At 69.4% G+C, this 112,978-nt stretch carries 99 protein-coding genes (1 of these 99 running past the window's edge); 56 read left to right on the top strand and 43 right to left on the bottom strand.

The window, feature by feature from the left end; genetic code table 11:
- Window positions 1-466 precede the first annotated feature (466 nt).
- A complete protein-coding gene (locus BO221_RS04270; protein WP_073558987.1) occupies window positions 467-982 on the top strand; it encodes a hypothetical protein in 516 nt (171 codons plus the stop codon).
- 29 nt (window positions 983-1,011) lie between these two features.
- On the opposite strand, the gene BO221_RS04265 is transcribed toward BO221_RS04270, so the two are convergent.
- Together BO221_RS04265 and BO221_RS04260 are read right to left on the bottom strand one after the other, a co-directional pair.
- Window positions 1,012-2,526, bottom strand: a complete 1,515-nt coding sequence (locus BO221_RS04265) for a glycosyltransferase family 39 protein (protein WP_143195246.1) — start codon at window positions 2,524-2,526, stop codon at window positions 1,012-1,014.
- Between the two features lie 30 nt (window positions 2,527-2,556).
- Window positions 2,557-2,817 carry a hypothetical protein gene (locus BO221_RS04260; protein ID WP_073558986.1) on the bottom strand — a complete coding sequence of 87 codons (261 nt, stop codon included), beginning with the start codon at window positions 2,815-2,817 and terminating at the stop codon, window positions 2,557-2,559.
- A 97-nt stretch (window positions 2,818-2,914) separates the two neighbouring features.
- On the opposite strand from BO221_RS04260, the gene BO221_RS04255 reads away from it, so the two are divergent.
- Entirely contained in the window at window positions 2,915-3,295 is a 381-nt protein-coding gene (locus tag BO221_RS04255; protein WP_073558985.1) for a hypothetical protein, read from the top strand.
- On the opposite strand, the gene BO221_RS04250 is transcribed toward BO221_RS04255, so the two are convergent.
- From BO221_RS04250 to BO221_RS04230, 5 genes are all read right to left on the bottom strand, one after another.
- Complete coding sequence (locus tag BO221_RS04250; protein ID WP_073558984.1) at window positions 3,292-4,344, bottom strand: hypothetical protein; 1,053 nt, start codon at window positions 4,342-4,344, stop codon at window positions 3,292-3,294. The genes BO221_RS04255 and BO221_RS04250 overlap by 4 nt on opposite strands.
- A gap of 21 nt (window positions 4,345-4,365) precedes the next feature.
- Window positions 4,366-4,860 (bottom strand): hypothetical protein, encoded by a 495-nt coding sequence (locus tag BO221_RS04245; RefSeq protein ID WP_073558983.1) that lies wholly within the window; start codon window positions 4,858-4,860, stop codon window positions 4,366-4,368.
- A gap of 38 nt (window positions 4,861-4,898) precedes the next feature.
- The gene (locus BO221_RS04240; protein ID WP_073558982.1) at window positions 4,899-8,744 is read right to left on the bottom strand and encodes a serine/threonine-protein kinase PknK; all 3,846 of its coding nucleotides are present in this window, start codon (window positions 8,742-8,744) and stop codon (window positions 4,899-4,901) included.
- 137 nt (window positions 8,745-8,881) lie between these two features.
- Window positions 8,882-10,375 (bottom strand): hypothetical protein, encoded by a 1,494-nt coding sequence (locus BO221_RS04235; RefSeq protein ID WP_073558981.1) that lies wholly within the window; start codon window positions 10,373-10,375, stop codon window positions 8,882-8,884.
- Between the two features lie 138 nt (window positions 10,376-10,513).
- Entirely contained in the window at window positions 10,514-11,824 is a 1,311-nt protein-coding gene (locus tag BO221_RS04230) for a TIGR02270 family protein (protein WP_158079785.1), read from the bottom strand.
- Between the two features lie 364 nt (window positions 11,825-12,188).
- On the opposite strand from BO221_RS04230, the gene BO221_RS04225 reads away from it, so the two are divergent.
- From BO221_RS04225 to BO221_RS04215, 3 genes are read left to right on the top strand one after another with little or no spacing between them, the layout of a single operon-like run.
- Window positions 12,189-14,453 carry a type VI secretion system Vgr family protein gene (locus BO221_RS04225; RefSeq protein ID WP_073558979.1) on the top strand — a complete coding sequence of 755 codons (2,265 nt, stop codon included), beginning with the start codon at window positions 12,189-12,191 and terminating at the stop codon, window positions 14,451-14,453.
- Between the two features lie 4 nt (window positions 14,454-14,457).
- Window positions 14,458-16,860 (top strand): type VI secretion system Vgr family protein, encoded by a 2,403-nt coding sequence (locus BO221_RS04220; RefSeq protein WP_073558978.1) that lies wholly within the window; start codon window positions 14,458-14,460, stop codon window positions 16,858-16,860.
- A gap of 17 nt (window positions 16,861-16,877) precedes the next feature.
- Window positions 16,878-17,399, top strand: coding sequence for a DUF6484 domain-containing protein (locus tag BO221_RS04215; protein ID WP_073558977.1), 522 nt, complete (start codon window positions 16,878-16,880; stop codon window positions 17,397-17,399).
- Here BO221_RS04215 and BO221_RS04210 read toward each other — a convergent pair.
- The 3 genes from BO221_RS04210 to BO221_RS04200 are packed head-to-tail and all read right to left on the bottom strand — an operon-like array spanning window position 17,392 to window position 20,071.
- A complete protein-coding gene (locus BO221_RS04210) occupies window positions 17,392-17,937 on the bottom strand; it encodes a GDYXXLXY domain-containing protein (RefSeq protein ID WP_083680731.1) in 546 nt (181 codons plus the stop codon). The two genes, BO221_RS04215 and BO221_RS04210, sit on opposite strands and share 8 nt — an antisense overlap.
- Window positions 17,937-19,010: a DUF4401 domain-containing protein gene (locus BO221_RS04205; protein WP_073558975.1), complete on the bottom strand. Its 1,074-nt coding sequence runs from the start codon at window positions 19,008-19,010 to the stop codon at window positions 17,937-17,939. Before BO221_RS04205 ends, BO221_RS04210 begins: the two co-directional genes overlap by 1 nt.
- A gap of 2 nt (window positions 19,011-19,012) precedes the next feature.
- Window positions 19,013-20,071, bottom strand: a complete 1,059-nt coding sequence (locus BO221_RS04200; protein ID WP_083680729.1) for a DUF2157 domain-containing protein — start codon at window positions 20,069-20,071, stop codon at window positions 19,013-19,015.
- On the opposite strand from BO221_RS04200, the gene BO221_RS04195 reads away from it, so the two are divergent.
- Complete coding sequence (locus BO221_RS04195; protein WP_073558973.1) at window positions 20,055-20,816, top strand: DNA alkylation repair protein; 762 nt, start codon at window positions 20,055-20,057, stop codon at window positions 20,814-20,816. The genes BO221_RS04200 and BO221_RS04195 overlap by 17 nt on opposite strands.
- 31 nt (window positions 20,817-20,847) lie before the next feature.
- On the opposite strand, the gene BO221_RS04190 is transcribed toward BO221_RS04195, so the two are convergent.
- The 3 genes from BO221_RS04190 to BO221_RS04180 all read right to left on the bottom strand — a co-directional run bounded on the left by BO221_RS04190 (window position 20,848) and on the right by BO221_RS04180 (window position 23,840).
- Window positions 20,848-21,630 (bottom strand): DNA polymerase beta superfamily protein, encoded by a 783-nt coding sequence (locus BO221_RS04190; RefSeq protein WP_073558972.1) that lies wholly within the window; start codon window positions 21,628-21,630, stop codon window positions 20,848-20,850.
- A complete protein-coding gene (locus BO221_RS04185) occupies window positions 21,627-22,931 on the bottom strand; it encodes a DNA polymerase beta superfamily protein (protein ID WP_073558971.1) in 1,305 nt (434 codons plus the stop codon). The genes BO221_RS04190 and BO221_RS04185 overlap by 4 nt, the downstream gene beginning before the upstream one ends.
- Window positions 22,932-23,027: 96 nt before the next feature.
- Window positions 23,028-23,840, bottom strand: a complete 813-nt coding sequence (locus tag BO221_RS04180; RefSeq protein WP_073558970.1) for an alpha/beta fold hydrolase — start codon at window positions 23,838-23,840, stop codon at window positions 23,028-23,030.
- Window positions 23,841-24,085: 245 nt separating this feature from the next.
- Here BO221_RS04180 and BO221_RS04175 point away from each other — a divergent pair, with 245 nt between their 5' ends.
- The 11 genes from BO221_RS04175 (at window position 24,086) to BO221_RS04125 (ending at window position 37,195) form a co-directional block, all read left to right on the top strand.
- Window positions 24,086-25,075, top strand: a complete 990-nt coding sequence (locus BO221_RS04175) for a MoxR family ATPase (protein WP_073558969.1) — start codon at window positions 24,086-24,088, stop codon at window positions 25,073-25,075.
- A gap of 30 nt (window positions 25,076-25,105) precedes the next feature.
- Window positions 25,106-25,987: a DUF58 domain-containing protein gene (locus BO221_RS04170; protein WP_073558968.1), complete on the top strand. Its 882-nt coding sequence runs from the start codon at window positions 25,106-25,108 to the stop codon at window positions 25,985-25,987.
- A complete protein-coding gene (locus tag BO221_RS04165; RefSeq protein ID WP_073558967.1) occupies window positions 25,984-27,003 on the top strand; it encodes a hypothetical protein in 1,020 nt (339 codons plus the stop codon). The genes BO221_RS04170 and BO221_RS04165 overlap by 4 nt, the downstream gene beginning before the upstream one ends.
- Complete coding sequence (locus BO221_RS04160; protein ID WP_043401912.1) at window positions 26,978-27,988, top strand: VWA domain-containing protein; 1,011 nt, start codon at window positions 26,978-26,980, stop codon at window positions 27,986-27,988. Before BO221_RS04165 ends, BO221_RS04160 begins: the two co-directional genes overlap by 26 nt.
- A gap of 35 nt (window positions 27,989-28,023) precedes the next feature.
- Window positions 28,024-29,073 (top strand): VWA domain-containing protein, encoded by a 1,050-nt coding sequence (locus BO221_RS04155; protein WP_073559462.1) that lies wholly within the window; start codon window positions 28,024-28,026, stop codon window positions 29,071-29,073.
- An 11-nt stretch (window positions 29,074-29,084) separates the two neighbouring features.
- Window positions 29,085-30,083 carry a tetratricopeptide repeat protein gene (locus BO221_RS04150; RefSeq protein ID WP_073558966.1) on the top strand — a complete coding sequence of 333 codons (999 nt, stop codon included), beginning with the start codon at window positions 29,085-29,087 and terminating at the stop codon, window positions 30,081-30,083.
- Complete coding sequence (locus tag BO221_RS04145; RefSeq protein WP_073558965.1) at window positions 30,067-31,959, top strand: BatD family protein; 1,893 nt, start codon at window positions 30,067-30,069, stop codon at window positions 31,957-31,959. The genes BO221_RS04150 and BO221_RS04145 overlap by 17 nt, the downstream gene beginning before the upstream one ends.
- Window positions 31,956-32,705 carry an SH3 domain-containing protein gene (locus BO221_RS04140; RefSeq protein ID WP_073558964.1) on the top strand — a complete coding sequence of 250 codons (750 nt, stop codon included), beginning with the start codon at window positions 31,956-31,958 and terminating at the stop codon, window positions 32,703-32,705. The genes BO221_RS04145 and BO221_RS04140 overlap by 4 nt, the downstream gene beginning before the upstream one ends.
- A complete protein-coding gene (locus BO221_RS04135) occupies window positions 32,702-33,397 on the top strand; it encodes an ABC transporter ATP-binding protein (RefSeq protein WP_073558963.1) in 696 nt (231 codons plus the stop codon). The genes BO221_RS04140 and BO221_RS04135 overlap by 4 nt, the downstream gene beginning before the upstream one ends.
- Before the next feature lie 87 nt (window positions 33,398-33,484).
- Entirely contained in the window at window positions 33,485-33,973 is a 489-nt protein-coding gene (locus BO221_RS04130) for an SRPBCC family protein (RefSeq protein ID WP_073558962.1), read from the top strand.
- An 81-nt stretch (window positions 33,974-34,054) separates the two neighbouring features.
- Window positions 34,055-37,195 carry a poly(A) polymerase gene (locus tag BO221_RS04125; RefSeq protein WP_073558961.1) on the top strand — a complete coding sequence of 1,047 codons (3,141 nt, stop codon included), beginning with the start codon at window positions 34,055-34,057 and terminating at the stop codon, window positions 37,193-37,195.
- Window positions 37,196-37,200: 5 nt separating this feature from the next.
- Here the strand turns inward: BO221_RS04125 and fliB are convergent, their stop codons facing one another.
- Both fliB and BO221_RS04115 read right to left on the bottom strand, forming a co-directional pair.
- Window positions 37,201-38,502: a flagellin lysine-N-methylase gene (fliB, locus tag BO221_RS04120; RefSeq protein ID WP_073558960.1), complete on the bottom strand. Its 1,302-nt coding sequence runs from the start codon at window positions 38,500-38,502 to the stop codon at window positions 37,201-37,203.
- 47 nt (window positions 38,503-38,549) lie between these two features.
- Window positions 38,550-40,241 carry a S8 family serine peptidase gene (locus BO221_RS04115; RefSeq protein ID WP_073558959.1) on the bottom strand — a complete coding sequence of 564 codons (1,692 nt, stop codon included), beginning with the start codon at window positions 40,239-40,241 and terminating at the stop codon, window positions 38,550-38,552.
- 107 nt (window positions 40,242-40,348) lie between these two features.
- On the opposite strand from BO221_RS04115, the gene BO221_RS04110 reads away from it, so the two are divergent.
- Window positions 40,349-40,852, top strand: a complete 504-nt coding sequence (locus BO221_RS04110; RefSeq protein WP_083680727.1) for an inorganic diphosphatase — start codon at window positions 40,349-40,351, stop codon at window positions 40,850-40,852.
- On the opposite strand, the gene BO221_RS04105 is transcribed toward BO221_RS04110, so the two are convergent.
- Entirely contained in the window at window positions 40,833-42,548 is a 1,716-nt protein-coding gene (locus tag BO221_RS04105; RefSeq protein WP_073558958.1) for a DUF885 domain-containing protein, read from the bottom strand. The genes BO221_RS04110 and BO221_RS04105 overlap by 20 nt on opposite strands.
- Window positions 42,549-42,768: 220 nt before the next feature.
- Between BO221_RS04105 and BO221_RS04100 the strand changes: the two genes are divergently transcribed.
- On the top strand, window positions 42,769-43,224 hold the full coding sequence (locus BO221_RS04100; RefSeq protein ID WP_073558957.1) for an SRPBCC family protein: 456 nt from the start codon (window positions 42,769-42,771) through the stop codon (window positions 43,222-43,224).
- A gap of 19 nt (window positions 43,225-43,243) precedes the next feature.
- Here BO221_RS04100 and BO221_RS04095 read toward each other — a convergent pair whose 3' ends face one another.
- The 7 genes from BO221_RS04095 to BO221_RS04065 all read right to left on the bottom strand — a co-directional run bounded on the left by BO221_RS04095 (window position 43,244) and on the right by BO221_RS04065 (window position 53,339).
- On the bottom strand, window positions 43,244-43,750 hold the full coding sequence (locus tag BO221_RS04095) for a cupin domain-containing protein (RefSeq protein WP_073558956.1): 507 nt from the start codon (window positions 43,748-43,750) through the stop codon (window positions 43,244-43,246).
- A 119-nt stretch (window positions 43,751-43,869) separates the two neighbouring features.
- A complete protein-coding gene (locus tag BO221_RS04090; protein WP_073558955.1) occupies window positions 43,870-44,778 on the bottom strand; it encodes an NlpC/P60 family protein in 909 nt (302 codons plus the stop codon).
- Between the two features lie 92 nt (window positions 44,779-44,870).
- On the bottom strand, window positions 44,871-46,142 hold the full coding sequence (locus tag BO221_RS04085; RefSeq protein ID WP_143195245.1) for a glycosyltransferase: 1,272 nt from the start codon (window positions 46,140-46,142) through the stop codon (window positions 44,871-44,873).
- A gap of 45 nt (window positions 46,143-46,187) precedes the next feature.
- Complete coding sequence (locus BO221_RS04080) at window positions 46,188-47,225, bottom strand: hypothetical protein (protein ID WP_073558953.1); 1,038 nt, start codon at window positions 47,223-47,225, stop codon at window positions 46,188-46,190.
- A 23-nt stretch (window positions 47,226-47,248) separates the two neighbouring features.
- Entirely contained in the window at window positions 47,249-47,854 is a 606-nt protein-coding gene (locus tag BO221_RS04075; protein ID WP_143195244.1) for a hypothetical protein, read from the bottom strand.
- 5 nt (window positions 47,855-47,859) lie between these two features.
- A complete protein-coding gene (locus BO221_RS04070) occupies window positions 47,860-49,344 on the bottom strand; it encodes a VCBS repeat-containing protein (RefSeq protein WP_073558951.1) in 1,485 nt (494 codons plus the stop codon).
- The gene (locus tag BO221_RS04065; RefSeq protein ID WP_073558950.1) at window positions 49,341-53,339 is read right to left on the bottom strand and encodes a serine/threonine-protein kinase PknK; all 3,999 of its coding nucleotides are present in this window, start codon (window positions 53,337-53,339) and stop codon (window positions 49,341-49,343) included. The genes BO221_RS04070 and BO221_RS04065 overlap by 4 nt, the downstream gene beginning before the upstream one ends.
- A gap of 137 nt (window positions 53,340-53,476) precedes the next feature.
- On the opposite strand from BO221_RS04065, the gene BO221_RS04060 reads away from it, so the two are divergent.
- Both BO221_RS04060 and BO221_RS04055 read left to right on the top strand, forming a co-directional pair.
- Window positions 53,477-56,038 (top strand): ABC transporter permease, encoded by a 2,562-nt coding sequence (locus BO221_RS04060; RefSeq protein ID WP_073558949.1) that lies wholly within the window; start codon window positions 53,477-53,479, stop codon window positions 56,036-56,038.
- 5 nt (window positions 56,039-56,043) lie between these two features.
- Window positions 56,044-56,433 carry a PleD family two-component system response regulator gene (locus BO221_RS04055; protein WP_073558948.1) on the top strand — a complete coding sequence of 130 codons (390 nt, stop codon included), beginning with the start codon at window positions 56,044-56,046 and terminating at the stop codon, window positions 56,431-56,433.
- 13 nt (window positions 56,434-56,446) lie between these two features.
- On the opposite strand, the gene BO221_RS04050 is transcribed toward BO221_RS04055, so the two are convergent.
- The gene (locus BO221_RS04050; RefSeq protein WP_043401810.1) at window positions 56,447-56,773 is read right to left on the bottom strand and encodes a PilZ domain-containing protein; all 327 of its coding nucleotides are present in this window, start codon (window positions 56,771-56,773) and stop codon (window positions 56,447-56,449) included.
- Between the two features lie 236 nt (window positions 56,774-57,009).
- Between BO221_RS04050 and BO221_RS04045 the strand changes: the two genes are divergently transcribed.
- The 11 genes from BO221_RS04045 (at window position 57,010) to sctV (ending at window position 65,898) form a co-directional block, all read left to right on the top strand.
- Complete coding sequence (locus tag BO221_RS04045; RefSeq protein WP_073558947.1) at window positions 57,010-57,459, top strand: hypothetical protein; 450 nt, start codon at window positions 57,010-57,012, stop codon at window positions 57,457-57,459.
- Between the two features lie 9 nt (window positions 57,460-57,468).
- Entirely contained in the window at window positions 57,469-57,966 is a 498-nt protein-coding gene (locus BO221_RS04040) for an ATP-dependent helicase HrpB (protein WP_073558946.1), read from the top strand.
- Window positions 57,967-57,974: 8 nt separating this feature from the next.
- Complete coding sequence (locus BO221_RS04035) at window positions 57,975-58,766, top strand: flagellar M-ring protein FliF (protein WP_073558945.1); 792 nt, start codon at window positions 57,975-57,977, stop codon at window positions 58,764-58,766.
- A 20-nt stretch (window positions 58,767-58,786) separates the two neighbouring features.
- Window positions 58,787-59,302 (top strand): hypothetical protein, encoded by a 516-nt coding sequence (locus tag BO221_RS04030; protein ID WP_073558944.1) that lies wholly within the window; start codon window positions 58,787-58,789, stop codon window positions 59,300-59,302.
- A 114-nt stretch (window positions 59,303-59,416) separates the two neighbouring features.
- Window positions 59,417-60,571 carry a type III secretion system cytoplasmic ring protein SctQ gene (gene sctQ / locus BO221_RS04025; RefSeq protein ID WP_304528691.1) on the top strand — a complete coding sequence of 385 codons (1,155 nt, stop codon included), beginning with the start codon at window positions 59,417-59,419 and terminating at the stop codon, window positions 60,569-60,571.
- 8 nt (window positions 60,572-60,579) lie between these two features.
- Complete coding sequence (locus BO221_RS04020; RefSeq protein ID WP_198956053.1) at window positions 60,580-60,984, top strand: flagellar biosynthetic protein FliO; 405 nt, start codon at window positions 60,580-60,582, stop codon at window positions 60,982-60,984.
- The gene (gene sctR, locus BO221_RS04015) at window positions 60,981-61,706 is read left to right on the top strand and encodes a type III secretion system export apparatus subunit SctR (RefSeq protein ID WP_073558943.1); all 726 of its coding nucleotides are present in this window, start codon (window positions 60,981-60,983) and stop codon (window positions 61,704-61,706) included. Before BO221_RS04020 ends, sctR begins: the two co-directional genes overlap by 4 nt.
- Window positions 61,707-61,710: 4 nt before the next feature.
- Window positions 61,711-61,980 (top strand): flagellar biosynthetic protein FliQ, encoded by a 270-nt coding sequence (locus BO221_RS04010; protein ID WP_073558942.1) that lies wholly within the window; start codon window positions 61,711-61,713, stop codon window positions 61,978-61,980.
- Window positions 61,977-62,771, top strand: coding sequence for an EscT/YscT/HrcT family type III secretion system export apparatus protein (locus BO221_RS04005; protein ID WP_073558941.1), 795 nt, complete (start codon window positions 61,977-61,979; stop codon window positions 62,769-62,771). Before BO221_RS04010 ends, BO221_RS04005 begins: the two co-directional genes overlap by 4 nt.
- Window positions 62,768-63,814 carry a flagellar biosynthesis protein FlhB gene (locus tag BO221_RS04000; protein WP_073558940.1) on the top strand — a complete coding sequence of 349 codons (1,047 nt, stop codon included), beginning with the start codon at window positions 62,768-62,770 and terminating at the stop codon, window positions 63,812-63,814. Before BO221_RS04005 ends, BO221_RS04000 begins: the two co-directional genes overlap by 4 nt.
- Complete coding sequence (gene sctV, locus BO221_RS03995; RefSeq protein WP_073558939.1) at window positions 63,811-65,898, top strand: type III secretion system export apparatus subunit SctV; 2,088 nt, start codon at window positions 63,811-63,813, stop codon at window positions 65,896-65,898. The genes BO221_RS04000 and sctV overlap by 4 nt, the downstream gene beginning before the upstream one ends.
- Window positions 65,899-65,905: 7 nt before the next feature.
- Here sctV and BO221_RS03990 read toward each other — a convergent pair whose 3' ends face one another.
- From BO221_RS03990 to ligA, 6 genes are all read right to left on the bottom strand, one after another.
- On the bottom strand, window positions 65,906-66,244 hold the full coding sequence (locus tag BO221_RS03990; RefSeq protein WP_043401784.1) for an HU family DNA-binding protein: 339 nt from the start codon (window positions 66,242-66,244) through the stop codon (window positions 65,906-65,908).
- A gap of 124 nt (window positions 66,245-66,368) precedes the next feature.
- The gene (locus BO221_RS03985) at window positions 66,369-67,799 is read right to left on the bottom strand and encodes a YhjD/YihY/BrkB family envelope integrity protein (RefSeq protein WP_073558938.1); all 1,431 of its coding nucleotides are present in this window, start codon (window positions 67,797-67,799) and stop codon (window positions 66,369-66,371) included.
- 100 nt (window positions 67,800-67,899) lie between these two features.
- The gene (locus BO221_RS03980; RefSeq protein WP_073558937.1) at window positions 67,900-70,524 is read right to left on the bottom strand and encodes an Rne/Rng family ribonuclease; all 2,625 of its coding nucleotides are present in this window, start codon (window positions 70,522-70,524) and stop codon (window positions 67,900-67,902) included.
- A 550-nt stretch (window positions 70,525-71,074) separates the two neighbouring features.
- Window positions 71,075-71,521: a DUF3052 family protein gene (locus BO221_RS03975; protein WP_047859710.1), complete on the bottom strand. Its 447-nt coding sequence runs from the start codon at window positions 71,519-71,521 to the stop codon at window positions 71,075-71,077.
- On the bottom strand, window positions 71,518-71,802 hold the full coding sequence (locus BO221_RS03970; protein ID WP_043401774.1) for an acylphosphatase: 285 nt from the start codon (window positions 71,800-71,802) through the stop codon (window positions 71,518-71,520). The genes BO221_RS03975 and BO221_RS03970 overlap by 4 nt, the downstream gene beginning before the upstream one ends.
- A gap of 13 nt (window positions 71,803-71,815) precedes the next feature.
- Complete coding sequence (gene ligA, locus BO221_RS03965; RefSeq protein ID WP_073558936.1) at window positions 71,816-73,843, bottom strand: NAD-dependent DNA ligase LigA; 2,028 nt, start codon at window positions 73,841-73,843, stop codon at window positions 71,816-71,818.
- A 276-nt stretch (window positions 73,844-74,119) separates the two neighbouring features.
- Between ligA and rho the strand changes: the two genes are divergently transcribed.
- Window positions 74,120-75,748 (top strand): transcription termination factor Rho, encoded by a 1,629-nt coding sequence (rho, locus tag BO221_RS03960; RefSeq protein WP_198956052.1) that lies wholly within the window; start codon window positions 74,120-74,122, stop codon window positions 75,746-75,748.
- Between the two features lie 22 nt (window positions 75,749-75,770).
- Window positions 75,771-76,085: a hypothetical protein gene (locus BO221_RS03955; RefSeq protein ID WP_073558935.1), complete on the top strand. Its 315-nt coding sequence runs from the start codon at window positions 75,771-75,773 to the stop codon at window positions 76,083-76,085.
- 214 nt (window positions 76,086-76,299) lie between these two features.
- Here the strand turns inward: BO221_RS03955 and BO221_RS03950 are convergent, their stop codons facing one another.
- Genes BO221_RS03950 through BO221_RS03940 form a run of 3 tightly spaced genes read right to left on the bottom strand, consistent with a single transcriptional unit; the run spans window position 76,300 to window position 78,745 of the window.
- A complete protein-coding gene (locus BO221_RS03950) occupies window positions 76,300-77,490 on the bottom strand; it encodes an AI-2E family transporter (RefSeq protein WP_073558934.1) in 1,191 nt (396 codons plus the stop codon).
- Window positions 77,491-77,522: 32 nt separating this feature from the next.
- Window positions 77,523-77,981 (bottom strand): hypothetical protein, encoded by a 459-nt coding sequence (locus tag BO221_RS03945; RefSeq protein ID WP_073558933.1) that lies wholly within the window; start codon window positions 77,979-77,981, stop codon window positions 77,523-77,525.
- 26 nt (window positions 77,982-78,007) lie between these two features.
- Complete coding sequence (locus BO221_RS03940; RefSeq protein WP_073558932.1) at window positions 78,008-78,745, bottom strand: glutamine amidotransferase; 738 nt, start codon at window positions 78,743-78,745, stop codon at window positions 78,008-78,010.
- Window positions 78,746-78,866: 121 nt separating this feature from the next.
- On the opposite strand from BO221_RS03940, the gene BO221_RS03935 reads away from it, so the two are divergent.
- The 3 genes from BO221_RS03935 (at window position 78,867) to BO221_RS03925 (ending at window position 83,064) form a co-directional block, all read left to right on the top strand.
- Window positions 78,867-80,357 carry an aldehyde dehydrogenase family protein gene (locus tag BO221_RS03935; RefSeq protein ID WP_073558931.1) on the top strand — a complete coding sequence of 497 codons (1,491 nt, stop codon included), beginning with the start codon at window positions 78,867-78,869 and terminating at the stop codon, window positions 80,355-80,357.
- A 166-nt stretch (window positions 80,358-80,523) separates the two neighbouring features.
- Entirely contained in the window at window positions 80,524-81,870 is a 1,347-nt protein-coding gene (locus BO221_RS03930) for a glutamine synthetase family protein (RefSeq protein WP_073559457.1), read from the top strand.
- A 9-nt stretch (window positions 81,871-81,879) separates the two neighbouring features.
- Window positions 81,880-83,064 (top strand): iron-containing alcohol dehydrogenase, encoded by a 1,185-nt coding sequence (locus BO221_RS03925; protein WP_073558930.1) that lies wholly within the window; start codon window positions 81,880-81,882, stop codon window positions 83,062-83,064.
- Here the strand turns inward: BO221_RS03925 and BO221_RS03920 are convergent.
- The 6 genes from BO221_RS03920 to BO221_RS03895 form a co-directional block, all read right to left on the bottom strand.
- Complete coding sequence (locus BO221_RS03920; RefSeq protein ID WP_073558929.1) at window positions 83,061-83,963, bottom strand: ADP-ribosylglycohydrolase family protein; 903 nt, start codon at window positions 83,961-83,963, stop codon at window positions 83,061-83,063. The genes BO221_RS03925 and BO221_RS03920 overlap by 4 nt on opposite strands.
- A 130-nt stretch (window positions 83,964-84,093) precedes the next feature.
- Window positions 84,094-84,717, bottom strand: a complete 624-nt coding sequence (locus BO221_RS03915; RefSeq protein WP_073558928.1) for a hypothetical protein — start codon at window positions 84,715-84,717, stop codon at window positions 84,094-84,096.
- A 142-nt stretch (window positions 84,718-84,859) separates the two neighbouring features.
- On the bottom strand, window positions 84,860-86,692 hold the full coding sequence (locus BO221_RS03910; protein ID WP_073558927.1) for a glycosyltransferase family 39 protein: 1,833 nt from the start codon (window positions 86,690-86,692) through the stop codon (window positions 84,860-84,862).
- A complete protein-coding gene (locus BO221_RS03905; protein WP_073558926.1) occupies window positions 86,689-87,651 on the bottom strand; it encodes a hypothetical protein in 963 nt (320 codons plus the stop codon). Before BO221_RS03905 ends, BO221_RS03910 begins: the two co-directional genes overlap by 4 nt.
- Complete coding sequence (locus BO221_RS03900; RefSeq protein WP_043401748.1) at window positions 87,638-88,150, bottom strand: hypothetical protein; 513 nt, start codon at window positions 88,148-88,150, stop codon at window positions 87,638-87,640. Before BO221_RS03900 ends, BO221_RS03905 begins: the two co-directional genes overlap by 14 nt.
- Before the next feature lie 25 nt (window positions 88,151-88,175).
- A complete protein-coding gene (locus BO221_RS03895) occupies window positions 88,176-89,201 on the bottom strand; it encodes a CarD family transcriptional regulator (RefSeq protein WP_073558925.1) in 1,026 nt (341 codons plus the stop codon).
- A gap of 217 nt (window positions 89,202-89,418) precedes the next feature.
- Between BO221_RS03895 and BO221_RS03890 the strand changes: the two genes are divergently transcribed.
- Both BO221_RS03890 and BO221_RS03885 read left to right on the top strand, forming a co-directional pair.
- Complete coding sequence (locus BO221_RS03890; protein ID WP_233165652.1) at window positions 89,419-90,447, top strand: phosphatase domain-containing protein; 1,029 nt, start codon at window positions 89,419-89,421, stop codon at window positions 90,445-90,447.
- Window positions 90,444-91,244 carry a hypothetical protein gene (locus tag BO221_RS03885; RefSeq protein WP_073558923.1) on the top strand — a complete coding sequence of 267 codons (801 nt, stop codon included), beginning with the start codon at window positions 90,444-90,446 and terminating at the stop codon, window positions 91,242-91,244. The genes BO221_RS03890 and BO221_RS03885 overlap by 4 nt, the downstream gene beginning before the upstream one ends.
- A gap of 11 nt (window positions 91,245-91,255) precedes the next feature.
- Here the strand turns inward: BO221_RS03885 and BO221_RS03880 are convergent, their stop codons facing one another.
- Window positions 91,256-91,981 carry a hypothetical protein gene (locus BO221_RS03880; protein WP_073558922.1) on the bottom strand — a complete coding sequence of 242 codons (726 nt, stop codon included), beginning with the start codon at window positions 91,979-91,981 and terminating at the stop codon, window positions 91,256-91,258.
- Window positions 91,982-92,106: 125 nt separating this feature from the next.
- The gene (locus BO221_RS03875; protein WP_073558921.1) at window positions 92,107-92,451 is read right to left on the bottom strand and encodes a hypothetical protein; all 345 of its coding nucleotides are present in this window, start codon (window positions 92,449-92,451) and stop codon (window positions 92,107-92,109) included.
- A 145-nt stretch (window positions 92,452-92,596) separates the two neighbouring features.
- On the opposite strand from BO221_RS03875, the gene BO221_RS03870 reads away from it, so the two are divergent.
- On the top strand, window positions 92,597-94,402 hold the full coding sequence (locus BO221_RS03870; protein WP_073558920.1) for an acyl-CoA dehydrogenase family protein: 1,806 nt from the start codon (window positions 92,597-92,599) through the stop codon (window positions 94,400-94,402).
- A 21-nt stretch (window positions 94,403-94,423) separates the two neighbouring features.
- Here the strand turns inward: BO221_RS03870 and BO221_RS03865 are convergent, their stop codons facing one another.
- Window positions 94,424-95,146 (bottom strand): PilZ domain-containing protein, encoded by a 723-nt coding sequence (locus BO221_RS03865; protein WP_073558919.1) that lies wholly within the window; start codon window positions 95,144-95,146, stop codon window positions 94,424-94,426.
- A 109-nt stretch (window positions 95,147-95,255) separates the two neighbouring features.
- Window positions 95,256-95,858 (bottom strand): hypothetical protein, encoded by a 603-nt coding sequence (locus tag BO221_RS03860; protein WP_143195243.1) that lies wholly within the window; start codon window positions 95,856-95,858, stop codon window positions 95,256-95,258.
- Between the two features lie 327 nt (window positions 95,859-96,185).
- Here BO221_RS03860 and mraZ point away from each other — a divergent pair, with 327 nt between their 5' ends.
- The 16 genes from mraZ to ftsA all read left to right on the top strand — a co-directional run.
- On the top strand, window positions 96,186-96,635 hold the full coding sequence (gene mraZ, locus BO221_RS03855) for a division/cell wall cluster transcriptional repressor MraZ (protein ID WP_073558917.1): 450 nt from the start codon (window positions 96,186-96,188) through the stop codon (window positions 96,633-96,635).
- 47 nt (window positions 96,636-96,682) lie between these two features.
- Window positions 96,683-97,060 carry an STAS domain-containing protein gene (locus tag BO221_RS03850; protein ID WP_073558916.1) on the top strand — a complete coding sequence of 126 codons (378 nt, stop codon included), beginning with the start codon at window positions 96,683-96,685 and terminating at the stop codon, window positions 97,058-97,060.
- Window positions 97,017-97,976, top strand: coding sequence for a 16S rRNA (cytosine(1402)-N(4))-methyltransferase RsmH (rsmH, locus tag BO221_RS03845; RefSeq protein ID WP_073558915.1), 960 nt, complete (start codon window positions 97,017-97,019; stop codon window positions 97,974-97,976). Before BO221_RS03850 ends, rsmH begins: the two co-directional genes overlap by 44 nt.
- On the top strand, window positions 97,973-98,383 hold the full coding sequence (gene ftsL, locus BO221_RS03840; RefSeq protein ID WP_073558914.1) for a cell division protein FtsL: 411 nt from the start codon (window positions 97,973-97,975) through the stop codon (window positions 98,381-98,383). The genes rsmH and ftsL overlap by 4 nt, the downstream gene beginning before the upstream one ends.
- Window positions 98,384-98,394: 11 nt before the next feature.
- A complete protein-coding gene (locus BO221_RS03835; RefSeq protein WP_073558913.1) occupies window positions 98,395-100,401 on the top strand; it encodes a penicillin-binding protein in 2,007 nt (668 codons plus the stop codon).
- A gap of 49 nt (window positions 100,402-100,450) precedes the next feature.
- Window positions 100,451-101,968 (top strand): UDP-N-acetylmuramoyl-L-alanyl-D-glutamate--2,6-diaminopimelate ligase, encoded by a 1,518-nt coding sequence (locus tag BO221_RS03830; RefSeq protein ID WP_073558912.1) that lies wholly within the window; start codon window positions 100,451-100,453, stop codon window positions 101,966-101,968.
- Window positions 101,969-101,989: 21 nt separating this feature from the next.
- Complete coding sequence (gene murF / locus BO221_RS03825; protein ID WP_073558911.1) at window positions 101,990-103,390, top strand: UDP-N-acetylmuramoyl-tripeptide--D-alanyl-D-alanine ligase; 1,401 nt, start codon at window positions 101,990-101,992, stop codon at window positions 103,388-103,390.
- On the top strand, window positions 103,391-104,572 hold the full coding sequence (gene mraY / locus BO221_RS03820) for a phospho-N-acetylmuramoyl-pentapeptide-transferase (protein WP_073558910.1): 1,182 nt from the start codon (window positions 103,391-103,393) through the stop codon (window positions 104,570-104,572).
- 22 nt (window positions 104,573-104,594) lie between these two features.
- Window positions 104,595-105,971 (top strand): UDP-N-acetylmuramoyl-L-alanine--D-glutamate ligase, encoded by a 1,377-nt coding sequence (gene murD, locus BO221_RS03815; protein WP_073558909.1) that lies wholly within the window; start codon window positions 104,595-104,597, stop codon window positions 105,969-105,971.
- Window positions 105,972-105,975: 4 nt separating this feature from the next.
- Window positions 105,976-107,145: a putative lipid II flippase FtsW gene (ftsW, locus tag BO221_RS03810; protein ID WP_073558908.1), complete on the top strand. Its 1,170-nt coding sequence runs from the start codon at window positions 105,976-105,978 to the stop codon at window positions 107,143-107,145.
- A complete protein-coding gene (murG, locus tag BO221_RS03805; RefSeq protein ID WP_073558907.1) occupies window positions 107,142-108,359 on the top strand; it encodes an undecaprenyldiphospho-muramoylpentapeptide beta-N-acetylglucosaminyltransferase in 1,218 nt (405 codons plus the stop codon). The genes ftsW and murG overlap by 4 nt, the downstream gene beginning before the upstream one ends.
- 13 nt (window positions 108,360-108,372) lie before the next feature.
- Window positions 108,373-109,803 (top strand): UDP-N-acetylmuramate--L-alanine ligase, encoded by a 1,431-nt coding sequence (gene murC / locus BO221_RS03800; protein WP_083680724.1) that lies wholly within the window; start codon window positions 108,373-108,375, stop codon window positions 109,801-109,803.
- A gap of 3 nt (window positions 109,804-109,806) precedes the next feature.
- The gene (gene murB / locus BO221_RS03795) at window positions 109,807-110,742 is read left to right on the top strand and encodes a UDP-N-acetylmuramate dehydrogenase (RefSeq protein WP_073558905.1); all 936 of its coding nucleotides are present in this window, start codon (window positions 109,807-109,809) and stop codon (window positions 110,740-110,742) included.
- Window positions 110,739-111,683: a D-alanine--D-alanine ligase gene (locus tag BO221_RS03790; RefSeq protein WP_073558904.1), complete on the top strand. Its 945-nt coding sequence runs from the start codon at window positions 110,739-110,741 to the stop codon at window positions 111,681-111,683. The genes murB and BO221_RS03790 overlap by 4 nt, the downstream gene beginning before the upstream one ends.
- Window positions 111,684-111,813: 130 nt before the next feature.
- A complete protein-coding gene (locus BO221_RS03785) occupies window positions 111,814-112,665 on the top strand; it encodes a cell division protein FtsQ/DivIB (RefSeq protein WP_073558903.1) in 852 nt (283 codons plus the stop codon).
- 44 nt (window positions 112,666-112,709) lie between these two features.
- On the top strand, window positions 112,710-112,978 hold the 5' portion of the coding sequence (gene ftsA, locus BO221_RS03780; RefSeq protein ID WP_043401686.1) for a cell division protein FtsA. Its footprint extends 964 nt past the window's final position; only the first 269 of its 1,233 coding nucleotides appear in the window; its start codon is at window positions 112,710-112,712; its stop codon lies beyond the right edge, outside the window.

The following is a 112,978-nucleotide window of genomic DNA, read 5'->3' as shown; positions in this document are numbered from 1 at the left end:
GATTGAAGGCCAAGTCCTCCTCGTCCGCAAACTACGGGGGCGCCAGCCCACGGCATTCTCCTGTCAGGGTCTCATCCGCTCACGGAAATTCTGGGATTGATGGTGAAACCCTGTCGTCGTGGGCTACGGGCCATCTGCATTCGAGGGCTTCGTCCCAATGACAGCCAGGGGGACTTCCTGGGCGTGATGCGCACCCGTTCACGGACACCGGCAGGTTCCTGTTGACCACCCGGCGCGCGTCCCTGAACATGCCGGAGGGGCCGGCCAAACTGGGGAAAGACCCATGGAATACTCGCAGTCGTCGCGTCCTGCCGTTCTGTTCCTGCTCCTGGCGCAAGTGGCCGTTGCCGGATGCCAGCCGGAGCCCGGACCCACCGAGCCGAATCCCGTACCGACCCATCCTGCTCCGGCCGGAACGTCCTCCCACACCCTGGCCGCGGCTCCCGAAGAGGAGGTAGCTGCTGGCGTGTTGCCTCAAGAGGACCGTGCCTTCCGTGGCGTGCTCACCACCCGCTCTCTGCAGGCTCCTCAGTACTTCCATTACGACGCCTTCGTGGTGACCGCGCGCGAGAGCGGCGTGGTGACCATGATCTCCGATGTCATCGAGGTGGCCCCGAACGGCTACGTCCATGGCTACGGGTATCCGCTCACCATCGCGGCCATCGAGGAGGGCGCGAACCTCACCCAGATCGGGGGCAACTACGTTCAGAACGCGCTCGAGACGGGGACGGCGGTGCTCCAGTACCCGGTGCAGAAGGGGCGGCAGTACATCATCGCCTACAAGACGTTCAGCGGTTTCATGCCGCTCTCCTACCGGCTCTGGCTGTCGCCCTACCTGAAGATGGAAGGCAGGATCGAGTCCCTCCCCACGCCGGTTCCCGTGACTGGGGACGACACCGGGCAGATCTCGCTGGAGAACCCACGCCCGGCCACGTTGAGCCGCATCGTCGATTGGATGAGCCCACGGATGGGTGGCTCCTAGGCCGTCCCGTGCCGGTGCCGTCCGGGCGCCTACTCGTAGTGCTTCACGCGCGGCCAGAGGGTGGCCAGAGGCACCTTCAGCTCCGAGCACAGATAGATGGGTAGGTTGTTCTCGTAGGGCATGACGTAGGGGCTGGGCGGCACGCGCGCGGCGAGCTCGACCCGCGCGCACACGGGCTGGAGGTCCTCCAGGCTGCCCCCCACCACGAGGAGAGGCCCGTCCGCGTCCCCGGGCCCCCAGAGAAAGTAGTGGTTGTGGCCCGAGCGCGCGGGGGGAAGGCCGTGGGCCGCGCCGAGCCAGTCGAGCGCCCCGGCCTCTCCGTAGTTCTGCGCGAACAGGGTGGTGCGCGCCCGCTGCTCCGGAGTCAGGCGCTGGTACACCTCGGCCACCGAGGCGACGAGCTGCTCCCAGCCGTGCTGGTCCGCGTAGTGCTGGGGCAGGACGCCGTACTCGTGGCGCTCCTGCGGGGCGGACTCGATGCCCAGGGTGCGCTGCCAGGAGATGAAGGTGTCCACGGGCAGCACGGGGAGGGTGAGCGGCGCGAGGGCGGCGAAGCCCGCGAGGCCCGGGACGAGCACCGCGGCGCGTGCCACCGGGCGCTGGATGCGGCGCTCGGCCTGGACCGCGCCCGCGGCGATCAACATGGGGTAGGCGGGGGCCAGGTAGTAGTCCTTGGCGCGCAGGAAGACGAGCAGGCCGAAGAGCAGGACGTAGGCGATGCCGAGCGCGCGGTAGGGCCGGAGGGCGGGGGAGAACAGGAGGAAACCCAGCCCGGTGAGCCACAGGGGCGCGGAGAGCGGGTGCAGCAGGAGGAACTGTCCGCGCACGAAGTCGCCGAGCTGGAAGGGGGTGTTCTTGTAGAGCTGGCCGTTGCGCAGCAGCTCGAGCATGGGCCAGCCGTGCGCGTGCTGCCAGAGGAGGTTGGGAAGCACGAGCGCGGTGGCCAGCAGCACGCCCATGACGAGCCATCGGCTGGCCAGCAGCCTCCGCGCCGGAGTGAGGAGCACGCTGAGCACAAGGCACACGGTGAAGAAGGCCATGGAGTACTTGTTGAGCATCCCCACGCCCGCGAGCGCGCCCAGGGCGAGCCACAGCCGGGGCTGCTCCGTGCGCACCAGGTGCACCAGCAGGGCGGCGCAGCCCGTCCACAGGAGGGGCTCGAAGGCATTCATGGTGAGGGTATGGCCCTCGAAGAGGAAGATGGGAGCAAGCGCGGCGGGGAGGGCGGCGAGCGCCACGGCGAAGTTTCCACCCCCGAAGCGCCGCGCGAGGTGTCCGGTGAGGGCCACGAGCCCCGCGGAGGCGAGGGCGGGCAGCACGCGCAGGCCCGTGAGGGAATGGCCGAAGAGCGTGGTGGCGAGCCGGGCGGCCACGGCGATGAGGGGAGGCTGGTCCACGTAGCCCCAGTCGAGCCGCTGGCCGCAGGCGATGAAGTAGAGCTCGTCCCGGAAGTAGCCGTAGCGGTGGGCGAAGAGCAGGTGCAGCGCCGCCGTGGCGAGTGCGAGCCCGGGCAGGAGCCAGGAGCGGAGGGGCTTTGGGGTCATGGAAACGCGGGGGGCCTCATGGGGCGGGGCTCAGGTGGGCCATACGAGCATCAGTGCCGTGACGCCCTGCTCGCGTGCGAACTGGGGGGCCCAGGCCTGGAGCCGGGCTCCCAGCTTCCGGGCTTCCTGGAAGTGTCCCTGCGCGGCCTCTTGCATCATCGCCATGTGGAGCGCGCACCGGGCGAGCAGTTGGAGCTGCGCGTCCTCGCTTCGGTGGTGCTTCTCGGCGAACAGGGTGCCTGCGCGAACCGCTTGCGCCGAGAGCTTGTGGGAAGACAGCAGCGTGCACACATGACAAGGAGTCGCGGCGGTGCATGACCCCAGTCTAACCCCGGGCGGGCACTCAACCGGTTATCATCGGCCCGAGAGCGGAACGGAGGGGAACGACATGGCTATCAGCGAGACCAATCCCGATTACGGCTATGGCAACAACGACCTGGTCGTGCCGAGCAACTGGACGGTGACCTTCCTGGAGGGCCAGCTCGCGGTCTCCTGCACGGTCGCGCCGAAGAACGCGCAGACGGACGCCATCACCAACCTGTACGTGGGCCTCACCAACCCCACGGACTCATTCAAGTTCTACTGCTCGGGTTCGGTCACCGCCCTTGGCTCCCCGCCCTCGGGCAACGCCATGACCGGCTTCTCCCAGACGTACCTCTTTGACCCGAGGACCCACGGGAACACCGTGCGCTCCATCGTCTTCGGGTACGTCCAGACCAGCCTGGGCTCCAGCTCCTTCATGCTGCAGCAGCTCTTCACCGTCGGCTAGACGTCGCTCCAGAGCGAGAACCGGCACTCGAAGTAGGGATACACCTTCACCGAGACTGGTGCGTCCGGCCGGACCACCAGCTTGGCTCCAACGGTCCGGCACAGGTTGCTCGGCCACCGGTGTCCCGTGAGCGGAACGCGCTCGCGCCCGGGCCACTGGAGGATGGCCTCGCGCTTCTCGGGGGTGCACAGTCCGAGGTCCACCATCCGCTGGAGGAACTCCTTCGCCCACGGCTCGTGCGGCTTCTCGGGGAAGGGGAGCGCCAGCCCGATGGTGGGGCCCACCGTCTCGCTCACGTCCAGGTTCACCTCCGCGAAGTGCAGGTAGTCGAGCCACGTCTTCGTGAGCTCCTCCACCTGCGCCCGCGAACCCGGCCAGCCGATGCGCTCGAGATATCCGCCCACCTCCTCGCGGGGCATGCCGATGATCATCCGCACCGCGTCCGAGCCGCGGCAGGCGAGCGAAGCCACGTGCTCCACTTCCGCGAAGTCGGGCAGCTGCTCGAAGCAGCGCGACACGGTGCGCGCGATGTCCGGGCGTACCGGTGCACCCTGGAAGGCCTCCAGCGCTCGCCAGGTGAGCTGGAGCGACTCGTCCACCGTTGCGCCCGTCTCCCGCCGCGAGCCGGGCGGCTTCTGCCCGAACTCGGGTTGCACGCAGGCGAAGGCGAAGGGCTTGGGGTTGGTGGTCGGACCCTCCACGTCGTACTCGAGCCAGAGCACGGGCACGCGCGCCAGCGGCGAGCCTGGATCCACCCATTGCCGCGAGAACTCGCGCACGCCATCCCAGAGGGGCCCGGTCAGCTGCTCGCGCGTCTTCGCGAGCGCGTCCGCGAGCGCATGGGGGCCTCCATCGGTCCGCATGCAGCAGACCATGTAGTCCACCCGGGGGGCCCCCGCCTCCATGCGGCATTCGAAGCAGAAGCCTCCCGAGACCTCCGGAAGCAGCCGGGCCACCGCGTTGACGTGGCCGAACGCCTCCTCTCCCACCAGCTCCTTGGAGAGGAACGGCTTCAGGCGGCTCATCAACTCATCGATGGGGACGATCATCGGGAAGCCCTGGAGCCGTGCTCAATCGATGGTGAATGCCTGCGGGAGGATGCCGTAGTGCCCGTCCGGGTTGACCACGGCCAGGTCGTACACGCCGATGGGCGCGTTGGAGGGGAGGTTCAGCGTGCAGTGGAGGACAGAGCCACGGCAGCCGGGGTTCTCCACGCTCTGTGTCATCGCGGGCACATCCATGCCGCTCATCTTGAGGGCGGCGAACGTGCCCGTGGTGAAGAAATCCCCCGCCACGCGCAGCTGGACCGTGTTGCCGCACGAGCCCGTGCTCGGGGTCGCCGAGTTCACCTGGACGACCGCCTTCACCCACACCACGGCGAACATCTCCAGTGAGGCGAGCTCCGTCTTGAGCAGCTTCATCACCGAATCGAGCTGGCCCTTGTGCAAGGCCTCCCGCTGCGCCTCGGACAGGTTGGCCTTCGACATCGTGCCATCCGGGTCCTTGCTGAACTGCCGCTGCAACTCCGGATTGCGGAGCAGATCGGAAATGAAGTGTAGAAGCACGGTCCCCTCCCTCGTGGGTGGTGCTGGGATATCTTGAACTACGCGCCGAAGCCAGGGGCGAGGATCGCGGCCCACCGGCGCGGCTCGCGGATGTTCTCACCCCGCAGGGTGCCGGTGGCGCGGGTGATGAGCTCCTTGCCCGCGTCTCCTCCCATCAGCTCGCCCTTCCACAGGCGGGCGCTGGCGGCCAGCGTGGGCATCCCGGCCGCGTCGTAGCCGTCGATGGCCGCCGACAGGTGCGAGAGCGCCTGCTCGGGCTGATCACCGAGCCGGGCCGCTCCCGCCTGGAGCAGGTGCACCAGGGACGGCGTGTCGCGCCGGATCTCCTGGGCGAGCAGGCCGATGTCCTTGTTCGCGAGCCGCACGAGCTCCTGACGCCGTTGGGGCTCCCGCTCCGCCAGGGCCAGGGAGATGCGGGCCCGCAGCCCATACAGCTCGAAGCGGCCGAGCTGCCCGCGCAGCCACTGTCCGGCCACCAGCGAGGGCCACGCCTTCTCCAGCCGCTCCCGGGCCTGGTCCAGCTTGCCCTCGTACAGCTCCGCCAGCGTCTCGCGCAGCACCTGGAAGCCGTGCTGGATGGCGCCGAGCCGGCTCCAGCCCGCCATCATCTCGGTCATGAGTGCACGGGCCTCGTCCGTCTGGCCCTGGGAGATGAGGCACAGGGCCGTGGAGAAGGACGCGGTGACGCGGGAGAAGAGGTCTCCCACCTCGTTGGCCTCGCGGAACCACTCCGAGGCGCGCTGCCCCAGCTCTCGCAGGCCGTGCGTGGCCTGCAACACCAGACAAGCCTGGGTGCGTCCGACGTTGGTCTCCCAGATGACGTCCAGGCCGTGCTCCCGCAGCAGCTTCATCCCGTGGTCCGCCTGCGCCAGGGCGGTGCTCCACTCGCCGAGCACGTACGAGTGGGTGCTCTGGTACGCCTCCGCGAAGCCGATGAGGGCGGGATCGTTCAGCTCGAGCGCGAGTGCCTTGCCCTGCTCCTGGTAGCGCGCGCCCCGCTTCACCGAGCCGGCGGTGCCCTGCCAGAGCCACAAGGCCCCGAAGGCCGTCAGCGCGCGGGACGCCCGGGCGCGGTCTCCGGACTCGAGGGCCATGCGCAGGCTTTGAATCTGGAAGCCCATGGCGCGCAGCGACTCGATGCTCGCCAGGGACTTGCCCAGGGCCCACGTCACGTCCATGCGCGCGCGCAGCGCGTCGGGGACGGGGTCCGGCCGCTGGCGCAGCTTCGCGCCGCCCGCCATCAGGCGCATCATGTTCCACGCCACGCCGCCGATCGCCACGGCGTTGGAGTCCGAGTAGGACAGGCCCACGCGCGTCAGCACCGGCCGCACCAGCGTCAGCCCCTCGTCGATCCGGCCGCTGAGCATCAGGCTCTCGATGGCCCGGCGCCGCAGGTCCAACCCGTGTTCCTCGGGCCCCTCTTCGGCCACCTGGAGGAAGAGCGGTCCCGCTTCGCCACCCCGGCCCGCGTTGGCGAGCGCCTCGGCACGGCGCAGCTTCAGCAGGCGTGGCTCGGGCAGGGCGGCGTTCGCGGCGCCACCACTCCACTCGAGCGCCGAGCCGAAGAGATCCGCGGCACGGTGGAAGGCCAGCGCCTTCCAGGCCCGCTCCGCCGCGCGGAAGGCCTGCACGGCCGCCTCGCGCAGTTCGCCCGCGCCATGCAGGTGCAGGGCGAGCAGCTCGGGGTCTGGCTCGGGCCGCTGTACCCACACCTCGGCGAGCCGCCGGTGGTGGTGGGCGAGCGTGGTGGGCTCGAGCTGGGCCAGCACGCTCTCGCGGATGCGGTCATGGGCCACCTCGAGGCGGGAGGAGTCGCCGGTGCGGCCCTGGAGCAGGTGTTGGGCGCGCAGGAGTACCAGCGAGGAGAGCGCGGTGTCCCCGAGGCGGGCCGCTTCGAGCACCACCGTCTCCTCCGTGGGCCGGCCGGACACGGCCGCCACTTCCAGCAGGCGGCGGGCGCCCTCGGGGAGCTGGCGGAGCCGTCGCGCGAGGACACCGCTCAGGGTGACGTGCTCTCCGGGCTCCGAGCCAATGGCGTTGCTTCCCGGCTCGGTGCGGGCGAGCTCCTCGATGAAGAACGGGTTGCCCTCGGCCTCGCGGATGATGCGCTCGGCCTGGAGCCGGGCCTCGTGCGAGGAGGCACCCATCCGGTACAGCGCCAGCCGCGTGGCCTCCTCCGCCGGCAGCGGCCCGAGCACGAGCTCGCGCGGTGCTTCCAGCACGAGCGAGTGTGCCAGGAGCCGTTCGAGCTCACGCAGGAAGGGGCTGTTCCGGGCCTCCCCGCTGCGGTAGCTCGCCACCAGCAGGAGCGTGGGCATGTCGGGCGGCGAGAGCAGCTCCGCCATCAACTGCGCGCTGTCCACGTCACCCCACTGCAGGTCATCCAGGCAGAGCACGAGCGGTCCCCGCCCGGAGATGCGCCGCAGCAGCTCCTTGAGGACGGTGTCCACGTGCCTGCGGGCCTGGAGGGGCTCCTGGGGCCCGGGCGCGGCCGGCGTGGGGTCGAGCCGCTCCGCCACCACCCGGAGCACGGGAAACACCGGCAGCAGCTCATGGAACCGTTCCGGGAGGAGCGCTCGGGCCTCCTCGGGGGGGAGCCGCAGCAGGAAGCGCACGAGCGAGTCGAACAGGCTGTCCAGGGCCTTGTAGGGCACGGACTCGCGCTCGTGGCAGCGGCCCATGAGGGCAATGGCCCCGCGTTGGTGGACGGACTCCACGAAGCCGCGCAGGAGCGTGCTCTTGCCCATGCCGGGCGGTCCGTGCAGGTACACGATGCCGGGCTTTCCGGCCGTGCTGCGCTGGAAGGACTCCTCCAGCACCGCCAGCTCCGCCTCGCGGCCCACCAGCGTGCGTCCCCGCTCCGGCAGCGCCACGGCCCCGCGCGCGCCGGTGCCTCCACCCCGCAGGGCGAAGCAGGCGAGGATCTCCTCGAATCCCGGCCGGCGGCCCGGCTCGGGCTCGAGCATGCGCATGCACAGCTCCGAGAGATCCTTCGGAATGTCCTGCGACACCTGGATGAGGGGGACGGGCCCCTGCTGTTGCTGCTCGCGCCGCTCGGAGGAGTTTCCGTAGAAGGGGCGGATGCCGCTGAGGGCCTCGTAGAGCATCACCCCGACGCTGTACCAGTCGGTGGCCTCGGAGATGCCCTCGCCCGCCCACTGCTCGGGCGCCATGTACGAGGGGGAGCCGGCGACTCCCTCCGGGGCCTGGTCCTGGGGCGCGGGAGCCAGCTCCTTGGCGAGTCCGAAGTCGAGCAGCACGACCCGGCCGGTGGGGGTGACCAGGACGTTGGACGGCTTGAGATCGCGGTGGACGATGCCGGCGGAGTGGAGGGCCCGGACGCCCTGGGCCAGATGGTAGAAGGCGGCGCGCAGGCGCTCGGGGTCGACGAGGAAGGGCGACGCCGCGGGCCGGGGCTCGCGCGCGATGGGCACTTCGTTCGAGGGCTCGTCCGAGGAGAAGGTGGCCGTCGCGTCGTGAGGGCCGCTCGCGCCCGGGTCGCTCGGCCGCGGGCTGGGGATCACCGTCTCCGTCCTGTCCTGGGGCGAGTCACTCAGGGACAGGGAGGCGCTCATGGAGCGCACGTACGTGGTGAAGTGGGAGCCCTCCACGTACTCCATGGTGAAGAACCACTGGTTTCCCTCCGAGTGCAGCTCGTAGAGGGTCACGAGGTTGGGGTGGACGAGATCCCCCAACAGCCGGAACTCCTGCTTGAAGCGGTAGAGCGCGATGGGCCGGGGCTCGTGGAGGAGCTTGAGGGCCACCACCGTGTTGTAGAGGGTGTCGAAGACCTCGTAGACGTGGCCGAACGAGCCCTGGCCCAGAGGACGGCGGACCTGGAATCGCTCATTGCCGAGGAAGTCGGCTCTCGCGGGGACCCTCACGTTCCGTTCCTTTCACGAACGACCGGCACGGCACCTGCCAGGGCCGGGCGTGCGCGGCCCTCTAGAGGGAGGAGCCGCTGACGCCGCGTGTCACGTGAGGGATTATCGGCAAGAGCCCGGCGATTGTGAAGCGACGCTCACTCCCCCGCCGCGGCCTGGCCCTGCTGTGTCCGCTTCAGGAGGTCGCGCAAATCGAGGATGGCTTTGTCCCGGCGCTCGGCGGCGACGGTGGACTCGGGAGGTGGGGCCGCGAGCTTGTCTGCCGGCTGGGCTGCCGGCGGGGCCGAGGCCACCTGCGGCGCGCAGGGCGCCTGTTTCTGGGGCCAGGCGCCGAGCGGGAGGAACCAGACGAAATCATACTGGTGGCTGTTCGACACGCTGTGGCAGCTCATGCACGAGGTCGCCGTGGAGTCCTGGACCCAGGTTTCCGTCGCCACGTTGGCGGTATTGGTCTGGGGCTGCGGCTGGGTCACGTTGGGGAAGGTGTCCGTGCCGTCGACGGGCCACTGGGTGAGCACGAGCTGGTAGTTCTCCCAGACGGTCCCCTTCACGCCGTTGGCCTGCTGGTAGAGCTGATTGGTCTTCTGCGTCGAGGCCGCGATGGGCCGCTTGCGCACCACCTCGGTGGGAGCCGGCTTCTGCTGCGGCGGGTTGCACTGGCTGATGGGCTGGCCCATCTCCGAGGGTGGCGTCTTCGGGTTGTTGTCGTTCAGCGAGTAGGGAGGCTTGCCCCGGGTGCGCTCACCCGGGAGGGCGGGCACGTTGTCGACGTGCTCGAAGGTCGACCAGATCCACTGGGGGAAGGAGGGGGTCTTGTTCACGATGTGCAGCCCGATGAGGCCGACATCGGTCAGGGTGCACGTGCCGCTCACGGGATCGAGCACCTTCGCCTTGGTGACGTAGTAGCGCTTGCGCTGCTTCGCGGGCACGCCCGTCATCACGCGCCAGGAGGCCTTGACCTCCACCGAGCCGCTCGGGAACTTCAGCGCGGGATTGGCCGAGCCATTTCCTGGGAGGTTCTTCAGCAGGTACAGGGGGCCGGGGTAGGAAGCGCCGGGGTTGGTGATGTAATTGTATTCGACCTGATTGACCCGGGTCTCGTAGCGGACGTACTGGCGGTTCTGGCTCACGAGGGGACCGGCGGCCTCCGTCATGCTCGCCTGGTTGAAGCCGTGGTACGTGTTGAACGAGCCGAGCACCTTCTCGTACGGCACGAGGGTGCCAGGGCCGCCACAGGGCGAGAGAGTCGCGAAGCTCTTCCATTCCGCGGGGGCCGCGCCATTGGGGAGGAAGAGCTCGTAGTCCGCCTTCCACGTTTCCCAGACACCCGGCACCGAGACATCGCCGTACTTCTTCTTGATGTCCGGAAGACCGCGGGAATACGGCGCGCTGGTGCTGACGGTGACCGGCCAGGTGAGCGCGATGAACTCCCGCCACGAGAAGTCATCGAAGTAGGGCAGATTGGCTTCGGGGCTCTGGGACGGAGCGACGGCGTCGATGGGGATGTTGTAGCTGACGACAGGCGGCGGGAGGGACGAGTCCTTCGCGTCCTTCGCGGCCGCGGCGAGAGGCCAGGCTCCACCCAGGAGACCCGTGGTGAGCAGTGATGTGGCGAGTCTTCGGTTGAGCATGGCGATCAGCTAACTGGAGGGCGGCGAATCTATCAATCGAGCGACGGTGAAAACCCCCGGGGTGTGGCCACGGGTCCGTAAGGGGCCGGGGGGATACGCACTGCCGGTGCGATCGGGATGGGCTGTCACGTCCCTGCGTCAGGAGGAATGGAGTCCGTCGGTGAAGGGGCGGCTCAGCACGGATGGAACCGTTGTGCGCACTGCTTCCAGGGCCTTCCGCTGATAGGGAGTGAAGGCCCGGGTTGGCACCCGCGGTTCTCCCCGGCTGCGCAGCGCCAGGTCGAGCGCCAGCGCATGGCGCCGGCGCATCGGAGCCGTCATCAGCGACTCGAAGAGTGCCTCGGTTCCGAAGGGCCTTCCGTGCAGGTAGCGACGGTCCAGCTCGAAGTTCTTGCGTGACTCCTTCCACCACGCGAGCACTTCCGCCGCGACCGGCCGGGGAAGGTCATCCTCCGGTTTGGGCGTGAGATCGACATCGAGGGGCTCCTCCTCCAGCGGAGGCAGGGGCTCTTCCTCGACATGCGGTGCGGCCAGACGGCCCTCCAGGCTCAGTCCGGTGATGGCGCAGAAGGCCTCGGCCGCCAGGTGGGACACGGCATCATCCTCCATCCATTGCAGGCAGAGCTCGGCGGCGGCGGGTTGGCCACTGAAGCCCAGGGCCCAGAGCGCATCCGGACGGTGGCCGGGCTCCTCGAGGAGGCGCTTCAACCGCTCCACCTCGCGAGCATCCCCGCTCAAAGCCAGCACCAGGGCGGGCAGCCGCAACCCGGGAGCCCTGCTGTCGACGGCTGCCTGGCAGGCGGTCCAGGCGCCCCGATGGCCCTTCTGCAACCCCGCTGTGATGGCGGAATCCCGGAGGGCGGAGACGGGTGACGTCAGGCCCGCCTGGAGCACCTGTCGTTCCAGGGGGGCGCGGAGGCGAGCGGCCGCCCGCAGGGCAGCTGCCGCCACCTGGGGCTCCTCATGCCGGAGCAGGTCCGGCAGCGCTGGGCCTGGATCCACGCCATGGGAGGCGAGCACTTCCAATGCGAGGGCCAGCTGGAGGGGCTCGTCCTGCTTGAGCAGTGTAGAGAGCCAGGAGGGCAGTGCCTCGTACCCTCTCAGCTCGAGCGCTCGCTGAAAGGCGGGGAGGGCCTCTGGGGGGGCGCTCTCCAGGGCCGTTCGTACCGCTTCGGCGCCCGAGGGATTCTCGGAGCCCAGCAGGGTGTAGGCCGCGGCGGTGACGCGTTCCACGTCCTCGTGTGCTTCCAATGCTGGAATCAGCAGTTTCTCGGTCGCGGAAGCTCCGCCCAGGACGAGGCCATCCACATGGGCCATCAGCCGCTCCTCGATCCCGGCCACTTCGTCCAGCACGAAGGTGGGAGAGACAAGGCTGCGCTCCCACTGCAGCCAGAGGAATGCCGCCTCGTCCAGGTGTTCCTCCAGCACATCCATCAGCGTGTGGCTCATGTGTTCCATGTGTACCGGATTGTATGGGGCTTGACCGTGTAGTACGCGCGTCGCGCTCTATTCGGGAACGCTGCCTGGTACAGCGTGGTGATATGTCGCATCCGCTCTGCGATTGCGCGCACTGAGTAGAAGTCACCACGGAAGACAAACACTTGTCGGCCCCCTGCTTCGCGGTGAGCGCTGCAACACGCCGCCCGGCGAGGTGTGCTGTCCAGCCGAGGATTTCAGCATGGTGCTGAGCCGGAGCGCTGTGAAGAGCTTCACACTGCTCACGGGCCTTCGAACAATCCAGGCAGACGGTATTCAACGCGGGGCCGTGACTGTGGACCCGGCTCGGAGCATACTGTCGGAGAAGGGGGGTTTTATGGTCGCAACCGCTGCTCTCCTGGCGAATCAGGCCGAGTTTGATTTCCAGGTGGGTCCACATGCGCTGGGCGAATTGGCCGTCATTGGCTTCGAGGCCGATGAGGCCATGTCCCAGCCCTATACGCTGGATGTCCTCCTCGCCGCCCCGCCAGACGTGTCCGTGGATGAGCGGGCCCTCCTGGGGCAGAACGCCCTGCTCGCCGTGCACCTCGGCGAGGACGGAGAGCGCTACTTCCATGGCGTCGTTTCGCGTGTCACCCGCTGGGAGGCCGGCGCCTCCGAGGATCGCCTGCGCTACCGCGTCACGGTCGTGCCCCGCTGGTGGACGCTCAAGCACACACGCAACAGCCGCATCTTCCAGGAGAAGACCGTTCCCGACATCGTCCACGAGGTGCTCGGTGATGCGCTCGTGGAGCACCGGCTCGAGCTGAACGGCTCCTACGCCACACGCACCTACTGTGTGCAGTACCGCGAGTCCGACTTCGACTTCGTCTCCCGCCTGCTCGAGGAAGAGGGCATCTTCTACTACTTCGAGCATACCGAGGACGCTCACACCCTGGTGCTCGCCGACACCTCGCTCGGCTGTCCCGCCATGCCCGGTGAGGCGCGGCTCGTCTTCCGCACCACCTCCAAGATGGTCGCCGACAGCGAGTACGTGCACGAGTTCTCCTCTCAGCTCCAGGTGCAGCCCGGTGCTGTCGCCCTCCGGGACTACAACTTCGTCCGCCCCTCCCAGGACCTCACCGCCACCAGCACCGACGACGAGGCCGAGTCCTCCCTCGAGGTCTACGACTATCCGGGTTGCTACGAGGCGCCCGGTACGGGCAAGGCGCTCGCCAAGGTGCGTCTGGAGGAGCTACGGGCCCGGGTGGAGCTCGGCTCCGGTGCCAGCAATTGCCGGCGCCTGCGTGCTGGCCACACCCTCGAGCTGGACGAGCACCCGGCGGACGCCTTCAACCGTGGCTACCTCGTCCTCTCCGCCCGCCACGAGGGGCGCCAGCCCGAGGTGCTCCTCTTCGAGGGCCCGCCGGACGCCCGCCAGGAGAGCTACCGCAATACCTTCACCTGCCTCCCCGCCAAGGTTCCCTACCGTCCGCCGCGCACCACTCCGCGGCCCCTCATTCCTGGCGCCCAGACGGCCATCGTCGTGGGGCCCTCGGGCGAGGAGATCCACACCGACGAACATGGCCGCATCAAGGTGCAGTTCCACTGGGACCGTGAGGGCGGCCGGGACGACAAGAGCTCCTGTTGGATTCGCGTGAGTCAGTCATGGGCCGGCCCCGGATGGGGCGCCCTCTACCTGCCTCGCATCGGCCACGAGGTGGTGGTCGAGTTCCTCGAGGGAGATCCCGACCGGCCCCTCGTCACCGGCAGCGTCTACAACGGCGAGAATCCACCCCCCATCTCCCTGCCGGACGACAAGACCCGGAGCACCCTGCGCTCCAGCTCCAGTCCTGGCGGCGATGGCTCCAACGAGCTGCGCTTCGAGGACGCGGCCGGTCAGGAGCAGGTCTACTTCCACGCCCAGAAGGACCTGGACATCGTCGTCGAGAACGACAAGACCCAGCACGTGGGCGGCAATGAGACGCTGCTCGTCAAGAAGGACCGCAGCCGCACCATCGAGGGCAACCAGTCCCTGGAGGTGAAGAAGAACGACGACAGTGTCATCGGCGGCAACCAGTCACTCCAGGTGGACAAGGATCGCTCGACGTCCGTGGGCGGCAACCACACCGAGACGGTTGCGGGCGACCAGTCCGTCAGCGTGGGTGGCAGTCAGAGCGTGCTGGTGAGCATGGCGTCGCTCGAGACGGTGGGGTTGGCGAAGATGCTCAACGTGGGCGGGGCCTACTCCGTCAGCGTGGGCGGTGCCCTCAACCAACTGGTGGGGGGCCTCAAGGCCGAGCAGGTGGGCGGGGCCAAGTCGGAGGTCGTCGGCGCCAAGAAGTCCGAGACGGTCGTGGGCTCGCGCAGCCTCCAGGTGGGCGGAGACCTGTCCGAGCAGGTCGGGAAGTCACGCAACCTCAAGGTGGGCAAGGATTTGATGGTGAGCGTGGCGGGCAAACACAACCACGCCGTCAAGGATTCCTACACCCTGTCCGCCAAGGAGATCTCCCTGGTGGCCGAGGAGCAGTTCACCCTCAAGGTCGGCTCCGCCACCCTCCAGGTCAAGAAGAACGGGGATGTGATCATCAAGGGCGCCAAGGTGGAGATCACCGCCAGCGGCGATGTGGTCATCAAGGGCTCGAAGATCGCGGAGAACTGACGCCATGGCATGGACGGACAAGATGGCGTTCGGCCTCCAGGTGGGCGGCCATGCCCCGGAGGAGAGCGTGGTCACGCGGCTCTCCGGGGTGGAGGGGCTGTCGCGGCCCTTCGAGTTCAACCTGGAGCTCTACACCCACGCCGAGGAGCCGCTGGACCTGGCGGAGCTGATGGGCACTCCGGCCTCGTTGACCTTCCAGCACGCGGGCGAGCCCGTGCGCTACGTGAATGGCCAGGTGCATCGCGCCCAGGCGCTGGGCCTGCACGGGGGGCGGCTCCGCTACCGCCTGCGGGTGGTGCCCGCGCTCGAGCGGCTCAAGCACGTGCGGCGCAGCCGCATCTTCCAGCACAAGGCCATCCCGGACATCGTCAAGCAGGTGCTGAGCGAGGGGCAGGTGAAGCACCGCTTCGTCCTGTCCGGCAGCTATGCGGCTCGTGAGTACTGCGTGCAGTACCGGGAGTCGGACTTCGACTTCATCTCCCGGCTGCTGGAGGAGGAGGGCATCTTCTATTTCTTCACGCACTCGGAGGACGCCCACGAGCTGCTGCTGGGCGACAGCTCCGGGGCGTACCTGGAGATGGCGGGCGGTTCGCTGCTGCCGTTCCGCGAGGAGGATGGCCGGGTGGCGGACGCGGAGCACGCCTCCACCCTGGCCCAGGTGCACCGGTTGCGCCCCGGCAAGGTCATGGTGCGCGACTTCGATTTCAAGAAGCCCGCGCTCGACCTGACGGCCCGGCCCTCCAAGAGCGGTGACTTCGGCGCGCTCGAGCTCTACGACTTTCCCGCGAGGTACGTGGAGCCCTCGGAGGGCAAGCGGCTCAGCAAGGTGCGGCTGGAGGAGCAGCTCCAATCCGAGCGGACCCAGTCGGGTGTCAGTGTCAGCCCGCGGCTGTGCCCCGGTCACTTCTTCGAGCTGGACGCGGTCGCGGGAGGCAAGCTGCTGGTGGTGGAGGTTCAGCACGTGGGCCACCAGCCCGAGGCGCACACGCGGCACGAGGCGCTGGGGCAGGGGCGTTACCGGAACGAGTTCCGCTGCCTGCCCTCGGATGTGCCCTTCCGGCCGCGCCAGAGCACGCCCCGCCCGGTCATCTCCGGCATCCAGACCGCCACCGTGACGGGCACGCCCGGCGAGGAGATCCACCCCGACGAGCACGGCCGCATCAAGGTTCAGTTCCACTGGGACCGCGAGGGCGGCAGGGACGACAAGAGCTCCTGTTGGATCCGCCCGGGCCAGGTCTGGGGCGGCCCCGCATGGGGTGGGCTCTTCCTGCCGCGGGTGGGGCAGGAGGTCGTCATCCGCTTCTTCGAGGGGGACCCGGACCGGCCCCTCATCACGGGGGCTGTCTACAACGGGCAGAACCCCACCCCCTACTCGCTGCCGGACGAGAAGACGCGCTCCACCCTGCGCACTTCCTCCAGTCCCAACAGCGACGGCTTCAACGAGCTGCGCTTCGAGGATGCCGCGGGCGAGGAGCAGGTCTTCTTTCACGCCCAGAAGGACGATGACCTGCACACCCGCAACGACAAGACGCAGGAGATCCGCGCCAATGAGGCGCTGCTCGTGAAGAAGGATCGCCAGCGCACCGTCGAGGGCAACCAGACGCTGTCCGTGTTGCAGGAGGACATGGGGCTCGTGGAGGGGAGCCAGACGCTCGCGGTCTCCGGGAACCGGACCACCGGCATCCGCGGGAGCCATGACGAGGAGGTGGAGGGCAACCAGTCGGTGTCGGTGAGCGGAATGCAGAACACCTTCGTGGTGCAGACCGCTAACACCTCCGTCTCCCATGCGGCCGCGCTGAACGTGGGGGCCGCCTACTCCATCAACGTCATCCTGACGAAGAGCGAGTCGGTGAGCGGGGACAAGTCCATCCAGGTGGGAGGCGCCAGCTTCGAGTACGTCGGGGGCTTCCGTCAGGAGAACGTGTCCGAGGATCGCTCCACCAAGGTGGGCAGTGATTTCGAGTCCCAGATCAAGGGCTCGGTGTCGCTGGCGGCCGGCAAGGACCAGAAGGACGACGTCGGAGCCAAGGCCCACACCGAGGTCGGGAAGGCCGCGGCCTCGCTGGCCAAATCCTTTCAATTCAAGGCGGACAAGTTCTCGCTCATCGTTGGCGGCAACCTCATCGTCAGCATGGAGAAGTCCGGCGCCGTCAAGTGGTTCGCGAAGTCACTGACCATCGACGGCTCGAACATCAAGGTCAAGGGCGGTAAGGTGAAGATGCTGGGGGCGGGTTCGCTCAGCAGCAAGTCCGTCTCCAAGCTGGAGCTTCCGGATGTGCAGCCGGTCGAGCACAAGGATCCACCCGACATCGACCTGTCCTCGGCCCAGTCCGAGCTCCAGTCCCTGTCGGCGCAGCCCGTGGCCAGCTCGCCAGGCCGCACCAAGGCAAGTGACTCCGAGCGGTGAGCCGGGAGATGGAAGGAATGAGCATGAACTCTGGCAAGAAGGCCCCGCTGTCCGCGCAAGACCCCGTCCCCCAGGAGCCCATCGTCGGCAGCCGGGTGGGGTGGGTGGTGGGCGTTGATCCAGGCCGCGGGGTGCTCGTGGACTACGAGGGCAACACGGCGGGTCCGTTGCCGGCCCTCTCCACCGTGCCGCTCGACGCGAAGACCCTGGAGCAGGCGGTCTCCTCACGGCAGCGGGCCGTGCTGCTGTTCGAGAACGGAATCCCCACGCGCCCCCTGCTCGTGGGGCTGGTGCAGACCACGAGCAGCACGCCGTTGATCGACGAGATCCTGGAGGCCCGCGTCCCACGGGAGCAGGTGGAGGCCCGGGTGGACGGCAAGCGCGTGGTCATCGAGGGGCAGGACGAGATCGTCCTGTCGTGTGGCAAGGCGAGCATCACCTTGCGGCGCAACGGCAAGGTGATCATCAAGGGCGTGCAGCTCGAGTCGAGCGCGGCCGGAGTCAACCGCATCAAGGGCGGCTCCGTGCAGATCAATTGACCTGCACGGCCTTGTCTCCTCCGGCGCGGCCGAGCGGCTGGCGATCGGTGTCTCGCAGGCCCACCAGCACGCTGGTGCCATCGTGGGTGACCCGGAGCTCGCCGTACTTCGCTCCCTCGTAGCGGTCCGCGTGGCCTTCCTGGAAGAAGAAGGACTCCGCGCCCAGGCGGACGCGGTGCTGGCGCACCTTGTAGCGCAGCAACAACTCCCCCGGGGCGAGCGGGGTGCCGGGCGTGTCGTGCCGGACGAAGCGCCCCACGCCGTTCTCATCGAGCCGGAGCACGAGACGCCCCTCTTTCGGCTCCGAGCCCGTGCTCGAGCTCACGCCCCAATCCGTGGCGCTGGCCAGCCGGGCCTCGCGGCTGACGGCGTAGTCGAGCACCATGTAGTCGCCCTGGATGAGCGAGCGGGGATCCACTGGGGCGAGCTCCAGCAGCACGGACGTGCCGTGGGCCAGCACCTGCTCCTTGCGGACGACCTGCACCACGAGGGCGGCCACCACCAGGAGGAGACCACCGAAGATGACGCGGGCGCGCATCAGCGCACCTCCTCGGCCGCGGGGAAGCGGCGCACGATGAAGAGCCGCAGGCCGAGCAGCACCAGTCCGCTGCCCAGCAGCGCGAGCGACTTGGCCAGCAGGCTGAGCTGGAGGTCGTAGTAGTAGCCCACGCCGAACGCGAGGATGAAGACCACGGCCATTCCGAGCAGCACCACGTTGCGCCGGTGGAAGCCGAGCAGCAGCACGCCGGTGGCCGCGATGACTCCGGGCGTGTGGAGCGTGAGCAGGGCCGTCAGCGCCAGCGAGGCGAAGGCCGTCACTCCCGCGGGGCCACCGGGCGCGGAGTCCGTCTCCTCCAGCACGCGCCAGGCCGAGTACAGCGTCACCACGGCGAGCCCGAGTGTCAGCACCGCGGTGGGCGGCTCCGACGCGCCCTTGCGGAAGATGTCCCAGTAGATGTCATGGAACCAAGTGCGAATCACCAGTGAGGACAGGAGTGTGGTGACGAGCCCGAAGGCCGCGGGCGTCACCAGTGCACTCCAGCGTCCGTTCTGGAGCCGGGCCTGCTTCAGGAGGAGCAGGTGCGCGAGCACGGTGATGCCCACCAGCGCTACATCCGTCAGCATGGCCGGCGCGGTGAGGCGCAGCAGGAACAACAGCGCGAGGCTGCCGAAGAACGCGGACAGGAAGCGCTGGATGAGATCCGGGTAGATGAAGAGGAGCACGGCTTGGATGACGACCGTGGCGAGCGCCGCCATCTTCTCGTCCGAAGAGGCCCCCACACCGCCGATGAAGAGCCCCTGTCCGGCCAGCCCCGAGGACAGCGCGAGCTGGGTGAGGAACACGTTGCTTCCCGCGTGGCGCACGAGGACGGCGACTCCCGTGAGCATCAATCCCAGGACGATGGCGCCCACTTCCTCGCCCGCTCCGAGCACGCCAATCGCGATGAAGGCGATCAGGAACCACGAGGCGAGCCAGGCGCCGAAGCCGGTGAGGATGCGCACGAACCACGGCACGCTGGCCGTGGCCTCGGCGCTGGAGGCGAGCGCGGTGCGTGCCGGCTCGTGCAATGGGGTGGGCAGTACGTCCCGCAGTGAGGGTTTGAACGCCATGGTCAGGCCTCCTCCGGACCGCGAGCCTCGGCGCGCAGCCACCAGACCGTGAGCCCCACTTCGCCAATGATGAGCACGGCCAATACGAGGAAGACGCCCGCGTCGAAGCGGCTCGTCTCGAACAGGAAGCGGCCCACCAGGGTGGTGAGCAGTGTCATCGCGCTCACCGCATCGAGCGTGAGGAGGAAGAGCTCGGAGCGCACCCGCCGGTGGAAGATGTACGCCGCCGCCATCACCACCAGGAGCAGGCCGAGCCCGATGATGCTCGCGGTGTCACCCTCCCGGGGCACCGCCACCTGGAGCTCCGCCAGGCCGAGCAGCGGTGCCATGGTCATCATCGCCAGTACCCGAGGCATCCACCGGCCCCGTAGCCAGGAGAGGCCGCGTGCCGCGAGTGCTTCATTCGCCACCCAGGCCGCGCCGTTCACCAGCGCGAGCACCAGCATGAGCGTGGTGCCCTCGCCATCGGCGACCTGGAACCAGAAGAGGCTCAGCCCGGTGTTCACGAGGAGGAGCAGCAGCAGCCACAGGGGCGCGAAGCGTGCGAGCACCACCCAGGGAAGGATGAGACCGCTCCACCCGAGGAACAGCTCATAGGGGTCCGCGCCCGTCTGGTAGGCCTGCCCGTAGACGGCGAGGAGCGGGCCGACGAGCACCGCGGCGAAGAGGAGGGCGAACTGTCCGGCGAGGGTCTCGCCCAGGCGCCAGGCGGCGATGCAGGCCCCGAGGATGGCGGCCAGCAGCAGCCCCATCTTCCCGAAGCGGTGGAGCGCCGCCCAGTTGTAGGCGAAGAAGTAGATGACGCCGGAGAGCACCAGCAGCGAGCCGAAGCCCAGCAGCACGGCGGACAGGAAGCGCCGCCAGGCGGCTCGCTGCGGAGTGGCCACGGCGAGCCGCAGGGCGTGCTCGAGGCCCTGGGGGTTGAGGACACCGGCATCGGCGAGCGTGCGGAGGCGCTCGGGCGTGGCGGCGAGGTCTAGCAGGTCATGGGACACGGCGCGGGACGCTAGCCTTACGGGCCACGTCACCGCCAGACTCCCGCCCGTGAATACCCCCTCCATCGAGGCCATCCAGGACGAGCTGGCGCGGGCGGCCGACCCCGAGAAGGCCGCCTTCTACCCGAGGTTCTTCAAGACAGGTCCGGGCGAGTACGCCGAGGGAGACGTGTTCCTCGGCGTGACCGTGCCGGAGCAGCGGAGGATCGCCAAGCGTCACAAGGACCTTCCCCTGGAGCAATTGGGAGCGTTGTTGCGGAGCGAGCTCCACGAGCACCGGCTCACGGGCTTCCTCATCCTCGTGACGCGGTTCGAGCGGGCGGACGGGGCCGGACGCCACCGTCTCTTCGTGTTCTGCCGGGAGCACCTGGCGGGGCTGAACAACTGGGACCTGGTGGATACGGTGGCACCCAAGCTCCTGGGCGAGTACCTGCTCGAGCACCCCGAACTCACGCCGTGGCTCTATGAGCTGGCGCGCTCGCCAGTGCTCTGGGAGCGGCGCATCGCCATCATGTCGACCCAGGCCTTCATCCGTGCGGGAGACTTCAAGGACACGCTGAAGCTGGCGGAGCTGCTGCTGCACGACGAGCACGACCTCATCCACAAGGCGGTGGGATGGATGCTGCGCGAGGTCGGCAACAGGGACCTGGCGAGCGAGGAAACCTTCCTCGACCGCCATGCGCGGGAGATGCCGAGGACCATGCTGCGCTACGCCATCGAGAAGTTCCCCAAGGCGAAGCGCGAGCATTACCTGAAACGGAAGCTCTCTCGCCCCAATATCCCCTCGCCCCCCGGGAGAGGGACGGGGTGAGGGTGCCCGTTCCCGTCCTCCCCGCCGTGCCTCAGAACCGTGAGCGCCGCAGATCGAGCAACCACGCCTCCAGCGCCTCGGCGCCCTGGGGGTCCTCGGGGAGCACGGAGTTCTCTCGGGCGGAGTCGAGCCGCTCGAAGGCCCGTTCCACCTGGCCGCGCCAGTGCTCGGAGAGGGCCTCGGGCAGCTCGCTGCGCTCGCCCCGCCGCTTCCAGGAGACGAGCTCACCCGCCTCGCTGAAGCCATAGCGGTCCATCAGCGCGGTGAGGTCCGTTTCCACCTCGCCCGTGAGCAGCGCGTGGGTGCCGGTGAGCGTGGTGCGCAGCACATAGAGGAGCTTTTTGGTGGAGCGGAAGCCCGTCTTCTCCCACTCACGCAGCTGGCCGTGGGCGAAGCCGCGATAGTGCCGGTGCAGCCGCCGGGACAGCACGCCCCGCACCAGCGGACGCACGGCCTCCAACTCGGGCGAGCCGCGCAGCGTATGCGCCCCGAGCAGCCGCTCCAGGTAGTTGCCGTTGCCCTGAAGGACGCCGAACAGCACGGGGCCGAGCTCGTTGGACGAGTAGTCCACCTCGACGCCATCCACGACCTCCAAGCGCTCGGCGTTGGCGGAGCCGCGCTGCTCCAGGCGGAGCAGGTGGGCGGTGGGGGTGACGTGGATGCACTTGAGGTCCAGGTCACTGTCTGGCGAGGGAAAGCCATACGCGTGCGCGCCCGAGAGGGACACGACGAGGTGCCACCGCCGGGTGGACTCCTCGTCGAGCACGGCGTTGGCCACCCGGGTCTGGTGCTCCGTCATCAGTGAGTGGGTCATGACTCCTCCTCCTTCCATTCGACGGCCGGAGGCGCGGGGGCATCACGGCCGAGCGGCCCGGGCTCCTTCATCACCCAGCGCCGCGCCAGTTCCTCGCCCACGCGGCGCACCAGCCGGTCCGCGCGCCCGTAGTCCGGGAGCTGCGGCAGCTTGCTGGTGCGGTGGGCCTCTTCCAACTCCGGTGCGAGGGCCTCGGCGTCCCGCAGCACCTCCTCCAGCGGGACACGTCCGGCCTTGATCTCCAACATGCGCGCCTTGTAGGTGCCGGTGACCTCGAAGGTGGGCACCCCCTCCCGCAGCCACCCGGTGGCGAGCACCACCAGGCGCAGCAGGTTGTAGGCGTTCTTCGGCCGCAGCTCGCGCGCGCTGGGAGGCCGCTGACCGCCACCGCGCGCATAGCGGGTGAGGGCGGCGAAGTCGTTGGCCTCGATGAGGCCCTGGTCCCACAGCGAGCGGTAGAGCTGCTTGAGGTACGTCTTGGCCGCGAGCAGCGCGTCCTCGGGCGAAGGAGCGCTGCGCGGGGAGATGGCCGCGAGCCGCCGGGCTACCTCGTCCAGATTGGGCGCGGGCTCCTCGCACAGCCACTCGAGCACCAGGTCCCGGTGCTCGGCGAGCCGCTGGCTGCGGGTGAGCTTGTCGAGCTGGCTCATGGCGTACCGGCCGAAGCTGCCGAAGATGGCCTTGGACACGAAGGCCTCGCGCTCGGCGAGCAGCCACTCCCCGAGCTCGTCCGTGGCGCGGGCGCTGGGGACGAAGAGCATCTCCAGGGTGTTGGGGTCGGCACGGAGGGCCTGCTCCACCGTTTTGGAGAGCTCCCAGAAAGTATGGCTGCCATCGGCGCTGACGAGATCTCTCGCCTTGTCGGCGAGGCCGAAGTGCCAGGGCAGGGGCAGGCCGAAGACGCCGCGCATGTCGACGTCGGAGGCCTCGTTGGCGAGGCCCCAGGCCTGCGAGCCCACCACGGTCTCCAGCACCACGCAGGGGCGGAGGGCATCCCAGGTGGCAGCGCGCCGGAGCGCGAACTGGAGCTGGCCCGGCTTGCGAGGCACCAGCTCGTCACGGGCGTACCAGAGCTCACCCACGCCGACGATCTGCACGTCGAAGCCACCGCCACGGGCACGCACCACTCGGCCCACCACGCCCTGGGGGATCTGCCGGTCACCGGCCACGCGCTCCACGCGCGTCGTCACCTCGGTGCCATGGGGGAGGGGGACGGACAGCTTATCCACTTGCTCGTAACCACGGGGACGGGCGGTGCCCTCGGACTGGTCCTGCTCGGGAGTCTTGGATCCGCGGGTCATGGGCGCCTCCGGATGGGGAGTACAGGGTTCCCATGGACGTTACTGGCGCGGACTCCTGACTCCAAACCCATCGCTCGATGCGCGCAGGTGATCGCGTCAGGTGCTTCGTCTCCACTCCAGGAGAGTGCTCTCTGGTTGCTCCAGCTGCGGGCTGTGTCCCGCGGTTATCCGCACGAGCCGCGCGTCGGGCATGACCTTTACCGCCGCCTCCGCCAGTGACACGGGCAGCACCGTGTCGTGCTCGCCCCAGAAGAGCAGGGTGGGCTGCTTCACCTCGCCCAGCCGCTCGTAACGGTGGAACACGCCGCCCGTGAGCGGCACCAGCGTGTTGAAGGCCCGCGTGGCCTCGGGTCTTCCCCCGGGCACCGTCATCAACTCGTACCCCAGTGCCGCCAGCCTCCGGTTCAGCGGCGTGTCCGGCAGAGGCGCGATGCGGCCGAAGAGCTTCGGCCCCAGCACCCGTGCCACCCGCTCCGGGCCCACGCGGAAGAACAGCCGCGCATCCCGCGCCATCTCCGGGCCCAGCCCCATCGCGTCCACCAGTACCAGCCGCTCCACCGGCACCCGGCTTCGCAGCGCCAGCTCCAGGGCCACCAGCCCTCCCAGCGAGTGCCCCACCAGCGTCATCGGCCCCGGCGCCAGCGTGGACAGCACCTCCTCCACCGGCTCGACGAAGAAGCGCAGCCCCTCCTCCGCCGTCCTCACCACCCCTCCCGGCGCCGAGGAGCACCCGAACCCCGGCAGATCCACCGCCAGCACCCGGTGCTCCCGGGCCAGCCCTGTCAGGAGCGGGAGCCACATGCTCGCCGCGTTCCCCCGGCCATGGAGGAGCACCACCGTCCGGCCCTCTCCTCCCTCCAGGACCCGGAGCCCTCCACCCCCTCGCAGTGGGCACACCCGGGAGGTCATCCCCGGAGTCAACTCCCCCAGTAACTCCGCCTCCACCGGTCCCGGAGCGTGGGGGAGGGGCCCTCCAGAAGGTTGGCGTTCTCCGTCCCGATGTGGTTTGGGGTACTCCCGAGGGTCGTTCCTGGGTGGTTCCGGGGACATGGACCCCTGAAATTACTGGAATGTCGGGCGTGATGGGTTGTTGAGCGGCGTACCTACACCTCCTAGGCTGCCCGCCTCCTCCAGGGACAGTCGAGACGGCACATATGAACACGGACATCCGGGCGCTCACCGAGCGCGTCCAGCAGGAGAGCGGCTTCGTCGAGATCCTCAACCAGGAGGTCGGCAAGGTCATCGTCGGCCAGCGCTACATGCTGGAGCGCATCCTCATCGGCCTCTTGTGCAATGGCCACGTCCTCCTCGAGGGCGTGCCCGGTCTCGCCAAGACGCTCACGGTGCGCACCATCGCCGACAGCATCAGCGCTTCCTTCATGCGCATCCAGTTCACCCCGGATCTGCTGCCCGCGGACGTGGTGGGCACGATGATCTACAACCAGCAGGCGGCCAACTTCACCGTCCGCAAGGGCCCCGTCTTCGCCAACGTGGTGCTCGCCGACGAAATCAACCGCGCCCCCGCCAAGGTGCAGTCCGCCCTCCTCGAGGCCATGCAGGAGCGCCAGGTCACCATCGGTGACACCTCCTTCCCGCTGCCCTCGCCCTTCCTCGTGCTGGCCACCCAGAACCCCATCGAGCAGGAAGGCACCTACCCCCTGCCCGAGGCGCAGGTGGACCGCTTCATGCTCAAGGTGAAGGTGGGCTACCCCACCCGCGAGGAAGAGAAGGTCATCATGGACCGCATGAGCGGCGGGAAGCCCCCGTCCGCCCAGAAGGTCATCGACCTGCAGCACCTCGTGCGCGCCCGCGAGCTCGTCACGCAGATCTACATGGACGAGAAGGTGAAGGACTACATCCTCAACGTGGTCTTCGCCACGCGCGAGCCCGGCCGCTACGGCCTCAAGGACCAGGCCGACTACATCCAGTTCGGCGCCAGCCCGCGCGCCACCATCGCGCTGACCCAGGCCTCCCGCGCCCACGCCTTCCTGCGCCACCGCGGCTTCGTCACGCCCGAGGACGTCAAGGCCGTGGCCTTCGATGTGCTCCGCCACCGCATCGCCCTCACCTACGAGGCCGAGGCCGAGGAGCTCACCACCGAGAAGCTCATCCAGCGCGTGTTCGATCGCGTCGAGGTCCCGTAACCCCACCCGGGAGAGCCCAGGGGGCGCGCCGTGCTCGCCAAGGACATCATCCGCCGCATCCGCAAGCTGGAGATCCGCACCCGCAAGGTGGTGTCGGACATGCTCGCGGGCCAGTACCACTCGGTCTTCAAGGGCCGGGGCATGGCCTTCTCCGAGGTGCGCCAGTACCAGCCCGGTGACGAAATCCGCATCATCGACTGGAACGTCACCGCCCGCATGAACGAGGCCTACGTCAAGGTCTTCACCGAGGAGCGAGAGCTCACGGTGATGCTCCTGGTGGACGTGTCCGCCTCCAAGGAGTTCGGCTCGCGCGAGCGCTCCAAGTCGGAGGTGGCCGCCGAGGTGGCCGCTCAAATCGCCTTCAGCGCCATCGCCAACAACGACCGGGTGGGGCTCATCCTCTTCTCGGATCGGGTGGAGAAGGTGGTGCCGCCGCGCAAGGGCCGCACGCACGTGATGCGGCTGGTCAGCGACATCCTCACCTTCCAGCCCAAGGGGAAGGGGACGGACATCGCCGCCGGCCTCACCTACCTCAGCCGCCTGGCGCGCCGGAAGACGGTGACGTTCCTCATCTCGGACTTCCTCGCCGATGGCTACGAGCCGCCGCTGCGCCTCGTGGGCCGCAAGCACGACCTCGTCCCCGTGGTCATCGTGGATCCGCTCGAGCAGGAGTTCCCCCGGCTGGGCCTCGTGGAGATGGAGGACCCCGAGACGGGCGAGCGCTTCGTGGTGGACACGAGCGACCCGCTCGTCCGCGGCCGCTTCGCCCGCGCCATGCAGGCGCGCCGCGAGGAGCGGCTCAGGCTCTTCAAGAAGCTGGAGCTGGACCACGTGGAACTGAGCACCGGCGATGATCACGCCATGGCCCTGGTGCGCTTCTTCCGCGCCCGCTCCCGGAGGATGGCGGCATGAGGTGGCTGGCTCTCTGCGCGTTCTTCCTCGTCTCGCCGGCCCTGGCCCAGGCTCCGGCGCCCGCTCCGGCTCCAGCCGCGGCCAGCGCGAAGCTGCCGGCCGTGGAGCCCGAGGGCTTCCAGGCCCGCGTGCAGCCGGAGCAGGTGCAGCTCGGCGAGCCCTTCGTCTACGAGCTGGTCATCACCCACCCGGCGGACCAGCGCTACGAGCTGGACCTGGTGCCGGACCTGGGTGACTTCGAGCTGCTGTCCCAGGCGCGCACGCCCCCGGAGACGGGGAAGGAGCCCGCCGTCACCACCTTCCGGCTGAAGCTCTCCGCCTTCAACCTGGGCATGCTCACGCTGCCCGAGCTGCCCTTCCTCGTGACCACGCCGGAGGGCCCCAGGCGCTTCGTGGCGCCGGGCCGCACCATCGAGGTGGCCGGCACGCTGCCGCAGGACGCCGAGGCGGAGGGCGCGGACCTCAAGGACATCCAGCCTCCCACCGAGGTGGCCGTCCGCTCCCTGACGCTCGTGTGGGCGCTGCTGGGGCTGCTGGCCGCCATCGCGGTGGGCGTGCTGCTGTGGCGGCTCTTCCAGAAGTACCGCAACCGCCCCATGGCCGAGGTCAAGCCGCTGCTGCCCCTGGACGTGCGCACCCGCCAGGCGCTCGAGGGCCTCAAGGCGGAGAACCTGCCCGAGCAGGGCAGGGTGAAGGACTTCTACTTCCGGCTGTCGGAGATCATCCGTGGCTACCTGGGCGAGCGCTACGGCTTCGACGCCCTGGAGTGCACCAGCTCGGAGCTGATGGTGGCGCTGCGGCGCAAGCAGCCCCTCAAGTTCCCCGAGGATGGACTGATGCGCTTCGTCTCCGAGTCCGACATGGTCAAGTACGCCCGCGCCGAGTCGTCGCCGGAGTCGTGCCGCGAGGCGCTCGCCTTCGGCTACGAGCTGCTGGACAAGACCTGGCCCCCTCTCGTGCCGCCTCTCCCCGAGGCCGCTTCCGTGTCCCATGCCTCCGGTCCCCGCGTTTCATAACCCCGAGTTCCTGTGGGGTTTGCTGCTCATCCCGGTCCTCCTCGGGTGGGCCTGGCGCGAGCGGCGCTCCCGTGCCGTGCTGCGCTTCTCCGCGGCGCACGTGCTCGCCAGCCAGGGCCGCGGCCTGCGCACGTACATGCTGCCGCTGCTGCCCTTCCTGCGCGTCTTCGCCGTGGCCGCCGCCGTCGTCGCGCTCGCCCGGCCCCAGTCCCGCGACGCCCGCGTGCGGGACTCGAGCGTCGAGGGCATCGACATCGTCGTCGCGCTCGACCTGTCCACCTCCATGGAGGCCGGCGACTTCCGCCCGCAGAACCGCCTCCACGTGGCCAAGGAGGTGCTCGCCGAGTTCATCGGAAACCGCGTCAATGACCGCATCGGCCTGGTGGTGTTCGCCGGCGCGGCCTACACGCAGTCTCCCCTGACGCTGGACTATGGCGTGCTCAAGGAAGTGCTGCGCCAGCTGCGCACCCGCGTGCTCGAGGACGGCACCGCCATCGGCGACGCGCTCGCCACCGCGCTCAACCGCCTGCGCGACTCGGAGGCCAAGAGCCGCGTGGTGGTGCTCATCACCGACGGCGACAACAACTCCGGCAAGATTTCGCCGCTGGACTCGGCCACCATGGCGAAGTCGCTGAACATCCCCATCTACACCATCCTCGTGGGCAAGGGCGGCAAGGTGCCCTTCCCCCAGGGCACGGACCTGTTCGGCAACACCGTCTGGCGCGAGACGGAGATTCCCATCAACCCCGAGCTGCTCCAGGACATCGCCGACCAGACGGGCGGCGAGTACTACCGCGCCACCGACCCGGAAGGCCTCAAGCTGGGCCTCCAGAAGGTGTTGGACTCGCTGGAGCGCTCCAAGTTGATGGAGGGTGGGGCCACGGCCAACTACCGCGAGGACTACCACCCGTACCTGCTGCTGGCCTTCGGGCTGGCCGCGCTGGAGCTGCTCCTGCGCGCCACCTTCCTGAGGGTGTTCCCGTGACGCCGGCCTTCCTGACGGACTTCTTCGGGAAGCTGATGGAGCCCCTGCGCTTCCTCTTCCTCGGCTACCAGATGGGCCTGGCGAAGCCCGGCTACCTCGCGCTGTGCGTGGTGGGCGGGCTGGTGGGCACCCTGGCCCTGCTGTCGGCGCTGCGCCGCCGCTCCCGCGTGAGCGCGCTGCTCAACGAGCGGCTCGTGGACAAGCTGGCTCCCGGCGCTTCTCGCTGGCGCCCGGCGGTGCAGGGCGGCTTCTACGGCATGGGGCTGCTGCTCTTCGGGCTGGCGCTGGCCCAGCCCCAGTGCGGCACCAAGAGCGAGCTGACGAAGCGCCGCGGCATCGACGTGGTGGTGGTGCTGGATGCCTCCAAGTCCATGCTCGCGCGGGACGTGCAGCCCAGCCGTCTGGAGCGCGCCCGCCTGGAGCTCACCACGCTGCTGGACGAGCTGAAGGGGGACCGGGTGGGCCTGGTCGCCTTCGCCGGGGATGCCTTCATCCAGTCGCCGCTCACCTCGGACTACTCGGCGGTGAAGCTCTTCCTGCGCGCGGTGGATCCGGACCAGATGCCCCAGGGCGGCAGCAACATCGGCGATGCGTTGGTCCTGGCCATGCAGGTGCTGGAGAACGCGGACCGTGGCGCCAAGGAGCGCGTGGTGGTGCTGCTGTCCGACGGCGAGGACCTGGTGGGCCAGGTGGACGAGGCCGTGGCGGCGCTCAAGAAGGCCAGCGTCCAGGTGCTCACCGTGGGCGTGGGCTCCGAGCAGGGCGAGCCCATCCCCGTCTACAACCGCCGCGGCGAGTTCGTGGACTACAAGAAGGACAGCAGTGGCGAGACGGTGATTACCCGCCTGGATCGCGCGGGCCTCACCTCCATCGCCGAGGCCACGGGCGGCGCCTTCTATTACCAGCCGCGCGGTGTGGCCATGGCCCAGGTGCTGGAGCGCATCGAGCAGATGCAGAAGAGCGAGTTGGAGAGCCGCGTCACCGTGCGGTACGACGAGCGCTTCCAGATGTTCGCCCTGCCGGGGCTCGTGCTGCTGGTGCTGGGCATGTTGTTGCTGCCGTCCGCGCGCCGGAGGCCGTCGTGAGCAGGGGAGTCATGGTCATGCGCGTGGGAGTGGGGTTGCTGCTCGCGCTGGGACTGGCGCTGCCGTCCGGCGCGTGGGCCGCGGGGCTCCTGGAGAAGGAGCATCCGCTCATCCAGAAGGGCCGGGCGGCGTACACCGCCGGACGCTACGACGAGGCGCTCGCGGCCTTCGAGGAGGCGAAGAAGGAGCGTCCGAACGACCCCGCCGTGGAGTTCAACCGGGGCGACGCGCTGATGAAGCTGGGCCGCTACGACGAGGCGCAGCGGGCCTTCCAGAGCGTGGCGGAGACGCAGAACCAGCCGGAGCTGCGCCAGAAGGCCACCTACAACCTGGGCAACGTCCACGCGATGACGGGCAACACCCGCGAGGCGCTGAAGGCCTACCGCCGCGCGCTCACGTTGGATCCCTCGGACGCCCAGGCCCGGCACAACTACGAGGTGCTGCTGCGCAACCTGCCTCCGCCCCAGAAGGGCAGCCCGGATGGGGGCACGGATGGCGGCCAGGACGGCGGGCAGGACGGCGGCCGCCCGGACGCGGGTCCGGATGCGGGTCAGCAGGATGGTGGTACGCCAGCGGACGCGGGCCAGGATGGGGGCAGTGACGGCGGGCTGGATGCCGGCATGGACGGTGGCATGGATGGAGGCCAGCAGGATGGTGGGCAGGCCGACGCGGGCCAGCCGGATGGCGGGCAGGGCGATGCGGGCCAGGGTGATGGCGGCCAGCAGGATGGTGGCGCCGACGGAGGCGAGGATGGTGGCCCGGGTGACGGCGGTGATGGCGATGGCGATGGCGGTCAGGACGGTGGCGAGAGTGAGGAGGAGGGCACCGAGTCGGATGGTGGCACCGAGGGGGAGGTGGACTCGGTGGATGCCGGTGTCAGTCAGGCGGAGATCGATCGCCAGGAGGCCGAGCGCCTGCTGGATGCGATGAAGCAGAACGAGAAGAATCTCCAGCTGTGGCGTTTCCAGCAGAAGAAGAGGCCGAGGAATCCCAATGAGAAGGACTGGTAGCGGCCACGCGGCGCTGGCCGCGCTCGCCCTGTTGCTGGTGGCGATGCCAGCGTGGGCGTCCATCGAGTTCTACCAGACGGCGGATCGCACCGAGGTGGGCACGGAGGACGTGTTCCAGCTCACCGTGGTGGTGGTGGATCCTCCAGACACCGCGCAGGTGCAGTTTCCGTCACCCGGGGACTTCGAGGTGCTGTCGTCCTCGCAGAGCACCCAGCGCTCCATCGAGATGAGCGGCGGCGGTCCGCCCGTCATCCAGACGGTGCGCAAGCACGTGCTGATGATGCGCGCCAACCGCACGGGTACCCTCACCATCCCGCCCGCAGTGCTCACCGCGGGCGGCCGCACCTGGCGCACCGAGCCCATCAAGATGACGGTGCGCCGCGGACACGTCGAGCCGCCCCGCTCCCAGGCGAACCGCCAGCCGCCGAACCCGTTCCCCAACTTCCCCGGTCCCCTGGGCCGCATGCCGGATCCGTTCGCCGGCGAGGAGAACGAGGAGCCCGATGATCGGCGCCAGCAGGAGGACGTGCGCATTCCCCGTGGGGATTCGGACCTCTTCCTGCGCGCCACTGTCGACAAGAAGCAGGTGTACGTGGGCGAGCAGGTGACGCTGTCGCTCTACATCTACTCGCGCGTGGACCTCTCCAGCGTGGACGCGGTGACCATGCCCAAGCTGGAGGGCTTCTGGAGCGAGGACGTGGAGAGCCCCACGCAGCTCACGGGCGAGCAGCGCGTCGTCAACGGCATTCCCTACCGCACCTACCTGCTGCGCCGGCGTGCGCTCTTCCCGGTGAAGAGTGGCACCCTCTCCGTCACCGCCGCCGAGGCGGACATCACCACCGGCTTCCTCTTCGCCGGCCACCGTGTGCACCGCGTCTCCAACGCGCTCGAGGTGGAGGTGAAGCCGCTGCCGCCGGGCGGGCCCAAGGGCGTGTCGAGTGCCCAGGTGGGCCAGTGGGATCTGTCGCTCGATGTCTCCCAGACGCGGGTGGAGCTGGGCCAGCCGGTGACGGTGAAGGTCATCCTCGAGGGCGCGGGCAACGTGAAGAATGTCACCCCGCCCCGGCTGGAGGTGCCTCCCGCTCTCAAGGTGTATGACCCGACCACCACCGACAAGGTGATGCCGGACAAGTGGCGCATTCAGGGCCGCCGGGTGCAGGAGTACCTGGTGATGCCGCAGCGCACGGGCACCTTCACGCTGCCCTCGCTGGAGTTCCCCTACTTCGACCCGCGGACGGGCCGCTACGAGGTGGCCCGCACGGAGCCGGTGGAGCTGACGGTGGAGCCCGGATCGGGTGGGGTGTCGTCCTCGCCCACGACGGCCGTGCCCCAGCATGTGACGGACGCCGCGGCCGAGCAGAAGAACGTCCTCACCGCGAGCGGCCTGCGTCCGTTGCGCTACCAGGCGCGTTTCGAGGAGCCCGCGGCCGCCGTGTGGCAGCGGCCCTTCTTCGTGCCGGTGGTGCTGTCGCCCCTGGGGCTGATGCTGGCACTGGGCCTGGTGGGGCTGGTGCGCGGACGGCTCTCCAACCCGGACGAGGGCAGCCGCAACCGGCAGCGGGCCAAGGCGGCGCGCAAGCGGCTGGCCGAGGCGGAGAAGCTGCGCGAGGGCAGCTCCAGCGCCTTCTACGGCGAGGTGGAGAAGGCCGTGCTGAACTTCCTGGAGGCCCGGCTGCACGCGCCGGTGGGCGGACTCACGCGCGACGCGCTGGACGCGAAGCTGGCCGGAGCCGGAGTGGATGCCGAGCGCCGCCAGCGGGTGCGCTTCGTGTTGGAGGCCTGTGACGCCGGACGTTTCGCCCCCGGTGCCGAGGCCGCTGCCCGCGAGCGCATCCTGGATGATGCCGCGGCCGTCATGGAGGGGTGGGACAAGTGAGCGCCATCACCGCGATCCTCGTGGCCACGCTGCTGGGACAGGCCTACTACTCGCCCGAGGAGGCCCAGCTCCTCTTCCAGCAGGCCAACGAGTCCTATCTGAAGCAGGACTACACCGCCGCGCGCGAGGGCTACGAGAAGCTGCTCTCGCGCGGCTTCGGGGGCCCGGACATCCACTACAACCTCGGCACCACGTACCTGTCGCAGGGGGACCTGGGGCGCGCGGTGCTCGCCTTCGAGCGCTCGCGCAGGGCCGGCGGCGAGGGGCCGGATCTGGACGCCAACATGTCGATGGCTCGCGCCCAGCAGCTCGACAAGGTGGTGGGCGCCGCGCCCGAGGAGCCCTTCGTGCAGCGCGTGGTGTCCGCCACGAGCGGCAACCTGGTGGCGTGGCTCTTCCTCGGGACGTGGCTGGCGGGCTTCGCCTTCCTGGTGCTCTTCCGCGTGCTGCGCCCGGGCAGCCGGGCCTGGGCCGTCGTGATGGGGGCCCTGCTGCTGGCCGCGTCGGTGCCGTCCGGTGCCCTGCTGGCCGCGCACGTCTGGGTGCACGAGACGTTGCACGAGGCCGTGGTGCTCGCGCCCACGCTGCGTGCCCGGGAGTTCCCCAAGGAGGAGGCGAAGGTGTCCTTCGAGGTGCACCCCGGATTGAAGGTGCGCGTCATGGAGGAGACGGGGCGCTACGTGCGCATCCGCCTGCCCAATGGCCTGGAGGGCTGGGCCGAGCGTGAGGGTGTGTCGGAGATATGATCGAAGCCGTCGATGTGGCGAAGGTGTACCGGCGCGGGCGCACGGAGGTGCGAGCGCTGGCGGGCGTGTCGCTGACGGTTCCGAAGGGGGAGTTCCTCTCGGTGATGGGGCCGTCGGGCTCGGGGAAGAGCACGCTGCTGAACCTGCTGGGCGCGCTGGACGTGGCGGGCTCGGGGTCGCTGCGCATCGACGGGCGCGAGCTGGCGCGGATGAAGGATGACGAGCTGTCCGCGTTCCGCCGCGAGCGGCTGGGCTTCGTGTTCCAGTTCTTCAACCTGATGCCCACGATGACGGCGCTGGAGAACGTGATGCTTCCGGGGCTCCTGTCGGGCCGGGTGCAGGCTGAGCTGCGGAAGCGGGCCGAGACGTTGCTGGAGTCGGTGGGGCTGGGAGGCCGCACGCACCACCGGCCGGACGAGCTGAGCGGTGGAGAGATGCAGCGGGTGGCGGTGGCGAGGGCGCTGTTGATGGAGCCGGTGGTGCTGTTGGCGGACGAGCCCACGGGGAACCTGGACTCGCGCACGGGCGCCGAGGTGCTGCGGATGCTGCGCGAGGCCACGCGGGAGCGTGGGCTGACGGTGGTGATGGTGACGCACGACTCGAAGGCCGCCGAGGTGGGAGACCGCATCGTGCGCCTGGCGGACGGGCTCATCGCCGGCGACGAGCGGGTGGTGCACGAGCAGGCCGCCTGAGCCAGGTCCCCTCTCCCTCTGGGAGAGGGTCAGGGTGAGGGTCATCCCGTAGGTCCGCGAGCCCATCGCTCGCGAGGAGACGAGGGCATGCCAGGACTGTCTCGGGAGTACGATTTCTCCTTCACCTCGGAGCTTCGAGCGTCACCCGAGGAGGTCTGGTCCCACGCGACGCACATGCAGGGCGTCAATCGGGAGTTCTTCCCGTTGGTGCGCATGACGTGGCCAGGAGGGGATGGCCGGTTGCCTTCACAACCTGCGCTCGGCCAGCGGCTGTTCCGGAGCTGGATCCTGCTCTTCGGTTTGCTGCCCATCGACTACGACGATCTCTCCATCGCCGAGTTCGAGCCCGGCCGGCGCTTTCTCGAGCGCTCCGTGATGCTTTCCCAGCGGCAGTGGGTTCACGAGCGCATCGTGACCCCTACGGAGACGGGATGCAGGCTCACGGACTCTGTCCGGTTCATCCCGAGGCTGCGCCCGTTGGGAGCGCTGCAATTGGGCATCTTCCGGCTGGCCTTCTGGTGGCGGCACTGGAACCTGCGGCGGCTGTTCTCTCGGGGCCAGGAGCAGGCGGCCTGATCCAGATGTCAGGACCGGAGAGGGCAGGGCGTCGAGTGGGGCGCGTGGGGGCTTTTCCCCGCTGACGCGAGGGGTGCTTCCATGTCTCAGGACAGATTCCAGACCAGCCGTGAGGTGTACCACCGCATCCGGTGGGACCCCCGGTTCGACGCGCGCGAGTTCGTTATCGGCTACGACGCGCATGGCGAAACCATGGAGGAGATGCCCTTCGGGGCGTTCGCTCCCGATGGGGAAATTCCCTGGCACCGCGTCTGGTACTTCAAACGCGGTCACGAGATGGTGTGGGACCGCCGGGAACGCATCGACCGGTTATCCTCCCTCACCTTCAAAACCTCGGAAGAGGTTGTGTCTCCGCCTCCGCCGCCTCCTGCTCCCACCAGTGAGGCGGCTCCCCGCTTCACCCCGCTGCCTCTCTATCGCTACAACGCGCGAGCCAATGCCTGGATCGAGGTGGAGGAGTCTGTCTCCACCGAGGTCCAGCCCGCTCCCGCGGATCTCACGTTCGCCACGTTCAACGTCCTGTTCGACCTGTACGATCCGGAGTTGCTCGCCACGCACCGGCGGACCGCCGCGACGATCTCTCTGCTGCGCTCCGCCGATGCCGATGTCATCGCCCTGCAGGAGGTCACCGCGCCCTTCCTCCGCGCGCTGCTCGAGAAGCAGTGGGTACGTGAGCACTACTTCGTCTCGGACGGACCGGATGCCTCCACCGTCGAGCCCTATGGACAGGTTCTCCTCTCCCGGTATCCCTTCGCCTCGCTGAGTCAGTGCGTCTTCTCCCGTGACAAGCGCATCATCGCGGGTGAGCTCGCGCTCCCGGGTGGTTCGCTCTGGGTGGCCACACCGCACCTGACGAGCAATCGCGATCCCGTGAGAGCCAAGGCGCGCACCGTCCAGGTCCAGGCTCTCCTCGAGTGGACCCGCTCTCTTGGCGACTCACCTGACATCGCGCTCGTGGGTGATTTCAACTTCGGCGACGACGCTCCCGAGGTCCAGGACTTCCAGAAGGCGGGTTTCGTCGATGCCTGGACGGCGCTGCGGCCCGGTGACGTGGGGTACACGTTCGATCCCTCCCGCAACACGCTCGCCGCGCTCATGACCACCTCCGGCCGGCGTCAGCGTCTCGATCGCGTGCTCGTTCGCTCGGCCTCCGGACGGCTCGTTCCGCACGAGGTGGGACTCTTCGCCGAGGCGCCGCTCTCGGGTCCTCCGGGTCCCGGAGGCGATGCGCTCTTCGCGTCGGACCACTTCGGGCTGAGCTGTGTGCTGAAGCGGGGCGATGCTCCCGTTCAGGCTCCGGCTCCCGCCCTCCCCAGGGCCACGCCCCGGCCACTCACGGTGCCGCTCGTCCGCCAGTCATGTCTGGTGATCGTCCCCCCCGAGGAGGTGTGGGCTCCCATCCAGGCCCTGCGTGCGGTGCATGACTCGAAGTTCGAGCGCTGGATGCCCCACGTGACGCTGCTCTTCCCCTTCGTGCCCGAGGATTCCTTCGGCGAGGCGGAGGCGCTCATCATGGAGGCGCTCCAGGGCATTGAGCCCTTCGAGGTGATGCTCTCGGGCTTCGGGTATTTCGAGCACAGCAGCGACGTGACGGCCTGGCTCCGTCCTGACGCTCGTCCGCATGGTGCACTCGAGGCCCTGCACGCCGCGCTCGAAAAGGTGTTTCCCAGAGGTGAGGCGCGGGGCCGTGAGCCCGAGTTCGACTTCACACCGCACCTGACCGTCGGGCAGCTCCCTCGTGCACCGGCCGCCACCATCCGGCGCACGCTGGCCACCTGGGAGCGGGACTGGCGTCCCATCCGTTTCGAGGTGGGCGACGTGTGCCTCACCAGCAAGCGTGGCGATGGCCCGTTCGAAATCCGCCGGCGCGTGCCGCTCGGCGGAAGGCCTCGCTCCGGTGCTTCCCGCTCCACCCCTCCGGGGCCCTCCAAGACCGGCCGTTCCTCCGCTGAGGAGAAGGATGTGCTCCGCACCGTGCTATCGGCTCGCGGGGAGTGGCCCTCCTCCGAGACACGGCAAGCGCGTCAGGCGGTGGTGGGCAGGCTCGAGGCCCTGTGCGCCCGGGCCGGCGCGGAGCTCCTCCCGTACGGCTCGTACCTGCTCGGCACGGACAACGCCGGGAGTGACGTGGACGCGGTGGCCGTCGGGCCCGCGAGCCTCTCCCTCGAGGATTTCGCCCAAGCCCTCACCCGGCTCGTGTCGGACCAGGAAGGCCCCGCGGCCGCTCGCTTCGTGGCCGATGCCGCGCTCCCCCTGGTGAAGCTGTCGCTCGACGGCGTCCACTTCGATGTGTCGTACGCGCGCCGGCCCGAAGGCGTGGAGCCCTGTCCTCCGACGGAGCTGCTGGCGCGATACGGCGAGCGGCTGGACACTCCGGGGTTCCGCTCGCTCAACGGGTGGACCGATACGCGGGAGCTGCTCGACTCCGTGGATCACGAAGGCGCGGGAGCCGAGCGCTTCCGCACCGTGCTTCGCGCCGTGCGCTCCTGGGCGAAGGCGCGCGGCGTGTACTCGCATGCACTGGGTTACCTGGGTGGGTTGTCCTGGTCGGTGCTGGTGGCCTGGGCGTGTACGAATGCACCCCGCGAGGCCACACGCTCGGACAGCGGGCTGCTCGCGTACTTCTTCGAGACGTTCTCCGCCTGGCAGTGGCCTCGCCCCGTGACGCTGACCGCCGGGACCGCGGGTTACCGCACCAGCGATCGGAGGGACCTCATGCCAGTGGTGGCTCCCGCGCTGCCGCCGCGCAACACCGCGCGCAACGTGTCGCGCTCGACGCTCCAGGTGCTGCGCGACGAGCTCTCCCGGGCGCGCGAGGTGGTGCGGCGGGCTCGAGCCGAGGGGACGGAGGCGGCCTGGGCCGTGCTGTTCGAGCCGGTGGACCTCGAGAAGGAACTGCCCGTGCGGCTGCGCGTCTCCGTCGAGGCTCCTTCTCCCGAAGCACGTGAGATGGCCTCGGGCTGGGTGCTCGGGCACCTCACGGCGCTGGTGTACCGGCTGGAGGCGGACCGCAGGCTCTTCGCCCGGCCCTTCCCGAACGCGGCACCCGAGGGCCCCTTCTTCATCGGCCTCTCCTCTCGTGACCCGGGCGGCCACGAGGCCCTGTCTTCACGCCCCGGAAGCGCGCTCGCCCGGACGATGGACGAGTTCCGTGCGTCTTTCCAGGAGTGGAGCCACCGGCCTCCCGGGGCGGTGCTCTACCTCGAGCTCGCCCCACGCTGAGCCGCTCAGAACGTCGCGAAGATGAGCACCTTGCCCAGGGTGTCCGCGCCTCGCCCGGGGCCCACGAGCCCCTCGGCGAGCGCCAGGAAGTCCGGTGCCTGCTCCACGTGCTTCGCCACGAGCTGGAAGGTCTCCACCGCAGCCCGGTCCAACTGCTCCTGCGAGCCAGCGGTGGGGGAGGGCTCCTGGCACAACTCCGCCACCCGGGGATGGCCCACGAGCGTCAGGCGGAGCAGTCCCACCCGCAGGGCCAGGCGGAACACGTACGCGAGCAGGCCCGGTGCGTCGATGAGCGGGTTGCGCCAGACGAAGTGCGCGGCGTAGTTGTCGAAGTACTGCCGCACCCGCGCGCCGTGCAGGGCCTCCAGGTGGCTCCACCGTTCCTCGTAGGTGCGCCACGCCGCGTCCAGCTCTCCCGGTGAGCCTTCCTGGAGCCCGAGTGATTCCAGGACGCTCCGGGCCAGGGAGGAGAAGCGCTCGCCTCGTCCCGCCGCCATCCGCGCCCTCAGCACCGAGCTGAACAGGCCCACGCATGGGCCACCCGGAAGCGCCAGCCCCGAGAAGTCCCGGTGCACTGCCTCCAGCACGTCCGGCGAATCGAAGCGCTGAAGCACTTCGTTCAAATGCGCCTCGGCCGCCTCTCGGTCCTCGCCCCGGAAGGACTCCGTTCCCCGGAAGTAGAAGCCGTCCAGCCCGTGCGCCAGGTGCCCGAGCATCGCGAGCCGCGAGGCGAGGGGATATTCGCGCCGGTGCAGCAGCCGCAGCAGGGCCTCGCGCACCGTCTCCGCGTGGAAGGCCCAGGCGTCCTCCGCGTCAGCGGGAATGTGTCTCGCCGTCTCCGGCCGGGGAACGTGTGAATCCGCGAGGGGCGTGGGCACGGGCTCCACCGCGTCCTCCTCCAGCAGGCACAGGCGCGCCACCTCCGGGCAGGCCAGTGTCCCCGAGACCTCCACCCGCTCGCCCCACCGGGTGACGACGCGCGGGAAGGTGGCGCAGATGTCCGGCAGCACCGTGTCCCCGTGGCGGCGCTGGAGCGAGCAGAGCCGCTCCGTGTCCAGCATGGGGCAGTGCCCGTCCGGGCGCATCTCGATGAACGCGTGCTCCGTGGCGGCTCCACCGGGATTCGGAGTGATGCACCGGTGCAGGCGCGCCGACTCCTCCGCGCTGCCCGCCACCGCCGCCCGCATCCGTGCCCACTGCGGCTCGCTCACCGGCACACGCAGGCCCGCGCAGCAGGTGTCCTCGCAGCGCTCCGCGATGCAGCGGAAGCGCGTCATGTAGCGCAGCAGGAGGGGCTCGGTGGACATGGACGGCCGGGATCATACCTCGACGTGCCGGCCGCCACATCCAGGTGTCACGGCATCTGCTGGAGCGCGTCGAGCGCCGCCTTGGCCTGCACCAGCCCGTAGCCGTAGCGAGCGTCATGGCCCGTGTCACCCAGGTCCTTCGCGGTGCGCTCCAGCAGCGTGCGCACCTGGGCGGCCGTCAGCTCCGGGCGCGCGCTCCACACGAGCGCCGCCACGGCCGACACATGCGGCGCCGCCATCGAGGTACCGGGGAACTCGGCGTAGTCCACGCCCTTCAGGTTCACGTGCACCGGCTTGCCCAACAGATCGAGCACGGCCGCTCGCGACTCCCGGCCCACCGCCAGCGAGGGCACCCACGAGAGCCCCGGTCCATCCAGGAACTTCATCCAGGACTCGTTCTCGGAGTAGTCGGTGCCGAAGACGATGGCGCGCGCGCCCTGCTTCATCACGTTCTGCGCGGCGCGCGAGGCCCTCGCGTCCCCCGTCAGCCGCACGTAGGCCACGAAGCCATCGCACGTGGAGCCCTTGCAGCCGTAGGCCTCGCCCTGGCCACAGTCGACGAGCGTTCCCGTGTACTCACCCGGCGGTGAGAAGAAGAGCGAACGGGAGTTGTACCCCGCCCCCTCCGCGTCGAGCGACGACACCGTGGCCGCCTGCATGCTGATGGAGGAGAGCACGTCCACTCCGGGCGCCACCAGGCTCAGCCCATTGCCCCGGTTGGAGAAGGAGGCCACCTCCTCGTTCCTGTCCACCGCGCCCACGGCCAGCACGGACGGATAGGCAGCCGGGTAGCCCAGGGGGGCTTCGTAGTCCGGGCCGCTGTCGTTCCCCGATGCCGCGACGAGGAGCAGCCCCTGGTCCTGCGCGGCCTGGAATGCGTCTCGCGCCGTCTTCCCCAGGTCCATGGTCGCCCCCAGCGACAGCGAGGCGATGCGGGCGTTGTTCTTCACGCACCACTCGAGCGCGGAGAGCACCGAGCTGATGCTGGCGGTCTCGTGCACGTTGAGCACCCGGGCGATCAGCAGCTCCACGCCGGGCGCCACGCCCACCATGCCGCCCTGGTTCATGCCCGACAGGGTCGTGCCTCCCGAGGAGAGCTGCGCCGCGATGATGCCCGCCACGTGCGTGCCGTGGCCGATGCCCCTCACGCCCTCCGTCTCGTCGCTCGGGTCGCCGTCCTCGTCCACGAAGTCGTAGCCGCCCACGTAGGGGATGGTCAGCTCGGGGTGCCGCCGGTCCAGGCCGCTGTCGATGACGCACACCCGGATGCCCTCGCCCACGGGCGCTCCCATGTCGAGCTCGCCGTCCTCGTTGGCATCCCACACCTGGGGGGCCTGCACCATGCGCACCGAGCCGGTGTACTCACCCACGGAGCCCGCCTTCGCCGTGGGCAGCCGCAGCGCCTTGAGTTGCACGTCCGGCTCGATGAGCTCCACGTCCGGATCCGCGGCGAGCCGGGCCCGCTCCTCGGGCGTCAGGCGCGCGGCCACCGCCGGGACCGAACGGTACTGCGCCGTCACCTGGCCTCCCAGGCGCCGCACCGCGGCTGCGCTCACCCGGTCTCCGGAGCGGTAACGCACCAGGAAGGACTCGCGGCCATCACTCGCCTCGGACCGGGTGGGCAGGGTGCCCGCGTGCACATCCGCGCACGTGTTCTTCTCCAGCTTGGAGACATCCTCCCCGCCCGAACACGCCGCCAATGCCAGAAGCCCGAGAAATGCCCATCCCCGCCTCATCATCGCCCTCCTTTGCTGCCGTTGGGGTGAGGTGGGCAGGGGCGGGGGCCGTGGCCAGGGGAGCCTGGATTTTCCCGAGGCACGGCGTACCCGGGTGCACAGAGCCCCGGATGTTCCGTCGCTTGCAGGACGGGCAGGCAGCCCCGTCGTGCTACACCACGAGGGTGTCCGACTTCTCCCTCCCTCCGGAGCTCTCCCGCGAGCCCGAAGTGCTCATCGAGTCCCCCCGCTTCTCCGTGGTGAAGCGGCGCGCGGATGGGGGCGTGGATTTCATCTCCCCCCTGCCGTGTCCCTACAACTACGGCTGCATTCCGGGGCTGGGCTCGGGGGATGGAGATCCCCTGGACGTGGTGGTGCTCGGCCCGCGCCTGCGCCGGGGCGAGCGCCTGCGTGTGCCGGTGGTGGGAGTGATTGCCTTTCTCGACGCGGGCTGCGCGGACCCCAAGGTCATCTGCAGCACCCGGCCCCTGCGGTCCGTGGACCGGGCGGGCCTGGAGACCTTCTTCCGCGTCTATGCCCTCTTCAAGCGGGTGCTGCACTTCGTGCGAGGCAAGCGGGGCACGGACACGCGTTTCGTGGGCTGGCTCCCGGACGTCACGCCGCCGTCAGCATGAAGCGCCGCAGGAGCGCGGGGGGCACGGGGCCGAACGAGAAGAGCTCGTCGTGGAAGCGGGCCTCGTCGAAGTGGCTGCCTCGCTCGCGGCGGCAGTCCTCCTCCAGCCGCTCGAAGTCGAGCGCGCCCAGCAGGTAGGTGATGGCCTGCAGGGGGATGCGCTTGTAGCGGAGTACCTCGCGCCGCGCGTTGGGCTCCGGCATGCAGGCGTGGTGCACGAGGTAGCGCACCGCCACCTCGTCCGTCATGCGCCCGGTGTGCAGGCCGATGTCCACCACCACGCGCACGGCGCGCAGGGCCCGGGCCACGAGCGCCGTGAGGGCCTCGGCGGCGGTGTAGAAGCCCGCGCGCCGCATCCGCTCCTCGGCGTAGGTGGCGTAGCCCTCGATGTTGAGCATGGGCCCGAAGTGGCCGCGCGCCATGGCCACGTGGTCCGTCACCAGGAGGAAGCGCACCGGGGCGGGGTGCCGCGAGAAGGCGCGCTGCCAGGCGACGCTCTGGAGGAAGTGGCCGGGGATGCCCTCGTGCACGGCCAGCAGCGCCGCCCAGACGGTGGGGTGCGCGGCCGCCATGGGGGCCAGCACGAACCAGCCCACCTTGCGCGGGTCCAACAGCGGCGCGGGCCAGTTGGTACCCCGCACGTCCACCATGCCCGGGGGCAGCGATTTGAGGCCCAGCCGGAGGCCCTCGGGCACGTTGAACAGCTCCCGCTCGTGGATGAAGCGCTCGGCGCGCGCGATGAGCTCCCGGTACAGGGGGATGACGTCCTCGTCCCGCTCCGGGTGCTCCGTCTCCAGTCCGAGCAGCAGGGCCCGGGCTTCTCCCAGGTTGGTGAGGGCGGACGGGGCGCCGGGGAGCTCCCGGGCGAGCTGGCCGGAGAGCTGGAGGATGGATTCCTGGGCCCGCTCCAGCACGTCCTCGGCCTGGCGCACCAGCTCCTCGGGCGAGGCGGTGAGGCCGAACATGTACCGCAGCCGCCACTGGTACTCGTCCTCGCCGAGCACCACGGGGACGTGCGTGCGTGGCAGGACGTGCTCCCGGAGGAACTGGCGGTGGGCGGTGAAGGCCCGCTGGGCCTCGCGGGAGGCTTGCTGGAGCTGCCGGGCCTCCGCGGCGGAGAGCGTCACCTGATGCGCGCCGGGCAGGGCGGGGAGGTGCTCGAAGTACCGCTCGATGACGGGGAGATGGTCCTCCGCGAAGTCGTGGACGATGTGCGGGTCCGGGACTTCCCCGGTGGCCACCCCTTCGGCGAGCAACTGTTCCTGCTGCCGCAGGAAGGTGGGGATGCGCGCGGCCCGGCTGGCGATGGCGGCCCAGTCCCCGGCCGTCTCGGCCTGGCCGAGCTGGTACTGCAGCATGGTGTGTGGATAGGTCGACAGCTCGACATTTCGCCGGTGGCCGCGCAGGTCCTCGTAGGTGTGGACGTGGAAGCGGGTGACGTCGAGCATCGCCTGCCGATCCAGCCAGGCCTCGGAGGGAAGCTCTTCGGGGGCGAGTTGTTCGAGCCTCGCGAGGACATCGCGGTGGAAGGCGTACTCGTCGCCCAGCGCGGAGGGGGAGAGATCCTTCAGCCGGTCATCCAGGTGGTGGAGCCCGAGCGTGGTGGCCTCCTCGGGCTGGGTCTCGAGGTAGCGCTCGAAGAACGAGGCTCGGAGCCGCAGGAAGGTCTCGAGAGCGGGCGAGGGGGCCTTGTTCATGGCCCCTGAAGCTAGTCATTACTCCGGGGGTGGGGAAAATGTCGGGCCCTGGACGGTCCGGGACACGTTCCCGCCTTCTCGGGCCGGGTGCCCCGGGCACACGAACGCCTGGATGCACACCATTCGAGCGGGCCACCGCTCGTGACTCCTCGGACAGGACACGGCGGACAGCCCATCTTTCGACGGGGCGCGGGTCCCCAGGGGGAGGCAGGCGGGCGAGATGGTCGAACTGGAGCAGAGCGTGCTCATCCGGCGTCCTCTGGCCGAGGTCTTCGCGCTGGCGAGTGACCCGAAGAACGATCCGGACTGGAGCGCGGTGGTCGAGCAGGTGGAGGCGACAGGTCCGCTGGGGGTGGGGGTCCACCTCATCCAGCGGGTGCATCTGCTCGGGCGGCGCGCGCACGTGCCCGTCGAGGTGCTCGAGTACGAGCCTCCCGTGCGCGTGGTGCTCCGGGCGAGCATCCCGCACATCCAGGTGATGGGGTGGCGCCTGTTCGAGCCGGCGCCGGACGGGACGCGCGTGATCTTCCGCACGCAGGCGCGGCTCAGTGGCCTGTTCACCCTCACCACGCCGCTCTTCGTCCGCACCGCCCGGAAGCACCTGGAGGAGGATCTCGGGCAGTTGCGGCGGCTCCTGGAGTCCGCTTCATTGCCGCAGCCGCTCCAGGCGACGTGACGAGGGCCGTGCTTCGCTCTCAGTCCTTGCTCTCGGGAAGGGTGAACGTCTCCATCTGGTCGAGCGGACAGAAGGAGATGTTCCCACCGACGCGGATCATGCGCTTGTTGTGGCGCGGGAAGTCGGCGACCTCCATCTCCCGGCGCTCGCCGCCGGAGAGGTAGACGAGGTCCTCGGAGAAGGGGTTGCGCAGGTGGTGTCCGACGGACGGGGTGGCGAAGCCGAGGAAGTCGCCCGGGCCCACCTCGTGTTGTTCCTCGCCGATTTCAGCGATGCCCCGGCCGGAGAGCACGTACATCCATTCCTCCTCCAGTTGGTGCGAGTGGAAGACGAAGGACTCCTTGCCGGGAGGGATGCGCAGCAGGTGCACGCCGGTGCGGCGCAGGCCCACGAGCTCGCTCAACGAGTGGCCACGAATCTCCGAGTTCGGGTTGAGAGGGTGCTGCTGGGACTGCTCGGTGGTGCTGGTGCGGTCGGCGGCGCGGGAGAGCGGGGACTTTGGCGCCGTGGGCTTCTTCTCGGGCATGGGATCCTTCGGTTGGGGAAGGGCTCGCCACGGCGCGATTGCACACGGGCCGCCCACTGTTGCTGTACGTGCTGCTGGAGCACCAGTCCGTGGCCCGGGCCAGCGGACCGCCGCGTCCCTCAGATTCCGGAGACCCGGTGCGCCGTATAGGCCGAGTCGTTGAGGTACTTGAAGGCGTCGGAGATGATGACGCCCGTCTTGCTGCCATCGGGGTTCGTCCACTCCGGCGTCGCCTCCAGGACGGACGGAATGCCATCCCCGTCGCCGTCACCCAGGTAGACCGCGACATGGCCATTCTTCACCAGCAGGTCCCCCACCTGGATATAGGCCTTGGAGATCTGCGGAATGCCAGACTTCATCGCGGAGGAGGACTGCCAGGGGAAGTACACGCCCGCATACTGGAACATCTTGTACACCAGCCCCGAGCAGTCGAACCCCCTGACGCCCGCGGGCTGGTAGTAGTTGCCCTGCCCACTGCCGCAGCTCGAGCCGTAGTGCCACATGCCCGTGGTGGGAGCCGCGCCGAACCGGTACGACCCCGCACAGGCTCCCGTGTAGACAGCGTCCAGCGCGGCGAGACCGTAGGAGATGGCCAGGCGGACCTTGACGGAAGGCGACTCCACCACCTTGCAGTGCTGCATGTAGAAGGGGATGCCGCTTGCCGGGATGCCCGCCACGAGCGTGCCGTTGAGGTAGTACCGGAACTCATCGCCGGGGACGATGGCCACGTGGGCGATTTCGCCGCCCTTCCACTCTCCCGGCGCCGCGGTATAGGTCTGACTGGACTGCAGCCCGACTCCCGGACGGAAGTTCTGCACCGTGGCGGTGTGCGAGGCGCCCGTTCCATTCAGCAGGACGTTGCTGACTTGATAGACACCGCCGTACGCGTTCACCTTGACCCAGCAGGCCCCGGTGTGCGGCCCGGTCCTGTAGAAGGTGAAGTCGGCATGCGCAGCCGGCGTGAGTGCGAAGAACGAGACGAGCGCGGAGACGGCTGCCAACGCCGCGGAACGGTAGGACGAGCGCATTCTGAGACATCCTTTCGGGTGCTGCAGAGGGGTGGCCGGCAGTCGATTATTCCGGACTTTTATTGGATTCTAGGATAATTTGAATTTCCGGTCTATCGGGTACCCCCATCGAGGTTCACTTGGAGCCGTTCGAGGAGGCCGATGGCTGTCTCCACGCCATTCTCGGCCGCCATCGCGGCGCCCAGCTGCCGGGCGCGTGCGCCCATCGCTTCGGACGCCGCGACCTCCAGAATCCGGTTCGCCAGGTCATCCACGCTTGCCTTCCAGAATGGGACCGGCTTGCCGCTCGCACCCGCGGCTCGCAAGCGATTGGCCCACACCTGTTGCTCGAAGATGACGGGGACCACGACCGCTGGCAGTCCCGCGGCCAGCACGGAGTGCGTGGTCCCGGCGCCACCGTGATGGACCATCATCGAGCAGTGCCGGAGCAGGGCCCGGTGCGGCGCCCAGGGCAGGAAATAGAGGTCTCCGTCCCGTCCCTCCTCCGCGGGGGAACGCTTGCTCTGAACGATGGCGCGAATCCTGGCCTTGCGGGCGGCACCGGCCAGGAGTTCACGGGTCCTTCGCGGCGCCATGTGCTCCATCGAGCCCAACGAGAGCAACACCGGTTTCTCGCCCGCTTCGAGAAACGAGCGCAGGCCGGGCGAAGGCGTCCAGGAGTCAGCGGCGTCAGGCAGCTCGAGCTGACCGCAGACCTGGTGCCGTGGGTTCCAGTCGGGAGCGGGTGGACAGAGAAGCGGACTGGTCGCGTGAAGGTTGAGGTGCTCCGAGAACATCAAGTCCGGCAGGACGTGGCGAAGCGGGGGAAGCCCCTGCTCCGCGAAGAAGCGTGCCGGGCGGCGGCGAAACTGAAGGTCCAGGACCCGCCGGGCCAGGAACCAGAGAAGCGGATTCAGCGCGCCCAGGTGCGGAAGGCCACCGGGAGGTGCGAATCGGGTGGGGACGAGCCCAGGGAAGAAGTGCACCGCCACGTGCGGAAGGCCCGTCTTCAGCGCCGCGGCCTTGGTGTACCAGGAGGAGTAGTGCCAGATGACCAGGTCGGATTGAGCGCACAGCTCCAGGGCCGCCCGGTAGAGCTGGTCGAGATAGGGGAAGAAGGCCTGCTCGACGAGCTGTTGCGAGACCTTCAGTGGGTCGGCCGCGTCCGCATGCTCGGCGACACTCCGCAAGGAGAAGTCCACCCGCTCGGGAATCACCCGGAGCGGGATCTCCAGGGAGCGGCACAGCGCACCAGGGTCAGTGCCATCGATGGGGGTCAGGTCCAACCGCACCGCGTGCCCCGCCCGCACGAGCCCCGCCGCCAGGGCGATCAGCGGCCGGAGGTCGCCTTCGCTGCCCCAGCCTTGAATCCCTATCCGCATCATCGTCTCCTGGCCTTGATGACGTCACCGTGGGTTCATGCCCGTGATTCAGTCGAAGTACGCAGGACGTACGTGGAACTCCGGGTAGACCTTCGCCTCGAGCGGCCTCCCGGGACGGTGGACGAGCTTGATCATCGCCCAGCGCAGGAGCTGGCTCGGGACGCGCAGCCCTGGCAGGAGCACCCGCTCGTCCTCACCGAGCCACGCCACGACTCCGTCGCGCTTCTCCGGCGTGCAGATGCCCCATGAGATGAGGCGCTCGAAGAGGAAGGGAATCCTCGGCTCGTCCGGCTCCAGCAGCCCGATGCCGATGCCCACCGAGGGCAGGAGGCCATCCGCCACATCGAGGTAGAGTTCCACCTCGCTCGAACTCTGGAAGGGCTCGAGCATGCGCGCCACGTCGGCGCGCCGGCCCGGCCAGCCGAGGCGGGACAGGTATGCCCACACCTTCCGGGAGGGCATCGTCAGCACCAGCCGGATGGAGCGCGTGCCCCGGACGTAGGTGGGGGCGACGTGCGACAGCGCGCCTCCGGTGGGAATCGCCTCGAAGCAGCGTGCGAGGGCGCGGCGGACCTCCGGCTCCAGCGGGCCCTGTCCGAGCAGTTCCAGTGAGCGCCACACGGTGCGGCGGATGGGATGGCCCTCGGGAAGCGCGCCGCGTGTCAGGCGGCGGTGGGCGTAGTCCGGCTGCACGCACACCGTGGTGAAGGGCTGGGGCTCATGCGGCGCGGGCCGGTCGTGGTCGAACTCCAGCCAGATGCAGGGGACTTCCGCGTGAAGCGGGCTGCCCTCGGGTGCCCACCCGGCGCAGAACGCGCGGACACCGTCCCAGAGGGGGCCGGAGCGCTCGGGCGGGGCCGCGCCCATTTCGCGTGCCAGCTCCTCTCCGCCCCATGCAGGTGTGAGGGTCCCGATGAAGTCCACCTGGGCGGTTTCCGCATCCAGCCGGCACTCGAAGGAGAAGTTCCGCAGCGACGGGAGCCGGCGCGTGAGGGGCTTGAAGCGGGCCATCGTCCGCCGGGGCACGAGCGCCTCCGGAACGCGTGGTGCCATCCAGGCGAACGTCTTCGGAACCGAGGGAACCACGGCGGGCCTCCAGTCCGGTGGGCCTACTTCTTCGGTGTCTTCGCCCGCGTCTTCCGGGCCGGGGCCGTCTTCGTGCCGGAGGCCTTCCGGGCCGGGCTCGTCTTCGCCGCGGTGGCGGCGAGCTTGTTGCCGCTGCGCGCGTTCACCGTGAAGCCCATGCTGAGCGTGGAGCTCGCCTTGTCGCTGGAGGTGACGCGGACGGTGTACGGGCCCGTGGGCAGGTTCGTGGCGAGCGTGAGCGAGCCCGTGGCCTGGCTCTTCGCCTGGCCAGCCCCGGTCACGTTCTGGAGGGTGATGGGGATCTTCTGGGTGTTGTTCTCGATGTCGGCCGTCATCGGGTCCGTGAAGTACTGCCCGTTGAGCGTGACCTCGAGCGTCTGTCCCTGGCGGCCCGACGCCGGGCTGATGCTCGTGAGATTGATGGGCGGCACGAACCAGAAGCCGATGGTGGGGTTCGTGCAAAGCTCGTTCATCAGCGCCTGGGAGACCTGCTGGGGATCCCTCTTCTTGAAGAGGGCCTGGTGCTTCGCCGAGAGGCCCGCCTGCTGCAGGGTCTTCTTCGGGTTTTCAGCGAACGCGCGTTGCAGCTTCTCGTTGGTCGTGAGGTCGTGGATGAACTTCACCAGCATGAGCATCAATCCTTGGAGGAGGTCCCGCAGCCCGGGACGGTGGCATACGAAGAGTAGATGGAGTCGCCGAGCGAGCAGTCCTGGTTCGCCATGACCACGTCCACCGAGAGGGGATGGGTATAGGTCACCTGGAGCTTGTCCCCGGGCGCGAGCCGCCGGGCGAAGGAGATCCACGGCGCACCGGGGACGGTGGTGTACTCGCGTGGGAGCAGCGTCCTTCCGTTGCGGGTCACTCGCGAGATGCCGCCGATCAGGGGGAGCGGGAGCGTCACCACCGCCTGCGAGCGTGTGAGGGTGGTGCTCCAGGAGCCGGGGCAGGTGAAGCGCTGATGCAGATCCGCCGCGTCGAGCGACTGGATGATGCCTTGGGTGCTGGGAGCGGAGGTGAGCGCGGGCTGGCTCGAGAAGGTGGTGCCCTGGCCCAGGTAGAGCTGGAAGAAGCCGCTGTCGGGCACCAGGCCGCCCCAGGAACCTCCGAGCAGATCCGTCATGCCATCGCCGTTGACGTCCGCCAGCTTCACGCCGGAGCCGAGGTTGATGGGGGTGGACGTCCACACGGGCTGGCCGGCATCGGGCGCGGGGACGTAGGCCTCGTAGCGGGGCGGGGTGCCCGCGTCTCCGCTCATGATGCCCTGCACGTTGTTGCGTGAGACGACGAGCGTCCACGTTCCCTGTGCGCCCACGGGACCCGCGGAGACATAGGGCACCAGGTCTCCCTCGCGGGAGCTCCACCCGGGCGTGGTGGGCAGGGAGATGCCACCGTCCGCGCCAGCGCTTCCCGGGAACACCATCACCTGGGACGTGCCGGCCACCAGATCCAGGAACCCATCCTGCTGCACGTCGGTGAAGAGGATGCCGCCGCCGAGGCCTCCGGGCTTCGAGCGCCAGCCGGGCTTCGTGGAGAGAGTCCCTCCCTGGTTGAAGTAGATGCGCGCGGAGCCGCCGGTGAGGGGATACATGTCCGAGGTGGCCAGATCCAGGCGGCCATCTCCGTTCGCATCCCCCAGCGCGCAGGCGAACGAGTCGTAGGTGTCTTTCGAGCGGAAGGAGGGGCTCTTCTCCAGGGTGCCGCGCTGGTTGAAGTAGACCTTGACGCCGCCGCTGCCCCAGGGCTTTCCGAGGGTGGACACCGCGACGTCCAGCCACCCATCGCCGTTGATGTCGCCCACGGCGAGGTTCATGTTGGCGTCCGAATCCGCGGAGACCCAGTCTGGCCGTTGCTGCTTGTTGAAGAAGTTGCCCTGCTGGGTGTTCAGGTAGACGGCGAGCGGTTGGAGTCCCTGATCGTTCCCGCTCGCGGTGATGAGGTCCGGGTAGCCGTCGCGGTTGATGTCGGCCAGGGCGAGCCCGGTCTCGTAGAAGCCCATGGGAGCGCTCTGGAGATCGGGCTGGGTGGCGTAGGGGATGGGGGTGCCTCCGTCCACGGACGCCGGAGCCGGGGTCGCGGACAGGGCGAGCGCTGCCAGCGGCAGCGGGAAGAGCCAGCTCATCGGGCGCCTTGCGTCGAGAAACCAGGGGCGAAGGTGGCGGCCCAGCGCGCGGGCTCGGCGATGCCGTGGGAGGTCATCACCGCATGGGCGGCCTCGATGAGGGAGCGGCCCTCGTCTCCACCGATGAGGCCTCCCAGGTGGTGGCGGGCGATGGCCGTGTGGACCGCCATGCCCGCGGTCTCGAAGCCCTGGATGGCCGAGGACAGGTGCGAGCGCGCTCCCGCCGGGTCCCCACGGAGACGGGCGATGCCGGCCCGGAGCAGGTGGGCCATCGGAACGCAGTCACTGCGCCCCTGACGGGAGATGAACTCCGCGTCCTTCTCGGCGCTCGCGAGCAGCTTCTCCCGGGCGCTCGTGTCGTGCTCGGCGTGCGCGAGCGCGCCGCATGCGCGCACGGTGTACATCCTCATCCGGCCCACGAGGGCGCGGAGGAACTGCGCGGACTTCACCTTGGGCCACATCTGGGTGATGCGCTGCCACGCCCGCGCGTGCTGTCCCTGGTAGAGGTCGGCCCAGGCCTCCACGAGGAAGACGGAGATGTGCTGGATGGTGCCCGTCCGGGGCCAGGAGGCGGCGAGCTCCCGCATGCGCTGGCAGGTGCCCTCGGCGTCTCCGGTGGCGAGCAGTCCCATGCCGGTGCCGAGCAGCGCCGTCACCTGCGAGTACGCATCGCCCTGCTCCACGGCCACGCGGTACCAGTCCCTGCCGTGCTCGCGCAGCTCCGTCATCTGGTGCGTGATGTCCAGGGCGAGCATCGCCATGGCGCGCGCCATGCCGCCCTCCCAGAGGGTGTCCCGGCGGCTCTCGCGCATCCGCTCCAGGCCGGCCTCCGCCTGGGCGAGCGTATCGGCCCACCGGCCCACGGTGAGCGAGCGGACGCCGCGGAAGATGTCCGCCAGGCCGAGCAGCTCGGGCGAGTTCAGCCGCTGCGCCAGCGCCACACCGCGCTCGAGGTCGCGGGTGCCCGACTCCAGCGCGCCGGGGGAGCCCTGGAACAACCAGGTGCCGCCGAAGGCGATCAGCGGACGGGCCACGCGCTGGGGCTCTCCCGCTTCGAGCGCCAGCAGCAGGCCCCGGAGCAGGAAGAGCAGGCCGCGCGTGGGCTCCACGTTGAGCAGCGCTCGTGCCAGGGCCCAGAGCAGATCGATGCGCTGGAGCTGGAGGGGAGGCACCTCGGACTCGGGCCGTTCGGTGAACTCGATGCCGCGCAGCTTGAGCCGGGCCAGCAGCCAGACGACTTCCAGCAGCGCGAGAGCCGTGGAGCGCGGGTAGCTCAGGCCGAGCCGCTCGAGCACGGGTCCGAGCAGCGCGGTGCCGTCGTCGATGCGCCCGCCCACCATGTAGTGCTCGATGGCGCGGCACTGGAGCTCCAGCCACTCGTGGGCGGGGGCGTCCTCGGCGAGGCGGAGGAAGATGGGGGCCGCCTCGGTGCCACGGCCGGCGAGCGCGAGGGACTCGGCGCGGGCGCGCTCCAGCTCGCGGCGAGGGGGGATGCCGGAGACCTGCGTGCCCTGGCTCCACTCGAGGGCGAAGCCATACAGCTCCGCGGCCCGGGCGAAGGCCAGTGCCTCGCGGGCACGCTCGGCGGCGCTGAAGGCATGGAGGGCGGCCCGGACGAGCTCTCCCGCACCATGGAGGTGCAGCGCGAGCCGCTCGGGATCTGGCTGGGGCTGGGCCTCGAGCACATCGGCGAGCCGGCGGTGGTGGCCCTGGATGGTGGGGGCCTGGAGGGTCTCCACGAGCCGCTCGCGGATGCGGTCATGGCTCACCTCGAGGTCCACGCCGCCGGGGGTGGCGCGGGTGCGAAGCAGGTGGGAGGAGCGCAGCAGGGCGAGCGAAGACAGCGTGGCCTTCGAGGGCCGAGCCGCGTCCAGCGCGAGCGTCTGCTCCAGGGGATGACCGGCCACGGCCAGCAGCTCGAGGAGCTGGCGCGCGCCCTCGGGCAGGTGTTGGACGCGGGCGTCGACGACGCGGCCGAGCGACAGCTCTCCCGAGGTGGCGCGCTCGCCGTTGGAAGTGACGTAGCGCACGAACTCCTCGGCGAGCAGCGGGCTGCCTCCGGCTTCCCGGGCGATGCGCTCGGCCTGGGCGCGCGCCGCGGAGTCCTCCACGCCCAGCCGTTCCAGGGCGAGGCGCGCGGAATCCTCGGGCGAGAGGGGTGGCAGGGCCACCTCCACGGGCGCGACGGTCCACGACAGCGGTTCCAACAGTTGGCGCAGCGCCTCCAGGCACGGGCTGTTCGCGGCCTCGTCGCTCCGGTAGCTGAGCACGAGCAGCAGGGGCGGCGCGGAGGGAGGAGACAGCAGCTCCGCGAGGAAGCGGGCGCTGTCCAGGTCACCCCACTGGAGGTCATCCAGCAGCAGCACCAGGGGCCTGTGCGAGGCGATCCGCCGCAGCAGTTCCTTCAACACGCGCACGGCGAGGGCCCGGGCCAGGAGGGGGTCCTCCGGAAGGGGCTCCGCGTGCTCCTCCGGCAGGGGGTCCTCGTTGAGCCGGAGGACGGGGAAGAGGCGGGCGAGGGCCTGGAAGTGCTCGGGGACGAGCTCGCGGACCTGGTCGCGGGGGAACTGCGAGATGACTCGGCTGAGCGAGTCCATCAGACTGTCGAGCGCCTTGTAGGGCACGGACTCGCGCTCGTAGCAGCGGCCGGAGACGACGAGGGCACGTTCCTCGCGGCGCAGCTCCCGGGCGAAGGCCTCGAGCAGTGCGCTCTTTCCGAGACCGGCCAGGCCATGGACGCGGGCCAGCACCGTCTCGCCCGCGGCGCCGCGCGAGGCGGCGGCGTGCAGCGTGGCCAGCTCCTTCTCCCGGCCCACCAGCCGCGGCTCGCGAGGGGTGGGGGCGGGCTCGGTGGCGTCCTGGCCGCCGAGCTGGCGCATGACCTCGGCGCTGGAGGGGCGGGCGGTGGGGTCCTCGCGGAGCAGGGCCTCGCAGAGGGAGACGAGGTCGGCGGGCGGGTCCACCACGAAGCGCGAGATGGGGGCGGCTCCGTGCCGCTGGGCCTGCCGCATCTCCTGCATGTTCCCGGAGAAGGGCCGCTGTCCGGTGAGACACTCGTAGAGCATCACGCCCACCGAGTACCAGTCGGTGGCTTCGGTGGAGGGCTGGAGGTCCCACTGCTCGGGGGCCATGTACGGCGGCGAGCCGGCGAGGGGCTCGGGGGAGCCCATCGATGCCGAGGGGTACATCAGCGGCTTGGCGAGCCCGAAGTCGAGGATGACGACGCGGCCCTGGGGGGTGACGCGGACGTTGGAGGGCTTGAGGTCGCGGTGGATGAGCCCGGAGGCGTGGAGGGCGCGCAGGCCCTGGACGAGCTCGCGGAACACCAGACGGAGGCGCTCGGCGTCGACGATGCGGGTGGGCGCGGCGGGGAGGACGGGCGCCTGGGAGCCGGTGGTGGCGTCGAGGCTGGTGGCTTTGAGGCTGGTGGCGGTGAGCTCGTCGGGGGCCGAGTGGCTCGCGCCGGTGCCCTGATTGGGGTGGCGCTGGGGGCTGGTGGCGGTGAGCTCGTCCGGCGACGAGTGGCTCGCGCCGGTGCCCTGATTGGGGTGGCGCTGGGGGCTGGTGGCGGTGAGCTCGTCCGGCGACGAGTGGCTCGCGCCGGTGCCCTGATTGGGGTGGCGCTGGGGGCTGGTGGCGGTGAGCTCGTCTGGGTTGGAGGGCTCCGCGCTGTCCTCCGAGGGTTTCAGCCGCAGGTAATCGAGGAAGGCGTGGCCCTCGATGAGCTCCATGGTGAAGAACCAGGTGGAGCCCTCGGAGAACAGCTCGTAGAGGGTGACGAGGTTCGGGTGGACCAGCTCCGTGAGGAGCCGGAACTCCTGCTTGAAGCGGTAGAGCGAGCCGGGTGATGCCTTGTGCAGCGTCTTGAGCGCCACGACGGAGCCGGTGCGGCGATCGAGCGCCTCGCACACGATGCCGAAGCCACCTACGCCCAGGGTCCGTCTGACCTCGAAACGCTCGTTGCCCTCGAAACCTTGCTGTGCGGCGACTCTCACTGGCCCCTCCCCGGTGATGTGCGCGGACCCTACCTCACGCCTCCTGGGGCAGGAAGCAAAGCACCAGGTTTGGTGAGCCTGCCTGCCCTTCATCCGGGCACCCCAGGCCCCCACGGAGGGGGTAAGGTGGCCGGGTCATGCTCTCGCTGCTCCGGCTCGTCTCCCTGCGTCACATCCTGGGTGCACCGCTGCGCACCGGCCTCACGGTGCTGGGCGTGGCCGTGGGGGTGGCGACCATGGTGGGGGTGATGTCCATCAACGGCTCGGTGCTGGACGCGTTCCGCTCGACGGTGGATGTCATCGCGGGAAAGGCGGACCTCACGGTGGCGGGCACGCAGGTGGGGTTCGACGAGTCCGTGCTGGAGCGCGTACGGGCGGTGCCTGGGGTGGCGCATGCCTCGGGGGCCCTGACGGTGATCGTCCCGGTCAAGGGCGTGCCGGGCGAGCGCCTCTACGTGATGGGCGTGGACCTGCTGGATGACGGCCACTTCCGCACCTACGAGGGCGCGGACAGGGACCTGGGCGGGCTGTCGGACGACCTGGAGTTCCTCAACTCGACGGACCGGATGCTCGTCTCGGAGCGCTTCGCCCGTGAGCGCGGGTTGAAGGTGGGGGACGGCTTCCAACTCATCACCGGGAGCGGGCCGCAGGACTTCGTGGTGCACGCGCTCATCCGCGAGGCGGGGCCGGTGAAGGCCTTCGGCGGCTCGATGGGCGTGATGGACGTGGCGTCGGCGCAGGCGGCCTTCGGGCGCGAGCGGACGCTGGACCGCATCGACGTGGCGGTGGACCCGTTGGTGGGTGTGGACACGGTGCGCGAGCGCCTGCGTTCGGCGCTGGGCGGAGGCTTCGAGGTGGAGCACCCGTCTCGCCGGGGCGGCTCGGTGGCCACCATGGTGCGCAGCTTCCAGATGGGGCTGAACCTGGGCTCCGGGGTGGCGCTGCTGGTGGGGGTGTTCCTCGTCTACAACACCATCGCCATCAGCGTGGTGCAGCGGCGCAGGGAGATTGGAACGCTGCGGGCGCTGGGGGCCACGCGTCTGCGCATCCGGGCCCTCTTCACGCTGGAGGCGGTGTTGCTGGGCGGGGTGGGGACGGTGCTGGGGCTGCCGCTGGGGGTGCTCATCGGCCGGCTCGCCATCGGCTGGGTGTCTGGCGCCATCTCCAGCCTCTACATCCAGGTGAACGCGCGGGACGTGACGGTGGGCCCGTGGGAGCTGGGATTGGGTGTGGCGCTCGGCGTGCTGGGCAGTGGCTTCGCGGCCCTGCGGCCGGCGTTGCAGGCCTCGAGCGTGCTCCCGGTGGAGGCGCTGCGCAGGGATGCGGCCCAGGGCGCCGGCGTGGGCGGTTCGCGCCTGCCCACGGTGCTCGGCGTGGGGTGCCTGCTGCTCGTCTACCCGTCCACGTGGCTGCCCTCGCCCATGGAGAACCTGCCAGTGGGCGGCTACATCTCCATCTTCCTGGTGCTGATGGGGACCACGTTGCTGGCCCCGGGAGTGCTGCGCCTGCTGTGGCACGTCTACCACCGCCCGGGCGAGGCCCTGCTGGGCGTGAGTGGCCGGCTGGCGGCGGACAACTTCGCGCGAGCGCCCGCGCGCACGGCGGTCCCGGTGTCCGCGCTGGCCATTGGCGTGGCCATGTCGGTGTGCATCGCCGGCTTCGTGGGCTCCTTCCGCACCGCGGCGCACCGGTGGCTGGACCAGTCGGTGCCGGCGGATCTCTTCCTCACCTCGGCGGCGCGCATCGCGGGCAGCCGCAACCAGCCCATGGGTCCGGAGCTGGCCGAGGCGCTCGCGGCGCTGCCCGGCGTGTCCCAGGTGGACCGGGTGCGTGTGTTGCCCCATGACGTGCTCGGGCTGCGCGCCTACGTCATCTCCCTCATCCCGGAGATCTACGAGAGCCACGGCAAGCCGCAGCTGCTGGAGGGCCGCCTGCCCACGCGCGAGGAGCGGCTGGCCGGGCGGGTCATCATCTCGGAGAACCTCTCGCGCCGCAGGGAGCTGCACGTGGAGGACACCTTCGAGATGTCCACGCCCACGGGCGCGCGCACCTACACGGTGGCGGCGGTGGCGGTGGATTACACCTCGGACCAGGGCGTCGTTTTCCTGGCGCGCGAGGTGTACCAGGCGCATTTCCAGGATGACCGGGTGGACACCTTCGAGCTGTACCTGTCGGACCGTTCGCGGCTGGACGAACTGCGCCGCACCATCTCGGAGCGGTGGGGGGAGCGCCACCAGCTCTACGTGCTGAGCAACGCGGACCTGCGCCAGGAGGCCACGGCGCTCATCGACGAGGCCTTCTCGGTTTCCTATGCGATGGAGGTGGTGGCCGTGCTGCTGGCGCTGTTGGGGGTGGTCAACACACTGCTGGCGGCGGTGTTGGATCGGACCCGGGAGATCGGCCTGTTGAGGGCGGTGGGGGCGGCCCGGTCCCACATCGTCCGGCTGTTCGTGGGGGAGGCTGCCTTCATCGGCCTGTCAGGAGGACTCATCGGAGCGCTGGCGGGCCTTTGGATGGGGGTTCTCATCACCGACGTGGTAGGCGGTCAGGCCACGGGGTGGAGTTTTCCCTATATTTTTCCCGCCCGGTTGGCGGTGGCCATGGGGGTCGTCTCGACCCTGTGCGCCATCCTGGCCGGGCTGTATCCTGCGCGTCGTGCCGCCACCCTGGACGTGGTGGAGGCGCTCGCCTACGAGTGAGTCCCATGGCTGCCAACCTGCAGAATCCCTTCCACATCCTCCTGGTCGAGGACGAGCCCGTCATCCGGGAGCTCGTGCGTTCCATGTTGAGCGACGGGGCCGTGGAGGTGGTGTGCGCGGCCAATGGCATCGAGGGCTTGAAGCTGGCCAAGAGCCGCCCCTTCCAGCTCGTGCTGATGGACGTGGTGCTGCCGCAGCTGGACGGCATCTCGGTGTGCCGGATGCTCAAGAGCGACCCGTCGACGTCGAAGGTGCCCGTCTACATGCTCACCGCCAAGTCCAAGAAGTCGGACATGGAGAGCGCGACGATGGCGGGAGCGGACGGCTACATCCAGAAGCCCTTCAAGGGCGCGGAGCTGATGGCGCTGGTGGACCGGCTGCGCAAGGTGGTGTGAGGCCGGGCCCGGCTCAGGGCAGGCGCGGGTGGAGGTAGCGCGCCAGCAGCAGGAAGTGATCCCAATCCAGGTCGGCGAACTCGAGCGCCACGCCCTGGGTGGCACGGCGGACGATGTTGCACGTGGCGGTGATGTCCCCGATGCCGGGCAGCGGCAGGGTGAGGGACAACTGCTTGACGCTGTCGGGCGGGTGGCCGTGGAGGAACAGGCCCGCCATGGACAGGTCGCGCGCCTTGACGAGCACGGTGCGCTCGCCCAGGTGCACCTTCACCATCCAGTTGGCGTCCACGCGCGGGTGGTAGCGCTCCTGGAGGCGCAGGGGAGTGTTGGACGGCGTCATGGGGACCCTCCTCGGGGTGCGACAGGGAGCTACAGTGTGGAGCAGCCCTGGGGGGTCGCAACTTTTCGGCCGGGGCCCGGCCGCGTCCCCTGACCGTCCACGCGCGCGGATGTGAGCTCCACGCCGTGGAGGGTGTGCCGGGTGGGGGAGCGGCCATGTGCCCGGGAAGACTGCGCTCGCCGGCTGGCACGCCCGCTGAAGAAGCCCTGACGCAACCCAAGCGCAGGAGGCTTCACGTGGAGAACGGCAATCGGATTGGCTCGCTGTCCATCACCCCCACCGTGGCGAGGCAGACGCCGAGGAACGACTTCGGCACGGTGTTGGCGCGCACGGCGCAGGAGGTGGTGAAGACGGGGGCGGGAATCGCGGCGTCGATGATGCCGGGGAACCCGATGGTGAGTGCGGCGGTGTCGAGCGTGAGCTCGGTGGTGTCGTCGGTGGCGTCCTCCGTCCAGGGCGTGTCGGCGGCGGGGACGGGAGGCGTGGGCGGTACGGCGGGACAGGGTGAGCAGTGGGACCTGCTGGCGGCGCAGCGGGAGATGCAGGCCGAGGGGATGAAGATGAACATGGCCTACATGAACCTGCAGAACGAGATGCAGGCGGAGAGCCGGGCGCACAACGCCATCTCCAACATCATGAAGGTGCGGCACGACTCGGCGAAGGCCGCCATCAACAACATCCGGTAGGGGCGCGCCATGGCCATCGACAAGGTGGGGGCGATTGGCGGGGCGGGAGCGACGCCCGCGCTGGAGCCCTCGGGGAAGGCGCGGTTCGGCGAGGTGCTGGAGGGGGTGAAGGGCCCGGCGAAGCAGCCGGGGCCCCGGGTCGCGAGTGAGAGCACGCCCCAGCTGGCCTCCACGGAGAAGACGGAGGCGGCGCGCGGGACGTGCGAGGTGGAGGGAGTGGGGAAGGCCACGGGGGGGACGTCGGAGGTGCGAGCCGGGGGCCAGGTGGACTCGGTGCAGGCGGCGAGGTCCCAGCAGGCGGTGCAGGTGCTGGACCGGGTGACGGAGGCGCAGAAGCGGTTGGACGGCCTCCTGGCGCTGGCCGAGTCCGGCAGGTCGTTCTCTCCGGCCGAGCTGCTGGCAGTCCAGGCCCACGTGTACCGGGCGAGTCAGGAGCTCGATCTCGCGGGGAAGGTCGTCGAGAAGGCGACGGGTGGCGTCAAGCAGGTGCTGCAGACCCAGGTGTGAGGACTCCCATGTTCCGACGTTGTCTCTTGCTGCTGCTCCTGTGCGCCACGGGGTGCCGGGAGCGAATCCAACACGGCCTGGACGAGCGCCAGGCCAACGAGTTGCAGACGGTGCTCGTCGAGCGGGGGCTCGATGCGCGCAAGGTGCCCGAGGCGGGCAAGAAGCCCACGTGGGCCATCGAGGTGGGAGAGGAGCAGTCCTCGGACGCGGTGCGGATTCTCGCGGAGCTGGGGCTGCCGAGGCCCGTGGCGGACGAGGGCTGTGACGTCTTCGGCGGAGGAGGGCTGGTGCGGACCCCGGTGGAGGAGCAGCTCTGCCGGGTGAGGGTGATGGAGCAGGGGTTGGAGAAGACGCTCCAGACGGTGGAGGGGGTGCTGCTGGCGCGCGTGCACCTGGTGGTGCCACCGCCGCCGAGGCCCGGACAACAGCCGGTGCCCGCGAAGGCCTCGGCGATGCTGCGCGTGGCGCCCGGCTACGCGGAGACGATCAAGGGCTCGCGGGAGATGTTGCGGTCACTCCTCGCGGGAGGCGTGGAGGGGCTCTCGTCCGAGTCGGTGTCCCTCATGGTGGACGAGGTCTCCACGCGGGTGGTGGCTCCCACGCCCGGGACTTCTCCACTGACACGGCTGCGGGTGCTGCTGGCGGTGTTGTCGCTGGCGGTCACGGGGCTGTCGGTGGGGTTGATCCTCGTGACGCTGCGTTTGCGGCATTACCGCGCCCTGGCGGAAGCGAAGCCCGTGGCTCCACAGGCCCCCACGCGCCCGGTGGTGACGGCCGGGGCCGCGCGCAAGGTGGCGTGAGCTTCCTGGAGGGATGAGTCATGGAGGTGACGCGCATCGAGCGCCCTGGCGCGAAGACGCCAGGGCCGGAGAAGACGGTGGCGGTCCGGGTGCCTCGGAGTCCGCAGCCAGAGCCAGCGAAGAGGCCAACGTACCCGGAGCCGGTGAAGGGGCCGTCTCCAGTCTCCCTGCCCGTGGAGCGGATTGCCCTGGTGGCGCTGGTCTTCGGGCGGGAGCGGGCGGGGGCCCTGCTTGAGGGATTGAGGGAGCCCGAGGCGCGGCAGGCGAAGAACCACCTGGCCGGTTTCACCGCGCTCTCCTCGGCGAGGCGGCAGGCGCGGGTGGCGGTGGAGTTCGGTGTTCGGCCGGATGCCGCGGCGCGGCTGCGGGCGGTGATGGAGGAGGCTCCAGAGGTCCTGAGACGGGAGCTCTTCCGGAGGCTGCCGCCCTATCACCGTGGCCTCTTCCCGGAGCGCCAGGTGGAACCGCCCGGCGCGGCGGCCACCCCGGCGGTCTGTGCGCTGGCCGAGCGGCTCCTCCGCGAAGCCACGCGCTGAGACACCCCGTCCCGAGCCGGGACGGCCCCTGACATCCAACCCCTCGTTTTCGCGGGCACGGCCGTTGGCATCGGCCGTGAAGAGGAGTGGTGCGTCCGCGGCACGGAGCGAACCATGCAGAGTTCTTTCGGAGAGAGCAGCCAGTCCACGACGTTGAAGCCGATGAAGCTGCGCCGGCTCGGCACGCGCCGATTGGCACGGGCCCACGTGACGCTGCACGAGCGACCCCAGGTGGCGCGGCTCGCGCGGCAGGCGTTGCAGAGCGTGTGCGAGGCACTGGGCCGGGAGCTGGGGTGCCCCGTCCGAGCGGAAGCGCGATTGCTGGAGGCGGTGGTGATGCCGGCGGCGGGGTTGGCGCACACGGCGGCCTTCGCCCTGGTGGACCTGTCGGCGACGGGAGGGACGGGGGTGCTGGAATTGGAGCCGCCGGTGCTCTTCGCCGCGCTGGAGCGCCTGGCGGGGGCGGGGACGAAGCCTGGCCCCATCACGGAGCTGACGCGTTTGGAGGAGGCCTCCTTCGCCTTCCTGGGCCTGTCGGCGCTGTACGCGCTGCGTGGCCAGCCGGAGCTGCAGCGGAGGTTCGGTCCGCGCCTCGCCGGGGTGACGATGAATCGCACGGAGGCGTTGGCGCGCCTCGACGCACGGCAGCGTCACCTGGGCGTGGAGCTGACGGTGACGGTAGGGCAGACGACGGCGGGGGGGAGGTTGGTCCTGCCCGCGGTGGTGCTCGAAGGGGCGCTGAGGGAACTGCCCGCGGAGCGGGACGTGGAATTTGCTCCCGAGGTGCTGGCGGCGCGGTTGGAGGCCCGCTGCTTCGTGGGCAGCACGTCGCTGCCGCGCATGGCGCTGGAGTCGCTTGGGCCGGGGGACGTCGTGCTCTTCGACGGGCTGCGCCAGGAGGGCACGGGCCTGTCGGGTCCCGGGCGCCTCGTCCTGCGCGGCTTCGAGCTGATGGGTGACTTCACGCCCGAGGGTTTCTCGTTGAACCACGCGCGCAGGCGCGGACTTTTCCAGGAGTCGGACATGGCGACCGTAATCGAGCGGAGCGAGGGAATGCCCCCGCTGCCGGTGGAAGTGGAGATTGAGTTGACGCGGCTGCTGCTGCCGCTTTCGGAGCTGGCGGGGTTGAAGCCGGGCGCGCTGCTGCCGCTGCACATCAACGCGAGCGAGCCCGTACTGCTGCGCGTGGGCGACCGGGCGGTGGCGCGGGCGGAGTTGGTGGACATCGAGGGCGAGGTGGGGGCCCGCATCCTCACCCTGCTGCCGTGAGCGCGCCCATGAAGACCCTGTTCGACTTCGTGTCTCCGAGGAACAAGCTGTTGCTGGCACTGGGGCTCGTGCTCGGGCTGGCGGCACTGGCTCCACTGGGGGGTGTATCGGCGGCCGTCTTGGCCCGGGGGCTGTTGGGGGCTGTGGCCCTGGTGGGGCTGGGCTGGTGGCTCATGCGGCGTGGGCGGGCCGACGTCCGGTTCTCCCTCACCGAGCGCATGCGGGTGGTGTCCAGAACGGGCCTGTCGCAGCGCTGTGGCCTGGCGCTGGTGGAGGTGGAGGGGAGCCGTTACCTCGTGGCCTTTGGAGACTCCTTCGCGGAGATCCGCCGGGCACACACACCGGTGCGTGTGAAGACCCGTTCGAGGCGCCGTGCGGTGGCCCGCTCCCATGAGAAGGAGACCCTGTCATGAGCCGTGCGCTGCTCATGTTGGGAGTGCTCGTTCCCGGGCTGGCCTCGGCGGCGGAGACGCCGCTCTCGCAGATGTCGTTCGCGGGCAGCCCGCTGTCGATGATGGGGATGTTGGCGCTGATGTCGCTGCTGCCCTTCGTGGTGCTGATGCTGACGAGCTTCTCGAAGATCGCCGTGGTGTTGTCTCTGGCCCGGTCGGCGATGGGAACGCAGCAGGCGCCGCCCACCATTGTTCTCACCGGGCTCGCTGCGGTGCTGACGGGGCACGTCATGGCGCCGGTGATGGAGCGCATGTACGACGTGGGGCAGGCTGTCTATCAGGACGTCGGCTCCGGTGCGCAGATCCTCAGCGCGGCGGAGCGGGTGACCGAGCCGCTGCGCACCTTCCTGGTGAAGCATGGCAGTCCGGAGGAGCGGGCCCGCTTCCTGGACCTCGCGCGCGAGCTGCGGCCGCCGGAAGAGGCGAACGCGGTGCACGAGGACGATCTCTTCGTGGTGATTCCTGCCTTCGTCATCACGGAGCTGACGGAGGCCTTCCAGATCGGCTTCCTCGTCTTCCTCCCGTTCCTGGTGCTGGACATGGTCATCGCGAACATCCTGCTCGCGCTCGGGATGCAGTCGTTGTCACCGAGCCAGGTGAGCTTGCCCTTCAAGATCCTCCTCTTCGTCGCCGTGGATGGCTGGGCGCTGCTCGCGCGGGGCCTGATCCTCGGCTACCGGTGATGCCATGACCCAGGATGTCCTGCTCTCACTGGGCCGCGAGGCGTTGCTGTTGATGGTGCTCGCCTCCCTGCCGCCGATTGGAGCCAGTCTGGTCGTGGGCTTCCTGATGAGCCTCTTCCAGGCCACGACGCAGTTGCAGGAGAGCACCCTCACGGTGGTGCCCAAGCTGTGTGCGGCGGTGCTGGCCCTGGTGGTGGCCGGGCCGTGGATCGGCGGTCAGCTCACGCTCTTCGCGCATCAGGTTCTGAGAGTCATCGCGGAGGTCGGCGGGTGAACCTCGAGCTGCTTCGCGCACAACTGGCGCCACTGGGACCGGGCATGGTGACGGTGGCTTTATGCTCCGCGCGCCTGCTTCCAGTGGCCTTTCTCTGCCCGCTTCTGGGGGGACAGGCGGCGCCGACGACGGTGAAGCTGGCCCTGGTGCTGAGCCTCTCGCTCTTCCTGCACCATGTGGCGGGCGTATCGCTGCCGGAGCCGGTGGAGACACCACTGCAGCTGGCGGCCATGGTGATGAAGGAGCTCACCTACGGCACGTCCGTGGGGCTTGTGGCGGCGCTGCCCTTCGACGCGGCGCGGATGGGTGGGCGATTCATCGACCTGTTCCGGGGCACCTCGGCGGAGGCGAGCCTGCCAGTCGCTGGGACGCGTGAATCCGCCACTGGGGATGCGCTCTACCAGCTTCTCGTTGGTCTGGTGGTGACGGGAGGGCTGATGCCCGTCGTGCTCTCCGGGCTGGTGCGTGGCTTCGTGTGGGTGAGGCTCGGCGCGTACGTGCCCACCGAGGAGGCGGTGATGCATGTGGTGGGGCTCGCTGGAGGGGCGATGGCCACGGGGCTCGCGGTGGGGGCGCCCATCGCCGCGGCGGTGATGGCGGTGGACTGTCTGTTGGGGATGGTGTCGCGCGCCGCGCCCCAGGTGAACCTCCAGGACCTCGGGGCTCCGCTGCGCATTCTCGCGGGAGGCGCATTGCTGTGGCTCGCGGTGGGCATTCTCTGTGAGCGGCTGCTCGCGGGCTTCGTCTCGGTGGACGGCGCGCTGTTCCGGCTCGGGGAGGTGGCGCGGTGAGCGAGAAGACGGAACAACCTTCGGCGAAGCGCCTGCGCGAAGCGCGCCGCAAGGGACAGATTCCGCGCAGCCGTCTGCTGTCCTCCAGCGTGGTGACACTCGGGGGACTGCTCGGCCTCACCGCGTCGGCACCCGCGGGTTTCGCGAGGCTGAGGGAGTGGACGGCCCGGTTGATGCTGCACCAGGAATCCACGGGCGCACTGTGGGAGGCACTGGGATTGATGGCGCTCCTGGTGGGGCCCGCGCTCGGTGGAGCTCTGTTGGCGTCGCTCGCCGTATCCGTGGCCACGGTGGGCTTCGAGCTGAACTCGGAGCACGTGATGCCCAAGCTCGAGCGCATCAACCCGGTGGAAGGCTTGAAGAAACTCTTCAGCATGAGACCGCTCATCGAGTTGGGCAAGGCGTTGCTCGTGACCGCGGTGGTGGCGTGGCTCGTCTGGAGCGCGGCCGTGGAGGCCGGACCGGACGTGCTGCGCACGGCCTGGCTGGAGGGGACGTCGGGGTTGGAGCACATCCTGGACCGGCTCGGGCCGCTCACCGTCCGGCTCGCGTGCGTCCTGGTGATGCTGGGCGTGGGGGACTACGCGCTCGCGCGCCGCAAGCACGTGAAGGACCTGATGATGACCCGCGAGGAAGTGAAGCGGGAGCACAAGGAGAGCGAGGGCGACCCGCACCACAAGGGCCAGCGCAAGGCATTGCACCGGCAGCTCGCGGCGGGAGGTGCGGCACGTGGCGTGCAGAAGGCGAGCGTCGTGGTCGTCAACCCCACGCACATCGCGGTCGCGCTCCGCTATGCCACGGAAGAGTGTGATGCGCCCTACCTCGTCGCCAAGGGGCGGGAGGCGGATGCGCTCTCGCTGCGGCGCGAGGCCGAGCGGCTCGGAGTCCCGGTGGTCCGGGACGTGCCGCTGGCCCGCAGCCTCATCCACTACGACGTCGGGGAGGAGATCCCCGAGGAACTGTACCAGGCCGCCGCGGCGGTCCTCCGGGTAGCGCAGGAGTCGCAGGACGTGGACGACCATCCACGGAGGCAGACGTCATGAACCAACTGATGAAGATTCTCATGAGGGCGCGCAGGTCCTCGGATGTGGTGCTCGCGGTGGCGATGGCCGCGGTGCTCGGTGCACTCATCATCCCGCTGCCGCCCTGGCTTCTGGACCTGGGGCTGGCCATCAATCTGGCGGCGGCGGTGGCGCTGCTGGTGGCGGCGCTCTACGCCCGGGATGCGCTGAAGGTGACGTCCTTCCCGACACTGTTGTTGTTCACGACGCTCTTCCGGCTCGCGCTCAACGTGTCGTCCACGCGGCTGGCGCTCGCGGAGGGACATGCGGGCGAGGTCATCCAGGCCTTTGGCGAGTTCGTGGTACGGGGGGATTACGTCGTTGGCGCGGTCATCTTCGCCATCCTGACGCTGGTGCAGTTCCTCGTGGTGGCCAAGGGCGCCGAGCGCGTGGCCGAGGTCTCCGCGCGCTTCACCCTGGACGCGATGCCGGGCAAGCAGATGTCCATCGATGCGGACCTGCGGGCGGGGGCCATCGACCAGGCGCAGGCGCGCCGCCGGCGCCGGAACCTGGAGCGCGAATCCCAGATGTTCGGCGCCATGGATGGCGCGATGAAGTTCGTGAAGGGCGATGTCATCGCGGGCCTGGTCATCGTCGCGGTGAACCTCCTGGGTGGTATCTGTATCGGCGTCCTGCAGAACGGGATGACCATGGTGGACGCGGCCTCCACCTATGCGCTCATCGCTATCGGCGACGGGCTGGTGTCTCAGATTCCCTCCCTGTGCATCGCGGTGGCGGCGGGCCTCGTCGTCACACGCGTGGCCTCGGAGAAGGAGGACGATTCGCTCGGGGCGGAGATTGGCTCGCAGCTCTTCGGAGAGGCCCGGGCACTGTGGGTGGTGGCCGGGCTCTGCGTGGCCCTCGCCGCGATGCCGGGGATGCCACTCCTGACGTTCCTCGGGCTGGGAGTGGTCCTGGGGGCATTGGCGCATGCGCTCGGGCGGATGAAGGACTCCGGGGCGGAGGAGGGCGCCAGCGTGGCCCAGACCGAAGGCAGAACCGAAGCAGGGGAGGGGGCTCAGGGCGGCCCGGGAGCACCTCCCGAGAGCACGGTGGCTCCGGTGGGAGTGGCCCCGCTGACAGTGGATCTCTCGCCGGACCTCACCCCGCTGGCCCAGGAAAATGGGGGCGCGTTCGTGCACCAGGTGCTCAACCGGATACGGGATGAGGTCTTCTACGAACTGGGCGTGCGTGTACCAGGCATCCGGGTGCGGACCGATGCCACCTATCTTCCGGCGGGGAGCTACCGCATCCTGGTCGACGAGGTGCCCGCGGCGATGGGACAGGTCGTGCCCGGGGCGCTCTATGCGCTGGCGCAGCCGGAGGAATTGGCCTTCCTGGAGTTGAAGGCGGAGCCCGCGCTGGAGCCCTCCACCGGCAAGCCCATCAGTCGCGTGCCGGTGGAGGCGCGCGCACGCCTGGAGATGGCGCAGGTGCCGCTCCGGAGTGCCGGGGAGCTCATCGCCGAGCACCTGCGAAGCATCCTCCGCGCCCGGACGGCGGGGTTCCTCGGCATCCAGGAGGTGCAGGGGCTGTTGGATGGGCTCGAGGCCCAGGCTCCCACGCTGGTGAAGGAAGCGCTCCAGAAGGTCCCGCTGCCGCTGCTCACCGAGGTGTTGCGTAAGCTCGTGGAGGAGCAGGTGAGCATCCGGAACATGCGGGCCATCCTCGAGGCGTTGGTGGCTCCCACGACCGAGGGGGATGCCTCGGCCCTGGCCGAGCGCTGCCGTCAGGCACTGTCCCGCTACCTCAGCCACAAGTTCGCCCCGTCCGGGCCGCTCTTCGCCTACCTGGTGGATCCTGAGATCGAGGAGACGTTGCGCTCCGGTGGACCTCGCGGTCCGGCACCTTCACCCGAGCGGGTGGCGGAGATTCTGGAGGGGGTGAAGCACATCGCCGCAGGGGGGCAGACGGTGCTGCTCACGGCTCCCGATGTCCGGCGCACCCTGCGCAAGTTGTGCGAGGGCGCCTTTCCGGACGTCGCGGTGCTCACCTATGGCGAGCTGGACATGAACCTGCAGATACGTCCCCTGGGGCGGCTGTCGCCCGTGGCCCTGGGGCGCTGAGCGGAGGCTAGTAGGTGCCGTTGCCGCTCTTGGGGTCGAACGAAATGTCGGACTGCGGAGTCTGGGGCGCCGGCCGGTTGACGCGGTCGCGCAACTCCTTGCCCGTGCGGAACAGCAGGCCCCGCTTGGGCTTCACGGGGATGATTTGCCCCGTCTTCGGATTGCGGCCCTGGTAGCCCTGGTAGTTCTTCACATGAAAGGCGCCCAGCCCGCGGATCTCGATGTTCTCCCCGCGGCAGAGGGCATCCTTCATGGACTCGAAGATCGTCTCGACGGTGGCCTCGGCCTGTTTCTGCGTCATCCCCTTCTTGCCGACGAGGACGTTGATCAGATCGGACTTCAGCATCGCACGCTCCCGCAAACCGCGTAACCCCTCGGAAACAGGGCGCTTGGCCCGTGGTCGAATCCCGAAACGATAACAGAACCGGTGGGGCGCGCAAGGCGCGAGGTCCGCCAACCTCCTAGAAACGTTACGGATTTCCGCTTCCGGCCACTGTCTCGACCGGAGATGGTTCCGGGGCCGTGGCCGCCGTCGTGGCCGCCTGGGCTTCCGCGAGCCCCGGGCGCACCAGGATGGCGAGGTCCACCCACCGCGTCCGACGCAGGACGTCGAGCCCCGCCCGGTCCGACTCCCGGAAGAAGGCGTCCAGGACCTCGAAGCCGGGAGCTCGTGGGGTGGTGTGGGAGCCCGGCTCGGCGGGGTTGTAGACGCCGTGGACGGCGAGCGTCAGGTCGGCCAGGGTCAGCTCGGCCGGGGCGCGGGCCGGCAGGACGCCTCCCTTCCGGTGGCGCTCGACCAGACCCGCCCGCTCCAGGTCGTCCACCACCTCGTCGACGAGCACCTCGGCGACCCGGAGGCGCAAGGCCAGGTCCCGGGGGAGCGGGGGCGTTCCGCCGTCGAACCAGACGAGCGTGGTCTCCTGGGCCACCCGGGCCGCCACCAGCTCCCGGGCTCGCGGGTGGGCACCGAAGACCCACAGCGAATCCCGGAACGTGGCGTGCTCCACTGCGTAGGAGAGGCGGGCGCCGATGAGGAAGAGGAGCCAGTCCACGTACAACCACGCGAGGAACATGGGCAGGGCGCCCAGCGAGGCGTAGAGCGGGTTGTGGCGGAAGCTGTACGCGGCGATGCCCGTGTACACATGCCGCGCCACGCTCCAGGCCGCGCCCGCCACCAGCCCGCCCGAGAGCGCCGAGCGCAGGCGCAGGTGGGTGTTGGGCGTCACGTAGTAGAGCAGGGTGAGCCCACCCGCCGCCACGAGGGGCGACAGGGCGCCGAACAGCAGCTCGAAGAGGTCCACGACGAGCGGTGCGTGGGTGCCCGCCAGGAAGGAGCGGACCACGCCCGTTCCCGTGAGCGAGATGGCCAGCATCAGCGGGCCCAGAAGCAGCAGTCCCGCGTAGATGAGCCCGCGCACCACCCAGGAGCGGTGGTTCTTCACGCCCCAGATTTCGTTCAGCGAGACGTCGATGTTGTGCAGCAGCGAGCCCGCCGAGAAGAGCAGCCCGAGGAAGCCCGCGCTTCCAATGGCCGTCGTGTGGCCCGGCTCCAGGAAGCGTTTGAGGAAGGCCTCCGACTCCTCGCGCACGCCCGGCGCCATCACCGCGAAGATGAACTCGCGCAGGCGGTCCTGGACCGCCTGTTGGTGGTAGGCGCCCAGCAGGGCCACCACCACCGTCAGCAGCGGCACCAGGGAGAAGACGCTGATGTAGGTGAGCGCCGCGGCCCTGAGGCGGATGTTCTCGCCCTGGAAGCCGCGTGCGAGGCCGCGCACCGCCACGAACGTGTCCGTGGCGAAACGGCCCATGCGCGTCCGCTCCATCGGAGCCCAGGTGTACCGGGCCCACTGGAGCGCGCTGACGCGCAGTCGCTTGAGGAAGAGGGGGGTGACGGGCCGCATCCGGGGAGGCGAAGGCTAGCCAATGCCGGGGCGGCTCGGCCAGGGGGAGGGGGGTTGGGGCCCGCGGTGGATTCCACGGCGGGCCCGGCACCCTCACCCCTCAGGTGTTGCCAGGCTCGTTGCCGCCGCTCGGCGGCTTCGGAGGCGTGGCATTCGCGTTGGGCTGCTCGCTCGCCTGCCCCTGCTGTGCCTGCTGCTGGCCGCGTCCTTCACGCTGCTCGGGCCGGCGCTGCTGCTCGCCCCGGTTGCGGTCACGGTCGCGGTCGCGGCCACCACCACCCCGGTCTCCCCGGTCACGGTCGCGGTCGCGGCCACCACCACTCCGGTCGCCGCGCTCACCGCGCTCACCCCGGTCGCCGCGCTCACCCCGGTCGCCGCGCTCGCCACGGTCACGGCCACCACCACCCCGGTCGCCGCGCTCACCGCGGTCGCGGCCACCACCCCGGTCACGATCGCGGTCGCGGTCGCGGCCACCCTCGCGCGGGCCCCGCTCTCCTCCGCCACTCTCGGGCCGCCGCTGCATGGACAGCTCGCCATCACCCGAGCCCGGCGACGAGGCCACCTTGTGGTCCCCGCCCTGCGCGCTGCGGCCGTAGATGTCGTACTGCTCGCGGTGGTAGTTCTGCTGCGCCTTCACCTGGATGGACTTGTTGTAGCGGTCCATCAGGTGCCGCAGTTCCTGGCGCTCCTCGCCCTGGAGCAACCGCGCCACCTCGGCGTTGCAGTTGATGACCAGCGTCGGGTCCTTGTAGCCCGGCGCTTCGCGGCGGATCTCCCCGAAGATCTCGTAGGCCACCGTGGTCGCCGTCTTCACGAAGCCCTTGCCATCGCAGTACGGGCAGTCCTCGTGCAGCACCCGGCCGATGGACTCGCGCACGCGCTTGCGCGTCATCTCCACCAGGCCCAGCTCGGAGATGCGCAGCACGTTCGTCTTGGCCTTGTCCCGGCCCAGCGCCTCCTGCAGCGACTTGAAGACCTTGTCCCGGTTCTGCGGCTTCTCCATGTCGATGAAGTCGCAGATGATGATGCCGCCGATGTTGCGCAGCCGCAGCTGGTAGACGATCTCCTTGGCCGCCTCGACGTTGATCTTGGTGATCGTCTCCTCGAGGCTCTTCTTGCCGACGTAGCGGCCCGAGTTGACGTCGATGGCGGTGAGCGCCTCGGCCTGGTCGATGATGAGGTAGCCGCCGCTCTTGAGCCACACCTTGCGCTGGGTGGCGCGCTGCAGCTCGTGCTCGATGCCGTAGGCGTCGAAGATGGGCTCATCCGACTCGTGGAGCACCACCCGGTCCTTGAGCGCCGGGTCCTGCGCGTTCACGAAGCCGAGGATGCGCTCGTACTCCTCGCGGTCATCCACGACGAGCTTCTCCACGTCGTGGGCGAAGAGGTCGCGCGTGGCGCGCAGGATGAGGTCCAGGTCGGGGTGCAGCAGGCCGGGGCCACCGCGCTTCTCGTTGCGGCGCACCACCTGGTTCCACACCTCGATGAGGAAGCGGATGTCGGTCTCGAGCTTCTCCTGCGGCACGTTCTCGGCCACCGTGCGCACGATGAAGCCCGTCCCGGGCGGACGGAACCGGTCCACGATCTCCCGCAGGCGCTTGCGCTCCTTCTCGTTGGAGATGCGGCGGCTGATGCCCACGTGGTCCACCGTGGGCATGAACACCAGGTGACGGCCCGGGATGGAGATGTGCGAGGTGAGGCGCGCGCCCTTGGTGCCGATGGGATCCTTGGAGATCTGGACCACGACCTCCTGGCCCACCTTCAGCAACTCCTCGATCTTCGCCGTCTTGCGCGGCTTGGACTTCTCCTCGTCGCGCTTGCGCTGCTGCTCCTCGCGCTGCTTGCGGGCCTTGTCCTTCTCGCGGTCCTTCTCGCGCTCGCGGTCCTTCTGCTCGCGGCGGGCCTCACGGGCCTCGCGAGCGGCCTCGCGGTTCTCGCGCGGAGCCCGGCGCTCACCGGCGGCCGTCTCGGGGCGCTGCACGGGGGCCTCGGCCGGAGCCGCGGGGGCCTCGGCGGCCTGCTCACCCGTGACGGTGGCCGGCTCGGAAGGCAGTGCCAGGGCCACGGCACCCTCGGTGGCGGGCACGGACTCGGCCGCCTCTGGAGCCGGAGCCGCCTGGGTCTCCACGCTCACGGGCGTGGACTCCACCGGAGCCGGCGAGGTGCTCACCGGCTCGGCGGGAGCGGCCACGGCCACCGGTTCGGCCGGGACAGCCACGGCCACCGGCTCGGCGGGAGCGGCGGTGGCCACCGGCTCGGCGGGAGCGGCCACGGGGGCGGGCTCCTCGGCGCGGTGTTCCTCGGCGTGGTGCTCGGGCTCCTCGACGGCGGGGGGCGCCTCGCCAGCGGGAGCGGCGTGCTCGTGGACCTCGGCATCCACCTCGGCGCCCGACTCATGGGCCTCCTCGGCGGCCATGGCCTCGGACTCCTCGGGGACTTCCGGGGCGTCGTCGTGCTCGCCCTCGGTCAACTCGAACTGGGCGCGCGCGAAGTCCGGGTCGTAGACGACGTCACTGACGTACAGGAAGGCGGCCTTCTCCAGGCCGATATCCACGAAGGCCGCCTGCATACCCGGGAGTACCCGGACGACGCGGCCCTTGTAGATGTTTCCGACGATTCCCTTGTCCTTCTTACGCTCGAGGTAGAACTCCGCGATGTGGCCGGTCTCGACGAGGGCCACGCGGGTCTCCCGGCCCGCCGCGTTGATGACGAGGATGCTGCTCATTGAAGAATCCTGGGCGCGCGCGCGGATGCGTGAGCTCCGGCGGACGGGAGGCGACGGCGTCTCCCGCTTCCGAGCGCGCTGCGAGGGGAGTGGCGGCCCCGGGCCCTCGGCGCGCACGAACGCAGGACGGCCCCTGTGTGGGGGCTCCGGCTGTCTCCGAGCGGGTGAGGGTTGAGGGGACCAGGGCCTGCTCCTCCGAGTTCATGTTGGCCCCGCGGCTACCGGCACCCTGCCGGGCGGGGACTGACTTCCAATCGAGCGTTCCGGAGTCCCCTGGCACGCCTACCGCCCGTCCTCATTCCTTCCACACCCGGTCGGAGCCCGTCCGCGGGCGCCTTGGGGGGGCGAGAGAGACCCGGTGCAGCGGCGCCCCCTGGTGTCCTGGGAACGCACCCGTCTCAAAAATCAAAAATCCATTTGAACCCCAAACGCCCCACCCCTGGTGGAACGTTCCAAGGCCCGAAAACACCAAAAGGTTTTCACGCCTGATACGACCTGTAAAGGCGAGACATGGAAAATGTCCGCCTTCCAGCAGCTCGCCCGGCCGCCCCTAGGCCTGGGCGGTGGGCGCCTTCTTCCGGTTCTCCGGCTTGTCCAGCCTTCCCCGGGGGCGGCGCACCAGACGCAGGCCCGTCCAGGTGCTGTCGATGATGCAGATCTTGTTGTCCACCATGCCGATGTCGAGCGCGGCCTGGCGGATGAAGTCCTCGGAGAGGGACGTCTTGATTCCCTCGCCACTGGGCCAACACACCCAGATGCCACCGGTGAGCGCCATGGCGCGCGAGAGGGCCGGCAGGCGCTGGACGAGCTCGTGCGCGTCCTGGGTGAAGAAGAGGATGACGTCCAGGCCTGTCTGGGCGGTGATGAGGAACTCCACGCCCTCGGGCAGCGGGTTGAGCCGCTGGACGAACCCCCGAGGGGGGTTGATGACGGAAACCTTGCTGCCGGACTTGATGCCCAGCATGGCCGGCAGAGAAGCCAGCGCATAGGGAGTCATGAGCTGCGCTCCACGGTGAAGGTGCTGAATTCCCCACGCGCCTCGGAATCGGCGCGCTCCACTTCCGTTACCCGGGCCTGCGTGGGGCCGCGATGGCACCAGGTGACAAACGACTCGATGGCCTCCGGCGCTCCCTCCACGACGGCCTCCACGGACCCGTCGGAGAGGTTGCGCACCCATCCCGTCAGTCCGAGACGCAAGGCCTCGGTGCGGGCGCTCTCCCTGTAGAACACCCCTTGCACCTTGCCTCGAATCCGGAGGCCTGCTCGCCGCCTGTCCATGGTGGCTGCCCTTCTACCCTCTGGCGTCGGACTGCAAAAGCTGGAGGAACGCCTGCTCGTCCAGGATTCTTACCCCGAGTTCCTGCGCCTTCTTCAGCTTGCTACCGGCGTCCTCGCCCGCCACCACCATGTCAGTCTTGCGCGAGACACTTCCCGACACCTTACCCCCCCGGCGCTCGATTTCCTCCTTGGCCTGGTCGCGGCTCATCCCGCTCATGCCGCCGGTGAGGACCACCGTCTTGCCGGAGAAGACGCCGCCCTTGACCACCTGGGGCGCGGCGGGCGTGATGCCCGCGGCCAGCAGCGCCTCGATGGCCTCGCGGTTCTGCGGCTCGCGGAAGAAGGAGTAGATGACCTGGGCCATGGTGGGGCCCACGTCCTTGACGCGGGAGATGTCCTCCAGGCTGGCCTCGAAGAGCTGGGGCGCGTTGGGGAAGGCCTCGGCGAGCGTCTTGGCGGTGGCCTCGCCCACGTGGCGGATGCCGAGCGCGTAGAGGAAGCGGGCCTGGGTCGTCTGCTTGGAGCGCTCGATGTTGGCCAGCAGGTTGTCCGCGCTCTTCTCGCCCATGCGCTCCAGCTCGAGCAGTCGGCCCTTGGTGAGGTGGTAGAGGTCCGCGAAGCTCTTCACCAGCCCCGTCTCCACCAACTGCGCGGCGAGCTTCTCGCCCAGGCCGTCCACGTCCATGGCCGTGCGCGAGGCGAAGTGGCGCACCTTCTCCACCAGCTGCGCGGGGCAGGTGGCGCCCGTGCAGCGGATGATGGTGCCCTCGTCATCCCGGACGGCCGCCGCGTGGCAGACGGGGCACTCGGTGGGGAAGACGAAGGGCTGGGCACCCTCGGGCCGCTTGGACTCCACCACCTTTACGATTTCGGGGATGACGTCACCGGCGCGGCGGATGAAGACGGTGTCGCCCTTGCGCACGTCCTTGCGGCGCAATTCGTCCTCGTTGTGCAGGGTGGCGCGGCTGACGGTGACGCCGCCCACCTTCACCGGCTTGAGGTGCGCCACCGGCGTGAGCGCGCCCGTGCGGCCCACGTACACCTGGATGTCCTCCACCAGGGTCGCCTCCTCCTCGGGCGGGAACTTGTAGGCCACCGCCCAGCGCGGGCTCTTCGAAATCTGTCCCAGCCGCTGGCGCAGGTCCTCCTCGTCCACCTTCACCACCATGCCATCCACCTCGAAGGGCAGGGCATGGCGGCCCTCGACGGAGGCACGGTACTGCTCGCGCACGCCCTCCACGCTCGGCACGTGCACGTACCGGTTCACCGGCAACCCGAGTGACTTGAGGTACTCGAGCTTCTCCGCGTGCGTGCGGAAGGCCGGTACACCCTCGCCAGGCACGCACTCATACAGATAGACGGAGAGCGGGCGCGAGGCGGTGATGCGCGGGTCCAACTGCCGCAGGCTGCCAGCGGCGGCGTTGCGCGGGTTGGCGAAGAGCGGCTCGCCCTCCTGCTCACGCGCGTCGTTGAGCTTCTTGAAGTCTTTCTTGGAAATGAAGACTTCGCCACGCACCTCGAGCGAGCCGGGCACCTTCACCCCGTTCTGGGGCAGCAGCTCCATGGGCAGGCTGCGGATGGTGCGCAGGTTGGCGCTCACGTCCTCGCCCTCGGTGCCGTCACCGCGCGTGGCGCCCCGGACGAAGCGGCCCTGCTCGTAGAGCAGGGTGATGGCCAGGCCATCGAGCTTGGGCTCGCAGACGTAGGCGACCTGCGCCAGTCCCGTCTGGCGGCGGATCCGCTCGTCGAAATCGGAAAGCTCTTCGTCTCCGAAGGCGTTGGCCAACGAGAGCATGGGAGCGCGGTGGACCACCTTCTCGAACTTCTCGGTGGGCGCTCCGCCCACCCGCTGGGTCGGCGAGTCCACCGTGATGAGGTCCGGGTGCCGAGCCTCCAGCTCCTGCAGCTCGCGGATGAGCCGGTCGTATTCCGCGTCGCTGATTTCCGGCGAGTCGAGCACGTAGTAACGGTGGTTGTGGTGGGCGAGCTCGCGGCGGAGCTGCTCGATACGGGCGGCGTCGGCGGTCTTCGAGGTGTTCACGGATGAAGGCTCGGCGTCTGGACTGAAAAAATTCGGGGCGTCGGCTGCCTGACTGGGCAGGAAGCGAGGATGCCTTGACAGCTCCGGAGGTGGTCAATAACCTCTTGCAGCGGCTCATGGGGGTTGTTGTCCCACTTCCCAAGCCCCATCTCTTCCCAGCGCAAGGTTCCACCACTCGCGAGGTCCCGGCAAGAAGGGAGCCCGAGTGCCGCTCTGAGGGTGTTTCGCCTACCGCGTACCCCAGGGCGCCAGCCAGCAGCAATCCCCCCACATCACATGGCAAAAGCCCGTTCCCCCAAAGAGAAGCTCCTGGTTCCCGTCGAAGCCGAGGACAAGCCCAAGCGTCGTACGACGCGGGCGAAGACCTCGGAGCGGGACGACTCCGACAAGCCGGCGCGCCGCCGCGCGACGAGCCGTCGGGAAGAGGACACCGACCTCGAGACCGAGTCCGAGGCCCCCGCCGTGGCCGAGACGCCTCGCCCGGTGCTGACGCCGATTCCCTCGCATCCTCTCAGAGATGAGGAGTATCAGGAGGTCCGTGCCCACGCCGCGCACGAGCACGAGGAGCCGGCCGCGCAGCCCGCCGCTCCCGAGCCGGCCGAGGCGCCCATGGTCACCGAGGTGACGCGCGACGGCGCTCCCATGCAGGTCATCAAGCTCAATGACCTGAAGCGGATGAAGATCACCGACCTGGCGAAGATGGCCCACGACTTTGGCGTCGAGGGCTACCAGGGCCTGAAGAAGCAGGACCTCATCTTCTCGCTGCTGTCGGGCATCGCGGACAAGAAGTTCGAGGTGCACGCCGAGGGCGTGATGGAGCTGCTCAGCGACGGCTTCGGCTTCCTGCGCAGCGCGGACAGCGACTACCAGCCGAGCCCGGACGACATCTACGTGTCGCCGTCGCAGGTGCGCCGCTTCAACCTGCGGCCGGGCGACACGGTGACGGGCCCCATCCGCCAGCCGCGCGAGGGCGAGCGCTTCTTCGCGCTGCAGAAGGTGGACCGGGTCAACTTCACGGACCCTCTGTCCGAGGCGGCCCGCGAGCGCATCCTCTTCGACAACCTCACGCCGCTCTATCCGACCCGCAAGCTCAAGCTGGAGCACGAGGGCTCGGAGATGACCACGCGCATCATCGACATGTTCTGCCCCATCGGTCTGGGTCAGCGCTGCCTGATTGTCGCGCCGCCGAAGGCCGGTAAGACGGTGCTGCTGCAGAACATCGCGCACGCCATCTCGAAGAACCACCCGGACGTCTACCTGATCGTGCTTCTGGTGGACGAGCGCCCCGAGGAAGTGACGGACATGGAGCGCAACGTGCGCGGCGAGGTGGTGAGCTCCACCTTCGACGAGCCGGCCACGCGTCACGTTCAGGTGGCGGAGATGGTCATCGACAAGGCCAAGCGCCTGGTCGAGCAGAAGTACGACGTGTGCATCCTCCTGGACTCCATCACCCGTCTGGCGCGCGCCTACAACACGGTGGTGCCGGCCTCGGGCAAGATTCTCTCCGGCGGTGTGGACGCCAACGCGCTGCACAAGCCCAAGCGCTTCTTCGGCGCCGCGCGCAACATCGAAGAGGGCGGCAGCCTCACCATCATCGGCACCGCGCTCATCGACACCGGCAGCCGCATGGACGAGGTCATCTTCGAGGAGTTCAAGGGCACCGGTAACTCGGAAATCGTCCTGGACCGCAAGCTGATGGAGAAGCGCATCTTCCCGACGCTGGACATCAACAAGTCCGGTACGCGCAAGGAAGAGCTGCTGCTGACGCCCGCGGACCTCATCCGGATTACGGCACTGCGTCAGGTGCTGCACCCGTTCACGCCGATCGACGCGATGGAGTTCGTGCTCAAGCACATGCGTCCGACCGCGTCGAACGCCGAGTTCCTTGGCTCGATGAACCGGTAGTCACCGGGAGGGGAGTCGATCGATGCGCAGCACCCGCTCTGTGTCTCTGTCCGCCCTCGTGCTGGGGGCGGTGCTCGGATTGGCAGCTGGATGCGAGCCGGTCGATCTGGGCTCCGGCGGCAATCCGCCGCCGTTGTCCAACCGCATCTGCTACCAGGACTCGGATTGCACGGGGAACGCCTGCTGCGGCGAGGGGACGAACCCCACCCACGTGCAGGACGGGCCTGACTGCAGCGGCGTGCGGTGCACGAACAGCTGTCCGCAGGATTACCTCGACTGCGGACGTTGCCTGATCATCTGCCGGAACTCGCGCTGCGAGGCCGCCTGCCAGGGCTGAGTCCTTTCCCTCCCTCTCCCCTCGGGAGAGGGTCGGGGTGAGGGTACATGGGTCCGTTCTTCAACCCGTGAGCCAGAGTGGGCGCACGGGTTCCAAACCCGAGTTCACCCGATACCCTCACCCTGTCCCTCTCCCGAGGGGAGAGGGGATATTGGGCACAGGGCTTTTAGCGAGTGAGCGCTCCTTCCGAGTGAGCGCTCCTTCTGAGTGAGCGCTACTTCGGCGTCTCCAGGTGCACGGGCACCTCGCCCAGCTTGGGCTGCGCCTTGATGCGGGCGTAGTCGAAGCAGGCCACCACGATGGAGGCTACGGGCACCGCGAACAGCGCCCCCACCAGCCCGAACATCTTCTCCCCGGCAATCAGGCTGAAGGCCACGATGACCGGGTGGATGCGCGCCGCCGAGCCCATGATCTTCGGGTTGAGGAAGTACGCCTCCAACGCGTGGATGCCGATGATCCACAGCAGGATGGCCACCCCCTTCTGGAACCCGTCCGCCAGCGCGATCAGCACGATGGGCACCGAGCTCAGAATCGTTCCAAAGATGGGGATGAGGCTGAAGACCGTGGCGATCGTGGCCAGCAGGAACGCGAACTTCACCCCGAACAGCACCAGGCCAATCCCCGTCAGGATGCCGTTGACCACGCAGATGGTCACCTGCCCACGCACCACGCCGGACAGCGAGCGATCGATGCGCTCGAGCAGCAGGTTCGCGTCGGAGGCGTACTCCACCGGCACCAGGCTCGTGAAGTAGCGCACGATGGCCTGCGCATCGATGGAGAAGAACGCCGCCACCATCAACATGAAGAACATCATGAACACGCCGGCCACCACCGACGCGATGATGTTGCGCGACACCGTGACGATGTCTCCCAGGTGCTCGCGGGCCAGGGCCGACAGGCTCAGGGCCGTGTCCTGGATCGTCTTCTCCAGGTTCACCGACAGGCCCGTGCTGGGCGCGCCAGTGCGGATGTCCTCGGGCGTGGCGATGGCCAGCGGAATCCCATTGGCGCGCAGCCAGTCCTCGGCGCGGTCGGCCAGCACGTGCACGCGATCGGGCGTGAGCGAGTTGAGGAACGCCACTCCATCCCGGCTGATGCGCGCCAGCTCCCGGTAGAGCTGCGGCACCATGGTGATGAAGAAGAGGTACGCCACCAGGAAGAACAGGGCGTAGATGAGCAGGATGGCCACCCAGCGGGGGATGTTCCGCCCACGCACCTGGATGCGGGTGAGGCGCGTCACCAGCGGGTGCACCAGGTACGCGATCAGCGCGGCGCTCGCGAAGGGCAGCAGCACCGAGTGGAACAGGACCAGCACCGCCACCACGGTCAGCCATAACCCCGCGAGGATGTAGAGGCGCTTGCGGCGTTGTTCCGCCGGGAGATTCAACTCGTGAGGCTGCAGCATGAGCAGGCTTATCGCAGAGGGAACAGCGGGTCTCAAGAGAAGGGCGTTTGAACCAGCCTCAGGCGAGCTTCCAGGCGGTCGAGGCACTGCAACATCAGCCGCCGGTTGACGCGCCCCTCCGTGGCCTCGCCCAGGCCCAACATGTGGTCCACCATCCACCGGTTCAGGAAGAGCAGCACCAGCCGGTCCGTGGGCGCCAGCCCCCGCTCCAGGTAGCGCTTGTTGCGCATGTAGTCGTCGTACGCCTCCAGCTCCCGGGACAGCTCCCAGCGCGACAGCCGGAGCGCCTCGTCATAGACGGCCCGGACGGGGCGCGGGGGCGGCTCGGTGAAGAGCGGCGCGAACTGGCCTCCTACATCCAGGTCGATCTCCTGGACGGGCGGCGGCCATTGCTGGAGGTCCTTGGCGAGCAGCTTCGCCACCTCCTCCAGCATGTGATCCATGAGGGGGACGGGCTTCGACTCGAAGAGATAGTCCCAACGCGAGGCCATATGGACTACCTACCCCAGCCCCGCCCTCAGGTGAACCGCTCCACGAAATTGCTCAGGATTCGCCGCCCGGCTGGCGTGGGGGCGAGCCCCGCCAGCAGCCGGTTCACCCGCTCCCCGGGCGCATAGCCCCGGCTCTTTGCTTCGACCTCCAACTTGTCCGCGCGGGCCAGAATCAGCGCCCGCATGGCCGCCGGGTGGACCTCCGGGTGGAACTGCACACCCCGGATGAGCGGCCCGAAGGCCAGGGCCTGCACGGCCGTGTTCGCGTTGCCCGCCAGCACCGTCGCCCCCTCCGGAGGGTGCTCGACGATGTCCTCGTGGGTGGCCTGGACGGTGATGCGCTCGGGCAGGCCGTGGAAGAGCGGGTCCTCGCGGCCCGCTTCGCTCAGGGCCACCTCCACGGTGCCGATCTCCCGCCCGTGGGTGTTGCGCACCACACGCGCGCCATGGGCGTACGCGAGCAACTGGTGCCCGAAGCACACCCCGAGCACCGGGATGCCGTGGGCCGCCGCGTTCATCATGAACTCCGCGGAGCGCTCCATCCACGGCTCCAGCTGTGTCACCGACGCCGGCGAGCCCGTCATCATCACCGCGTCGTAGCCCGCGGCGTCGTCCGGCAACCGGGCACCCCGGTGCACGTGGAGGATGTCGAACTGGCAGCCCCCACGCCCCAGCGACTCGACGAACCAGTGCTCGTAATCACCGACGCTCAGCTTCACGGCGTGGGCCGCGTCACCAGCTTTCAAAAGAAGAACGTTCTTCATCTCGCCTCTCGGTGCGCCGGGTTGCCGCCTCGTACAGGGGTCCCTAGCTTCGGCTGCCGCTTCCTGTTGTTGACGCCCGCACGTGCCACCGGTGCGCGCCCGGGCTCCCGAGGAATCTTCAATGACCGACGCTCGCTCGCTCTCTCCCCAGCTTCCGGCCCTCAAACTGCTCATCGATGGCCAGCATGTGGACCCCGTGGAGGGAGGAACCCTTCCAGTGGTGAACCCCGCCACGGGTGAGAAGATCTGCGACGTGCCCTCCGCCACGGCGGCGGATGTGGACAAGGCGGTGAAGGCCGCTCGCCGGGCCTTCGAGTCCGGCCCCTGGGGGCGGATGAACGCCAGCGAGCGCGGCCGCATCATCCGCCGCTTCTCCGAGCTGCTGTGGCAGAACCGCGAGGCGCTCGCGCTGCTCGAGTCCATGGAGAACGGCAAGACGTTGCGCGAGGCCATCCGCGGCGACGTGGGGCCGGGCGCCGCGACGCTGTCCTACTTCGCCGACTGGGCCAACAAGATCCGCGGCGAGGTGCTGCCGGTGGATGGCCCCTTCCTCACCTACTGTCTGAAGGAGCCGGTGGGCGTGGTGGGCGCCATCGTGCCGTGGAACTACCCCACCTGTCTGGCGTGCTGGAAGCTCGGCCCCGCGCTGGCGGCCGGGTGCACGGTGGTGCTCAAGCCCTCGGAAATCACACCGCTCACGGCCATGCGGCTGGGGCAGCTCGCACTGGAGGCGGGGATGCCGCCCGGTGTGCTCAACGTGGTGACCGGCTACGGAGACCCCACCGGCGAGGCCATGGCCCGCCACCCGGACATCGACAAGATTTCCTTCACCGGCTCGGGTCGCACGGCGCGGCGGCTGTTGCAGGCCTCGGCGGCGAGCAACCTCAAGAAGCTGACGCTGGAGCTGGGCGGCAAGAGCCCGCAGATCATCCTCCCGGACGCGGACTTCGACAAAGCCGTGGAGGCGTGCTTCTGGGGCATCTTCAGCAACAAGGGGGAGATCTGCAACGCGGGCAGCCGCGTGCTGGTGCACGAGCAGGCCTATGACGCCTTCGTGGCGCGGCTGGCCGAGCGCGCGAACAAGATGAAGGTGGGCAACCCGCTCGAAGAGACCACCGAGATGGGCGCGCAGGTGAGCGCGAAGCAACTGGAGACGATCCTCGGCTACATCGAGAGCGGCAAGCAGCAGGGCGCGAAGGTGCTGGCCGGCGGCTCGCGCGATACCGAGGGGGCGAAGGCCCGGGGCAACTTCGTGAAGCCCACCGTCTTCGGCGACGTGCAGCCGCACATGCGGATTGCCCAGGAGGAGATCTTCGGCCCGGTGCTCAGCTGCCTGCGCTTCAAGAACGAGGCCCAGGCGCTGGAGATCGCCAACGGCACGCAGTACGGGCTGGCGGCCTCCATCTGGACGCGGGACGTGGCCAAGGCGCACGCCATGGCGCGCCGGGTGAAGAGCGGCGTGGTGTGGGTCAACTGCTTCAACGAGTTCGACGATGCCGCGCCCTTCGGTGGCTACAAGGAGTCCGGCTGGGGCAGGGACCTGTCGCATCACGCCCTGGAGGGGTACCTCCAGACGAAGGCAGTGTGGACGAAGCTGCCCTCGGAGATTTGAGGAAAGGCCGGGCGCGGTCATGGGCGTCGGGCGAAGGAGGAGGAGGAGGCCAATGGCGAACCGTTCCAAGGCGAAGGTCATCACCCTGCCGCAGCCCGCGGGCAGGCGCGCGCGCTCCAAGGACAAGGAGCGCGGCAATGTCAGGCCCCTGCGCGAGCCGTCCGACATGGACGTGCTTCAAAAGTGGCTCGAGGACAACGGCGTCCGCCAGGTGAAGATCGGCGGGGTCGACGTGGACGGCGTCTGGCGCGGCAAGTACGTGTCCGTGGAGAAGTTCCTCTCCGCGTGCAAGGGCGGGCTCGGCTTCTGTGACGTGGTGTTCGGCTGGGACATCACCGACGAGCTGCTCGACAACACGCGCGTGACGGGCTGGCACACGGGCTACCCGGACGGGCAGGCCAAGGTGGACATGTCCACCGGGCGCATCATCCCCTGGGAGCCGGATACCGCCGCCTTCCTCCTGGACTTCGTCAACCCGGATGGCTCGCCCTTCGAGCCCAGCCCGCGTCAGCTCCTGCAGAAGATCAACGCGCGGGCCCGGGAGATGGGCTTCCAGCCGAAGTTCGGCGCCGAGTACGAGTTCTTCATCTTCAAGGAGACGCCGCAGTCGCTGAAGGAGAAGGGCTACGAGCACCTCACGCCGCTGACGCCGGGCATGTTCGGCTACTCGTGGCTGCGCACCTCGCAGAGCGCGCCGCTGGTGCACGCCATCATCGACGGGTGCCGCGACTTCGGGCTGGAGCTGGAGGGCTTCCACACCGAGACGGGCCCGGGCGTCTTCGAGGCCGCCATCCGCTACGACGATCTGGAGAAGGCCGCGGACAAGGCGGCGCTCTTCAAGACGGTGGTGAAGGAGATCTGCTCGCGCCACGGGCTCACCGCCTGCTTCATGGCCAAGGTGAACGAGAAGCTGCCGGGGTGCTCGGGCCACATCCACCAGTCGCTGTGGTCGCTCAAGACTCACGAGAACAGCTTCCACGACCCGGATGCCCGTGACGGCATGAGCACGACGATGCGGCACTACATCGGCGGCCTGCTGGAGCTGATGCCGGAGTTCACCGCGCTCTACTGGCCCACGGTGAACACGTACAAGCGCAGCGTGGAGAACACGTGGGCGCCCGTGACGGCCACGTGGGGCAGGGAGAACCGCACCACCGCGGTGCGCGTCATCGGCGACAGCCCCAAGTCCATGCGCATCGAGTACCGCCAGACGGCCGCGGACATGAACGCGTACATCGGCATGGCGGCGAGCCTCGCGGCGGGCCTGTGGGGCATCGAGAACGAGGTGGAGCCCCCAGAGCCGTGCGCGGGCAACGGGTACGCGGCCGAGGCGCCGATGCTGCCGCGCTCGCTCCGGGAGGCCGTGACGCTCCTGAAGGAATCGAAGCGGGCCCGGCAGATCCTCGGCGAGGAGTTCGTGGACCACTACGTGCGCACGCGTGACTGGGAAGCGCGGCGGTACGAGCGCGCCGTCACGAACTGGGAACTCGAGCGCTACATGGAGCTCATTTAGGAGACACCGATGAAACCGTTCGACATGCCGAGCGAGCCGCGCATCACCGAGCTGTCCTGGCCCACGAAGATCGTCCTCGGGGCCGGTGCCCTGCAGCGGCTTCCCGCGCAGGTGGCGCGGCTGAACATGAAGCGCCCCCTCGTGGTGACCGACGCGGGCGTGGTGAAGGCCGGACTGGCCCAGCGCCTGTACGGCGTGCTCAAGGAGGCCGGTGTCGGCTTCGCCACCTTCGAGGAGGTGAAGCCGGACCCCACCGAGCGCGATGCCTTCGCGGGCCTGGAGGCCTACCGGGCCAACAAGTGCGACGGCATCATCGCCATTGGCGGTGGCAGCCCGCTGGACGCGGCGAAGCTGGTGCAGGTGCTCACCACGCATGAGCCGCCCCTGTCGCGCTACGACGACGCCACGGGCGGGGACCAGTACGTGCGCGACAACATGCCGCCGCTGATCGCCATCCCGACCACGGCGGGCACGGGCTCGGAGGTGAGCCGCTCGGGCGTGGTGACGCTCTCGGACACCGGGCGCAAGACGGTCATCTTCAGCCCGTTCCTCATGCCCAGGGCCGCCATCTGCGACCCCGAGCTGACGCTCGGCCTGCCTCCCGGGCCCACCGCGGCCACGGGCATGGATGCCCTCACGCACTGCCTGGAGGCCTACCTGTCCAATGGCTTCCACCCGCTCGCGGACGCGGTCGCCATCGACGGCATCGCCCGCGTGGCCCGCTCGCTGCCCCGGGCGTTCCAGGACGGGCGGGACCTCACGGCCCGCACCGACATGATGGTGGCCGCCATGGAGGGCGCCATGGCCTTCCAGAAGGGGCTCGGGGCATGCCACTCGCTGGCGCACGCGCTCACGCCCATTTCCGGCGTGCACCACGGTCTGGCCAACGCCATCGTCCTGCCCGTGGTGATGGAGTTCAACCGCCCCGTCAGCACCGCGCGCCTGGCCCGCGTCGCCCTCGCCATGGGGGATACCTCGAACGCGCGCGAAGAGGTGCTCGCGGGCAATGCCATCGAGCGGGTTCGCAAGCTGAACGCCACCATCGGCATTCCCCTGCGTCTGCGTGACGCGGGCGTTCAGGAGAAGGACCTGGTCCGCATCTCCGAGAAGGCCTTCGTGGATGCCTCGCACCGCGCCAACCCGCGCCCGTGCTCCCAGCAGGAACTGCTCGCGATGCTCCGCGAGTCGTTCTAGCGGACCGCCCCTCCGGGCAACGGCTCCCGGGCCGCGCGCCAGGAGGGCGGAATGCGCTCGAGTCCGGTGGCGAGCACCACGATGCTCCCCACCATCGCGCAGGTGGTGTCCCGGTCTCCTCCTCCGCTGACCGTGAGCCAGAGCGCTTGCTCGTAGTCATCCAGCCGCTCGCCCGCGCACCACAGCGCGAACGGCACCGTGTCCTGCGCCGACAGGCCGGTGCCGTTGCCCAGCACGCTGACAGCGAAGGGCAGGGTGGCGCTCGTGGGGAAGTCTCGCGCCTTGCGCAGCCGGCTGTGGACGTCACTCGGAGGCACGAACGGCAGGATGCGGTCCAGGAACTCGGCCCGGCCGGGCAGGGGGTTCTCCTGGCGCGCGTTCCAGGCCAGTGCCGCTGCTACCGCGACGGCGATGGCTCCCGCGAGGGCCTCGGGGTGCGCGTGGGTGACTTCGGCGGACCGGTGGGCCTGCTCGACGACGGCCTTCATGTCCCCGGCGAAGTACGCGCCCAGTGGGCCCACGCGCATCGCCGCTCCATTGCCCCACGAGCCTTGTCCCGAGAACTCGCGCCGCGTCACCTCCGCCCAGGGTTGTCCCTCGCGGATGGCGTTCAGCACCCGGTGCATCGCGGGGCCGTAGCCTCGCGACGGGTCGTAATGGTGGGCGAAGTCGCGCGCGAGTGCGTCCTGCTCGATGGCTCCGTGCCGTTGGATCATGGCCACCACCGAGAGCGCCATCTCGGTGTCGTCCGTGTAGGGCCAGGATCCGGGCGGCACCGTCTTCGCCGTGATGAGGGATTCTTCCTGCTCGCCCAGGCGGAAGAACTGATCCCCGAAGGCATCTCCCGTGGACAGTCCCTCCAGGGACAGGGCCGCGCGTTCGCTCGCGTTCAGGCTCATCGGACTTCTGACCGCCTCACAGGGGAACGGCTTTGGCTCACGGCGGGGAGTACGGGCCCGGGCACCCTCACCCCGTCCCTCTCCCGAGGGGAGAGGGGATGTTGTTGGGGCAGGTGGGCCGGTAGTGGCGTTACTTCACGGCGTCCGTGGCCGTCAGGCCGCTGCCTCCTCCATTCGGCGGCGGCGTCACCTTCGGCGGCGCCATGTCCTGCCCCGGCTCCTCCACCTCGGCCTCCTCGGTCTGGCTTCCTTCGGCGTTTGTCTCGATGTCCGTGGTGCCCACCACCGCGCCCGTCACCGGCTCGCCTCCCGGCTGCGGTGTGAACTCCAGCGTCTCCACCGACACCGAGCCCGGCAGCCGGAAGTCCATCGCCGTCAGCTGCGGCTTGTCCCTCAGGTCATACAGCTGCTGCGCCACCGAGCCCGCCTGGATGCGCTGGTCCGAGAAGAAGACGTACGCCTTGACCTTTCCCTCCTCCACCGGCACCCGGAAGCTCGAGTTGTAGATGCGCTTGCCGGCGTCGCATTTGATGGACCGGTTCTCCCGCGTCATCGTCAGCTGCCGGATGATGCCCTTCTCGGATACCGTGAAGAGCATGCAGTAGGGGTACTGCCCCGCCGCCGGGATGATCTCCATCGTGGAGCCGCTCACCATCTTCAGCTCCGCGCGTCTGGCCGCCGCCGGCTTCTGCTCCTGCGTACAGCCCACCGCGCCCAGCGCCACCACCGCTACGGCCTTCATCCACCGAGTCATGTGCCCCTCCAGATGACTTCCACCATGGTCGTGACCCGAGCCTAACCCGGAAACCACGCCCCCAGCCCTGGGGGGCTACTCGCCGTCTGTCCTTGAACAGTCAGTGAAATCACCGCCGCGCGCCTACGCACCGCGTCATCGTTCAGCGGCGCTGGTAGACGATGATCTGCGGCGTCTCGTCCAGGTACAGCCCCGTGGCCGGCGTCCGCGTCCCATAGGCCTGCCAGACGTTGAACTCGTGCTCACGGAACTCCTGGTGGTACTGGTACGCCGCCACGTCCGAGTCGAACGGCCCCCCCGGTTGCAGATCGCTCCGCAGCAGCCCGTTGCGCTGGTAGTCGCGGAACGAGAGCCCGTGCACCTCGTGCAGGAAGACGCGAGCGTTGCGCGGCGCGTGCTCGTTGATCCACGGCAGCACCGCCGTCACGTTGCTCGACCAGAACTGGCGCTGCATCCCCAGTGACGCCGCGCCCGGCAGGCCTCCCGCCAGCTCCGAGTAGAAGCTCGTCCCGTACGGGAACACGCGCACCAGCCCGATGAGCGCCGGCAGCATCAGCAGCGTGAACACGGGTGCCGCCACCGCCGCCAGGGACAGCTTCGGCCAGCGCACGCGCAGCCGCTCCACGAGCGCCTCGCAGCCCCGCGTCACCGCCACGCCCGCCAGAATCCCCAGGAAGGGCATGGACGGAAACCAGTGCTTCACCCCTCCGAAGTGCGGCACCTGCGGATGGCTGATGATGAGGATGGAGGCCACCGCGTTGAGGCCCACCAGGCACTCGGCCAGCGAGGGCTCGCGCACCAGGGACTTCGTTCGCTCGAAGAGGCTCAACACCGCGCGGCCGGCGAACGCCAGCCACCCCGTCACCATCGGCACGAAGAGGCTGGTGGGCACGGTGAGCGCCGTCTTCACCACCACGTACTCGAGCGGGAAGGGCGGCTCGCGCAGCAGCTTCCCCAGGTAGAACCAGGTGTAGTGGTTGTGCGTGGCGTGGAAGTTCAGGTACCAGGCCGTCCGGTCCACCGGCGCGTGCCACAGGTAGGGCCAGTGCAGGTAGAAGATGATGGGCCCGAACACCGCCATGGTGGCCATGGGCAGCAGGGCGAGCGCCGAGGGCGGGTGCACCTCGTTCTGCAGGTGCAACATCCCCAGCGCTCCCACCGCCAGCACCGCGAAGAGCAGCGTGTGCGGGCTGAGCAGGAAGAACTTCCGCTGGAAGCCGGCGGGCCCGAGGCTCACCACCAGCAGTCCGTACAGCACCGCCACCGCCGCGAAGAGCCCCAGCACGCGCCAGAGCCAGACGCGTGCCTCCGGCCGGTCCACGGTGGTGGTCCACGCGCGCCACAGCGCGAAGGGCGCGAGGATGAAGGGCAGGAAGAGCGCGTTGTGCTTGGTGCACAGCGCCAGGCCGAAGAAGACGCCGCACAGCACGCCCCAGTTCCGGTCCTCCAGCGCGCGCCAGAAGGCGTACACCACCAGCAGCCACATGGCCGCGATGGGCATGTCGAAGCAGGCCAGCTCCGCGTTGAAGTACTGGCGCGGGACGAGCAGGAAGGAGAGGGCGGCGAACAGTCCCGCGGTGCGGCCATACACCGCGCTGCCCAGCAGGAAGGTGAGGGCGGGCACCAGCGCCGACATCGCGAAGGCCGGAAGCCGGAAGGCCGCCGCCGGGCGCAGCCACCCGAGCGTCTCGTGGAAGAGCAGGTGCGACAGCCCGAACAGCTCCTTCATCAGCGCCGGGTGCTCGTGGTTGTAGTCCCAGGCGCGCACGATGGCCGCGTCGGTGAGCGCCCGCGCGGGCTCGCGGAAGAGCTGTTGGAACCAGCGGGCATAGCTCTCGCCCGCGTAGAAGTAGACGCTCTCGTCGCGCGTGAAGCCCACCGCCGACTCGGTGGCCCACAGCGCCACGAAGCCCAGCACCCACAGCCCCAGCGCCAGCCAGCGCTCCTCCCGCGTCGCGGCCCGGCCCGCCGTCATGTGCCCTCCCTGGAAACCACCGCCCCGTCCCCGAGCGCGAACACGTCCAGGCACACCTGCCGCCGCTCCGGATTTTCCGCCCGCACCCACACCTTCACCGTGCGGGGCTCGCCCGGCGGCAGCGCGCGCCACGCCTTCTGCAGGCCCTCCAGGCCCGGCTGCTGGGCGATCTCCAGCAACGGCTCGCGCGTGGCCGCGTCCTCCACGCCGTAGTACGCGGTGCTCAGCCGCGCGTCGTGGTGCGAGGCGTACTCGGAGATGAGCCCGCCCTCCAGCCGCAGCTCCGTATCCGCTGGCACTCCCGCGAACTCGGCCACCAGCCGCTGCGTCCCGCCCGGCGCATGCATCCACAGGCAGCGGCGCGGCTCGAAGTGGATTTCATGCCACTCGGGCGCCACGTACAGGTGCGGCGGCCCGGGGCAGCGGTGCACGCGCCCGTCGAAGGGGCACTCGGTCCTCGCGCCATCCTGGGCCTCCAGGTAGACGCGGGCCTTCGCGTACGCCTCCGACGCCACGAAGCGCCGGGGCCGGTAGCGGCCGTTCTCGTACAGCGTCAGCTCCAGGCTGCCCGCGCGGCGCGGGGCTCCCACGGCGGTGCGCCCGGGCAGGAACGCGGCCCGGAAGTCCGCTTCCCCAGCCCGAGGCTGCTCCGGCTGGCCCAGCACCCAGACGCGCGGGTGCGCGCTCAGATCGTTCTTGTCCGAGCCGAGGTAGCCGTACACCGGCACCTCTGGCGGCACGTAGATGCGGGCCCGCTCGGTCCACCACGGGAAGAGCAGCACCGCGTCGCCGGGCCGGGCCTCGGTGCGCAGCCAGCCCTCCACCGTGCGGTAGTCCGCTTCGGAAACGAGGTGGCCGGGCTGGCGGAGCTGGAAGACGAGACAGACGAGCGCGACGAGCAGCATCCCCCCCAGCTCCACCAGGGGAAGGGCGCGCAAGAGGGAGCTAGGACTTCGCAAGGCGGAGCTTCTGCTCGCTCTTGTCGCGGCAGAAGGTGCAGAAGGTGGGCTCGCCCGAGGAGAACGAGGGCGTCCAGGGTGGATACATGGAGCAGCGCGGATCCAGGCAGTGGTGCAGGCCCCACAGGTGGCCAATCTGCTGCAGCGCGTTGCGGGCCACGGGCTTGAAGGACGTCTCGAGGTCCTTGAACCCGTGGGTGCTGATGATGGCCCGGCTCTTGTTGTACTGGGCGAAGCCCGGGGTGGGGGCCTTGCCGCCGGCCAGCTCGCGCTCCTTCAGCTTGCGCGAGGTGATGAAGAGGACCTTGTCGTCCTCATAGGCCCGGATGCCCTTCATCTCCGTGAGCAGCTTCTCGGCATCCAGCGGGTCGGACAGGTCCGCGGGCACCTCCTTCTGGCCGGAGTGCTCGCTGCCCACGCCAAACGCCGTGTAGAGCGTCTGGCAGAGCTTCGCGATCTGCTTTTCGTCGAAGGAGTCCAACGTCACGACGCGAATCACGGGGCGTCACCTCGAAAGACGGGTGTCACTCATCGGCCTCGATGTCGTCATCGAGGTCGGCATCCTGGTCCTCGGCCTCCGTCTCGGGAGGCTTCGCCTTGGGCGGGCGGCCGCGCTTCTTGGGCGCGGCGGCCTCGGCGCCCTCGGGCTTGGGCTTGGGCGGACGGCCCCGCTTCTTGGGCGCGGGAGCCTCGGCGCCCTCGGGCTTCGCCTTGGGCGGGCGGCCGCGCTTCTTGGGCGCGGCGGCCTCGGCGCCCTCGGGCTTGGGCTTGGGCGGACGGCCCCGCTTCTTGGGCGCGCCCTCGGCACCACCCTCGGCGGGCATGGCCGCGGCCTTCTTGCGGGGCTTCTCCTCGCCCTCCTCGTCCTCCTCGCCGGCTTCCTCGGAGGACTCCTCCTCCTCCTCGGCGGGGGCTTCCTCCTCGTCCGGAGGCAGGTCCAGCTCGCTGTCGAGCCCGAGCAGGTCGGCGTCCAGGCCGAGATCCTCGTCCCCCTCTCCAGGGCGGGGCGCGAACTCGGCGGCGGTGCGCTTGGGGCGCTCACGGCCGGGCGGGAAGAGCACCAGGTCGATGGCGTCCTCGGCGTTGCAGTCCGAGGTGTTGAGCGCGGCGGCGATTTCCGACACCAGCAGGTGGCGAGCGTTGTCGTACAGCTCACGCTCCTTGGTGGGCAGCGGGCGCAGCTCGCTGAGCACCTGCAGGCCCTTGACCACCTCGGCCATGCCGATGAGGCCACCCTGGGCCATGCGGTCCTGGTTGGTGCGCGCGCGCATCTTCCAGTCCAGGTCCGCCTTGTCGCTGTCGGAGCGCAGGAACTCGAAGACCTGTTTGACATCCTCGGGGCCCGCCACCTTGCGGACGCCGATGGAGATCACCTTGGTCTGGGGCACCATCACCTTCGCCCCATCCTCTTCCCGGTGCATGGTGACGAAGGTGAGCTTCTGCCCGGCCACCTCCTTCACATCAATGGCCGAGACGCGGCAGACACCTTGATTCGGGTAGACCACCCGGTCGCCAACCGCGAGCTGGAGTGACGCGGAGCCTTCTGGCATGTCCCCCTCATGAGACGCGAGAGCAGTGAGTGGTCGTAGCATCAACCCTCAACGGATGCCACGACTTAGGAGGGGCGGATGTCCGGTCCCAGGAGATCCGGGCGTCCAGCCGGGCGTGCGCCCCGGGGCCTGGAGGGTGGGGGAGGGTCTTTTTCCGCTACAGGACGCAACAGGTCCGAAGCGCCAGGACCCCTGCGGCGCGGTGGCCCCGGGTATCATGCGCCGCTCAACACTTGCCCCGATGGACCTCCTCCTGGTGAACGCCTCCGCCCGCCTCGCCGCGCTCGTTCTCACCCTGGCCTCCGCCCCCGTGCTCGCGGACCCGGCGGTGCTGCTCTCCCCGTCGCTCGGCCGTCCCGGGAGCGTCACCCTCCAGGGGCGGGTCCTCGCCGACACGCCTCATGGGAGCTCGGCCCTGACCCGAAACCTGCGCAGCCTGGCGGCCCGCAATTGGGTGGGGGCGAAGGTGGAGGTTTCCTTCGAGGGGGTGACGGCCATCGTCACCAGCGCGGAGGACGGCAACTTCCAGGTCACCCTCCAGCCGCCCGAGGGGCGCTCCTTTGCTCCGGGCCGCTCCTCCGCCCAGGCCCGCGTGACGGGCGCGTCGGCCACGGCCTTCGTGGAGATCCTCGCGGACGCGGCCCCCTTCCTCGTCGTCTCCGACTTCGACGACACGCTGGCCATCTCCGAGGTGACGAAGCCGGCAAAGCTGGCCGCCAACGCGCTGCTGAGGGACGAGGACACGCAGAAGGCCGTTCCCGGCATGCCGGGCTTCTATGGGTGCCTCGGGGCCGAGGAGAAGACGCCGCCGGGCTTCGCGCTGGTGAGTGGCTCGCCCGTCCAGTTCATCCCCCGGGTGGGGGCCTTCCTCGAGCGGCACCGCTTCCCCACGGGTTTCGGTCTCTTCCTGCGCGACTTCGGGCCGGGCACGCTCTCCACCTACAAGCAGCCCCTCATCCGGAGCCTGTTGCACCGCTTCCCCCATCCGGTGGTGCTCGTGGGGGACTCGGGCGAGAAGGACCCGGAGGTCTACGCGCAGATCCGCGAGGAGTTCCCCGGCCGCGTGCGGGCCATCTACATCCGCGACGCGGGGAACAGCGCGAACGCCAGCCGCTTCCAGGACATGGTGCTCTTCAAGGACGCGAGCACGGCCGCCCTGCACGCCACCCAGGCGGGACTCGCCCGGAGGGAGTGTGTCACCGCCGCGTTTCCCGAGGCGGCGCCGCGCGTGGAGGAGGCGCCATGAGGCTGGAGCGGGTGCTGTGGGCGGCCATGGTGCTGGCCGTGGGCTGCACGGAGGAGAAGCCGGCCGAGCCGCTCTCGTCGCTCAAGCCGGCGCCGCTCCCGGTGCTCGCCTCGGAGGAGGACGCGCGCTTCCAGGTGGCTCCGGCCGAGGTGTACGGCGAGCCCGTGCCCGGAAAGGTGCTGAGGGTGGAGCTGGCGGGAGAGTCCGTGCAACTCGGTGGGGAGCGGTTCGTGCCCACCAGGCCCGAGGACCAGGCCCGGCTGCGCGAGCGGGTGAAGGAGCGGGGCGTGCTGCTCGTGCCGGACGCGGACACGTTCCTCGCGCAGACCTCCGAGCTGCTCGCCGTCCTGCGCGAATCCGCGAGTGAGGTGTGGCTGCTCCACCCGGATGCCCCGGCCGCCTACCGGCTGGTGCTGCGCGACGAGCAGGGCTTCCAGGCGTGGCTGGCCGAGGCCGCGCCCGGCAAGCTGCGCATCATCCAGCGGCAGGATGGCTTCGAGCTCACCACCAGCGTGGGGAAGCTGCCGGGGCCCGATGCCAACGGCCCCTCGGTCCCCGTGCGCGGTGGGAAGCAGGACATCGCCACGCTGCGCAAGGGGCTCGGGAGGCTGAAGGGGCGCTTCACCACCTCCGAGGACATCTGCCTCGTGCCCTCGTTCGGCACGGAGCTGGCGCAGGCCGCGCGGGCGCTCAGTGGTGTGTACGCGGCGCCCGGCGAGCCCTACTTCGAGACGCTGTGCTTCATCTACCCGACGCCCCGGGCACCCGCCGTGGCCGGAGCTCCGGCGGGGCAATAGGGCCCGGACGGCTACTCGATGGTCATGGGGATCCGCACTTCCTCGACGAAGTCCCCCTGGCAGCTGGTGAAGCCCTCGCAGGACTCCACTCCGGCCTGACCCTGGGCGGTGACCCGGAGCGTGAAGTTGCCGAGCCGCCGCACATCCAGGACGAAGCGGATGTGGTTGGCGTCCACGCGCAGGCCCTGGATCGTATAGGTGTCTTCCTCTCCTTCCGGCGTACCGTCCAACCGGAGGGTGACCTGCGCGCCATCGATGATATCGGTCACCGGGAACCACTCGATGTCCACCGCGGACCCGTTGCGGAGCGTGTTGGTCTGCTCGACGCCGTTCACCTTGATCCGGAAGCCCCGTGCCGCGTGGAGTTGCTTGAAGGAGGCGCGCAGGCTCGATTTGCCATCCGAGAGGACGTAATCCGTCAGGGGCTCCTCGGCCGGACGCACGGGGCCCTTGAACCGGGGGAACTCGCAGCCGAAGAACCCACTGGGGGTGTCATAGAGCTCTCCCCGCTTGTCCAGGGTGAAGGCCTCTCCGTTGACGGTGAGCGAGGTCTCCGCCGGGATGCGGTAGCACGACGAGCCCGCGGGGCTGTCGTACTTGAGCAGCACGGTCTCTTCACTCGCGCCATCGTACAGGGCATGGAGGGTCAGTCCCGGGATGTCCTTCAAGTCCCGGTCGAGGGTGGCGGGTCTACATGCGGTGACGGCCAGGGCGAGGAGCGGCACGAGTTTCTTCATGCCCGTGTTTCCTAGCAGAGATCTCCGGTCCGTCTCCGGGGATGAGCAGCCGCACCCTCGGGGATGCGGCTGGCTCGCAGGACAGCGTACGAGGGAGGCCGCGCGGGTGCACGGCCCCGGAGGGCTCAGTTCGTGGCCACGCAGACGGAGAGGGGATTGCCCTGGAAACCGCCCGTGCACTTGTAGCCCGTGCGGCAGTCATCATCCGAGCCGCACTTGAGGAAGCAGGCGGACACGTCCTCCGCGTAGCCCTTGCTCACACAGCTGCTGCCCGTGGGGCAGGTCTCGTCCTTGCCGGGCACGCAAGACTGCGAGCAGTAGCCTCCCGGGGTGAATGCCTGGTTGTTGATGCAGAAGCCCTTGTCGCCACAGTCGGCGTCCGTGGTGCAGGCGTCGCCCACCGTCGCACCACAGCCCACGAGTCCCAGTCCCAACAGCACGGCTCCCAGCACGTTCCAGCGCAGCTTCATGGCGTCACTTCCTCCGCGAGTCCAACTCGGTTGAGAAGGGGCGGGCCTGTGGCTACTACCGCCCTGATGCACCGCGCCATATCTTGCCCGGCGCGGTGGCACAACTGCCTCCCGAGCGAGGAGGCAACCTCCTGGAGGATTCCGAATGGCAGCAGTGCTCGAGCAGGCCCGTTCCGGTGCGGTCCCCGTCGGGGGTGCCTTCCTGTTCAACGACGTGGGCTCGGTGCGCATCACCACCCCCGAGCTGTTCACCGAGGAGCAGCGTCTCTATCTGAAGACGGCCCTCCAGTTCTCCACCGAGCAGGTCCTTCCCCATGCCGAGAAGATCGAGGCCAAGGACAACGCGCTGCTGCGCGACCTGCTGCGCCGGGCGGGCGAGCTCGGCTTGTTGATGATCGACATCCCCGAGGCCCACGGCGGCCTGGGCCTGGACAAGACCACCTCGCTGCTCATCGCCGAGGCCATGAGCCTGCAGGGCTCCTGGTCCGTGTCCTTTGGTGCGCACACGGGCATTGGCACGCTGCCGATCGTCTGGTTCGGCAACGAGGCCCAGAAGCAGAAGTACCTGCCGAAGCTGGCCACCGGCGAGCTCGTGGCGGCCTACGCCCTCACGGAGCAGGGGAGTGGCTCGGATGCGCTCGGGGCCAGGACGAAGGCCGTGCTGTCTCCGGACGGCAAGGAGTGGATCCTCAACGGCTCCAAGCTCTACATCACCAACGCGGCGTTCGCGGACGTGTTCGTGGTGTTCGCCAAGGTGGACGGCGACAAGTTCACCGGCTTCATCGTGGAGCGGGGCTCGCCCGGCTTCACCGTGGGGCCCGAGGAGCACAAGATGGGCATCCGTGGCTCCTCCACGTGCCCGCTCTACTTCGAGGACGCGCGGATTCCCCGCGAGAACCTGCTCGGCGAGGTGGGCAAGGGGCACAAGATCGCCTTCAACATCCTCAACTACGGCCGGCTCAAGCTGGGCGCGGGCGTGCTCGGCGGCATGAAGCTGCAACTGCGCAACGCGCTGCTCTTCGCGCAGGAGCGCAAGCAGTTCCAGACGGCCATCGCGAGCTTCCCGCTCACCCGGGAGAAGCTGGCGCGGATGACCACGCTCATCCACGCGGTGGAGAGCATGACGTACCGCACGTCGGGCCTGGTGGACGCGGTGATGGCGGGGGCGGACAAGACGGCCGCCGACTACTCCGCGCGCCTCATCGCCGCCATCGAGGAGTACGCCATCGAGTCCTCCATCATGAAGGTGTACGGCTCGGAGGCGCTCGGGTACGTGGTGGACGACGCGGTGCAGATCCACGGTGGCGCGGGCTACATCGAGGAGTACCCGGTGGAGCGCGCCTACCGGGATGCGCGCATCAACCGCATCTTCGAGGGCACCAATGAGATCAACCGGATGCTCATCGCGGGGATGCTGCTCAAGCGCACGATGAAGGGCACGCTGCCGCTCTTCGAGGTAGCGCAGGCGGTGGACGAGGACCTGACGGCGGGGCGGCTGCCGAAGGCGCGGGTTCAGGACGAGCTGGCCGCGGAGGAGCAGGCGGCGGAGAACCTCAAGCGGCTGGCCATCTACACGCTGAAGGTGGCGGCGGAGACGTTCGGAGCGGAGATCGAGCAGCGCCAGGAGGTGCTGGCCACGGTGGCGGACATCGTGATGGACGCATACGCGCTGGACTCGGTGGTGACGCGCACGCGCCAGGCGGCGGGGGACGGGAAGCTGGACGCGGTGCGGGTGGCGATGGCGCGGCAGTTCGCCACCGAGGCCAACGTCCAGTCCTACGCCCGGGCCCGGCGCGCGCTGTGCGCCACCGTGAAGGGCGACACGCTCCAGGAGCACCTGGCGAAGGTGGCTCGGCTGGAGCTCTTCACGCCGTACGATCCGGTGGAGCTGCGCGAGACGATCCTCCAGGCCGTGGAGAAGGCCAGCGGCTATCCGCTGTCCGCGGTGTAGGGCCCGGAGGAGCGTTCCTGCTCACGGCATGCGCATCACCGCGTCCATGCCGAAGCAGACGCGGGCGCGCCAGGGCGCGGGCGGCATGGACTCGAGCGACAGCAGCTTCTCCAGCCGCTCCGCCGAGTCCGGCTGCAGGGTGCCGAAGGTGACGCCGAAGGTGGGCAGCACCTCGGGCCCTCCCGCCGACGTCCACGCCACCTCGCCGTGCAGCATCATCGTGCCCAGCGCCAGGTCCATCTCCAGCATGAAGGGCATGCCCACCTTCACCGAGGCCGGCAGCGCGGGCGCCTCCACCTCCAGGCCCACCCCTCCCCGCGACAGATCCCTCACGAAGAAGGGCGGCGCGAAGGGCGTCTCCTCCTCCATCGCCGGCAGGTGCAGCGGGACGCGCGGGTAGCGCCGCAGCTTCTCGAACTCCTGCAGATCGAAGATGCGCTGCAGCACCGCGTCCAGTCCGCCCCGATCCTGCCCCGGGTCGTACTTCACGGTGATCATGTGGCGCCCGTTGGGCTGCGCCGTCACCCGCACCACCTCGCCCACCACCTCCACCGGCGCGGCCACCCCGGGGTTGTGCATCTCGAAGACGAAGCGCGTTCCCACCGGCAGGCTCTTCTGCGTCTGCAGTGTCACGCCTCCCCGTCCGATGCTGCGCGTGTACTCGCTCAGCAGCGCCTCGGGTTTCTTGTAGGCCACCTTGAGGCGTACCTCGCCCTGGGCTCGGTTCGTCGCGTTCTGGCTCATGGCAGCGGTGCTCCCCTGTAATGACTCGGCGGGTGGATCATAGGGCAAAAGCAAGGCCGGGCCTCCAGCTTGGAAGTCCGGCCTCGGAAAAGCGACAGCGAGCGGGCGACTAGGCCTTCGGCAGCTCGCCCGCGGTGATGGCCACCGTCTTGTTGGCGTAGACGTAGCTGCCCTCGGAGGTCTTGATGGTGCCGTCCACCACCAGCGACACGCTGCCCGCGTGCGTCGACGTGGCCATGAAGTCCATCTTCAGCTTCACGTCGGCGTCGATGAAGTCGGAGATCTCGCCCTCGAGGGTCAGCTTGCCCTTCATCGCGATGACGAAGGCGCCGCTGGTGTACTTCGGGTCGATGCTGATCCCCAGCGAGGTGTTCATGGTGCCGTTGTACTCGCTCTTCCCGTCCTCGCTGCAGCCATCATAGGTGATGCTGTAGTTGATCAGCCCGTCGAGCTCGCCGCCGGCGGCGTTCAGCGTCAGGCTCGCCTTGCCGCTCTTGGTGCAGTCGGCCGAGATGGTGATGGACGCGGCGCCGCTGGCCAGCGCCTGCTCCACGAGGGCCTGCCCGGTCTTGCTGCCGCGGCCGGCGGGCTGGGAGGCCTGGAACGCGGCCGCGGCCGCACCCTCCTCACCACCACCCAGCTTCGCACCACCACAGGCCACCAGGCCCAGGGTCATCGCGGAGAGCATCATCAGACGAGTCAAGCGGTTCATGCGTGCACCTTCATTTTCTATGAGGTCCCGCCCCCCCGGCCGGGATGCGAGGCGTGAGCGGCCCTGCACAGGCGCTCAGCGGGCGGCAGTAATGCAGAGCCCTCTGGCCGGGGTCAATTCCGAGCCCGCCGATCCACTCGTTCCCACCCGCGTCCCCACCCGAGCCACCCTCCGTAGGTTTTCCCGCCCGACACGGGCCTGTACGCGCCTGTTGCATTTCTTGACCGGGTAGGGGGCCACGCGTATTTTCCGCCGCCCAAAGTGGATCGGAGTGGGAACGGGTGGCGTAATGTGGATCGGCCGGGCTGACAGGGTGGACTTCTTCGCGTGTTCCGAGGCGTCTATGAGCACCAGATCGACGCGAAGGGGCGCACCAGCCTCCCGGCCCGGCTGCGCGAGACGCTCGTGGGCTCGTACGACGAGCGCCTCATCATCACGACGGCGTTGGACCCCTGTCTCCATGCCTACCCGGTGCGCGAGTGGGAGCAGCTCGAGGCGGCGCTCGCCAAGCGCAACCCGATGGAGCCAGGGGTGAAGACGCTCATGCGGCTCTACGTGGCCAGTGCGCAGGAGTGCCCGCTCGACAAGCTCGGGCGCGTGCTGATTCCGCCGTCGCTGCGCGCCCACGCGGGGTTGGACAAGGATCTGGTGTGGGCGGGGATGGTGAAGGTGATCGAACTGTGGAGCCGCGAGGGCTGGGCCAGGGCCCAGGAGGAGGCGCGCAAGGAAGCCTCCAGCGCGGACGTCATGCGCGTGCTCACCGAGCTGCGCCAGTAGTGGGCTGATTTTTCGACGGGAAGCGGGAAACCCGGGAAGGTGGTGTCATGAACCAGGTAGCCGAAGCACAGGGCATCCGCGCGGTCTCCAGTGGGCGCGTGGAGACCCTCATGCTCGAGGGGGAGCTTCTGGAGAAGGACCTCACCCAGCTCTGCGAGGAGCTCGGGCTGCGCATGCAGCGGGGCCTTCGCAACGTGGTGCTGGACCTCGCCGAGGTGCGCCACCTGGACTACCGCGGCGTGAAGCCCCTGGTGGCCCGCGCCGAGGCCTTCCGCAAGGCCGGCGGGGACATCAAGCTGTCCGGGCTGTCTCCCTACCTGGCCGCCATCCTCCGGGCCGCGGGCGCTCATGATGTCTTCGAGCTCTACCCGCATATGAACGATGCCCGGGCCGCCTTCGCGCTCGCGCGGGCCCCGTTCGTCTAGGCGCCCCTTGGCTGACTTCAGCCATCAGACCGTCCTCCTGAGTGAATCGGTGGACGTCCTTCGACCGGGAGCGGGGAAGGTGATCATCGACGGCACACTGGGTGGTGGTGGTCACTCCGAGGCGCTTGCCGCCCGGGGTGCGACCGTGCTGGGCGTGGACCGGGATCCGGTCGCGCTCCAGGCCGCCCGCGCCCGGCTCGCCGCGTACCCCGCCTTCAGCGCCCGGCAGGGCAACTTCGGGGACCTGCTCGAGGTGGCCGCGGATCTGCTTCCGGTGGACGGCGTGCTGGTGGACCTGGGCGTGTCCTCGCCCCAGCTCGACGTGGCCGAGCGTGGCTTCTCCTTCCAGAAGGACGGCCCGCTGGACATGCGCATGGGCGACACGGGCCGCACCGCCGCCGAGCTCATCGCCGAGGAGGACGAGGCGGAGCTGCGCCGCATCCTCGAGGAGTACGGTGAGGAGCCCTTCGCCCGGCCCATCGCCCGGGAGCTGAAGCGCGCGCTGCCCACGCGCACCCTGGAGGCCGCCGAGACCGTCAAGCGCGCCGTGCCGCGCAAGGCCTGGCCCAACAAGATTCACGTGGCCACCCGCACCTTCCAGGCGCTGCGCATGGCGGTGAACCAGGAGCTGGAGTCCCTGGAGTCGCTGCTCGCCGCGCTGCCCCGGTTGTTGAAGGTGGGGGGCCGCGCCGCCGTCATCTCGTTCCACTCGCTCGAGGACCGGAAGGTGAAGGAGACCTTCCGGGACATGGTGGGAGCCTGCAAGTGCCCCCCCGGACTGCCGGTGTGCGTCTGTGACGGCCAGGGTGACTTCGCCCTGGTGTCGCGCAAGGCCATCGCGCCCTCGGACGAGGAGATTGCCGCCAACCCCCGTGCCCGTAGCGCGCACCTGCGCGTGGTGGAGAAGATCCGATGAGCCGCAGCAAGCCAGTGTCTCGTGGCAGTGGGAGTGGGGTGACGGTGGGCGAGGTGTTGCTGCACCTGCTGCCCGCGGTCTTCCTCTTCGCCCTCTTCGCCGCCGTGGGCTTCGTCCACGTAGCGAGCCGCGTGCTGGTGGTGGACATGGGCTACCGCCTCTCCAAGGCCGAGACCGAGGAGCGCGCCCTCATCCGGGAGAACGACAGGCTGAAGCTGGAGCTGGCCACCCTGAAGAACCCGGCGCGGCTGGAGAAGCTGGCGCGCGAGAAGCTCGGCATGTCCATGCCCGCGGGCTCGCTCGTCATCGCGCTTCCGGCGGAGCCGGCGGGCAAGAAGCGCAACGCCCGCGTGGAGGCCCGTGACGCCCGGAGCGTCCGCGTGGCCGATCGCGGTGCACCGCACTGAGGGGGCCGGCCGTGAGGGACTTCAAATCGGCGCGGGCTCCCGAGCCCAACCAGAAGTGGCTGCGGCTTCGCGTGAAGCTGCTCGCCTTCTTCTTCGTCGCCCTGCTGCTGGCCGCCTTCGGCCGCGCCGTGCAGCTCCAGGTGTTCGAGCGCGACAAGCTGCGCGGGCTCGCCCAGGACCAGTACGTCCGCCAGATTGAGATCCCCGCCCGCCGTGGTGACATCTTCGACCGCCGCGGCACGCCCTTCGCCCAGAGCGTGGAGGTGGACTCCATCTGGGTGGACCCCTCCATGCTGCCGGACGTGAAGCAGGCCGCGCGCTCGCTCGCGAAGGTGCTCAAGCTGGATGTGGAGGAGCTGCACGCCCGGCTCGGTCGCGCGAAGCGTTTCGCCTGGGTGAAGCGTCAGGTGACGCCCCGCGAGGTGGAGGCGGTGAAGGCCCTGGGGCTGCCCGGCTTCGGTTTCACCAAGGAGCCCAAGCGCTTCTACCCGCAGAAGGAGCTGGGCGCGCACGTGGTGGGCATGGTGGGCCTGGACGGCCACGGCCTCGAGGGCCTGGAGCTGGCCTTCGAGGACGAGCTGTCCGGGCAGAACTCGCGCCTGTCCGGCTTCCGCGACGCCAAGGGCCGCAAGCTGCTCGTCTCCGGCGCTCCGGACACCATCGATCGCCAGGGCGCCTCCGTCACCCTCACCATCGACCGGCACCTCCAGTTCGTCGCCGAGCGGGCCCTGAGCCGCGCGGTGGAGGAGGCCAAGGCCGTGGCGGGCATGGCCATCGTGTTGGAGCCGAAGACGGGGGAAATCCTCGCCATCGCCAACCACCCGCGCTTCAACCCCAACGCGCCCGAGAAGGAGGCGCGTGCCAGCATGCGCAACCGCGCCGCGCTCGACGTCTTCGAGCCCGGCTCGACGATGAAGGCCTTCGTCGTGGCCAGTGCGCTGGATGAGAAGGTCATCAAGCCGGATGACCTCTTCTTCTGCGAGAACGGCGCGTGGAACATCGGCCGGCACACCATCCACGACACCCACCCGCTCGGCTGGCTCACCCCGCAGGTGGTGCTGCGCGAGTCCTCCAATATCTGCTCCGCCAAGATTGCCCAGCAGATGGGCCGGGAGCGGCTGGTGAAGTCCTACCGCGACTTCGGCTTCGGCGAGCGCACCGGGCTGGCGCTGCCCGGCGAGGGCAGGGGCTCCATCCCCTTCCCCAAGGCGGAAGTGTCGCTGGCCACCCAGTCCTTCGGGCAGGGCATGAGCGCCACCGCCGTGCAGATGGCCGCCGCCTGGGGCGCGCTGGCCAACGGCGGCGTGCTGATGCGCCCCTACCTCGTCTCCAAGGTGGTGGACCCGGACGGGGTGGTGCTGCTGGAGAACCGGCCCACCGAGGTGCGCCAGGCCGTCTCGGCCGCTACCGCGAAGAAGGTCATCTCCATGCTCGAGAGCGTGGTCACCAAGGAAGGGACCGCTCCCAGGGCCGCCATGGAGGACTACCGGGTGGCAGGCAAGACGGGCACCGCCGAAAAGGCGGATCCGGTGGCCCGGGGGTATTCCGACAAGCGGCTCGCCTCCTTCGTGGGCGTGGTACCGGCCGAGAATCCGCGCGCCGTCATTCTCGTGATTGTGGACGAGCCCAAGACGGACGTGTACGGGGGAAAGGTGGCCGCCCCTGCTTTCAAGGAAATCGCTACCGCCGCCATGGCCCATCTGGCCGTCCCTCCCTCGCGAGAGGTGCCGCTGCCGTCCACCGCCCTGCCGGTGGCGGCCGCTCAGCCCCCTCCCTCGAGTGCGGAGACGGCTCAGCCCATGGTGTCGGAGGCAGTCACCGAGAACGCGGAGCCTGGCTCCGTCCGCGTTCCGGATGTTGTGGGTCAGGCGGGGCGCGAGGCGGTGACGAAGCTGCTCTCGTCGGCCCTGGAGCCTCGATTGTTGGGTAGTGGACGCGTTGTTTCGCAGAGTCCCGCCGCCGGTGCGCTGGTGGAGAAGGGTGCGCGAGTGACGCTGGAGCTGGCGGCGCGGCAATGAGGCCGCGGGACAGCTCGGCCTCGCTGCGGCTGCATGTGAAGGGGAAACGATGAAGCTGACGGATGTCCTTGCAGGGTGTGGTGCCGAGCAGACCTCGGGCGGCCGGACCCCGGTCGACGTGACGGGGGTGTCGCAGGACTCTCGCAAGGTGAAGCCGGGCGATTTGTTCGTCGCAATTCCGGGTACGAAGGAAGACGGCGCCCAGTTCGTGGGTGAGGCCGTGTCTCGCGGGGCAGTGGCGGTGGTGTCGGAGAAGTCCCTGTCCTCGCAGGTGCCCTTCTTCAAGGTGTCCAACGCCCGCAAGGCGCTGGCGCTCATCGCGGCCAATTTCCATGGCCGGCCCGCCGACAAGCTCACCATGCTGGGGGTCACGGGCACCAACGGGAAGACGACCACCACCTATCTGCTCGAGGCGATGGCCACCGCGGCCTACTCCTCCACGGGTGTCATTGGCACGCTGGGCTACAAGGTGGGCGGCCAGTTCCACCCCACCGCCCACACCACGCCAGACCCGCTGGAGCTGCACCGCATCCTCAAGGAGATGGTGGACGCGGGCGTGGAGACGGTGGTGATGGAGGTGTCCAGCCACGCCCTGATGCAGGAGCGCGTGCATGGCATCACCTTCAAGGCCGCCGCCTTCACCAACCTGACGAGGGACCACCTCGACTACCACAAGGACATCGAGGAGTACTTCCAGGCCAAGCGGAAGCTCTTCGTGGAGAACCTGTCCCAGACGGGCGTGGCCGTGGTGAACGGCGACGACACCTACGGCACCCGCATCTACAACGAGCTCCGCGGCCAGAAGCGCATGGCGTGGAAGTTCAGCCGCCAGGGCAACGGGGAGATCTCCGCCGCGGACGCGTCCTTCAGCCTGCAGGGCATCAAGGGCGTGCTGAAGACGCCCGCTGGTGACATCCCGGTGAAGAGCCGGCTGCTGGGGCCGCACAACCTGGAGAATGTCCTCGCGGCGGCCGGTCTGGCGCTGGGCGCGGGCTTCGCTCGCCGCAAGGACGTGCAGCTGGGCATCGAGCGCATGGGCAGCGTGCCCGGCCGCATGGAGCGGGTGGAGAACCACGGCCCCGCGCAGGCGCCGGCGGTGCTGGTGGACTACGCGCACACGGATGACGCCCTCAAGCGCGCGCTCGAGGCGGCTCGGGCCATGGCCAAGGGCCGCGTCATCGTGGTGTTCGGCTGCGGTGGGGACCGGGACCAGGGCAAGCGTCCGCTCATGGGCACGGCGGCCGCCGAGGCCGCGGACCTCGCGGTGGTGACGAGCGACAACCCGCGCACCGAGGACCCCGAGGACATCATCTCGCAGGTGACGCCGGGCCTGGAGAAGAGCGGGATGCGCCGCATCTCCGCGGGCAAGGCCAAGAGCGGGGAGAAGGGCTACCTCGTGGACGCGGACCGCAAGGCCGCCATCGAGACGGCCATCTCCCTGGCGAAGGAGGACGACGTGGTCCTCATCGCCGGCAAGGGTCACGAGACGTACCAGATCATCGGTACCGAGAAGCGCTCCTTCGATGACCGCGAGGTAGCGGCCCGGGCGCTCGCCATCCGTACCTGACGGAGAGCGCGGACCCTTTATATGCCCGTACGATTCTCGGACGAGCAGGTGGTGCAGGCGGCCGGGGCCACCCGTCGCGGCGCTCAGCCGGCGGCGGAGTTCACGGCCGTCTGTACCGATACCCGGGCCCTGGTGCCCGGGTGCCTCTTCGTGGCGCTGCAGGGCGAGCGCTTCGATGCGCACGACTTCCTCGCGCAGGCCGCCAGTGCAGGGGCGGCCGGCGCCGTGGTGAAGAAGGGCAGGGCGCTTCCCCAGCTCCCGGAGGGTTTCACCCTCTACGAGGTGGAGGACACCCTGGCGGCGCTCGGCGGGCTGGGACGTGCGCACCGCGAGCGCTTCCGGATTCCGGTGGGCGCCGTGGGTGGCTCCAACGGGAAGACGACCACCAAGGAGATGGTGGGCGCCATCCTGTCCGTCCGGGGATCCGCGCTGAAGACGGAGGGCAACCTCAACAACGAGGTGGGGGTGCCCCTGACGCTGTTCCGCCTGGAGCCCTCGCACGTGGCGGCCGTGGTGGAGATGGGGATGAACCGTCCCGGGGAGATGACGCGGCTCACCCGCGTGTCGAAGCCGGACGCGGCCGTCATCACCATCATCCAGCCCGAGCACCTGGAGGGCCTGGGCAGCATCGAGGGCGTGGCCGAGGCGGAGGGCGAGATGTTCCGCGAGCTGCCGCCCGAGGCCGTGGCCGTGGTGAATGTGGATGACCCGCTCATTCCGCCGCAGGCGGCGCGCAGCCGGGCGAAGAAGCTCACCTTCGGCCGGGCCGCCAACGCGGACGTGCGGCTGGCGGGTGTCACGCCGCGAGGCCGCGAGGGACTGGCCGTCACGGTGCACTACCAGGGCAAGGATTGGCCGGTGAAGCTGTCCTTCATCGGCGAGCACAACGCCCTCAACGCCACGGGTGCCTTCGCGCTGGCGGTGGCCCTGGGCTACTCCCCCGAGGAGTGCGTGAAGGGCCTGGAGGCGGCGAGGCCGTACGCGCGCCGGCTCAACGTGGTGGACGGCCTGCACGGCGTCACCGTGGTGGACGACTGCTACAACGCCAACCCGGCCTCCATGGCCGCGGCGCTGGACACGCTGCGCTCGCTGGTGCAGCCCGGTGGCCGGAAGGTGGCGGTGCTCGGGGACATGTTGGAGCTGGGGCCCGGCGAGCTGGAGGAGCACGCGCAGCTGGGCACGCTGGCGGCGGGCAAGGCGGAGCTGGTGGCCTTCTTCGGGCCGCGCTCGCGCAAGGGTTACGAGGCGGCGGGGCTGGGCAACGACGCGGCGCACTTCACCGAGGTGGAGCCGCTGCTGGCCTGGTTGCAGCCGCAGCTGAAGGCAGGGGACGTGGTGCTGGTCAAGGCGAGCCGTGGCATGCGGCTCGAGCGGGTCGTGGCGGGCTTGACGGGTGCCGCCGCGCCTGGAGGTAGCCACTAGGTGCTGCTCCTCATCTACGAGTGGATTCAGGGCACGGACGCGGCCCGGTTGCTCAACTTCCTGCGCTACCCCACCTTCCGCATCGTCGCGGCGGCGGTGGCCTCGCTGCTGCTGGGCATGTTCGTGGGCCCGAGGCTCATCGCCTGGCTGCGCCTCAAGCAGCACGGGCAGAGCAACGTGCGCGAGGACACCCCGGACACCCACCAGAAGAAGAAGGGCACGCCCTCCATGGGTGGCGCGCTCATCCTCATGTGCATCGCGTTCGGCACCTTCATCTTCGCGGACCTGAAGAGCCGCGCGGTGTGGGCGGCGCTGGTGCTCACCCTGGGCTACGGCTTCATCGGCTTCCTGGACGACTGGCTCAAGCTGTCCAAGCGCAACTCCAAGGGACTGGCCGGCCGCTACAAGATGATCCTCCAGACGGTCTTCTACCTGGTGGCCATCTTCGGGATCATGTGCACGTGGACGGGGCCGGATGGCGCCTTCACGGGGCCGAAGCTGCTCATCGACACGAAGCTCACGCTGCCCTTCGTGCCCACGCACTGGTTCAACCCGGACTTCGGCTGGTTCTACGTCTTCTTCGCGTGGATCGTCGTGGTGGGCACGTCCAACGCCGTCAACCTGACGGACGGTCTGGACGGCCTGGCCATCATGCCCACCATCATCGCGGCCTCCACCTTCGCCATCCTCTGCTACGTGGCGGGCTCGTTGACGCGCATCGCCGACGTGGAGACGGTGGAGGGCGTGACGCGGGTGGTGGGCGTGCCCCTGTGGCGCTACCTCGGCGTCCCCGAGGTGCCCGGTGGCGCGGAGTTGGCCGTCTTCTGCGCCAGCATCGTGGGCGCCGGCATCTCGTTCCTCTGGTTCAACGCCTACCCGGCCTCCGTCTTCATGGGCGACATCGGCTCGCTCGCGCTGGGCGGTGCACTGGGCGGGCTGGCGGTGCTGTCCAAGAACGAGGTGGTCTCCGCCATCATCCACGGGGTCTTCTTCGCGGAGATCCTCAGCGTGATGATCCAGGTGACGTCCTTCAAGCTCACCGGCAAACGCGTCTTCAAGATGGCGCCGGTGCACCACCACTTCGAGCTGAAGGGCATGGCCGAGCCGAAGATCATCGTCCGCTTCTGGATCGTCGCCATCCTCTGCGGGGGCGTGGCGATTCTGTCGCTCAAGCTTCGGTAGGCAGTGTGGAGGGGTGGCGCGCATGACGCCCGACCTGAAGGACCGGAAGGTAGTGGTGTATGGGCTCGCCAAGAGCGGGTTGGCGGCCATCCGCCTCCTGCTGGCGAGGGGCGCGCGGGTGACGGCGCTGGACGCTCGCACCGAGGACGCCCTGGGCGACACGGCGCGCGAGCTGAAGGCGCAGGGCGTGACGCTCGTCACCGGCCCCACGCCGCCGGGGCTGCTGGAGTCGCAGCAGCTCGTGGTGGTGAGCCCGGGCGTGCCGCTGGCGCTGCCGGAAATCCAGAAGGCGCGCGCCGCGGGCGTGCCCGTCTGGGGCGAGGTGGAGCTGGCCGGGCGCTACCTCTCGCACCTGCCGTTCATCGGCATCACCGGCACCAACGGGAAGAGCACCACCACGGCGCTCACCGGGGAGCTCTTCTCGCGCAGTGGCCGGCGCACCTTCGTGGGCGGCAACCTCGGGCGCCCGCTGGCCGAGGCGGCCCTGTCCCCCGGTGACTGGGACGCGCTGGTGGTGGAGCTCTCCAGCTTCCAGCTCGAGGGCATCGACACCCTGCGGCCCAAGGGCTCCACCATCCTCAACCTCACGCCGGACCACATCGACCGGTACGCGAGCCACGAGGCCTACGGCGAGGCCAAGGCCCGCATCTTCCGCAACCAGGCGCAGGGTGACTTCGTCGTGGTGAACGCGGACGACGCGCACGTGCTGCGGCTGGCCGAGGCCGCCAAGGTGCCCGTCTACGGTTTCAGCCTCACCGGGCGTCCGGTGGCCGAGGCGCCGAAGCTCGCGGGCATGGCGGTGGCGCAGCCCGGCGGCTTCCGTTTCGAGGGGGCGGGGGACAAGGGCGAGTCCTTCACCCTCACCAACCGCGCGCTGCGCGGGGCCCACAACGCGCAGAACGCCATGGCGGCGGCATTGCTGGCGCGGCTGGCCGGCGTGGCGCACGAGGCGGTGCAGGCCGGACTGGACAGCTACCCGGGTCTGCCCCACCGGCTGGAGAGCGTGCGCGTGCTGGATGGCGTGGAGTGGGTGAACGACTCCAAGGCCACCAACGTGGACTCGGTGCTGGTGGCCCTGCGCGCCTTCCAGAAGGACGTGCTCCTCATCGCCGGCGGCAAGGGCAAGGGCGCTCCCTACCAGCCCATGGTCGACGAGGGCCGCGGCAAGGTGAAGGGCGTGCTCACCATCGGCCAGGACGCCGGGACGATCGCCCAGGCGTACGAGGGAAGCTGTCCCGTCTACGCCTGCGAAACGCTCGCGGAAGCTGTACGGCGGGCCAGGGCCCTGGCAGGATCCGGCGACACTGTACTTTTGTCGCCCGCATGCGCCTCCTACGATCAATTCCAGAACTTCGAGCACCGGGGCGACACGTTCAAACGCCTCGTGAGGGAGCTCTGAGCCCATGAAGGCCACTGCCGCTCCGTCCTCCGCCCCGGTGCGGTTCGACCCGCTGCTCCTGTGCGCCGTCCTGTCGCTCGTGTCGCTCGGCCTGGTGATGGTGTACTCGGCGAGCGCCGTCATGGCCCAGGACAAGCTGGGTGACAGCCTCTACTTCCTCAACCGGCAGCTCGTGGCGGCCGGCATGGGCGTGGTGGCGATGGCGGTGGGCATGAAGGTGGGCTGGCGCCGGCTGGCGCGGCTCGCGTACCCGCTGCTGCTGGTGACGCTGGTGCTGCTGGTGCTGGTGCTCATCCCGGGCATCGGCACCACGGCGGGCGGCGCGCGGCGGTGGATCCGCTTCCCGGGTTTCGGCCTGCAGCCGGCCGAGGTGGCCAAGGTGGCCTGGGTCGTCTACCTCTCGTACTCGCTGGCCAAGAAGCGCGAGAAGGTGGCCAGCTTCTCCGTGGGCTTCCTCCCGCACCTGATGTTGTGCGGCCTGCTGGTGGGCCTTTGTATGTTGCAGCCGGACTTCGGCAGCTCGGTGCTGTTGGTGTTCCTGCTCTTCGCGCTGCTGTTCGCCGCGGGCACGAAGTTGAGCTACCTGGTGGGCTCGGTGCTGCTGGCGCTGCCCCTGGCGTACGCGGCCATCGCCAGCAGCCCCTACCGCATGAAGCGCGTGCTGGCCTTCCTGGACCCATGGGCCCACCGTCACGACATCGGCTACCAGGTGGCCGAGTCCCTCATGTCCATCGGCTCGGGTGGCCTCACCGGCCTGGGACTGGGCGACGGCCGGCAGAAGCTCTTCTTCCTCCCCGAGGCCCATACGGACTTCATCTTCGCCATCATCGGCGAGGAGCTGGGGCTGGTGGGCGTGGTGCTGCTGGTGTCGCTCTACGGCATCGTCATCTGGCGCGGCATCCGCGCGAGCCTCGCGGCCCCGGAGGCGTTTGGCACGTACCTGGGCCTGGGGCTCACCTGCATCATCGCTTTCCAGGCCACGGTAAATATGTGCGTGGCCATGGGGTTGTTGCCCACTAAAGGACTGACGCTTCCGTTCGTGTCCTACGGAGGCACCTCCCTGGTGGTGCTCATGGGGGCGGCCGGTGTATTGCTCTCGCTCAGTGCCAGCGCCGAGGGTGCTAGCAACCGGACCCTGCGCTCCGGCGGTGACATGAGGGAGGTGGCGGCGTGAAGGTGCTCATCGCGGGAGGCGGTACGGGCGGTCATCTCTACCCGGGCATCGCCCTGGCCGAAGAAGTGGTGACGCGCCACCACGCCAACAAGGTGGTGTTCGTGGGCACCGAGCGCGGCCTCGAGGCCCGCGTGGTTCCCCGCGAGGGCTACCCGCTGGAGACCATCCGGGCGCAGGGCCTCAAGGGCAAGGGCCTGCTGGGCCTCATCAAGGGCCTGCTCGCGCTGCCCATGGCCTTCATCGAGTCCATCCGCATCCTCCAGCGCCAGAAGCCGGACGTGGTGGTGGGCGTGGGCGGCTACGCCAGCGGCCCGGTGGTGCTCGCCGCGGCGCTGATGGGCATCCCCACCGCCGTGCAGGAGCAGAACGCGCTGCCGGGGCTCACCAACAAGGTGCTGGGCAAGTTCGTGCGTGTCGTCTTCACCGCCTTCGAGGATGCCGCCCGCTTCTTCCCCTCGCGCAAGGTGCAGCTCGTGGGCAACCCCATCCGCCGCAAGCTGATGGAGAACTTCCTGCGCTCGCGCGTGGCGCACGAGAAATTCTCCCTGCTCGTCTTCGGCGGCAGCCTCGGGGCCCGTGGCATCAACCAGCGGATGATCGACGCGCTGGACCACCTCCAGGACATCAAGGAGCAGCTCCACATCGTCCACCAGACGGGCAAGAACGACCTGGAGACGGTGCGCAAGGGCTACGCGGACAAGGGCTTCGAGGCCCAGGCCCAGGTGGTGGAGTACATCGAGGACATGTCCAGCGCCTACGCCAAGGCGGAGCTCGTCGTCTGCCGGGCGGGTGCCACCACGCTGTCGGAGCTGACGGTGGCCAAGAAGGCCAGCATCCTCATCCCGTTCCCCTTCGCCACGGACAACCACCAGGAGGTCAATGCCCAGGCGCTGGTGAAGGCGGGCGCGGCCCTCATGTTCCGTGAGTCGGAGCTGACCGGGCAGCAGCTGGCCGCGGAGATCCGCCGCCTCAAGGACGACCCGGAGAAGCGCCGCCAGATGGAGAAGAAGGCCGGCCTGCTGGGGCGCCCCGAGGCCGCCAAGGAGCTGGCGGACGTGCTCGTGGACCTGATGGTGAAGACGTACGGTCCCTACGGCCGGGCCGAGGCCCGCGGCGAGGACCCCAACCCCAAGAAGCCCAAGAAGACCAACGGCGGCGAGAAGCCGCCCGGCGGCGGCGAGACGCCGGCTGGCGGCAACGAGAAGCAGGTCTGAGGAGATGACATCCGTGACGAACACCCGCCCCGCCAGGCCCGCGAGCCTCTTCAAGACGCGCCACGCCGCGCATGTGCACTTCGTGGGCATTGGCGGCATCGGCATGAGCGGCATCGCCGAGGTGCTGCTCAACCAGGGCTACAAGGTGTCCGGCTCGGACCTCAAGGCCAGCGACATCACCCGCCGCCTGCAGGGCATGGGCGCCACCATCTTCGAGGGCCACCGCGCGGAGAACCTCGTCCACGCGGACGTCGTCGTCATCTCCTCGGCGGTGCGCAAGGACAACCCCGAGGTCGTCACCGCGCGCCAGCGGAAGATTCCCGTCATCCCCCGCGCGGAGATGCTCGCCGAGCTGATGCGGCTCAAGTACGCCGTCGCCGTCGCCGGCAGCCACGGCAAGACGACCACCACCTCCATGGTCGCCACCGTCATGTCCGCCGCGGGCCTGGACCCCACGGCCGTGGTGGGCGGCAAGGTGAACGTGCTCGACTCCAACGCCAAGCTGGGCAAGAGCGAGCTGATGGTGGTGGAGGCCGACGAGAGCGACGGCAGCTTCCTGCACCTGCACCCGTCCATCACCGTGGTCACCAACATCGACCCGGAGCACATGGACCACTACGGCACGCTGGACAAGCTGAAGGACGCCTTCACGGCCTTCTGCAACCGCGTGCCCTTCTACGGCCTCAACGTGCTGTGCCTGGACAACCCCAACGTCCAGTCGCTGCTGCCCCGCCTGGAGAAGCGCTTCGTCACCTACGGCAGCTCGCACATGGCGGACTACCGGCTGGAGGGCATCCGGCTGGAGGGCTTCACCACCCGCTTCGAGGCCTTCCGGCGCGACGAGCCGCTCGGTGAGTTCCGCGTCCGCATGGTGGGGGCGCACAACGCCCTCAACGCCCTGGCCGTCATCGCCGTGGCCGAGGAGATGGACATCCCCCTGGACGTGGTGCGCAGCGCCCTGTCCGAGTTCGGCGGCGTGCAGCGGCGCTTCACCGTGCGTGGCGAGGCGGCCGGCGTCACCGTGGTGGACGACTACGGGCACCACCCCACCGAGGTGCAGGCCACGCTCGCGGGCGCCCGGCGCGCCTTCGGCCGGCGCACCGTCGTGGCCTTCCAGCCCCACCGCTACACGCGCACGCACGATCTGCTGAACGAATTCGCCACCTCCTTCAACGACGCGGACGTCGTCTTCGTCACCAGCGTCTACGCCGCGGGAGAGGAGCGCATCCCCGGCGCCACCGGCGACGCCCTGGCCGAGGCCGTCCGCGCCCACGGCCACCGCGACGTCACCTTCGTGGAGAAGCGCACCGAGCTGGCGAAGGCGCTGCTGCCCCGGCTGCGCGAGGGCGACATCGTCCTCACCCTGGGCGCCGGCGACATCACCCAGGTGGGCCCGGAGCTCGTCGAGCTTCTCAAGCAACACGGCACGGCGAAGGGCGACTAGGGCATGACGGCGGGTTTCTCCTCATCGTCCCTGCCCGAGCGGCTGGGGCGCCTGTCCGGCGTTGACGTGACGGCGGGTGCGCCGCTCGCGCCCCTCACGAGTGTGCGCGTGGGCGGCCCGGCCGAGGCGCTCGTCCGCCCGCGCTCCCCGGACGCCCTGGTGGCCCTGCTGCGCTTCCTGCGCGAGGAGGGCGTGCCCCTCACCGTGCTCGGCGGGGGCGCCAACACCCTCGTGGGCGATGGGGGCATCCCCGGCGTCACCGTGAAGCTCCCGAGCGACCTGTTCCCCGAGCTGGCCGAGGTGGGCGCGGAGGAGGGGCGGCTCACCCTCGGCGCGGGAGCGGCCATCGTCCGGCTCTGCAACCAGATGAGGGCCAACGGTCTGGTGGGCGCGGAGTTCCTCGCGGGCATTCCCGGCACCCTGGGCGGCGCCGTCACCATGAACGCGGGCACCAAGAATGGTGAGTGCTACCGCGTGGTGGAGGCGGTGGAGGTCGCTACCGCGGACGGGGTGGGGTGGATTCCCAAGTCCCAGATTCCGCACGGTTACCGTCACACGGAGCTGCCCCGGGGCGGCGTGGTGACGCGCATCCGCTTCTTGCTGCCCAAGGGAGACCTCGAGGCCTCCAAGAAGGCCATGGACGAGGATCTCGGCTACCGCAAGCGGAGCCAGCCGCTGAGCCAGCCCAACTTCGGCAGCGTCTTCGCCAATCCGCCGGGCGACTTCGCCGGGCGCCTCATCGAGTCCGTGAACCTCAAGGGCCACATCATCGGCCGCGCGCAGGTGTCCACCCTGCACGCCAATTGGATCGTCAACCTGGGCGGGGCCACCGCCCACGACGTGCTCTCGCTCCTCACCCTGATGCAGACTCGCGTGCGCGAGGAGCGGGGTGTCGAGCTCCAACCCGAAGTCAAGCGTGTAGGGGTCTTCCAGCCATGAGCGGCTTCTCCAAGGACGAGCTGAAGCGGAAGCGGGTGGGTGTGCTGTTCGGGGGCCTCTCCTCCGAGCGCGAGGTGTCCCTGCGCACCGGTGCCGCCGTGTCCAAGGCCCTGCGCGGCCTGGGCTACGACGTGGTGGAGATCGACGTGGGCAAGGATCTGCCCGCGCGCCTCGCCGCCGAGAAGGTGGAGGTCGCCTTCATCGCCCTCCACGGCCGCTACGGCGAGGACGGCTGTGTCCAGGGTCTGTTGGAGTGCCTGTTCATCCCCTATACGGGCAGCGGCGTCATGGCCTCGTCCCTGGGCATGGACAAGGTCTTCGCCAAGCAGGTCTTCCTCGCCCACGGCATCCCCACGCCTCCGTACCGCGCCTTCCGCACCGGCGATGAGGCCCGGGCCGCCGTGGACGCGCTCCCCTTCGGCCTCCCCGTCGTCGTCAAGCCCTCCCGCGAGGGCAGCAGCGTGGGCGTCGCCATCTGCAAGACGCGTGACGAGTACCTCGCCGCCGTCGAAGCCGCGTCCAAGCTCGCCGGCTCCATCCTCGTGGAGCAGTACATCAAGGGCCGCGAGGTGCAGGGCGGCGTCCTGGACAACGAGGCCCTCGGCGTCATCGAGGTGGTGGCCGCCCGGGAGTTCTACGACTACGAGGCCAAGTACAAGTCCGGTGGAACGACGCAGTACCTCTTCCCCGCCCCCCTCCCGCCGGATCAGTATGAGCGCGTGAACCAGGTCTGCCTTGCCGCCCATCGCGCACTCGAGTGCAGTGGAGGCTCCCGCTCGGACGTCATCCTGACGCCGTCCGGTGAGGTCTTCCTGCTGGAGATCAACACGCTGCCCGGAATGACCGAGTCCAGCCTGCTGCCGAAGATCGCCGCGGGCCGGGGCATCGACTTCCCGGGCCTGTGTGAGCGCCTCCTGCAAGGCGCCACTCTCAAGGCCTGAGAGGCCCCGCTCCCCAGAGAGAAGTGGACGTGCGGGGCCCCTTCAGGGGACCTGGGCGCTACAGCGACGTGGCTGTAGCGAAAAACTGGCGTGGAGATCCAACCCGGCGCAGCATGCGCCGACGCACACCATGGCTTTCGGTAAATCCAAGAATCGTCGTCGCCAGGACGCCGCCCAGACGAAGGCGGCGGTGACGGGAGCCGTGCGTTCGCACGGTCCTGGCGTGCTCAAGGCGATTCTACTGACCGGTCTGACATGCGCCTTGGTGTGGGGCGGAATCGAGCTGCGCCGCTGGGCGCTCAGCTCGCACACCTTCCTCTTGAAGGAGACCACCTTCAGCGGGCTGGAGCGGGCCGCGCCGGGCGAGCTGCTCAAGCTGTCCGGGCTGACGGTGGGGCAGAACCTGTGGGCGCTGGACGTGGAGACGCTGGAGCGCGCCATGGCCACCCACCCCTGGGTGCGGACCGTGGAGGTGCGGCGTCACTTCCCCTCGAGCGTGTCCGTGGAGGTGTCCGAGCACGTGCCGGCCGCGCTGGCGGTGCTGGGAGACCTGTACCTGGTGGACGAGGACGGCGAGCCCTTCAAGCGGCTGCAGCCCGGGGACAAGCTGGATCTGCCGTTGGTGACGGGGATGGACCGGGAGGGCTACCTGGCCGACGAGGCAAAGACGCGCGAGCGCTTCCACCAAGCGCTGGAGGTGGCGCGGGCCTACGCGGCCACCGAGCCCGGCAAGCGCGCGCGGCTGAGCGAGGTGCGGGTGGCGGCGGAGGGGCTGGTGCTGGTGCTGGCGGACGGGACGGAGGCGCGGTTGGGGGAGGGGGACACGGACGCCAAACTTCAGAGGCTCTCGCGCGTGCGCGAGGAGCTGCGTGCCCGCGGGTTGTCCGCGGAGGTCATCCACCTGGAGAACCGGGCTCGGCCTGGCTGGGTGGCGGTGAAGCTTTCGAGCCCCGCGTCCGAGAGGAGCGGGGCCTCGCAGTAGGAACGCGCCCCTTTCACGAGAGTGGGGGGCCTGGGAGGGTTGTCATGGCGAAGCAGAAGTCCGGGGAGATCATCGTCGGCCTCGACATCGGCACGACGAAGATCTGCGCCATCGTCGGGGAACTGACCGACAGCGGGATCGACATCATCGGCATCGGGACGCACCCGTCGAAGGGTCTCCGCAAGGGCGTGGTGGTCAACATCGAGGCGACCGTGTCCTCGATCCGCCGCGCGGTGGAGGAGGCCGAGCTGATGGCCGGCGCGGAGATCTCCCACGTGTACACCGGCATCGCCGGTGGCCACATCAAGGGCTT

The organism is Archangium sp. Cb G35, from assembly GCF_001896145.1.
Classification (GTDB): domain Bacteria; phylum Myxococcota; class Myxococcia; order Myxococcales; family Myxococcaceae; genus Archangium; species Archangium violaceum.
Note: the sequence above shows the minus strand (reverse complement) of the source record. Positions and strands in the feature narration are given on the sequence as shown.

What these genes read in the sequence shown, in the direction of transcription:
- BO221_RS04265 (WP_143195246.1), bottom strand. Translation starts at nt 2,526, where the DNA reads ATGACCCCAAAGCCCCTCCGCTCCTGGCTCCTGCCCGGGCTCGCACTC.
- BO221_RS04255 (WP_073558985.1), top strand. Translation starts at nt 2,915, where the DNA reads ATGGCTATCAGCGAGACCAATCCCGATTACGGCTATGGCAACAACGAC.
- BO221_RS04250 (WP_073558984.1), bottom strand. Translation starts at nt 4,344, where the DNA reads ATGATCGTCCCCATCGATGAGTTGATGAGCCGCCTGAAGCCGTTCCTC.
- BO221_RS04235 (WP_073558981.1), bottom strand. Translation starts at nt 10,375, where the DNA reads ATGCTCAACCGAAGACTCGCCACATCACTGCTCACCACGGGTCTCCTG.
- BO221_RS04230 (WP_158079785.1), bottom strand. Translation starts at nt 11,824, where the DNA reads ATGAGCCACACGCTGATGGATGTGCTGGAGGAACACCTGGACGAGGCG.
- BO221_RS04225 (WP_073558979.1), top strand. Translation starts at nt 12,189, where the DNA reads ATGGTCGCAACCGCTGCTCTCCTGGCGAATCAGGCCGAGTTTGATTTC.
- BO221_RS04220 (WP_073558978.1), top strand. Translation starts at nt 14,458, where the DNA reads ATGGCATGGACGGACAAGATGGCGTTCGGCCTCCAGGTGGGCGGCCAT.
- BO221_RS04215 (WP_073558977.1), top strand. Translation starts at nt 16,878, where the DNA reads ATGAGCATGAACTCTGGCAAGAAGGCCCCGCTGTCCGCGCAAGACCCC.
- BO221_RS04210 (WP_083680731.1), bottom strand. Translation starts at nt 17,937, where the DNA reads ATGCGCGCCCGCGTCATCTTCGGTGGTCTCCTCCTGGTGGTGGCCGCC.
- BO221_RS04205 (WP_073558975.1), bottom strand. Translation starts at nt 19,010, where the DNA reads ATGGCGTTCAAACCCTCACTGCGGGACGTACTGCCCACCCCATTGCAC.
- BO221_RS04200 (WP_083680729.1), bottom strand. Translation starts at nt 20,071, where the DNA reads ATGGAGGGGGTATTCACGGGCGGGAGTCTGGCGGTGACGTGGCCCGTA.
- BO221_RS04190 (WP_073558972.1), bottom strand. Translation starts at nt 21,630, where the DNA reads ATGACCCACTCACTGATGACGGAGCACCAGACCCGGGTGGCCAACGCC.
- BO221_RS04185 (WP_073558971.1), bottom strand. Translation starts at nt 22,931, where the DNA reads ATGACCCGCGGATCCAAGACTCCCGAGCAGGACCAGTCCGAGGGCACC.
- BO221_RS04180 (WP_073558970.1), bottom strand. Translation starts at nt 23,840, where the DNA reads ATGACCTCCCGGGTGTGCCCACTGCGAGGGGGTGGAGGGCTCCGGGTC.
- BO221_RS04175 (WP_073558969.1), top strand. Translation starts at nt 24,086, where the DNA reads ATGAACACGGACATCCGGGCGCTCACCGAGCGCGTCCAGCAGGAGAGC.
- BO221_RS04165 (WP_073558967.1), top strand. Translation starts at nt 25,984, where the DNA reads ATGAGGTGGCTGGCTCTCTGCGCGTTCTTCCTCGTCTCGCCGGCCCTG.
- BO221_RS04160 (WP_043401912.1), top strand. Translation starts at nt 26,978, where the DNA reads ATGCCTCCGGTCCCCGCGTTTCATAACCCCGAGTTCCTGTGGGGTTTG.
- BO221_RS04155 (WP_073559462.1), top strand. Translation starts at nt 28,024, where the DNA reads ATGGAGCCCCTGCGCTTCCTCTTCCTCGGCTACCAGATGGGCCTGGCG.
- BO221_RS04150 (WP_073558966.1), top strand. Translation starts at nt 29,085, where the DNA reads ATGGTCATGCGCGTGGGAGTGGGGTTGCTGCTCGCGCTGGGACTGGCG.
- BO221_RS04145 (WP_073558965.1), top strand. Translation starts at nt 30,067, where the DNA reads ATGAGAAGGACTGGTAGCGGCCACGCGGCGCTGGCCGCGCTCGCCCTG.
- BO221_RS04135 (WP_073558963.1), top strand. Translation starts at nt 32,702, where the DNA reads ATGATCGAAGCCGTCGATGTGGCGAAGGTGTACCGGCGCGGGCGCACG.
- BO221_RS04130 (WP_073558962.1), top strand. Translation starts at nt 33,485, where the DNA reads ATGCCAGGACTGTCTCGGGAGTACGATTTCTCCTTCACCTCGGAGCTT.
- BO221_RS04125 (WP_073558961.1), top strand. Translation starts at nt 34,055, where the DNA reads ATGTCTCAGGACAGATTCCAGACCAGCCGTGAGGTGTACCACCGCATC.
- fliB (WP_073558960.1), bottom strand. Translation starts at nt 38,502, where the DNA reads ATGTCCACCGAGCCCCTCCTGCTGCGCTACATGACGCGCTTCCGCTGC.
- BO221_RS04115 (WP_073558959.1), bottom strand. Translation starts at nt 40,241, where the DNA reads ATGATGAGGCGGGGATGGGCATTTCTCGGGCTTCTGGCATTGGCGGCG.
- BO221_RS04110 (WP_083680727.1), top strand. Translation starts at nt 40,349, where the DNA reads ATGTTCCGTCGCTTGCAGGACGGGCAGGCAGCCCCGTCGTGCTACACC.
- BO221_RS04105 (WP_073558958.1), bottom strand. Translation starts at nt 42,548, where the DNA reads ATGAACAAGGCCCCCTCGCCCGCTCTCGAGACCTTCCTGCGGCTCCGA.
- BO221_RS04100 (WP_073558957.1), top strand. Translation starts at nt 42,769, where the DNA reads ATGGTCGAACTGGAGCAGAGCGTGCTCATCCGGCGTCCTCTGGCCGAG.
- BO221_RS04095 (WP_073558956.1), bottom strand. Translation starts at nt 43,750, where the DNA reads ATGCCCGAGAAGAAGCCCACGGCGCCAAAGTCCCCGCTCTCCCGCGCC.
- BO221_RS04090 (WP_073558955.1), bottom strand. Translation starts at nt 44,778, where the DNA reads ATGCGCTCGTCCTACCGTTCCGCGGCGTTGGCAGCCGTCTCCGCGCTC.
- BO221_RS04085 (WP_143195245.1), bottom strand. Translation starts at nt 46,142, where the DNA reads ATGATGCGGATAGGGATTCAAGGCTGGGGCAGCGAAGGCGACCTCCGG.
- BO221_RS04075 (WP_143195244.1), bottom strand. Translation starts at nt 47,854, where the DNA reads ATGCTGGTGAAGTTCATCCACGACCTCACGACCAACGAGAAGCTGCAA.
- BO221_RS04070 (WP_073558951.1), bottom strand. Translation starts at nt 49,344, where the DNA reads ATGAGCTGGCTCTTCCCGCTGCCGCTGGCAGCGCTCGCCCTGTCCGCG.
- BO221_RS04060 (WP_073558949.1), top strand. Translation starts at nt 53,477, where the DNA reads ATGCTCTCGCTGCTCCGGCTCGTCTCCCTGCGTCACATCCTGGGTGCA.
- BO221_RS04055 (WP_073558948.1), top strand. Translation starts at nt 56,044, where the DNA reads ATGGCTGCCAACCTGCAGAATCCCTTCCACATCCTCCTGGTCGAGGAC.
- BO221_RS04050 (WP_043401810.1), bottom strand. Translation starts at nt 56,773, where the DNA reads ATGACGCCGTCCAACACTCCCCTGCGCCTCCAGGAGCGCTACCACCCG.
- BO221_RS04040 (WP_073558946.1), top strand. Translation starts at nt 57,469, where the DNA reads ATGGCCATCGACAAGGTGGGGGCGATTGGCGGGGCGGGAGCGACGCCC.
- BO221_RS04035 (WP_073558945.1), top strand. Translation starts at nt 57,975, where the DNA reads ATGTTCCGACGTTGTCTCTTGCTGCTGCTCCTGTGCGCCACGGGGTGC.
- BO221_RS04030 (WP_073558944.1), top strand. Translation starts at nt 58,787, where the DNA reads ATGGAGGTGACGCGCATCGAGCGCCCTGGCGCGAAGACGCCAGGGCCG.
- sctQ (WP_304528691.1), top strand. Translation starts at nt 59,417, where the DNA reads ATGCAGAGTTCTTTCGGAGAGAGCAGCCAGTCCACGACGTTGAAGCCG.
- BO221_RS04020 (WP_198956053.1), top strand. Translation starts at nt 60,580, where the DNA reads ATGAAGACCCTGTTCGACTTCGTGTCTCCGAGGAACAAGCTGTTGCTG.
- sctR (WP_073558943.1), top strand. Translation starts at nt 60,981, where the DNA reads ATGAGCCGTGCGCTGCTCATGTTGGGAGTGCTCGTTCCCGGGCTGGCC.
- BO221_RS04010 (WP_073558942.1), top strand. Translation starts at nt 61,711, where the DNA reads ATGACCCAGGATGTCCTGCTCTCACTGGGCCGCGAGGCGTTGCTGTTG.
- sctV (WP_073558939.1), top strand. Translation starts at nt 63,811, where the DNA reads ATGAACCAACTGATGAAGATTCTCATGAGGGCGCGCAGGTCCTCGGAT.
- BO221_RS03990 (WP_043401784.1), bottom strand. Translation starts at nt 66,244, where the DNA reads ATGCTGAAGTCCGATCTGATCAACGTCCTCGTCGGCAAGAAGGGGATG.
- BO221_RS03985 (WP_073558938.1), bottom strand. Translation starts at nt 67,799, where the DNA reads ATGCGGCCCGTCACCCCCCTCTTCCTCAAGCGACTGCGCGTCAGCGCG.
- BO221_RS03980 (WP_073558937.1), bottom strand. Translation starts at nt 70,524, where the DNA reads ATGAGCAGCATCCTCGTCATCAACGCGGCGGGCCGGGAGACCCGCGTG.
- BO221_RS03975 (WP_047859710.1), bottom strand. Translation starts at nt 71,521, where the DNA reads ATGACTCCCTATGCGCTGGCTTCTCTGCCGGCCATGCTGGGCATCAAG.
- BO221_RS03970 (WP_043401774.1), bottom strand. Translation starts at nt 71,802, where the DNA reads ATGGACAGGCGGCGAGCAGGCCTCCGGATTCGAGGCAAGGTGCAAGGG.
- rho (WP_198956052.1), top strand. Translation starts at nt 74,120, where the DNA reads ATGGCAAAAGCCCGTTCCCCCAAAGAGAAGCTCCTGGTTCCCGTCGAA.
- BO221_RS03955 (WP_073558935.1), top strand. Translation starts at nt 75,771, where the DNA reads ATGCGCAGCACCCGCTCTGTGTCTCTGTCCGCCCTCGTGCTGGGGGCG.
- BO221_RS03950 (WP_073558934.1), bottom strand. Translation starts at nt 77,490, where the DNA reads ATGCTGCAGCCTCACGAGTTGAATCTCCCGGCGGAACAACGCCGCAAG.
- BO221_RS03945 (WP_073558933.1), bottom strand. Translation starts at nt 77,981, where the DNA reads ATGGCCTCGCGTTGGGACTATCTCTTCGAGTCGAAGCCCGTCCCCCTC.
- BO221_RS03940 (WP_073558932.1), bottom strand. Translation starts at nt 78,745, where the DNA reads ATGAAGAACGTTCTTCTTTTGAAAGCTGGTGACGCGGCCCACGCCGTG.
- BO221_RS03935 (WP_073558931.1), top strand. Translation starts at nt 78,867, where the DNA reads ATGACCGACGCTCGCTCGCTCTCTCCCCAGCTTCCGGCCCTCAAACTG.
- BO221_RS03930 (WP_073559457.1), top strand. Translation starts at nt 80,524, where the DNA reads ATGGACGTGCTTCAAAAGTGGCTCGAGGACAACGGCGTCCGCCAGGTG.
- BO221_RS03925 (WP_073558930.1), top strand. Translation starts at nt 81,880, where the DNA reads ATGAAACCGTTCGACATGCCGAGCGAGCCGCGCATCACCGAGCTGTCC.
- BO221_RS03920 (WP_073558929.1), bottom strand. Translation starts at nt 83,963, where the DNA reads ATGAGCCTGAACGCGAGCGAACGCGCGGCCCTGTCCCTGGAGGGACTG.
- BO221_RS03915 (WP_073558928.1), bottom strand. Translation starts at nt 84,717, where the DNA reads ATGACTCGGTGGATGAAGGCCGTAGCGGTGGTGGCGCTGGGCGCGGTG.
- BO221_RS03910 (WP_073558927.1), bottom strand. Translation starts at nt 86,692, where the DNA reads ATGACGGCGGGCCGGGCCGCGACGCGGGAGGAGCGCTGGCTGGCGCTG.
- BO221_RS03895 (WP_073558925.1), bottom strand. Translation starts at nt 89,201, where the DNA reads ATGCCAGAAGGCTCCGCGTCACTCCAGCTCGCGGTTGGCGACCGGGTG.
- BO221_RS03890 (WP_233165652.1), top strand. Translation starts at nt 89,419, where the DNA reads ATGCGCCGCTCAACACTTGCCCCGATGGACCTCCTCCTGGTGAACGCC.
- BO221_RS03885 (WP_073558923.1), top strand. Translation starts at nt 90,444, where the DNA reads ATGAGGCTGGAGCGGGTGCTGTGGGCGGCCATGGTGCTGGCCGTGGGC.
- BO221_RS03880 (WP_073558922.1), bottom strand. Translation starts at nt 91,981, where the DNA reads ATGAAGAAACTCGTGCCGCTCCTCGCCCTGGCCGTCACCGCATGTAGA.
- BO221_RS03875 (WP_073558921.1), bottom strand. Translation starts at nt 92,451, where the DNA reads ATGAAGCTGCGCTGGAACGTGCTGGGAGCCGTGCTGTTGGGACTGGGA.
- BO221_RS03870 (WP_073558920.1), top strand. Translation starts at nt 92,597, where the DNA reads ATGGCAGCAGTGCTCGAGCAGGCCCGTTCCGGTGCGGTCCCCGTCGGG.
- BO221_RS03865 (WP_073558919.1), bottom strand. Translation starts at nt 95,146, where the DNA reads ATGAGCCAGAACGCGACGAACCGAGCCCAGGGCGAGGTACGCCTCAAG.
- BO221_RS03860 (WP_143195243.1), bottom strand. Translation starts at nt 95,858, where the DNA reads ATGAACCGCTTGACTCGTCTGATGATGCTCTCCGCGATGACCCTGGGC.
- BO221_RS03850 (WP_073558916.1), top strand. Translation starts at nt 96,683, where the DNA reads ATGAACCAGGTAGCCGAAGCACAGGGCATCCGCGCGGTCTCCAGTGGG.
- rsmH (WP_073558915.1), top strand. Translation starts at nt 97,017, where the DNA reads ATGCCCGGGCCGCCTTCGCGCTCGCGCGGGCCCCGTTCGTCTAGGCGC.
- ftsL (WP_073558914.1), top strand. Translation starts at nt 97,973, where the DNA reads ATGAGCCGCAGCAAGCCAGTGTCTCGTGGCAGTGGGAGTGGGGTGACG.
- BO221_RS03830 (WP_073558912.1), top strand. Translation starts at nt 100,451, where the DNA reads ATGAAGCTGACGGATGTCCTTGCAGGGTGTGGTGCCGAGCAGACCTCG.
- murF (WP_073558911.1), top strand. Translation starts at nt 101,990, where the DNA reads ATGCCCGTACGATTCTCGGACGAGCAGGTGGTGCAGGCGGCCGGGGCC.
- murD (WP_073558909.1), top strand. Translation starts at nt 104,595, where the DNA reads ATGACGCCCGACCTGAAGGACCGGAAGGTAGTGGTGTATGGGCTCGCC.
- ftsW (WP_073558908.1), top strand. Translation starts at nt 105,976, where the DNA reads ATGAAGGCCACTGCCGCTCCGTCCTCCGCCCCGGTGCGGTTCGACCCG.
- murB (WP_073558905.1), top strand. Translation starts at nt 109,807, where the DNA reads ATGACGGCGGGTTTCTCCTCATCGTCCCTGCCCGAGCGGCTGGGGCGC.
- BO221_RS03790 (WP_073558904.1), top strand. Translation starts at nt 110,739, where the DNA reads ATGAGCGGCTTCTCCAAGGACGAGCTGAAGCGGAAGCGGGTGGGTGTG.
- BO221_RS03785 (WP_073558903.1), top strand. Translation starts at nt 111,814, where the DNA reads ATGGCTTTCGGTAAATCCAAGAATCGTCGTCGCCAGGACGCCGCCCAG.